General features: G+C 68.0%; 96 protein-coding genes, 1 tRNA gene and 1 pseudogene. 37 read left to right on the top strand and 61 right to left on the bottom strand.

The window, feature by feature from the left end:
- On the bottom strand, positions 1 to 1250 hold a 1250-nt coding region (locus HMPREF0591_RS14720; RefSeq protein WP_007169379.1), incomplete at its 3' end, for a KasA/KasB family beta-ketoacyl-ACP synthase.
- A 419-nt stretch (positions 1251 to 1669) separates the two neighbouring features.
- Between HMPREF0591_RS14720 and HMPREF0591_RS14715 the strand changes: the two genes are divergently transcribed.
- Positions 1670 to 2677, top strand: a complete 1008-nt coding sequence (locus HMPREF0591_RS14715; RefSeq protein WP_007169378.1) for a tellurite resistance/C4-dicarboxylate transporter family protein — start codon at positions 1670 to 1672, stop codon at positions 2675 to 2677.
- A gap of 54 nt (positions 2678 to 2731) precedes the next feature.
- Here HMPREF0591_RS14715 and HMPREF0591_RS14710 read toward each other — a convergent pair whose 3' ends face one another.
- Positions 2732 to 4111, bottom strand: coding sequence for a PPE family protein (locus HMPREF0591_RS14710; protein ID WP_007169377.1), 1380 nt, complete (start codon positions 4109 to 4111; stop codon positions 2732 to 2734).
- Positions 4112 to 4184: 73 nt separating this feature from the next.
- Positions 4185 to 5408, bottom strand: coding sequence for a PPE family protein (locus tag HMPREF0591_RS14705; protein WP_040622861.1), 1224 nt, complete (start codon positions 5406 to 5408; stop codon positions 4185 to 4187).
- 274 nt (positions 5409 to 5682) lie between these two features.
- Here HMPREF0591_RS14705 and HMPREF0591_RS14700 point away from each other — a divergent pair, with 274 nt between their 5' ends.
- Positions 5683 to 6078 (top strand): hypothetical protein, encoded by a 396-nt coding sequence (locus tag HMPREF0591_RS14700; RefSeq protein ID WP_007169375.1) that lies wholly within the window; start codon positions 5683 to 5685, stop codon positions 6076 to 6078.
- Here the strand turns inward: HMPREF0591_RS14700 and HMPREF0591_RS14695 are convergent, their stop codons facing one another.
- The 3 genes from HMPREF0591_RS14695 to HMPREF0591_RS14685 are packed head-to-tail and all read right to left on the bottom strand — an operon-like array spanning position 6079 to position 8408.
- Entirely contained in the window at positions 6079 to 6402 is a 324-nt protein-coding gene (locus HMPREF0591_RS14695) for a hypothetical protein (RefSeq protein WP_007169374.1), read from the bottom strand. It lies immediately after the preceding gene.
- Position 6403: 1 nt separating this feature from the next.
- Positions 6404 to 7894 (bottom strand): molybdopterin-dependent oxidoreductase, encoded by a 1491-nt coding sequence (locus HMPREF0591_RS14690; RefSeq protein ID WP_007169373.1) that lies wholly within the window; start codon positions 7892 to 7894, stop codon positions 6404 to 6406.
- Positions 7895 to 7907: 13 nt separating this feature from the next.
- A complete protein-coding gene (locus tag HMPREF0591_RS14685; RefSeq protein ID WP_007169372.1) occupies positions 7908 to 8408 on the bottom strand; it encodes a hypothetical protein in 501 nt (166 codons plus the stop codon).
- Between the two features lie 219 nt (positions 8409 to 8627).
- On the opposite strand from HMPREF0591_RS14685, the gene HMPREF0591_RS14680 reads away from it, so the two are divergent.
- Positions 8628 to 10592 (top strand): SpoIIE family protein phosphatase, encoded by a 1965-nt coding sequence (locus HMPREF0591_RS14680; RefSeq protein ID WP_007169371.1) that lies wholly within the window; start codon positions 8628 to 8630, stop codon positions 10590 to 10592.
- Here HMPREF0591_RS14680 and HMPREF0591_RS14675 read toward each other — a convergent pair.
- From HMPREF0591_RS14675 to HMPREF0591_RS14650, 6 genes are all read right to left on the bottom strand, one after another.
- Entirely contained in the window at positions 10589 to 11833 is a 1245-nt protein-coding gene (locus tag HMPREF0591_RS14675) for an acyl-CoA dehydrogenase family protein (RefSeq protein ID WP_007169370.1), read from the bottom strand. The two genes, HMPREF0591_RS14680 and HMPREF0591_RS14675, sit on opposite strands and share 4 nt — an antisense overlap.
- Positions 11830 to 12972, bottom strand: a complete 1143-nt coding sequence (locus HMPREF0591_RS14670; protein WP_007169369.1) for an acyl-CoA dehydrogenase family protein — start codon at positions 12970 to 12972, stop codon at positions 11830 to 11832. The genes HMPREF0591_RS14675 and HMPREF0591_RS14670 overlap by 4 nt, the downstream gene beginning before the upstream one ends.
- A gap of 94 nt (positions 12973 to 13066) precedes the next feature.
- A complete protein-coding gene (locus HMPREF0591_RS14665) occupies positions 13067 to 14038 on the bottom strand; it encodes an alpha/beta hydrolase (protein WP_007169368.1) in 972 nt (323 codons plus the stop codon).
- A gap of 134 nt (positions 14039 to 14172) precedes the next feature.
- Entirely contained in the window at positions 14173 to 15321 is a 1149-nt protein-coding gene (locus tag HMPREF0591_RS14660; RefSeq protein ID WP_007169366.1) for an amidohydrolase family protein, read from the bottom strand.
- Complete coding sequence (locus HMPREF0591_RS14655; protein ID WP_040622859.1) at positions 15318 to 16358, bottom strand: amidohydrolase family protein; 1041 nt, start codon at positions 16356 to 16358, stop codon at positions 15318 to 15320. Before HMPREF0591_RS14655 ends, HMPREF0591_RS14660 begins: the two co-directional genes overlap by 4 nt.
- A gap of 5 nt (positions 16359 to 16363) precedes the next feature.
- Positions 16364 to 16723: a Rieske (2Fe-2S) protein gene (locus HMPREF0591_RS14650; RefSeq protein WP_007169364.1), complete on the bottom strand. Its 360-nt coding sequence runs from the start codon at positions 16721 to 16723 to the stop codon at positions 16364 to 16366.
- 150 nt (positions 16724 to 16873) lie between these two features.
- On the opposite strand from HMPREF0591_RS14650, the gene HMPREF0591_RS14645 reads away from it, so the two are divergent.
- Both HMPREF0591_RS14645 and HMPREF0591_RS14640 read left to right on the top strand, forming a co-directional pair.
- Complete coding sequence (locus tag HMPREF0591_RS14645) at positions 16874 to 18100, top strand: cytochrome P450 (RefSeq protein WP_007169363.1); 1227 nt, start codon at positions 16874 to 16876, stop codon at positions 18098 to 18100.
- Positions 18101 to 18109: 9 nt separating this feature from the next.
- Positions 18110 to 19267, top strand: a complete 1158-nt coding sequence (locus HMPREF0591_RS14640; RefSeq protein ID WP_007169362.1) for a Zn-dependent alcohol dehydrogenase — start codon at positions 18110 to 18112, stop codon at positions 19265 to 19267.
- Here the strand turns inward: HMPREF0591_RS14640 and HMPREF0591_RS14635 are convergent.
- The 7 genes from HMPREF0591_RS14635 to HMPREF0591_RS14605 all read right to left on the bottom strand — a co-directional run bounded on the left by HMPREF0591_RS14635 (position 19260) and on the right by HMPREF0591_RS14605 (position 26470).
- Entirely contained in the window at positions 19260 to 20003 is a 744-nt protein-coding gene (locus tag HMPREF0591_RS14635) for an SDR family NAD(P)-dependent oxidoreductase (RefSeq protein ID WP_244268899.1), read from the bottom strand. The genes HMPREF0591_RS14640 and HMPREF0591_RS14635 overlap by 8 nt on opposite strands.
- A gap of 26 nt (positions 20004 to 20029) precedes the next feature.
- A complete protein-coding gene (locus HMPREF0591_RS14630; protein WP_007169360.1) occupies positions 20030 to 21934 on the bottom strand; it encodes a YhgE/Pip family protein in 1905 nt (634 codons plus the stop codon).
- A gap of 2 nt (positions 21935 to 21936) precedes the next feature.
- The gene (locus tag HMPREF0591_RS14625; protein WP_007169359.1) at positions 21937 to 22614 is read right to left on the bottom strand and encodes a hypothetical protein; all 678 of its coding nucleotides are present in this window, start codon (positions 22612 to 22614) and stop codon (positions 21937 to 21939) included.
- Positions 22615 to 22627: 13 nt separating this feature from the next.
- Positions 22628 to 23254: a TetR/AcrR family transcriptional regulator gene (locus HMPREF0591_RS14620; protein ID WP_007169358.1), complete on the bottom strand. Its 627-nt coding sequence runs from the start codon at positions 23252 to 23254 to the stop codon at positions 22628 to 22630.
- Positions 23255 to 23311: 57 nt separating this feature from the next.
- Positions 23312 to 24136 (bottom strand): SDR family NAD(P)-dependent oxidoreductase, encoded by an 825-nt coding sequence (locus HMPREF0591_RS14615; RefSeq protein WP_007169357.1) that lies wholly within the window; start codon positions 24134 to 24136, stop codon positions 23312 to 23314.
- Between the two features lie 79 nt (positions 24137 to 24215).
- Entirely contained in the window at positions 24216 to 25451 is a 1236-nt protein-coding gene (locus tag HMPREF0591_RS14610) for a cytochrome P450 (RefSeq protein WP_007169356.1), read from the bottom strand.
- A complete protein-coding gene (locus tag HMPREF0591_RS14605; protein WP_040622556.1) occupies positions 25448 to 26470 on the bottom strand; it encodes an LLM class F420-dependent oxidoreductase in 1023 nt (340 codons plus the stop codon). The genes HMPREF0591_RS14610 and HMPREF0591_RS14605 overlap by 4 nt, the downstream gene beginning before the upstream one ends.
- 85 nt (positions 26471 to 26555) lie before the next feature.
- Here HMPREF0591_RS14605 and HMPREF0591_RS14600 point away from each other — a divergent pair, with 85 nt between their 5' ends.
- Positions 26556 to 28052, top strand: a complete 1497-nt coding sequence (locus HMPREF0591_RS14600) for an acyl-CoA carboxylase subunit beta (protein WP_007169354.1) — start codon at positions 26556 to 26558, stop codon at positions 28050 to 28052.
- 85 nt (positions 28053 to 28137) lie between these two features.
- Here the strand turns inward: HMPREF0591_RS14600 and HMPREF0591_RS14595 are convergent, their stop codons facing one another.
- The 4 genes from HMPREF0591_RS14595 to HMPREF0591_RS14580 are packed head-to-tail and all read right to left on the bottom strand — an operon-like array spanning position 28138 to position 32305.
- Positions 28138 to 29181, bottom strand: coding sequence for a TIGR03857 family LLM class F420-dependent oxidoreductase (locus HMPREF0591_RS14595; RefSeq protein WP_040622857.1), 1044 nt, complete (start codon positions 29179 to 29181; stop codon positions 28138 to 28140).
- The gene (locus HMPREF0591_RS14590; protein ID WP_007169352.1) at positions 29178 to 29552 is read right to left on the bottom strand and encodes a nuclear transport factor 2 family protein; all 375 of its coding nucleotides are present in this window, start codon (positions 29550 to 29552) and stop codon (positions 29178 to 29180) included. The genes HMPREF0591_RS14595 and HMPREF0591_RS14590 overlap by 4 nt, the downstream gene beginning before the upstream one ends.
- Positions 29552 to 30670 carry an alpha/beta hydrolase family protein gene (locus HMPREF0591_RS14585; RefSeq protein WP_007169351.1) on the bottom strand — a complete coding sequence of 373 codons (1119 nt, stop codon included), beginning with the start codon at positions 30668 to 30670 and terminating at the stop codon, positions 29552 to 29554. The genes HMPREF0591_RS14590 and HMPREF0591_RS14585 overlap by 1 nt, the downstream gene beginning before the upstream one ends.
- A 9-nt stretch (positions 30671 to 30679) precedes the next feature.
- Positions 30680 to 32305 carry a flavin-containing monooxygenase gene (locus tag HMPREF0591_RS14580; protein ID WP_007169350.1) on the bottom strand — a complete coding sequence of 542 codons (1626 nt, stop codon included), beginning with the start codon at positions 32303 to 32305 and terminating at the stop codon, positions 30680 to 30682.
- Positions 32306 to 32386: 81 nt separating this feature from the next.
- Here HMPREF0591_RS14580 and HMPREF0591_RS14575 point away from each other — a divergent pair, with 81 nt between their 5' ends.
- From HMPREF0591_RS14575 to HMPREF0591_RS14545, 7 genes are all read left to right on the top strand, one after another.
- A complete protein-coding gene (locus tag HMPREF0591_RS14575) occupies positions 32387 to 33379 on the top strand; it encodes a Rieske 2Fe-2S domain-containing protein (protein ID WP_007169349.1) in 993 nt (330 codons plus the stop codon).
- Positions 33376 to 33996, top strand: coding sequence for a cysteine hydrolase family protein (locus HMPREF0591_RS14570; protein ID WP_007169348.1), 621 nt, complete (start codon positions 33376 to 33378; stop codon positions 33994 to 33996). The genes HMPREF0591_RS14575 and HMPREF0591_RS14570 overlap by 4 nt, the downstream gene beginning before the upstream one ends.
- Positions 33993 to 34613 carry a PaaI family thioesterase gene (locus tag HMPREF0591_RS14565; RefSeq protein ID WP_007169347.1) on the top strand — a complete coding sequence of 207 codons (621 nt, stop codon included), beginning with the start codon at positions 33993 to 33995 and terminating at the stop codon, positions 34611 to 34613. Before HMPREF0591_RS14570 ends, HMPREF0591_RS14565 begins: the two co-directional genes overlap by 4 nt.
- Before the next feature lie 85 nt (positions 34614 to 34698).
- The gene (locus tag HMPREF0591_RS14560) at positions 34699 to 36351 is read left to right on the top strand and encodes an acyl-CoA synthetase (RefSeq protein ID WP_007169346.1); all 1653 of its coding nucleotides are present in this window, start codon (positions 34699 to 34701) and stop codon (positions 36349 to 36351) included.
- Between the two features lie 141 nt (positions 36352 to 36492).
- Positions 36493 to 37701, top strand: a complete 1209-nt coding sequence (locus HMPREF0591_RS14555) for a cytochrome P450 (RefSeq protein ID WP_007169345.1) — start codon at positions 36493 to 36495, stop codon at positions 37699 to 37701.
- A 21-nt stretch (positions 37702 to 37722) separates the two neighbouring features.
- Entirely contained in the window at positions 37723 to 38940 is a 1218-nt protein-coding gene (locus HMPREF0591_RS14550; protein ID WP_040622554.1) for a CaiB/BaiF CoA transferase family protein, read from the top strand.
- Positions 38941 to 38959: 19 nt separating this feature from the next.
- Entirely contained in the window at positions 38960 to 40105 is a 1146-nt protein-coding gene (locus tag HMPREF0591_RS14545; RefSeq protein ID WP_007169343.1) for a thiolase family protein, read from the top strand.
- A gap of 174 nt (positions 40106 to 40279) precedes the next feature.
- Here HMPREF0591_RS14545 and trxA read toward each other — a convergent pair whose 3' ends face one another.
- Together trxA and HMPREF0591_RS14535 are read right to left on the bottom strand one after the other, a co-directional pair.
- The gene (trxA, locus tag HMPREF0591_RS14540) at positions 40280 to 40654 is read right to left on the bottom strand and encodes a thioredoxin (RefSeq protein ID WP_007169342.1); all 375 of its coding nucleotides are present in this window, start codon (positions 40652 to 40654) and stop codon (positions 40280 to 40282) included.
- A 55-nt stretch (positions 40655 to 40709) separates the two neighbouring features.
- Positions 40710 to 41090 carry a carboxymuconolactone decarboxylase family protein gene (locus HMPREF0591_RS14535; protein ID WP_007169341.1) on the bottom strand — a complete coding sequence of 127 codons (381 nt, stop codon included), beginning with the start codon at positions 41088 to 41090 and terminating at the stop codon, positions 40710 to 40712.
- Positions 41091 to 41296: 206 nt separating this feature from the next.
- Here HMPREF0591_RS14535 and HMPREF0591_RS14530 point away from each other — a divergent pair, with 206 nt between their 5' ends.
- Complete coding sequence (locus tag HMPREF0591_RS14530) at positions 41297 to 42754, top strand: NAD(P)/FAD-dependent oxidoreductase (protein ID WP_007169340.1); 1458 nt, start codon at positions 41297 to 41299, stop codon at positions 42752 to 42754.
- A gap of 11 nt (positions 42755 to 42765) precedes the next feature.
- Complete coding sequence (locus HMPREF0591_RS32360) at positions 42766 to 42942, top strand: hypothetical protein (protein WP_007169339.1); 177 nt, start codon at positions 42766 to 42768, stop codon at positions 42940 to 42942.
- Between the two features lie 15 nt (positions 42943 to 42957).
- Here HMPREF0591_RS32360 and HMPREF0591_RS14525 read toward each other — a convergent pair whose 3' ends face one another.
- Genes HMPREF0591_RS14525 through HMPREF0591_RS14500 form a run of 6 tightly spaced genes read right to left on the bottom strand, consistent with a single transcriptional unit; the run spans position 42958 to position 49800 of the window.
- On the bottom strand, positions 42958 to 44157 hold the full coding sequence (locus HMPREF0591_RS14525) for an acyl-CoA dehydrogenase family protein (protein ID WP_007169338.1): 1200 nt from the start codon (positions 44155 to 44157) through the stop codon (positions 42958 to 42960).
- Positions 44158 to 44172: 15 nt separating this feature from the next.
- Positions 44173 to 45231 (bottom strand): acyl-CoA dehydrogenase family protein, encoded by a 1059-nt coding sequence (locus HMPREF0591_RS14520; protein WP_007169337.1) that lies wholly within the window; start codon positions 45229 to 45231, stop codon positions 44173 to 44175.
- 2 nt (positions 45232 to 45233) lie between these two features.
- Positions 45234 to 46064: an amidohydrolase family protein gene (locus tag HMPREF0591_RS14515; protein ID WP_007169336.1), complete on the bottom strand. Its 831-nt coding sequence runs from the start codon at positions 46062 to 46064 to the stop codon at positions 45234 to 45236.
- Positions 46045 to 47712, bottom strand: coding sequence for an acyl-CoA synthetase (locus HMPREF0591_RS14510; protein ID WP_007169335.1), 1668 nt, complete (start codon positions 47710 to 47712; stop codon positions 46045 to 46047). The genes HMPREF0591_RS14515 and HMPREF0591_RS14510 overlap by 20 nt, the downstream gene beginning before the upstream one ends.
- A gap of 9 nt (positions 47713 to 47721) precedes the next feature.
- Positions 47722 to 48924 carry an amidohydrolase family protein gene (locus tag HMPREF0591_RS14505; protein WP_040622855.1) on the bottom strand — a complete coding sequence of 401 codons (1203 nt, stop codon included), beginning with the start codon at positions 48922 to 48924 and terminating at the stop codon, positions 47722 to 47724.
- A gap of 33 nt (positions 48925 to 48957) precedes the next feature.
- Positions 48958 to 49800, bottom strand: coding sequence for an enoyl-CoA hydratase (locus HMPREF0591_RS14500; RefSeq protein ID WP_040622551.1), 843 nt, complete (start codon positions 49798 to 49800; stop codon positions 48958 to 48960).
- A 292-nt stretch (positions 49801 to 50092) separates the two neighbouring features.
- On the opposite strand from HMPREF0591_RS14500, the gene mbp1 reads away from it, so the two are divergent.
- Positions 50093 to 50329, top strand: a complete 237-nt coding sequence (gene mbp1 / locus HMPREF0591_RS14495; protein ID WP_007169332.1) for a microaggregate-binding protein 1 — start codon at positions 50093 to 50095, stop codon at positions 50327 to 50329.
- A gap of 86 nt (positions 50330 to 50415) precedes the next feature.
- Here mbp1 and HMPREF0591_RS14490 read toward each other — a convergent pair whose 3' ends face one another.
- Together HMPREF0591_RS14490 and HMPREF0591_RS14485 are read right to left on the bottom strand one after the other, a co-directional pair.
- Positions 50416 to 51423, bottom strand: a complete 1008-nt coding sequence (locus HMPREF0591_RS14490; RefSeq protein WP_007169331.1) for a dihydrodipicolinate synthase family protein — start codon at positions 51421 to 51423, stop codon at positions 50416 to 50418.
- A 45-nt stretch (positions 51424 to 51468) separates the two neighbouring features.
- Entirely contained in the window at positions 51469 to 52266 is a 798-nt protein-coding gene (locus HMPREF0591_RS14485; RefSeq protein ID WP_007169330.1) for an SDR family NAD(P)-dependent oxidoreductase, read from the bottom strand.
- A gap of 220 nt (positions 52267 to 52486) precedes the next feature.
- Between HMPREF0591_RS14485 and HMPREF0591_RS14480 the strand changes: the two genes are divergently transcribed.
- On the top strand, positions 52487 to 53299 hold the full coding sequence (locus tag HMPREF0591_RS14480) for a TetR/AcrR family transcriptional regulator (RefSeq protein ID WP_007169329.1): 813 nt from the start codon (positions 52487 to 52489) through the stop codon (positions 53297 to 53299).
- Between the two features lie 19 nt (positions 53300 to 53318).
- Here HMPREF0591_RS14480 and HMPREF0591_RS14475 read toward each other — a convergent pair whose 3' ends face one another.
- Together HMPREF0591_RS14475 and HMPREF0591_RS14470 are read right to left on the bottom strand one after the other, a co-directional pair.
- Entirely contained in the window at positions 53319 to 54215 is an 897-nt protein-coding gene (locus HMPREF0591_RS14475; protein WP_007169328.1) for an enoyl-CoA hydratase/isomerase family protein, read from the bottom strand.
- The gene (locus HMPREF0591_RS14470) at positions 54212 to 54919 is read right to left on the bottom strand and encodes a hypothetical protein (protein ID WP_007169327.1); all 708 of its coding nucleotides are present in this window, start codon (positions 54917 to 54919) and stop codon (positions 54212 to 54214) included. Before HMPREF0591_RS14470 ends, HMPREF0591_RS14475 begins: the two co-directional genes overlap by 4 nt.
- A gap of 131 nt (positions 54920 to 55050) precedes the next feature.
- Between HMPREF0591_RS14470 and HMPREF0591_RS14465 the strand changes: the two genes are divergently transcribed.
- From HMPREF0591_RS14465 to HMPREF0591_RS14440, 6 genes are read left to right on the top strand one after another with little or no spacing between them, the layout of a single operon-like run.
- Positions 55051 to 55863, top strand: coding sequence for an enoyl-CoA hydratase/isomerase family protein (locus HMPREF0591_RS14465; protein WP_007169326.1), 813 nt, complete (start codon positions 55051 to 55053; stop codon positions 55861 to 55863).
- 9 nt (positions 55864 to 55872) lie between these two features.
- A complete protein-coding gene (locus HMPREF0591_RS14460) occupies positions 55873 to 56685 on the top strand; it encodes an enoyl-CoA hydratase/isomerase family protein (RefSeq protein WP_007169325.1) in 813 nt (270 codons plus the stop codon).
- Positions 56682 to 57476 carry an enoyl-CoA hydratase/isomerase family protein gene (locus HMPREF0591_RS14455; protein ID WP_040622853.1) on the top strand — a complete coding sequence of 265 codons (795 nt, stop codon included), beginning with the start codon at positions 56682 to 56684 and terminating at the stop codon, positions 57474 to 57476. The genes HMPREF0591_RS14460 and HMPREF0591_RS14455 overlap by 4 nt, the downstream gene beginning before the upstream one ends.
- On the top strand, positions 57476 to 58954 hold the full coding sequence (locus HMPREF0591_RS14450) for an AMP-binding protein (RefSeq protein WP_007169323.1): 1479 nt from the start codon (positions 57476 to 57478) through the stop codon (positions 58952 to 58954). The genes HMPREF0591_RS14455 and HMPREF0591_RS14450 overlap by 1 nt, the downstream gene beginning before the upstream one ends.
- Positions 58944 to 60548 carry a class I adenylate-forming enzyme family protein gene (locus HMPREF0591_RS14445; RefSeq protein WP_007169322.1) on the top strand — a complete coding sequence of 535 codons (1605 nt, stop codon included), beginning with the start codon at positions 58944 to 58946 and terminating at the stop codon, positions 60546 to 60548. The genes HMPREF0591_RS14450 and HMPREF0591_RS14445 overlap by 11 nt, the downstream gene beginning before the upstream one ends.
- Complete coding sequence (locus HMPREF0591_RS14440; protein ID WP_007169321.1) at positions 60541 to 62070, top strand: class I adenylate-forming enzyme family protein; 1530 nt, start codon at positions 60541 to 60543, stop codon at positions 62068 to 62070. The genes HMPREF0591_RS14445 and HMPREF0591_RS14440 overlap by 8 nt, the downstream gene beginning before the upstream one ends.
- Here HMPREF0591_RS14440 and HMPREF0591_RS14435 read toward each other — a convergent pair.
- From HMPREF0591_RS14435 to fabG, 6 genes are all read right to left on the bottom strand, one after another.
- Positions 62067 to 62429: an Rv1352/Rv1906c domain-containing protein gene (locus HMPREF0591_RS14435; protein ID WP_007169320.1), complete on the bottom strand. Its 363-nt coding sequence runs from the start codon at positions 62427 to 62429 to the stop codon at positions 62067 to 62069. The genes HMPREF0591_RS14440 and HMPREF0591_RS14435 overlap by 4 nt on opposite strands.
- Before the next feature lie 67 nt (positions 62430 to 62496).
- The gene (locus tag HMPREF0591_RS14430; RefSeq protein WP_007169319.1) at positions 62497 to 63189 is read right to left on the bottom strand and encodes a GntR family transcriptional regulator; all 693 of its coding nucleotides are present in this window, start codon (positions 63187 to 63189) and stop codon (positions 62497 to 62499) included.
- Between the two features lie 2 nt (positions 63190 to 63191).
- Positions 63192 to 64385 (bottom strand): acyl-CoA dehydrogenase family protein, encoded by a 1194-nt coding sequence (locus HMPREF0591_RS14425; protein ID WP_007169318.1) that lies wholly within the window; start codon positions 64383 to 64385, stop codon positions 63192 to 63194.
- Positions 64386 to 64409: 24 nt separating this feature from the next.
- Positions 64410 to 65603 (bottom strand): CoA transferase, encoded by a 1194-nt coding sequence (locus tag HMPREF0591_RS14420; protein WP_007169317.1) that lies wholly within the window; start codon positions 65601 to 65603, stop codon positions 64410 to 64412.
- Complete coding sequence (locus HMPREF0591_RS14415) at positions 65600 to 66817, bottom strand: acetyl-CoA C-acetyltransferase (RefSeq protein WP_007169316.1); 1218 nt, start codon at positions 66815 to 66817, stop codon at positions 65600 to 65602. Before HMPREF0591_RS14415 ends, HMPREF0591_RS14420 begins: the two co-directional genes overlap by 4 nt.
- Before the next feature lie 28 nt (positions 66818 to 66845).
- Complete coding sequence (fabG, locus tag HMPREF0591_RS14410) at positions 66846 to 67586, bottom strand: 3-oxoacyl-ACP reductase FabG (RefSeq protein ID WP_007169315.1); 741 nt, start codon at positions 67584 to 67586, stop codon at positions 66846 to 66848.
- A gap of 173 nt (positions 67587 to 67759) precedes the next feature.
- Here fabG and HMPREF0591_RS14405 point away from each other — a divergent pair, with 173 nt between their 5' ends.
- The 3 genes from HMPREF0591_RS14405 to HMPREF0591_RS14395 are packed head-to-tail and all read left to right on the top strand — an operon-like array spanning position 67760 to position 70266.
- On the top strand, positions 67760 to 68932 hold the full coding sequence (locus tag HMPREF0591_RS14405) for an acyl-CoA dehydrogenase family protein (RefSeq protein ID WP_007169314.1): 1173 nt from the start codon (positions 67760 to 67762) through the stop codon (positions 68930 to 68932).
- 31 nt (positions 68933 to 68963) lie between these two features.
- Complete coding sequence (locus HMPREF0591_RS14400) at positions 68964 to 69785, top strand: mycofactocin-coupled SDR family oxidoreductase (RefSeq protein WP_007169313.1); 822 nt, start codon at positions 68964 to 68966, stop codon at positions 69783 to 69785.
- Between the two features lie 52 nt (positions 69786 to 69837).
- Positions 69838 to 70266 (top strand): pyridoxamine 5'-phosphate oxidase family protein, encoded by a 429-nt coding sequence (locus tag HMPREF0591_RS14395; RefSeq protein ID WP_007169312.1) that lies wholly within the window; start codon positions 69838 to 69840, stop codon positions 70264 to 70266.
- 5 nt (positions 70267 to 70271) lie between these two features.
- Here HMPREF0591_RS14395 and HMPREF0591_RS14390 read toward each other — a convergent pair whose 3' ends face one another.
- From HMPREF0591_RS14390 to HMPREF0591_RS14375, 4 genes are all read right to left on the bottom strand, one after another.
- Entirely contained in the window at positions 70272 to 71348 is a 1077-nt protein-coding gene (locus HMPREF0591_RS14390; protein WP_040622851.1) for a phosphotransferase family protein, read from the bottom strand.
- A gap of 87 nt (positions 71349 to 71435) precedes the next feature.
- Positions 71436 to 73175, bottom strand: coding sequence for an ABC transporter ATP-binding protein (locus tag HMPREF0591_RS14385; protein WP_007169310.1), 1740 nt, complete (start codon positions 73173 to 73175; stop codon positions 71436 to 71438).
- Positions 73172 to 75751 carry an ABC transporter ATP-binding protein/permease gene (locus HMPREF0591_RS14380; RefSeq protein WP_007169309.1) on the bottom strand — a complete coding sequence of 860 codons (2580 nt, stop codon included), beginning with the start codon at positions 75749 to 75751 and terminating at the stop codon, positions 73172 to 73174. The genes HMPREF0591_RS14385 and HMPREF0591_RS14380 overlap by 4 nt, the downstream gene beginning before the upstream one ends.
- Entirely contained in the window at positions 75751 to 76464 is a 714-nt protein-coding gene (locus tag HMPREF0591_RS14375; protein WP_007169308.1) for a TetR family transcriptional regulator, read from the bottom strand. Before HMPREF0591_RS14375 ends, HMPREF0591_RS14380 begins: the two co-directional genes overlap by 1 nt.
- Positions 76465 to 76554: 90 nt before the next feature.
- On the opposite strand from HMPREF0591_RS14375, the gene HMPREF0591_RS14370 reads away from it, so the two are divergent.
- Entirely contained in the window at positions 76555 to 76980 is a 426-nt protein-coding gene (locus HMPREF0591_RS14370; protein ID WP_007169307.1) for a thiol-disulfide oxidoreductase DCC family protein, read from the top strand.
- Here HMPREF0591_RS14370 and HMPREF0591_RS14365 read toward each other — a convergent pair.
- The gene (locus HMPREF0591_RS14365; RefSeq protein ID WP_007169306.1) at positions 76977 to 77282 is read right to left on the bottom strand and encodes a hypothetical protein; all 306 of its coding nucleotides are present in this window, start codon (positions 77280 to 77282) and stop codon (positions 76977 to 76979) included. The two genes, HMPREF0591_RS14370 and HMPREF0591_RS14365, sit on opposite strands and share 4 nt — an antisense overlap.
- Positions 77283 to 77358: 76 nt before the next feature.
- A tRNA-Leu gene (locus HMPREF0591_RS14360) sits at positions 77359 to 77442 on the bottom strand.
- Between the two features lie 84 nt (positions 77443 to 77526).
- Between HMPREF0591_RS14360 and HMPREF0591_RS14355 the strand changes: the two genes are divergently transcribed.
- Both HMPREF0591_RS14355 and HMPREF0591_RS14350 read left to right on the top strand, forming a co-directional pair.
- Positions 77527 to 77907 (top strand): hypothetical protein, encoded by a 381-nt coding sequence (locus HMPREF0591_RS14355; protein WP_040622849.1) that lies wholly within the window; start codon positions 77527 to 77529, stop codon positions 77905 to 77907.
- A complete protein-coding gene (locus tag HMPREF0591_RS14350; RefSeq protein ID WP_007169304.1) occupies positions 77904 to 78245 on the top strand; it encodes a DUF3817 domain-containing protein in 342 nt (113 codons plus the stop codon). Before HMPREF0591_RS14355 ends, HMPREF0591_RS14350 begins: the two co-directional genes overlap by 4 nt.
- Before the next feature lie 33 nt (positions 78246 to 78278).
- Here the strand turns inward: HMPREF0591_RS14350 and rdgB are convergent, their stop codons facing one another.
- Positions 78279 to 78881 carry an RdgB/HAM1 family non-canonical purine NTP pyrophosphatase gene (rdgB, locus tag HMPREF0591_RS14345; protein WP_007169303.1) on the bottom strand — a complete coding sequence of 201 codons (603 nt, stop codon included), beginning with the start codon at positions 78879 to 78881 and terminating at the stop codon, positions 78279 to 78281.
- 227 nt (positions 78882 to 79108) lie between these two features.
- Between rdgB and HMPREF0591_RS14340 the strand changes: the two genes are divergently transcribed.
- The gene (locus HMPREF0591_RS14340; RefSeq protein ID WP_007169302.1) at positions 79109 to 80209 is read left to right on the top strand and encodes a ferritin-like domain-containing protein; all 1101 of its coding nucleotides are present in this window, start codon (positions 79109 to 79111) and stop codon (positions 80207 to 80209) included.
- 37 nt (positions 80210 to 80246) lie between these two features.
- Here the strand turns inward: HMPREF0591_RS14340 and HMPREF0591_RS14335 are convergent, their stop codons facing one another.
- The 8 genes from HMPREF0591_RS14335 to clpS form a co-directional block, all read right to left on the bottom strand.
- On the bottom strand, positions 80247 to 80846 hold the full coding sequence (locus HMPREF0591_RS14335) for a DUF4395 domain-containing protein (protein WP_244268897.1): 600 nt from the start codon (positions 80844 to 80846) through the stop codon (positions 80247 to 80249).
- A gap of 173 nt (positions 80847 to 81019) precedes the next feature.
- The gene (gene rph, locus HMPREF0591_RS14330) at positions 81020 to 81799 is read right to left on the bottom strand and encodes a ribonuclease PH (RefSeq protein WP_007169299.1); all 780 of its coding nucleotides are present in this window, start codon (positions 81797 to 81799) and stop codon (positions 81020 to 81022) included.
- A gap of 22 nt (positions 81800 to 81821) precedes the next feature.
- The gene (locus HMPREF0591_RS14325; RefSeq protein WP_040622549.1) at positions 81822 to 82604 is read right to left on the bottom strand and encodes a cyclic nucleotide-degrading phosphodiesterase; all 783 of its coding nucleotides are present in this window, start codon (positions 82602 to 82604) and stop codon (positions 81822 to 81824) included.
- Positions 82605 to 82788: 184 nt separating this feature from the next.
- Complete coding sequence (gene murI / locus HMPREF0591_RS14320; RefSeq protein WP_007169297.1) at positions 82789 to 83604, bottom strand: glutamate racemase; 816 nt, start codon at positions 83602 to 83604, stop codon at positions 82789 to 82791.
- A complete protein-coding gene (locus tag HMPREF0591_RS14315) occupies positions 83601 to 84281 on the bottom strand; it encodes a rhomboid family intramembrane serine protease (RefSeq protein ID WP_007169296.1) in 681 nt (226 codons plus the stop codon). Before HMPREF0591_RS14315 ends, murI begins: the two co-directional genes overlap by 4 nt.
- A 35-nt stretch (positions 84282 to 84316) precedes the next feature.
- Complete coding sequence (locus HMPREF0591_RS14310; protein WP_007169295.1) at positions 84317 to 85381, bottom strand: P1 family peptidase; 1065 nt, start codon at positions 85379 to 85381, stop codon at positions 84317 to 84319.
- Entirely contained in the window at positions 85378 to 85959 is a 582-nt protein-coding gene (gene aosR, locus HMPREF0591_RS14305) for an oxidative stress transcriptional regulator AosR (protein ID WP_007169294.1), read from the bottom strand. Before aosR ends, HMPREF0591_RS14310 begins: the two co-directional genes overlap by 4 nt.
- A gap of 25 nt (positions 85960 to 85984) precedes the next feature.
- Positions 85985 to 86290 (bottom strand): ATP-dependent Clp protease adapter ClpS, encoded by a 306-nt coding sequence (clpS, locus tag HMPREF0591_RS14300; RefSeq protein WP_007169293.1) that lies wholly within the window; start codon positions 86288 to 86290, stop codon positions 85985 to 85987.
- 67 nt (positions 86291 to 86357) lie between these two features.
- Here clpS and HMPREF0591_RS14295 point away from each other — a divergent pair, with 67 nt between their 5' ends.
- Together HMPREF0591_RS14295 and HMPREF0591_RS14290 are read left to right on the top strand one after the other, a co-directional pair.
- Positions 86358 to 87671: a nicotinate phosphoribosyltransferase gene (locus HMPREF0591_RS14295; protein WP_007169292.1), complete on the top strand. Its 1314-nt coding sequence runs from the start codon at positions 86358 to 86360 to the stop codon at positions 87669 to 87671.
- Between the two features lie 34 nt (positions 87672 to 87705).
- Entirely contained in the window at positions 87706 to 89730 is a 2025-nt protein-coding gene (locus HMPREF0591_RS14290; protein WP_007169291.1) for an ATP-dependent DNA helicase, read from the top strand.
- Here HMPREF0591_RS14290 and glgP read toward each other — a convergent pair.
- Positions 89714 to 92359 (bottom strand): alpha-glucan family phosphorylase, encoded by a 2646-nt coding sequence (gene glgP / locus HMPREF0591_RS14285; protein ID WP_007169290.1) that lies wholly within the window; start codon positions 92357 to 92359, stop codon positions 89714 to 89716. The two genes, HMPREF0591_RS14290 and glgP, sit on opposite strands and share 17 nt — an antisense overlap.
- A 343-nt stretch (positions 92360 to 92702) precedes the next feature.
- Between glgP and HMPREF0591_RS14280 the strand changes: the two genes are divergently transcribed.
- Together HMPREF0591_RS14280 and glgB are read left to right on the top strand one after the other, a co-directional pair.
- Positions 92703 to 94817, top strand: coding sequence for an alpha-1,4-glucan--maltose-1-phosphate maltosyltransferase (locus HMPREF0591_RS14280; RefSeq protein WP_007169288.1), 2115 nt, complete (start codon positions 92703 to 92705; stop codon positions 94815 to 94817).
- A gap of 1 nt (position 94818) precedes the next feature.
- The gene (gene glgB, locus HMPREF0591_RS14275; protein WP_007169287.1) at positions 94819 to 97014 is read left to right on the top strand and encodes a 1,4-alpha-glucan branching protein GlgB; all 2196 of its coding nucleotides are present in this window, start codon (positions 94819 to 94821) and stop codon (positions 97012 to 97014) included.
- 81 nt (positions 97015 to 97095) lie between these two features.
- Here the strand turns inward: glgB and HMPREF0591_RS14270 are convergent, their stop codons facing one another.
- Positions 97096 to 98010 carry a tetratricopeptide repeat protein gene (locus HMPREF0591_RS14270; protein ID WP_040622544.1) on the bottom strand — a complete coding sequence of 305 codons (915 nt, stop codon included), beginning with the start codon at positions 98008 to 98010 and terminating at the stop codon, positions 97096 to 97098.
- A gap of 193 nt (positions 98011 to 98203) precedes the next feature.
- Entirely contained in the window at positions 98204 to 99385 is a 1182-nt protein-coding gene (locus tag HMPREF0591_RS14265) for an acetyl-CoA C-acetyltransferase (protein ID WP_007169285.1), read from the bottom strand.
- A gap of 89 nt (positions 99386 to 99474) precedes the next feature.
- On the opposite strand from HMPREF0591_RS14265, the gene mce reads away from it, so the two are divergent.
- Positions 99475 to 99942: a methylmalonyl-CoA epimerase gene (gene mce / locus HMPREF0591_RS14260; protein WP_007169284.1), complete on the top strand. Its 468-nt coding sequence runs from the start codon at positions 99475 to 99477 to the stop codon at positions 99940 to 99942.
- An 8-nt stretch (positions 99943 to 99950) separates the two neighbouring features.
- Here the strand turns inward: mce and HMPREF0591_RS14255 are convergent, their stop codons facing one another.
- Both HMPREF0591_RS14255 and nucS read right to left on the bottom strand, forming a co-directional pair.
- A complete protein-coding gene (locus HMPREF0591_RS14255; protein ID WP_040622539.1) occupies positions 99951 to 100247 on the bottom strand; it encodes a hypothetical protein in 297 nt (98 codons plus the stop codon).
- A 22-nt stretch (positions 100248 to 100269) separates the two neighbouring features.
- Positions 100270 to 100941 (bottom strand): endonuclease NucS, encoded by a 672-nt coding sequence (nucS, locus tag HMPREF0591_RS14250; RefSeq protein ID WP_040622538.1) that lies wholly within the window; start codon positions 100939 to 100941, stop codon positions 100270 to 100272.
- 45 nt (positions 100942 to 100986) lie between these two features.
- On the opposite strand from nucS, the gene HMPREF0591_RS14245 reads away from it, so the two are divergent.
- Both HMPREF0591_RS14245 and HMPREF0591_RS33455 read left to right on the top strand, forming a co-directional pair.
- The gene (locus HMPREF0591_RS14245) at positions 100987 to 102621 is read left to right on the top strand and encodes an adenylate/guanylate cyclase domain-containing protein (protein WP_007169281.1); all 1635 of its coding nucleotides are present in this window, start codon (positions 100987 to 100989) and stop codon (positions 102619 to 102621) included.
- 59 nt (positions 102622 to 102680) lie between these two features.
- Positions 102681 to 102953 (top strand): annotated as a pseudogene (locus HMPREF0591_RS33455) (hypothetical protein); the annotation flags it as partial.

Below are 102953 nucleotides of genomic sequence, written 5' to 3'. Positions count from 1 at the left end.
TACCGCCCGAAGGCGAGGGCGACGTTGTGTCCGCCGAATCCGAACGAATTGCTGATCGCGTACCGGTACTTCCCTTGCCGTGGCTTGCCCGCCACCACGTCGAGATCGATGGCTGGATCCAGGTTTTCCAAGTTGAGCGTCGGTGGAATCACTTGGTCGCGCAGCGCCAGCACCGTCAGGATGGATTCCACCGCACCCACCGCACCCACCGAGTGGCCGAGCGCGCCCTTGGGTGCGTAGACGGCCGGCTTGTTGCACCCGAGCGCGTTGTTGATCGCCTTACTCTCGGCGAGGTCTCCGACCGTGGTGCCGGTCGCGTGAGCGTTGACATGGTCGATGTCGGCGGGCGTCAGCCCGGCACGCTGAATCGCCCGGCTCATCGCGTAACCGGCGCGCTCCCCGTCGGGGTCGGGAGCCACCATGTGGAAGCCGTCGGAGGTCACGCTGGCGCCCATCAGGCGGGCCAGGATGTTGGCTCCACGCGCTTTCGCGTGTTCTTCGGTCTCGATCACCATGAGGGCGCCTGCCTCGCCGAACACGAAACCGTCACGATCCCTGTCGAACGGGCGACAGGCACCGGCCGGGCTCTCGTTGTTCGTCGACATGACGATCCGCATCTTGGCAAAGGCGGCGATCGGAACCGCTTCGATTCGGGTCTCGACGCCACCGCAAATGGCGACGTCGGCATCGCCGAACACGATGTGTTGCCAGGCACGGGCGATCGCCTCCGAACCCGACGCGCACGCCGACACCGGGGTCATCACCCCCGCCCTTGCGTGCCGTTCCAGCGCGACGGCCGAGGCCGCCGCCGTGGGCATGTATTTCGGCACGACGAGCGGCGACACCGCCGCGCTCCCCCGCACACGCATGTCGTCGTAGCTGAAGACGAGTTCCTCGCCCGAACCCAACCCGGTGCCGACGGAGACCATCAAGCGATTCGGCTCCACCTCCGGCGAGCCGGCGTTTTCCCACAGCCGGCGGCTCACCACGGTCGCCATCCTCTGCAAGTAGCTCATCCTGCGTAACTCAGCCGTGGTCAGCTGACCGTCGAACTCCTCCAACAGGTGGCCGCCGATGCGGACGGGGAGATCGAACTCCTCGACGAACGGATCGTCGAGTTCGCGAATGCCGCTTTGACAGTCCAACAACAACTTCCACGTGTGCTCCGCGTCGGTGGCGAGGGCAGTCGTCATCGCCACGCCGGTGACGACGACGCTCGGGAGGCCGTCGCCCGTTGCCAACAAGGCCATTCGTTTCGCTACCGTTCCGTCAATTTCGTTGTGTGAGTGGAGAAGCTAATTCATACACCATGGAAACATATTTTGGGTTCCCGCCGCAGCCGCGCAGCTCGCCCTTGACCGGCCAGACAATCCGAAAAATCCTGCGTTGTAACGTTTTTCGGCCCAATGCGTGTTAGTGCCGCACAAAGAAAGGGCGTTCGTTTCCTGGCCAGCAGTTCGTTTGGCGAAGCGGCGAGCGCTGACGCCGATGACCCATGGTGCATGAACGGCGCATGAAAAGCGGCTCACGGGGAAACCCTGATGTGCAGGGCACCCGGGCGTCCCGGGGCCGAACCGCCGTGGCCGCATGAACGGAAGGAGCTCGCCGATATGTGCAACCCGGGCGTCACCTCGGCTCCGCCCAAGCGAGCGACTCCCCCAGGTGCGCCATGACGATCCGGCTGAGCAGCCTCAAGGTCTCCCCTGACGCGTTCGCATCGGTGATGGCGACCGGGATCTTGTCGACCGCCGCCAAGAATCATCACTACACGTTGATCAGCAACGCGCTCAGTCTGATCGCGGTGCTGGCGTGGGCAGCGCTCGTCGTACTCACGATCGTCAGCGCCGCGGCCCGACGTCGGGCTCTGCCGTGGGATTTGGCCAAGCTCGAGAACACCATGCCCCTGTTCACCTTCGTTGCGGCATGCGCCGTGCTGTGTAACCGGCTTTCGTCCGACCACCCGCTGGTCCTCCCGATCCTTGGCGCCATCGCCGCCGCGGCGTGGTTGGGTTTGATGCTGGCCAGCACGCGCGACATCGCACGGCGACGCCTGGCAGGCCTGCGCGACCAAGTCCACGGCGCATGGCTGCTGTCGAGCGTGGCCACGTCCGGCCTGGCGATCGTGGCCACCAAATTGGCAGGCAGCACCGGGCACCGTCAATGGTTCACCGCCGCGGTGGTCATGTGGGTGCTGGCGCTGGCGCTCTACCTCGCAGTGACCGCATTGATCGCGTGGCGCGCGGTCGACGAGCGCCTGGATCGCGACGGATTCGAGCCCGACACATGGATTCTGATGGGGGCGCTGGCCATCGCCGTCGTGGCAGGCCACGATATTCATCTCCAAACCCGAAGCTGGTTGGGCGGAACCGTCAACGCGACCACGTTGACGGCCTGGGTGCTGGCGACGTTGTGGATCCCCCCGCTGATCTACTTCGGGTTGCACCGTGTCGAGCAGCGCCCCAAGCTGCTGCGATTTACCGGTGCGTGGTGGACGCTGGTGTTCCCGCTCGGCATGTATTCGGTGGCTACCTACATGACCGCCGGGGAGATGCATGCGAGATCGCTGCAAACGGTTTCGCTGGTCTTCTTCTGGGACGCGCTGCTGGCCTGGTCCATCGTGGTGATCGCCGGCTTACTACGCATACCCCGGGCCGTTGCCGACCGGCGGCGAGGATAACCCCGTGGCGCTATCGCGCTGCGGGGTTATCGGTTCCGGCACGCCGCTGCGCGGCTAGCTGCCCGGTAGCGTCATCCTGGGTTTGCCGTTCTTCACATGCACCGCATGGGTGCCGGGTTTCTTTCGTAACTCGTCCAGCAGGCCATCAAGGTGGTCTGGGTCGGTATGCCAGTGCTGGACACTGCCCGGGTTTTCCGCCATCTCGGCCACGACGCGTTGCAGGTTTTCCGGCGAGTCACCGTCTTTGAGGCTCGCCCCGTCCTTGACGGGCTGCTTGCGCCCTTTGACGCCGACGCCGGGTAGGGCGCGCGGAAGGGCGGCACCGAGCGCGCCTCCTGCCATGCCCGCCACCGCCAGACCGCTGAAAAAGCTTCCCTCACTCACGGTGGCCGCCGCGACCGCGCTCTCGGACGTACCCGACAACACCGCGGCGACTGTCCTGATCGCCGGCGTCGCGACGGCCCAACTCGGCGGAACGGCCAATCCGCCCACCAAGCCGGCTTGGCCGACGGTGGCCGACACCGTCGAGCCCAATGCCGGTGCGGCGTAGCCGAGTCCGGCTGCCAGACCCGGCGTGGCGGCCTTCACCGCGACCGTCAGGTCACCCAGATGCCGCGCGCCGATCACCAACCCCATGATGGTACTGATCAGCACGTCGTTGGCCGGCAGGACCGCCTTCGGTATCAGCTCGACATTCCCGGCCAGCTTCGCCAACGGGGAGGAATTCAGGCTGCTCAGAAAACTCGCCAGGGAGGACGCCGATGGCGGATTCACCGCGGCGGGGGCCGCAAGACTTCGCAGCGCGCTCGGCGTCGCGGACGTCAAGTGGGACAACGCGGCCTGGCTATTCGTTCCCGCTGACGTACCGACAACTTGGCTCACCGCGGCGGTCTGCCCCGCGGTGCCGGCCGGGTTGGTATTTTGCGCGGGCGGATCAAACGGCGTTACCGCGGCGGCCGCCGCCGATTGACCGGCATACCCGTACATAGCTGCCGCATCCTGGGCCCACATGCGGGCGTATCGGGCTTCGTTCGCCGCGATCGCCGCGGTGTTCTGACCGAAAGTGTTTGTGGCGATGAGCGACTCGAGCTCGGCGCGATTCGTTTCGATCACGGGCGGCGGTACGGTGGCCGCGAAGGCGGCCTCGTAGGCCGCGGCCGCCGCCCTGGCTTGGCTTCCACTCTGTTCGGCTTGTGCAGCCGTCGCGTTCAACCATGCCGCGTACGGCGCGGCGGCGGCGGCCATCCTCGTCGAGGACGGACCCAGCCACGCAGTGGTCAGCCCCGAGATCACTGCGGAATAGGAAGCCGCGATCGAACGCAGTTCCGTCGCAAGCTCATCCCACGCCGCAGCGGCGGTCAACATCGATCCAGATCCGGGGCCCGCGTACATGCGCGCGGAATTGATCTCCGGTGGTAACACCCCGTAGTCCATTGCTGGCCTCCTCAATTCGCCCGGAATGAGTGGATGGCTGCGGTCGCTGGCGGTGGCGTCGCAGTCGTCGCCATCATTCGGCCGCCTCGTGGATCACGAAGATGTTGGCCGTGGTGGCCTCCCCCGCGGCGGGCGCGGCGCCGCCCATCCCGGTGGAACGGGCGGCGGCCCCGCCGGTTCCAGCCATTGCGCGGCCGGCCAACCCAGACAAGGCCATGTTGCCGACCAGGCTTCCCTGCCCATCGGCCGCGAGCGCCGCGGGGGCGGCGCTGAGGCTGCTCTGGGGCAACGTCGCAGCGATCGTCTTGATCTCGGGGGCTGCGGACGCCCAACCTTGCGGCACCGACAAGCCACCTACGAGTCCCGCCCGACCAACTCCCGCGGATACCGGCGCGCTGACCATGCGCGGTACGCCCGCGGCATCCGCCTTGGCCAGCGCTTTCGAGTAATTCTCCGACGCCCTGGTCAAGTTCGCGCCGGCCTGGGGCGTCAGATAACTCTGTATGCCCAGCAGGTAAGGAACGCCGGGAATGGTGAACAGCGACGCCGGCGACAACGGGCCGGTGATGAAGCCGTCGAGCGCCGAAAACAGTGATGGCGGATCGGCGGCCGCTGCCGGCGCCGCCGCCGGAGCCGCGGCCTGCATGGGTGCGGCGAGGCTTTGCAACGCCTGCGGCGTCGCCGACATCAGCTGGGGCAGGCGGGTCGCCTGTGCGCCGGCCGCCGTCGCGGTGGCCTGGCCGACCGATGCGGCCTGTTCCGGTGCGCCCGCGGGGTTGGTTGTCTGGGGCGGCGGAGCGAACGGGGTGACCTGCGCGGCGGTCGCCGAGGACGCGGCGTACCCGTACATCGCCGCCGCATCCTGCGCCCACATCTCGGCGTACTCCGCCTGGGTGGCCATGATCGCCGGGGTGTTCTGACCGAAGAAGTTCGTCGCGACCAACGCCAGCAGCCGGGCACGGTTCGCCGCCACCGACACCGGCGGCACGGTCGCCGCGAACGCGGTCTCGTAGGCGGCGGCCGCCGCCCTGGCCTGGCCTGCGGTCAGCTCGGCCTGGCCGGCCGCGGTGCTCATCCACGCCGTGTAGGGTGCGGCGGCGGCCGCCATGGTCTCCGACGCCGGACCGCGCCACTGCGCCGTCAAACCCGAGACAACCGAGGATTGGCTCGCCGCCGTGGCGTGCAGCTGCGCCGCCAGCTCGTCCCACGCCGCGGCCGCCGCCAGCATCGGTCCGGCCCCGGGGCCCGTATACATGCGAGTGGAGTTGATCTCCGGCGGAAGCATCCCGAAATCTATTGCCATACAACACCTCCTGCCTATAGCCGCAAACCAACCCCAATCCACCGCGAGCGGCGCATTGCGCGTCACCGAGCGATTTCCCGGAGTTTGCCGCTAATACGCTGGCAACGGCCGTACCAGATGCTGTCGATACCCTGTAAACAGTTACCTAAACCAACAGTTGCATGATGCATTTTTTGCGTGAAGTCGCGTGTTGCATCGTCGTGGGCGGGGGTACTCACCCGCCGACAGGGATGCCGGAACGCTGCCGGTTGCGGGAAAGGAGAGCCGCATGAGCGTGGCACCGAAAGCCAAAGTGCACGTCAGCATCGACGACGACATCGAGTTCCTCAGCGAACAACTCGAGCGGCTCAGGGCACTCGGCGAAGAGAAGGCGGCGGACGACGTCTTCGGTGACGAGGACATCTACGACCTCAGCGTGCGGTGGGGAACGGCACTCGCCGGGCGGCTACCGCGCATCGCGCACTACAGTTCCATCGGCCTGCTCGACGAGGCCGACGAGCGCAGGTTTCAGTCCCTCTGTGACGAACTGCGCGCGGTCTCACCCCTGATCGACCGATTCAAGCTGGCTCGACCCGATCTCGGGGATTGCCCCGACACCCGCGCGAGCGGCCGGCATCGCCGCGACGATCGTGCGACGGGATGGCGCCGCCGACCGCGCGCATGATCAGGCGATCGAGGACCTGAGCGACATCGCCTGGGCCTGTTGCTCCTCGGACAGAAAATCGTTGCCGCTCAGCCTGATCGCGGTCCTGGGCTTGGGGCATTCGGGGTTGCGACACGTCAGCGCCACGAGGTAGGCGTCGGCATCCTCGTCGAGAAACAGAAAGCCCATGATCATGGCATCGCCAACCGCGAAATCCCTCGCGCCACAGGCCTCGCAATGTCCGCCTTTCACCGCAACGAATTCCAGCACGCGCTGACGCGCCGCGCCGTCCAAACTGATCAGCTCGGGGCGGACCCCGACGTGCTCGCCGGCACCCTGGGTCATCTCAGATCTCCACATCTTTGTCGTAGAAGACGCGGTCCTCACGCCAGCCCCCGGTACCGAAGCCGATACCGGCGAAGTCCTCGACGAACTCGATCTGGTTGATCCATTTCGTCATCTTGAAGCCCACCTGGGTCTCCACCCGCAATCGCAAGGGGGCGCCGTGCTTGATCGGCAGCGGCACGCCGTTCATCTCGTACGCCAGCAACGTCTGCGGCTTGTGCGCGAATTCCAAATCGATGACCTCGTAGAACTGGCCCCCGCCGTGCGACGCCGGTTCGTCGGTGCTGTTGTCCTGCATGCTCAGAAAGCAGACGTACCTCGCCTGCGGCAGGGGTCGCACCAGCTCCACGAGTCGGCCCAGGTGCACCCCTTTCCATTCGGCAATGCTGGTCCAGCCCTGCACGCAGTTGTGCATGACGCACTGCGACTCCGGCTCGGCCAGCGACCGCAGCGCGGCGAGGTCCAAGATCACCGGGTTCTCGACGAGGCCACCCACCCGCAATCGCCAGTCGACGAAGTTGTGCACGGCCATCACCTTGAAGTCGATGCTCGTCGGGGGCTTTCCGTTGACCCGGTGCTGCGGCGAGATCTTGCTTGCCGGGTAGTTCTGCCGGGAATTCAGCGGCCGCAACAACACCCGCCGAACCGAGGACACCACCGCCCCGAGTATGCGCTGCGCCGATCGCGGATTGCGACTACTCCAGAGCGTGGCCGCAACGTGGATGGCGACGACCGCCGCGACGATCAGCAAGGACAGCGCCGTCGCCCAATAGATGTTGCGGACGGAGCCGAAGATCATCAATGCGGTGAGCCTGCCCCATCCCCAAAAGAAAATCATCGACAGGTGGATCACGATGAAGATCAAAAACGCGATCAGCCCCAGGAAATGCAGACTGCGCGCCCACTGGCGTCCACCCCACATCTGTACGTACCAGGGGAAGCGCGCCTCGATCGCCGGGGACTGGGCGGCTCCGGTCAAGATCTGAAACGGCGCCAGGAGAAAGATGACACCCGCGTAGGTCAACTTCTGGACGGCATCCAGTGGCTGACCGGGCAGTACCGTCGGCAGATTGAAGGACATGTAGGTGACGATGTCGTTCCACGCGTCGGGAAAGATCGACCACGAGTACGGCCAGTATCGGTGCCATTGACCGGTCGCGAACAGCAAGATGTAGTACGTCAGCCCCACCAGGATCCAACCGATGACCGAGAAGAAGTGCCAATGGCGCCCGACGCCCAGTTGGGCGTGGCCCGGCAACGAAATCAGCGGGTGATAATCCTCTTCTTCGTCGAGCGTGTCGTAGATGCGGTCGCGCGGCATCACCTTGCGGGTAAAGCGCGCCCATTCGGTGCCCGGTTTGCTGTCGTCATGCCAGTACAGCTTCGGATGAGTGGAGAGAATTTCGATGCCGCTGCGGATGATCAGCGTCACGAACAGCAGGTTCAACCAGTGCTCGACGCGCAGCCATGCCGGGTAATCGAGCGTTGTCATGCCTGGGCTCCCATCAGTCGGGCCATTGCCGGCGTTGCGGGTAAGCCACATTGATGCCCGACAACACCGTCGTGTGAACAGCGACAAAGGCCGCGGCGAACGCCATCGCGAAGGTGCCGGGCGCGAAGTCCCATCTAGCCGTCACGGCCACGAGTCCCGGAAGACTCACCCACCGACTGACCAGATAGACACCCAGAAAGGCCAGGCACACCAAGCCGCCCCAATACCAACCGGCTTGCGGCACAAGGGGTTTTGCCGCAAACACCATGGCGCCACCCGCGATCAGGCAGGCGACCGCCAGCACGGCCGTGTAGACAATGAAATACAGCGGCGGATCCGGCTCCGTCAGAACAACGTAGACATGCACCGCGACCAGACCCATCAGCAGCGATATCCCTAAGGCTGTCACCGCTCGCGGCACGTTGAAGGCGACCCAGCCATTCAGGGTGAGCAACGGCGACGACATGATGCGCCGCCATATCGAGATCAACGGCCGGGGGACGACATTGACCATGGCGGCGAGGTACCCACGCTGATCAATTGCAAACAGAGCCGGTCAAATGGCAGGCCGGAACGCGGTCGCCGCACGACCGCACGCCACGCCAGGAGAACTGCTGCAGTGAGCACCCGGACGCCATTGATACTCTTTATGTCTGCACTTGGCGCGCGCGCAGCGCCTGATGACCAGCTTGCGGGACTCGGTCAGGGAATGGGTCCGTAGGAGGGACGGCCAATGGTGGCCGAGAGAAACTGGGATAAGACCGTGGGTGCGGCCGACGATGTCCGCCGCATCTTCGACAATGTCCCCGCGCTGTTGGTCGGCCTCGAGGGGCCTGACCACCGCTTCGTTGCGGTCAACGCCGCCTACCGCGCACTGAGCCCGCCGGTCGACAGCATCGGGCTCTTCGTCCGCGAGGTCTACCCCGAGCTGGAGAGCCAGCAGATCCTGCAAATGTTCGACCGGGTCTATGAGACGGGCGAGCCGCAGTCGGGTACCGAGTGGCGGGTACAGGCCGATTTCGAGGGCTCGGGGCAAGCACAGGAGCACTTCTTCGATTTCATTGTCACGGCGCGGCGTGGCGACGACGATTCGATCGAGGGCGTGCAGCTCGCGTTCGTCGATGTGACCGAGCGGGTGCGGGCGCGGGAGGCCGCCGAGGCCCGCATGGAGGAATTGTCCGAGCGATACCGCAACGTGCGCGATTCGGCCACCGTCATGCAACAGGCGTTGCTAGCGCCGTCGGTACCCGTCGTTCCCGGCGCCGACGTCGCGGCCGAGTACCTCGTCGCCGCGGAGGACACCGGGGCCGGCGGCGACTGGTTCGACGCGGTCCCCCTTGGGGATCGGCTGGTTCTCATCGTGGGCGACGTCGTCGGCCACGGTGTCGAAGCGGCCGCGGTGATGTCGCAATTGCGCACCGCCCTGCGGATGCAGATCGTGGCGGGTTATCCGGTCGCCGAGGCGCTTGCGGCGGTCGACCGCTTCCACGAACACGTGCCCGGTTCGAGATCCGCCACCGTGTGCGTGGGATCGCTCGACTTCACCACGGGTGAATTCCAGTACTGCACCGCCGGGCATCCGCCGCCGCTGCTGGTCGGGGGTGAGGGGTCGCGCTACCTCGAGCCGTCCGGGGCCGGTCCGCTGGGCAGCGGCACGGGTTTCCCGGTGCGCACCGAATTCCTCGACGCCGGTGACGCGGTCATGCTCTACACCGACGGCCTGATCGAGCGCCCCGGGCGGCCGCTGATGGCCAGCACCGCGGAATTCGCCGAACTGGCCGCGAACATCGCCGCCGGCCAGGGTGGGTTCGTGATCGGGTCCTCGGCACGCGCGATCGACCGTATCTGTTCGGAGACACTGGAATTGCTGCTTCGCCCGACGGGCTACAGCGACGACATCACTCTGCTTGCGGCGCAACGGCGAACGCCGCCGCCACCGCTGCAGATGACACTGGATGCCACGATTCACGCCGCCCGCGCCGTGCGCGTCCGCCTGCGTCAATGGCTCTCCGACGTCGGCGCCGCCTCCGACGACATCTCCGACATCGTGCACGCCATCTCCGAATTCGTGGAAAACGCCGTCGAACACGGCTATGCCACAGAGGTTTCCGACGGCGTCGTCGTCGAGGCGTCGCTCGCCGGAGACGGCAACCTGTACGCTTCGGTCGTCGACCATGGACAGTGGAAGGATCACCGCGAAGGCGAGCAAGGCCGCGGCCGCGGGCTGGCCATGGCCGAAGCCTTGGTGTCCAGCGCGCACGTCACGCATGGGCCCGCCGGCACCACCGCCAGCCTGACGCACCGCCTGTCACGGCCGGCCAATTTCGTCACGGACACGCTGGTCACCCGGGCCGATCGGCAGCGGTCGATGAATTCCGAATTCGCCTCCGTGGTCGCCGAACCCGGCCGCATCGTCGTCAGCGGCGACGTCGACTCCCACACCGCCTCCACGCTGGATCGCCAGATCGCGGTCGAAAGCCGTTCCGGGATAGCGCCGTTGACGATCGACCTCAGCGCAGTGACGCAACTCGGTTCCGCCGGCGTCAGCGCGCTGGCCGCCGCGCGCGACCGAGCGCAGCGACAAGGCAGCGAGTACGTGCTGGTGGCCCCGCCGGGAAGCCCGGCGCACCATGTCTTGTCGCTGGTGCAGCTGCCGGTCGCCGGTGGTCTCGCGGAGAATCTCGTCGCCGAGGGCTAGGAACCCGCAGACCGTTTGCCGTGCCGCACCTGTTTGAACGGCACGCCGCGGTCTGCCGCGTATTCCCGCGGGAAGCCCAGCACCCGCTCCCCGATGACGTTGCGCGCCATCTCGGTGGTGCCGCCGCCCATCGCCACGGTCTGGCGCGACAGGTAGCGCAGCCCGGTTTCCAGGCCTTCGCCGGATTCCCCGACCACGCCCGCGCTTCCGGCGATCGCCATCGCGGTGTCGACGTCCACGAACACGGTCTCGGCGTGGAACAGCCTGATGAGCGTGCCGGCGGCCGGCGGCAGCGTACCATCTCGGACGCTGCGGTACACGTGGCCGATCAGCTGCTCGCCCACCGCACGCTGGACCATCGCGCGGCCGGCCAGCTGCTCCACGCGTTCGTTACCGGCCTGCCCCGTCTTCTCGATGAGTCCCACGTAGTCAACGGGATTCGCGTTGCCGCCCTCGCTGCCGCTGCCGCTGGCGAACTCGGAGCCCTGGCCGACCGCGCGGCGCTCGTGATACAGCTGGCGCGACGCCACCGCCCAGCCCCCGTCGACCTCCCCGACGACGGCGTCGTCGCCGACGTCCACCCCGTCGAGGAACTCTTCGCAGAACTCGGTGGAGCCGCTCAGCATGGTGATGCGCCGCAGCGTGATTCCGGGATGGGCGATCGGCACCAGGAACATGGTCAGGCCCTCGTGCTTGGGCACATCCCAGTTGGTGCGGGCCAGGCACAGTCCGTAGTCGGCGGCGAACGCGCTCGTGCTCCACGTCTTGGCGCCGTCGAGCACCCAGCGATCGCCGCGGCGTTCGGCCCGCGTGATCACCCCCGCCAGATCGGACCCGCCGCTGGGCTCCGACAACAACTGCACCAAGACCTCCTCGCCGCGCAGCGCCGCGGCGATGTGTCGCCGCTTTTGATCCTCACTGCCGGTGTCCAGCAGCGTGGCGCAGCAGATGGTGAACGTGGGGGTGTTGAGGATCAGCGGCATCTCGTAGGTGAGGGATTCCGCGTCGAACGCCTTTTGATACTCGTAGTCCAGGCCGAGGCCGCCGTACTCGCGGGGGAAGCAGATCCCGGCGAAACCGCCGTCGTGCAGCCGCTTCTGCAGCTCCCGGGCGCGCCTCCAGGATCGTTCGTCGTCGCGCGGCGCGGGCGGCGGGGACTCGGGATCGATCGGCGGCATGTTGTCCGCGAGCCAGGCCCTGGCCCGCGCCGCGAACTCGGCGACGGATTCGGTCGGCGTCATCTGTTCGACCGGCCCGCCTTCTCGTACTCGTAGACGCGCAGGTTGTGTTCCTCGGGCGTCCCGAACATCGACCGGTACAACGTGACCCGGCGCAGATAGAGGTGCAGGTCGTGCTCCCAGGTGACGCCGATGCCCCCGTGCATCTGCACGCAGGACTGGACGACCTGGCCAGCCATTTCGCCGACGTAGGACTTGGCGACGCTGGCGGACAGGCCCGCCCCGGGTGAGTTGGCGGCAACGTCGGCCACCGCCGCGGCGGTGGTTGCGCGGCACGCTTCCAGCCACAGCTTCATGTCGGCGAACTTGTGTTTGAGGGCCTGATAGGACGCGAGTGGGCGACCGAAGGTGTGCCGGTCCAGCGCCCACTGGACGGTCAGGTCGAAGACCGTCTGCAGGATGCCGACCACTTCGGCACACTGCAGGGTCTGGGCGATCTGGCTCTGCCGTTCGACCAGCGCGGCGGTCTCGGCGGCGGTGCCGACGGCCGCGGATCGCTCCACCACCACACCGTCGAAATGCACCCGGGCGTATTGCTTGACGAGGTCGACCGACTGCTGGGGGGCGATCGTCACGCCCGGCGCATCCGTAGGGACCAGGAATTGGCGCAGCCCGTCACCGCACCGGGTCACCACCAGCAGCGCGGCGCTCTGGGCGCCGGCTTCGACCCGGTCCTTGATGCCGTCGATGCGATAGCCGGAATCGGTGGGGGTGGCCGTCACCGCCGGATTCAGCGGCGCCCAGCCCCGGCCCGGCTCCGAAACCGCCCATGACGCCACGGTTTCCCCGGACATCAGCCCCTCGATGGCCCCACTGTGCGGTTGCGGGTCCGCGCACTCGACGAGCGCCGCTAGCACCACGCTGACCGGGTACAACGGTCCCGACGCCACGGTCTTCCCGAGTTGTTCGGCGACCATGGCCAGATCCGCCAACCCGCTGTCCGAGACGCTGCCGCCGCCCAGTTCCTCGGGCACCAGCAGGCCGGTCCAGCCGAGCTCCGCGGCTCGCCGCCACCATGCCGGATCGAAGGACAGCCCCGCGGAGTGCAACTCCCGCACGCGGCGCAGCGGCGCTTCCTTTTCCAGAAAAGCTTGTGTTGTCGACGTGAACAACGTCTTTTCGGGAGAGTCGAGTGTGGTCATGCTGCCTCTCGTGGGCGTTCTCCGGCATTTTCGATGGTAGCAACGAGCGCTACGGTAAGAGATACCGGAGTTCTGTCGATAGCGCAGGTCAGCGCTACATGGCGAACACACGTCGCAGCGAGCGCGCGTGCAGGGCCCTGTTCTCCCGAGAAACCACCCATTCGGGAACCAGCGAGTCGAACCCGTTGAATGCCGCTGCGATCACGTGCAATTCGGTGTGGACGTAGGCATGCAGCAGCCTGTTCGCGTAGTCGATGGCTTCGTCGCGACACGGATCGATTTCCGCGCAGCTGATGAACGTGGGCGGCAGGCCCTCGAGGTTGGCGCGGTGCGCCGGGACGTGTTGGCCGCTGGCGCTGGCATGCCCGAGGTAATGGCCCCAGGCCCGGCTCACGGCCGGCCCGTTGAGGCCGGGGGTGCGCTGGAACTCGCGCCGCGACTGCGTGGCGTCGGAGTCGAGCATCGGCTGGTGCAGGATCTGCACCAGGATCTGCGGACCCTCGGCGTCGAACATGCGCTGGCTCAGGCCCGCCACGAGCGCCGCACCCGCGTCGCGGCCCATCACCGCGATGCGATTGACGTCCACGTTCAGCTCGGCGCAGTTGCGGATGGCGTAGTAGAAGCCGGCCTCGACGTCGTCGAGCGCCGCCGGGCACGGATGTTCGGGCGCGAGCCGGTAGTCGACCGACACCAGCAGGCAACCGCCCTCTCTGGCCAGCTCCACGCAGGGCGCGTGGTCGGTGTCCAGGTTGCCGGTCACGAAGCCACCGCCGTGCGCGTACAAGACAAGGGGCGAGCCCGACTCGGCCGGATCGAGGTTGGGACCCCGGTACAGACGAAGGGTCAGCTGATGGCCGCCCGGGCCGGCGATGGTGCGCGTTTCCACGGTCACACCGGCAGCGTCGACCGCCGCGGCGCGCTCGGCGGCGAGCCGGTTGGCGTGTTCCCGTTCGGCCGGCAGTGTCTCCGTGCGGAATTCGGCCACGCCCAGCGCGGTGGCCGCCTCACGCAGCACCGGATCGATGCGGGTAAGGCCCTGCGGCCGCGTCAGATTCGCTTGTGTCATACTTCTCGTCTTCCGGGCTCATCGTGCGGGCATGTGGCTCCCGGCGCGGGGCGCACCGGAAACCCTCTTCAAGGTAGACCTGCGATTGCCCGCGGCGACGGACCAGGTGCTCGACGCTGCGGTGAGGACCGGATTCACCGCTCGCCAGGAAGCGCCTTGACCGTCGCCGGCAACCCGTAGAGCGCGGTCGCATTGCCGCGCATGATCCGCTCCCGCTGGTCGGCCGGGAATCGGTTGATGGCGTAGGCCGGCGAGTCGTAGCTCCAGTGCGGGTAGTCCGTGGAGAACATCAGGTTGTCGCCCAGGTCCATCAGCTCCAGGTACTCCCGGAATCGCACGCTGTCGACGTCTTCGAGCGGCTGGGTGGTGAACCGAACGTGCTCGCGCACATAGTCCGACGGGCGGCGCCGCACGTGGGGCAGGTCGCCGCGACGCGCTTCCCAGATCCGGTCCATCCGCGACATCACCGGCATCGCCCACGTGAACCCGCCCTCGACGAAAACCACCCGCAGGTCGGGGTGGCGGTCGAAAGCGCCGTCGAACACCAGGCTCATCAGATGCGAGACGTACAACAGTGGCCAGGAGGCGAAGAAGTCGTGCCAATGCGCGGGGTTGCCGACCGGGTACAGCGGAATGAGTTCGAACGGCGTCTGCCCCATCAGGTGCGTGGCGACCGGGAGACCGTTGCGCGCCGCGGCTTCGTAGAGCGGATCGAAATGCGGGTTGCCGAAAGGAATTCCGCGTGTCTGCGGCGTCATCAGCACCTGGGCCATGTACGGATGCCCCGCCCACCGTTCGACCTCGCGCGCCGCCTGCTCGGGCGTCTGCGCGCTGACGCTGATCGATCCGCGCCAGCGGCCGTGCCCGTTGTTGGTCTCGAGCCAGACGTCGGCGAGCCAGTCGTTGTAGGCCGACTTGAGCGCGTGTTCGGCCTGTGGCAACTGCGCGTCGCACATCGGCTCGAGGGTTGCGATGCTGACGCCGGCGTCGAGCAGCAGCTGCTTGGCGGCGAACTCCGGATCGCTGCCCGCGAACCCGCCGCCCGGCGGGGCGGCGTCCAGGCGCAACGACATGGTCTTGTACGAATCCGGGGTGTCGTAGAAATGCGGCACCGGCGTCACCGCGTTGCCGGTCGGCCATATCTTGTCCACCCATTCGGGCGCCGCGTACGACTTCAGCACGTCGGTCGAGACGGGCAACGGATGGACGTCGGTGTCGACGATGGTGACCGCAATTTCGTCGTCGTGACCCGTCCGCGACTCGACTCGTTCGATGGTGGTCATCGGACACGCTCCTTCAGCCCGTACAGCTCGGCGGCGTTTCGCCACAGCACCTTGTCGCGTTGCGCGGCGTCCAGGCCCTCGGCCACGCCGTCCGGCGGCGAGAATGACCAGTGGGGATACGCCGACCCGTACATCAGCAGGTCGGACTTGGCGCTGAACTCCATCCAGCGCTGCATGTCGCCCGCGTCGGTGGGCCCGTCGAACGCCGACGAGCAGAACCGGACGTGGCTGGGCAGGTATTCGCTGGGGTAGCGGTCGACCCAGGGCGTCTGATCGCGCATCGACACCCAGAAGGTGTCCAGCCGCCAGATCAACGGCGTGAGGATGTCGTAGCCGCCGTCGGCGAAGACGAACTTCAGGTCGGGATGCCTGCCGAAGACGCCCTCGACGATGAGCGTGGCCAGGTGCACGAAGTAGTTCAGCGGCATGAACGCCGCGTATCCGGGATAGGTGTGGGCATGCCCGGCGAAGGTGGGCGGATAGTCGACGCCGTTGCCGCCGTTGATGTGCACCGCCACCGGCAGGCCGTGGGCGGCGGCCGCCTCCCAGATCGGCTCGAACATCGGCTTGCCGTAGGGCTCGCGCGACTGCATCGGGACGCCGACCTGCACCAGTTTCGGGTGCTCGGCCAGGCGCTCGATTTCCGCGACCGCGCCCCTGGGGTCTTCCGGGTTCACCCGGATGGTGCCCCGGAATCGATCGGTCGAGTCCGGCTCGAGCCAGCGGTCGAGCAGCCAGTCGTTGACCGCCGCGCAGATCCTGCTGTTGAGCAGGTAGTCGGCGATGTTGCCGCGGGTCAGCGGGTTCAGGACGGCATAATTGACGCCCACGTCATCGAAAAGGTGTCGGCTCACGGACTCCGGATCCGACCCGGGGTAGTGCTCCCCATAGAGATCGGGGCGGTAGTCCCCGCCCGGTGCGGAGTACCACTGCTGTTCGACGTCGGGGATCGAGCGCAGCCGGTGGGCGGCGGGCAGGTAGCGCCGGATCTCCGCATTGGAGCGGAAATGCGGCTGCACGCATGCGTCAATGATCATCGGGTTCATGCGGTCAGGTACACCTCCCCGTCGCTGACGTCGACCGGGTAGGTGCGGATGCGCCGCGTCGGGTCCGCGACGCTTTGCCCGGTGGTGATGTCGAATTCCCAGTTGTGCCAAGGGCATCGGACGATCTGACCGTCGCGGGCGCGCCGCAGGCCGCCGGGTTCGTCCGGGTCGTACTCGTTCGTGCCGCCGAGCAGACCCAGGCACAGCGGGGCCCCTTCGTGCGAGCAGTAGTTGACGATCGCGTAGAACTCGCCGCGCACGTTGTAGACGCCGACACCGAACTTGCCGACGTCGACCAGCTTCATCCCGCCGGGCGGCAGCTCGTCCAGGGCGCACACCAATCGCCGTTCCGGCACCTATATCACCGCCTCCGACGCCACGCAGCATCAATACTGTGCCCGTTACCGTAACCACGACAAGCCCGTTGGGCTTAGTTGCTATTTATACTATGATAGCGATATTCCCGCGTACCAATCCGCTTACCGGCTGTCCAGGAGGAGCGCTGAATGACGCTCAGCACCGACCCCACCAACCAGCCCGTCGCACTCGACCTCACCGGTGAGACCAGTCCCTACCCGTTCTTCGAGTACATGAGGCGCACGGACCCGGTGTGGCACGGCGCGTTGGCGGACCACTCACAGATGCCGGAAGAGCTGCGGCCGAACGACGAGTGGGTGCTGTTCGGTTACGACCCGCTGTTCCAGGCGTTCCGCGACGACCGGATTTTCAGCTCCCACAAGTACGACGAGACGATCGGCTTGGTGATGGGCCACACCATCCTGGCGATGGGCGGCAAGGAGCACCATGATCACCGCAACCTGGTGGCCAAGGCCTTCCGGGCCACCGCGCTGGAACGCTGGGAACCGTCGGTCATCGGGCCGGTGTGCGATCAACTGGTCGACGAGATCAAGAACGACGGCCACGCGGACCTGGTCAAGGCGGTCACCTTCGAGTTCCCCACCCGGATCATCTCCACGTTGCTCGGTCTGCCCCCGGAGGACCTCGACTTCTTCCGGCGGCTGTCGCTCGACCTCATCTCCATCCCGACCGACATCGTCGCCGGGCTCAACGCGGCGGCGGAGTTGCACGGCTACTTCCTCGAACAGGTCGAGCAGCGGCGGCGCAAACACACCGACGACATCATCGGCGACCTGGTGGCGGCCGAGATCGACGGCGAGAAGCTCACCGACGAGGCCATCATCGCGTTCCTGCGGCTGCTGCTGCCCGCCGGGCTGGAAACCACCTACCGATCCTCGGGCAACCTGCTGTACCTGCTGCTGACCCACCCCGACCAGCTGGCGCAGGTCTACCAGGACCGCTCGCTGATACCGATGGCAATCGAAGAGGGGCTGCGCTTCGAAACCCCGCTGACGATGGTCATGCGGACCACGACCGAAGAGGTCGAAATCGGCGGCAAGACAATCCCGGCCGACGCGCAGATCGACATGTGCATGGGCTCGGCCAACCGCGACGAGGGCCGCTGGACCGATCCGAATACCTTCGACATCCGGCGGCCGCGCCAGGCGCACATCGCGTTCGCCGGCGGCATCCACATGTGCCTCGGCATGCACCTGGCCCGGCTCGAGACGCGGGTCATGCTGAACAGCCTGTTCGATCGGGTCAGGGATCTGGCCTTCGTGGCCGACGACGGAACGGGTCAGGAGTCCAAGATCGTCGGGCTGACCTTTCGTTCCCCCAATAAGCTTCCGGTCACCTTCTCCCCGGCCGCATAGGGAAGCCGCTTGAAAACTAAGGGAGCCGTCCTGCACGACGTCGGCGGGCCGTGGTCCGTCGAGGAATTCGAGCTCGATCCGCCCCGCGCCGGCGAAGTCCTGGTCGAGATGGCGGCGGCGGGGCTGTGCCACTCCGACGACCACATCCTCACGGGGGACATGTCGGCGCCCAACGACGTGATGCGGTCCCTCGGCCTGCCGACGATGTTCCCGACGATCGGCGGCCACGAGGGGTCCGGCATCGTGCGGCAAGTCGGCGACGGCGTCACGGATTTCGCCCCGGGCGATCACGTGGTGCTGTCGTTCGTCGCGGTGTGCGGCCAGTGTCGCTGGTGTGCGACGGGCATGGAATACATTTGTGACGTCGGGGCTTTCACCCTGACACCGGGCATGCCCACCGACGGCACGTTCCGTCACCACACCGCCGACGGCCGACCGCTGGGGCACTTGTCCAAGGTCGGCGCGTTCGCCGAACACACTGTGGTGTCGACGAACTCACTCGTCAAGATCGAGCCCCAGCTGTCGTTGGCGCCGTGCGCGCTGCTGTCGTGCGCCATTCCCACCGGTTACGGTTCGGCCGCCAACCGCGCCGGGGTGCGCGGCGGTGACACCGTCGTCGTGGTCGGCGCGGGCGGGATCGGCACCGGCGCGATCCAGGGCGCGCGGATCAGCGGCGCCGCGCAGATCGTCGCGGTGGACCCCGTGGAATTCAAGCAAAAATCGGCGTTGCGGTTCGGCGCGACCCATACCGCCGCCACGGCCGCCGAGGCGCAGGACATGGTGCGGGACTTGACCTATGGCGTCATGGCCGACGCCGTGGTGGTCTCCCCTTCGCTGATCACCCCTGGCGACGTCCGCGATGCGCTGCAGCTGACCCGCAAGGGCGGGACGTGTGTGCTCACCGGCATGACCTCGCAACTGACCCGATCGGTGAAGATCGACCTGCAGGACTTCATCCTGATGAACAAGACGCTGGCGGGAACGATCTTCGGCTCGTGCAACCCTCGGGCGGACATCGCCCGGCTGGCCAGGCTCTATCAAACCGGGCAGCTGCAGCTCGACGAGATGATCACCCGGCGCTACCGCCTCGACGAGATCAACGACGCCTACGACGACCTACGCAACGGCAAGATCATCCGGGGCGTCATCGATTTCGGGATCAGCTGAGGCCCTTCCGGCCCAGCACCCGCTGCAGCTGGCCGTAGGCGTCGATGGGGCTGTGCAGCGCCAGCCCGCCGTCGGCGTGCACCACTTGGCCTGTCACCCAGGGCAACTCGAGCACGCCCACGATCGCCGCGGCCACGTCGTCGGCCTCCCCCAGACGCCCGAGCGCCGTGCGTTCGGACAGGGCCTCCACCCACCCGGGCAGCTGTTCCGGCTTTGCCAGCATGGGCGTGCGCGTGACGCCCGGTCCGACCGCGTTCACCCTTATGCCGTGCACGCCCCACTCCGCCGCGGCGACCCTGACCAGCATGTCCACCCCCGCCTTCGACACGCAATACGCGCCCATGTCCCGGTCGGCGAGGGTGCCGCTGATGCTGGAGACCGCGACGATCGAGCCGCCCACCCCGGCGTCGACCATCGCCCGCGCCCCGGCCCGAATGGTCAGCCAGGTTCCGGTGAGGTTGACACCCAGCACCCGGTTCCATTCCGCGGGGGACTGTTCGAGCAACAGGCCGGACGCGCCGACTCCGGCGCAGGTGACGATCCGGGTCGGCGTGCCGTGCTCGCGCACGGTCTGTTTCATCGCGGCCGTCACCGCGTCGGGATCGCTGACGTCGCAGACGATGTCGGCGCCCGCGAGATCCCACACCACGACGTCGCACCCCGCGTCGCGCAACCGGCCGGCCACTTCGGCTCCGATGCCCGACGCTCCGCCCGTCACCAACGCGGTCACCGACATGCGCATGCCTTTCGATCGCAGAGCCGCTACATCTTGATCGCCGGGATCAGCCTGCTGAGGTTCCACAGGCGATCTCGTCGTGCGGACAACGATGAGATTGCCAGCGCGACAGCCGTCATCGCAACCAGCACGGTGATCGCTTGCCAGAGCCGTCCGTCGATCCCGCCGAGGATGAGCTGGCGCAGTCCGTTGACGCCGTAGGTCATCGGGTCGAAGCGGTGCAGGACCTGAAAGGGTCGCGACGTGGTTTCCACGGGGTACAGGCCGCCGGCACTGACGAGCTGCAGCATGAGCAGGGCCATGATCAGCACGCGCCCGACCGCCGGGCCCACGAGCGCGTTGATCGCCTGCGTGGCGGCCACGAAAGCGGCGGAGATGAGGATCATGAACCCCAGCATCGCGACCGGGTGCACCGCGTGCACGCCGAGGGCGAACCGGACCACGCAGTAGAGAATGGTCGCCTGGAACAGCGCGATCGTGGCCGCGGGCAGATAGCTGGCGAGCGCCACCCGGATTTCGAGCACCTCCGCGGCGATCGCACGACTCTGCAAGGGCCGCAGCACCATCCACAGCACCAAGGCACCGAAGAACAAGGCCAGCGTCAGGAAGAACGGGGCCATGCCGGTGCCGAAGTTGGGCGCGGCGTTCTCGTGTGAAGCCTCGAGTTGCACCGGACCCCCGATGGTGTCGGCGACCGCATCCTTTTGCTGGGTGGTCCAATTGGGCACCTGCTTGGCCCCGTCGGCGAGTTTGGTCGCCAGCTCGGCCGATCCGCCCTTGAGTTGTCGTGCACCGTCGTCGAGTTTGGCGATGCCGCCCGCCAATTCCGCATTGCCGGTGGCAACCTGCTGCGCTCCGTCGCGCAACTGGGTGAGCTTCTTCGTCAGCTCCTGCCCCTTGCTGCCGACCTGGTCGAGCGCCGACCCGAGTGGACTGCCCGGGGTGCGCAACCCCGAGGTCAAGGAAATCGCCGCGTTCTGCGCATCGATGAGCTGCTGGCGAATCTGGGGCGTGAACTGGTGACCCCGGAGCTGATCTTGGATGCCACGCAGGTTGTTGGCCAGCGGATCCTGCCGCGCGGAAAGCTGATCGATCACCGGCGAGAGCGAGTTGGCGGCGGCATCCTGCGCCGCGGAGATGGCACCGATCTGGTCGTTGGCCTGCTGAAGTGCGGTTGCGCCCTGTTGCAGCTGCTGCGTGCTGCCGCCGATTTCCGACACCGCCTTGGTCACCGCGAGCAGCGGGTCGGTGGCCTGGTTGATTCCGTCCGAGAGTTGCCTGGCTCCAGCGGCAAGCGTTGCCGAGCCGGAGCGGGCGCTGTCCAGACCACCTACCAGCCGGCCGGCGCCGTCGTCGAGTTGAGCGGCGCCGTCGGCGGCCTGCTTGATGCCCGATCCCGACGAAACCACTATCGACAGCACCTGATTGACGGCCTGCCCGGAGATCCGGCTGGACACGGCGTTGAGCACCTGGCTGATGGCGGTGCGGCCGATACTCGTGGAGATGTAGTTGTTGGCGTCGTTGTAGAAGGCGATCAGGTTGGCCTTCTTCGGCTGCCCGGTCACCGGCGATGCGATCGCCGCACTGAAATCCGGCGGCAACTCGACCATGAAGTAGTACTTCCCGTGGTCCACTCCGCTGCGCGCCTCCGCCAAATCGGTGACGTGCCAGTCCAACCCGCCGTCGGCGGTGAGGCTCTTGGCGATCTCGTCGCCGGCGTTGAACTGCTGCCCGGACACGACGGCGCCACGGTCGGAGTTGACCAGCGCCACCGGCATCTTGTTGGTGTGGCCGAAGGGATCCCAGAACGCCCACAGGTACAGCGCCCCGTACACCAGCGGCAGCAACATCAGCACGACGATCGCCACCCGCGTCAAACGGCTGCGACCGAAACGCTTGATCTCCGAGCCGAATGCGAGTCCAGCCAACATCGTCAATCTCCTCCGGTCAGGACGCGGCGATCGTGAAGCTCGTGCTCGGGTGCGTCGGTGCCGAGCGGGTTGGTGACTCCGACGACGATGGTGCGCTGCCGGGCGATCGCACCCAGCCGTTCCACCGCGGTCGCTCGCCGGGAGTTGTCGCGCACTTGCTCGAGGTCACCGATCACCAGAATCGGACGATTCGACATCAGCGCGAGTGTGATGCGCAGCAAAAACAGTTCCAGGTCGGACAATTCGACGATGTAGGTGTCCGACGACGGCGCGGGTATGTCACCGAAGACCTCCGTCAGCTCGGCCTGACCGGCTTGCAGCGGCACCAGCGAATACCACGGCGCCAGCCACCGGCGTTGTTCGGCGAGCACGGTCGCCACGGTCACCGACTCTTCGAGTTCGTCGATGTCGTCGAAGGCCGCGATCGCGCACAGGCGGCGGATGGCGCGCGGCGTCATTTCGCCGAGCACGCTCAGCGAGCCGTGACTGGCCTTGAAGCGTCCCGCGAGCGTCAACAACAGCGTGGTCTGACCCGGCCCCCCGGGCATCTGAATGGCGTGAAACCCCGGCGTCAGGGCCAGGTCGACCCCCGAGAACAGCGGCCCGTGCTCACCGTCGACCCCCAATCCGGTGGCGGTGATCACCGGTGCGATGTCGTCCGGTTCGTCTTCGGCATCCATGGTGTGGCTTTCCCTAAGCGCCGGAAACCGGAATCGATTCCAGCAGTGCGGTGATCAGTTGCGCGAGCAGATCGGGGTTGATGGTTCCCGGACGCAGCACCTCTTCCATCGCCACGCCCAGGTTGAGGGTGACGACGAGCTGGGCGATGTCCGTCAGCCGCCGGTCGCCCGGCACGGTGTCGGTCGATTCGACGATGTGTAGCGCCTGGCCGGCCGCGGCGCGACGGCGCTCGATCAGGCGGTCCCGAAGCTGCGGATCGCGCTGGGCGCGCAGCCAGTATTCGACGAGCAGCACGTAGTAGTCGGAATGGTCGCGGACCGAGTCGAGCACCGACCGGCTCACCTCGCGCGCGGCGGCGGCGGTGTCGCCGTCGCTGCGGTCCAGCGCTATCGCGATCTGCTCGCCGCGCAGCTCGAACTCGCGGTCGAGCAGGGCCAGAAACAGCTCGTCCTTCGACTCGAAGTTGGAATACACCGCGCCCTTGGTGAAGCCCGCGGCCTGACCGATCGCGTCGATGGTGGCGCCGGCGAAACCCTCGGCAGCGAACACCTTCGACGCCGCATCCAGGATGCGGTCGCGAACCTCGCCGCGGGTGGGGCGGGTGCGAAGCGGTTTGACGGGCGACATGTGCAGCAGCATACCCGCCAGTATCGGTTAGATACTATTGAGTATCGAAGATCACCCGCGCGGGAGTCGTCAGCGCAGCCTGGTCGCGGTGCGCTCCCACAGTTCGGCGGCCAGTCGCGGGTTGTCCGCGAGGCGACTGGTCTTGGCGATCTTGCGCTTGGCGTAGTACGCGCCGGGCGTCCACTCCGATACGGGCGTGCTGGACGCCAGCCGCACCAACTGGTCGGCGCCCTGGTCCGCGGTCGAGATGAATAGCACCGCCGGGGTGTACCGCTGCATGAACACGAGAAATCGCGAACCCGAGGCAACGCCGATGTTGGAGTTGACGTTGCCGGGATGAACGGCCGCAACGGAGAGGCCGTCGGCATGGTAGCGCCGGTGTAATTCCCTGGTGAACAACGCGATTGCGAGCTTCGAGAACGCGTAGGCCGCGGCGGGCCGGCGGCTGGCGGTGTTCTCCAGGTCGTCGACGGTGGCACGGAAGATCAGCTTGTGCGACGAACTCGTCGTGTTGACGATCGTGGCGCGGGACTCCAGCAGCACATCCAGCAATTGGGTGGTCAACAGGAACGGCGCCAGGTAGTTGACCTGATAGGTGCGTTCGTAGCCGTCGGGCGTCAGCTCGATCTTGCTGGCCATCCTGCCCGCATTGTTGAGCAACACGTCGATGCGCGGGTATTGCGAACGCATCTTGTCCGCCAGCGCCCGCACCTGGGACAGGTCGGCGTAATCGACGACGAAGTGGTCCGCGTCCAGTTCGGCGGCCACCGCGGCGGTCTTGGTTTGGGAGCGGCCCACCACGACGATCTGGTCGCCGGTGCGGCTGAGGCGACGAGCCGCAGCCGCGCCGATGCCGTCGCTGGCACCGGTGATGACAATCGTCCTGCGCGTCATTGCGACACCTCCACGGGGAGCGTAACGATCGCGATCGTCGCACACGCCGACTAAGCGGGTCGCTCACCCCGGGCAGCCGTCAGATCAGCGAGTAGCGCACCGGGAGGTGTTTGAGGCCGCCCACGAACGTGGTGGCGACCAATTCCGGATCACCGGTCAGCTCAATCGATTCGAGCCTCGGCAGCAGCTCGGTGAAAAAGCTATTGACCTCCATGCGAGCCAGCGCCGCGCCCATGCAGAAGTGCACGCCGTAACCGAAGGCGAGGTGTTTGTTGGGGTCGCGGCCGACATCGAAGCGGAACGGGTCGGCGAACACGTCCTCGTCGCGGTTGGCCGAGACATAGGACAACAGCACCGAATCCCCCGCGGCGATGGGCACCCCGCGCACGGTGGTGTCTTCGGCGGCGGTGCGCATGAATTCCTTGACCGGGGTGACCCAGCGGATCATTTCCTCGGTGGCCAGCGGCATCAGATCGAGGTTGTCGCGCAGGCGCTCGCGTTGGTCGGGGTTTTCGATGAGCGCCTGCAAGCCACCCGAGATGGTCGCGCTGGTGGTGTCGTGGCCGGCGGTGGCGACGATCAGGTAGTACGACACGGTGTCGATGTCCGACAGCGGCTCCCCGTCGACCCGGGCGTTGGCGATCGCGGACGCCAGATCCTCGGTCGGGTGCTCGCGGCGGGACTCGGTCACCCCGTTGAAGTACTGGAACATGTCGAACAACGCGGGCAGCTGATCCTCGTTGGTGGTGCCCCGCTTGAATTCGGAGTCGTCGCTGCCGAACAGCTCCTGCGTCAGCTTGAGCATCCTGGGGAAGTCGGCCTCCGGCAGCCCCAGCAGCGACATGATCACGTAGAGCGGGTAGTTGACCGCCACCTCCTGGACGAAGTCACAATCCGGGCCCGCGGCCATCATCTTGTCGACGTAGATCCGGGCGAGCTCGTCCACGCGAACCTTCAACGCCCGCATCGCTTTCGGGCGGAACCAGTCCGAGCCGATCGCGCGCACCACCCGATGCTGCGGATCGTCCAGGTGGATCAGCGTGCGCACCCCCGCGGCCGCCTGCATCTCGTCGCCCTCCGCCGTCGTCAGCACGGGGCGCGGCCAGTTCGTGAACAACATGTTGTCGCGCTCGATGTCCATGATGTCGGCGTGCTTGGTGATCGCCCAGAACGGCCGGTAGTTCGGCACCTCCACCCACGAGACCGGCGCGTGGGCGCGCAGGTGGGTCAGCGCGGCATGCAAGCGCCGCTCGTCGGTGTAGGCCAAGGGATCCGCCAACAGCCTGGCGGAGTCGTCTACGGTGGTGGTGCTCACTGGCGAAACTCCTTCAGTGCGGCCGTGATACAGGACGGGGAAGCGTTCATGAAGATCGGCAGCACTCGGTCCACCGCACCGCGGCAGCGGTCCTGGAGGGCGGCGGCGATGGTGCCCACCGGCCCGACGACCGCGAAGGCGGCGAGCATCTCGTCGTCGATCAGCGAGGCCATGGCGTCCCATTCACCCGCGAGCGACAGGCGGTGCAGTTCGGTCTGCAGGTCTCCCCAACCATGCAGCTCCAAAACCCTGCGGTACGCCGGCGTCGACCCGTAGAAGGCGATCTGCTTGCGCACGGCGGCCGTGGCGGCCGTCAGCTCCTGCTCGTTCTCCCCGGTGGCGATCATCACCTCGCCGGACACCTCAAACCCGCTGCGGGACCGGCCGGCTCGCCGCATACCGCGCAGCAGCGCCGGCACGGTGACCTCGTCGAGGTAGCGCTTGGACACCATCGGGTGACCGAGGTGACCGTCGGCGACCTCCCCGCACAGTTCGGTCATCGCCTCGCCCACCGCCGCGAGGAACACCTTGGGCGCGGAATAGGGCTGCGGCTCCGGGGTGAACATCGGGGTCATGATCTTGTGCGTGTAGAAATCGCCCTCGAAGCGCAGTTTTCCGCCGTCTTTCCACACGGACCAGATCGCATGCAGGGCGGCCACGAACTCGCGCATCCGGCGCGCGGGATGGCTCCACGGCATGCTGAATCGTTTCTCGATGTGGGGTTGGATCTGGGTGCCCAGCCCGAGGATGAACCGTCCCCGCGAGTACGCCTGCAGGTCCCAACCGATGTTGGCCACGATCATCGGATTGCGGGCGAACGCCACCGCGATGTTGGTGCCCAGTTCCAGCCGAGACGTGTGCTCTGCGGCCAATAGCAGCGGCAGGAACGGGTCATGGCTGGTCTCCGCCGTCCAGCCGCCGTCGTACCCGTCGCGTTCGAGCGCGACCGCCGCCTCGGTCACCCGGGCGAGTTGATTGGGGATGCCCCCGTCGACCTTGAGGCGGGCGGCGTCGACCATGCGGGTAACTTTACAGTAAGCAATCCAGTATGTGACCCTGCAGATCCGCTCGCCAGACCAAACCCCCATGAGGTAGGACATAGGCATGCCGAAATCCCAGGACTGGGGAGAAACGCTCGACGATCTCGGTCGGCGCCGTCAGCACGCGCGGGAAATGGGCGGGCCGGAGCGGCTCGACAAACACCGCGGCAAGGGCAAGCTCGACGCCCGCGCGCGGATCGACCAGTTGCTCGACCCGGGGTCGTTCCGTGAACTCGGCACCCTGGTCGGCGGCGAGGTCGCCGCCGACGGCATCGTCGTCGGCTCCGGTCTCATCAACGGTTCGCCGGTGATGCTCGGCGCCGAGGACTTCACCACCATGGCCGGCAGCATCGGACCCGGCGGCAACTCCAAGCGCTACCGCATCGCCGAACTCGCGCTGCGCGACAAGATTCCGTTGGTGATGCTGCTCGAAGGCGCCGGCTTTCGTCCCGGCGGTGGACATTACGGCCGCACCCCTACCGACCTGCTCGCGCAGGCGCAATGCTCGGGCCGGGTACCGACCGTCGCCGCCGTGCTCGGGCCGTCGGCCGGGCATGGCGCCCTGGTCGCCCCGGTCTGCGACTTCCGGATCATGAGCAGACAGGGCGCGATCTTCACCGCCGGGCCGCCGGTCGTCAAAGAGTCCACCGGAGAAGAGATCTCGAAGGAGGACCTCGGTGGACCCGTCACCGCGTTGCCGAGCGGGGTGATCCACAACGTCGCCGAAGACGACGAAGCCGTGATCGCCGATATCCGGCGGTACCTGTCGTATTTCCCGCCGAGCGCGTGGTCGTACCCGGCACAGCTGCCACCGGACGAGGACAGCGAGCCACGTGCGACGCCGGAGTTGCTCGACATCGTCTCCCGCGACAACCGCCGTGTCTACGACATGCGCGCCGTGCTCGACGTGGTCTTCGACCGGCCCGACTGGTTCGAGGTGCAGCCGCAGTACGGCAAGGCGATCATCTGCGCGCTGGCCCATCTCGGCGGGCACCCGGTGGCGGTGGTGGCCAACCAGCCCCAGGTGATCGCCGGTTCGATCGACGCGGACGCGGCGGACAAGGCCGCACACTTCATCATGGTGGCCGACTCGTTCCACCTGCCGATCGTCTTCCTGGCCGACAACCCCGGCATGCTGCCCGGTAGCCGCTCCGAGCGCAGCGGCGTGCTGCGCGCCGGTGCGCGGATGTTCGCCGCGCAGACCGCGGCCACCACGGTCAAGTTGCACGTCACGCTGCGCAAGGCGTACGGGTTCGGCTCGATGGTCATGTCGCTGTTGGGCTTCGATCACCAGAGCGCGACCTTCGCTTACCCGGGCGCGACCATGGGCGCCATGAGTGCGGCCGCGCTGGGCCGGGCGACGCACGCCGGCGAGGACATCACCGCGAAGCTGCGTGACGCCGAGCTGCAGGCGTCCTATCGCTCGGCCGAGCATCTGGGATTCGACGAACTCATCGATCCGCGCGAGACCCGCGATGCCTTGCTCGGTTCACTGCTTCGGGGACTGTCGGCCCGCCAGGCCGCCGCCGAACCGGTCAGCCGGACCGTCATCATGCCCTGAGCTCCTCCCGGCTACCCGCCGCGAGCGACCGTGTCTGCACGCGACACGCCGTCTGCAGCCGTACAATTGCGCGCCCTCACGCGCGTCAGCCGCCGGCCCGGTACGCCGCGATCACGGGCTCGAGTTCGTCCGGCGTCGCGCCGTGCATGATCACCGCGTCGGCGCCGTAGTCGAACTCCGTGCGGACGCGATCCGCGCATTGCCGCGCCGACCCGGTGGCCGCCGGCTCCAGCCATTCGTCCGGGATCAAGGTGGCGATGTGCTCGATCTGCCCGGCGGTGGCCTTGTGGTCGATGCCGCCGGCGATCGACGTCACCACCGGGTCTTCCCGAAAGCGTTGCAGCACAGCAGGGTCCCAGTTGTTCGTGCGCACCAACAGGTCGCCGTAGCCCTGCAGGTAGGTGGCCAGCCGGGCGACCGTCTTCTTCAGCCGCAACTCCTCGGGGAGGTGGTCACCGACGGTCGCGAAGCACGACCACACCCGCACGCTGGCCGGGTCGCGGCCCGCCTTCTCGGCCGCGGACTTGACGGTCGCCACGCAGCGCCGCAGCGTCTCGGGGGTGAAGTAAGTGTGCAGGATGACGTCGTCGAACACACGGCCCCCGAGCTCGAGGGTCTTGGGCCCGAACGCCACCAGCGCCAATCGGATGTCCTCGTCGAAGTCGGGGTCCAGGAACAGGATCGGGTATTTGCCCATCGGCCCGTCGTGGTTGAAGATCAACTCCCCGTGCCACAGGCGGCGCATGACCTGGGCCCAGTCTTCCATCTGCGCGGTGGTGACCGCCGGTATGCCGAACGCCCCGTAGATCGCCGCGATGCCGCGGCCGATGCCCAGCGTGAAGCGCCCGCCGGAGAGCCGGTGCATGGTGGTGGCCCATGACCCGGTGATCAGCGGATGACGGGTGTTGTGATTGGTTGCGGCGGTGGCGATCTGCATCCTGGTCGTCACGGCGCACGCCGCGCCGGTGAGCGACGACGCCTCCTTGACGTTCCAGCGCTCGGAGATGAACGCGGTGCCCATGCCCAGTTCCTCGCCGCGGCGGGCCTCATCGACGAGGGCCGCCGGCCCTTCGCCGCCGGCACCGGCCAACAGGTAGTAACCCAATTCGTCCAGCGTGCGATCGCTCAACTCCAAACTCCTTGCTGGTAGCCGCAATTCCAGACCTCGGTGATCTTGCCGTCGATGACGCGGAACACCTCGATGCTGGCGACGTTGGTCTCCGTGCCGTCCGTGGTGGTCATCGATGAGTCGTAGACGATCGCGACGTGCTCGTCGCCGGCGGCGACGACGTTCAGGTCGAAGCGCAGCGTGTCGAACATCGCCCAGACGTCGCTGACCCTGCTGACCGCCTGTTGCCGGGTGAGAACGTGCGCCTCCCCCACCTCGTGGCGGATCACGGTGTCGGCGAACAACTCCTCGGCCAGCTCCAAGTTCTGCTCGTTCCAGACGACGAGGTTGTAGAGCTCGACCACCTCGCGGGCCGTGCGCGTGGCGGCCATCAGCCGGCCACGCCGCGCAGGAATCGGTCGGTGACCTGCTGCACCCGCCGGGAGAAGATGTGCCCGACGTGGCTGCCGTCGTACCAGTACAGCTCGCCGCCCCAGCGCTCGTGCAGCGCGACGGCGGGCTCGCGCATCGCCATCCGGTCGTGCCAGGCGCCGACGATCAGCCGGCGTTCCGGCGGCGGTGCCGGATCCGCCCGCAGCGGGTCGATCACCGAGGTCAGCTGCGCCACCTGCGGGGACGCCAACAGGTCCCGGAACGCGTCCCGCGACGATCCCCAGCGCCCGAGATGCCGGGCGATCATCGCGTTGAGCCCCAGGATCGGGGTGTACAGCGCGACGGCGTCGACCCGCCTCTCCAGGTGGGAAACCAGTGCGGCCACCGGAGTGCCCATCGAAATCCCCGCCACCACAACCGCGCTGGCCTGCGGTTGCGCCCAGCGCACCACCGCGCGGATCTCCGAAACGGCGCGCATCATGCCGGCGACGTTGCCCAACGGGTCCATGTCCGGGTACGCGGGCCATTCGCGGCGACGGCAACCGTGACCGGGCTGCACGGGCAGCGCGACGTTGAACCCGAGCTGGTGATGTATTCGGCCGATGCGGCTCAGCAACAGGTCTTCCGTACCGCCCTGACCGGCGCCGTGCACCCAGACGAGCCAGGGCCTCGGACCGTCGTCGTGCCGGCACAGGTGCACCACCGCCCGGGCCGGCCCGCCCAGTCCCTCGGCTTGCAGCGCTCTGGGCAACGCCGGGTCGTGCTCGAACGCCATCCGCTCGTAGGCGAGGTTGCCGATGCGCCGCCGCCGCACCGAGGTCGCCCGCAGCGGCGCCGGGTCGGCGTGCGCGCGGTCGATGCCCAGGTCCGACAGTTCTTCAGCCGCGGCTGTGCAGCCCGACAGGGGCCGCATCGCCGCGGGACTGCCGCCGAGCAGCGAAAAGCCGCTCAGCACAAGCTCGTCCAGCAGGACCTCGCCGAACTGCCGCACCCCGCGCGGCGACGCCGGCACCCAGCCGGTTGACCGGTTCAGCCCGGCCACCGTGCGGGGCAGCAGCATCCCCAGCTCGCGGGTCGCGTCCCGGGCCAGACCAAAGCCTTGCGTCACCTTCGACATGGCACTCACCTAAGCCAGCTTGAAACCGGTGTATCCGCCGGCCGCGATCTCGTCGCAGCGGCGCCGATATTCGGGGATTCCGCCGGTGTAGCCCATGTACATCCGCTTCTTCCCGGGCACGTTGCCGCCGTTGTACCACGAGTTGCAGGACGGGTGGACCAGCACCGTCGGCGCAACGAGCGCGGTGGTGTGGTCGATCCACTCCTGCTGCGCGGTGGCCAGCGCCTCGATCGTGCGGATACGGCGGTCCCGCAGGTGTGCGATGCAATCACCTATCCACTCCACATGCTGTTCCAGCGCGGCGACGAAGTTGGTGGCGGCGCTGGGACTGCCCGGCCCCTGGATGGTGAAGAGGTTGGGGAAGCCCGCGACCGCCAACCCAAGATAGGACAGCGCGCCCTTGCTCGACCAGAACTCGGCGAGCGACATCCCGTCGCGGCCGCGGATGTCGATGCGGCTCAGCGCCCCCGTCATCGCGTCGAAGCCCGTGGCGTAGATGATGACGTCCAGGTCGTAGGAGTTGCCCTCGGTGCGGATGCCACCCTGCGTCACCTCGCGGATCGGTGACTTGCGCAGGTCGACGAGGGTGACGTTGTCCCGGTTGAAGGTCTCGTAGTAACCCTGGTCGATGATCGGCCGCTTGCACGCGAACGGATGGACGGGCACCAGCGAGGCCGCGGTGTCCGGATCCCTGACGATGCGGGCCACCGCGTCGCCGTACAGCTTGGCGGCCATTCGGTTCGCCTCGATGTCGAAGAAAACGTCACCCCAGTTGAGCGCGCCCAGCACGCCGTGGTCCTCGATGGCGCGCAATTGCTCCTCGCGGGTGGCGGACTTCAGCGGCGGCCTGCCCAGCATTTCCAGCAGCACCGAGAAGGCGCTCAGCCGCGCCGCCCCGATCGGGTGGGCCCGCTGTGCGGCCCGGATTTCGTCGTAGCGGGCCTTCATCCCGTCCAGCTCGCCGGCCTCGAACCGGTGCACGCGCCAGGGCAGGGTGTAGGCGGGTGAACGCTGGAACACGCGGAGCTGCAGTGCTTCCCGCGCCACCACGGGAATGAGCTGAACGCCGGTGGAACCGGTCCCGATAACGCCGACCCGCTTCCCGGTCAGGTCGAAGCCCTCTCTGGGCCAGTGGCTGGTGTACAGCGAGGCGCCGGCGAAGCTGTCCATACCCGGGATGTCGGGCTTCAACGGAACGGAGAGGATGCCCGAGGCCGCGACGACGAACGGGGCCCGGAACGTCTCGCCGGCATTGGTTCGCACCACCCAGGCCGCGGCGTCCTCGTCGAAGGTCATAGCGACGACCTCGGTGTCGAACTGGATGTCGCGGCGGAGGTCGAGCCGGTCGGCGACGAAGTTCAGGTAGGCCTCGATCTCCGGCTGGGCCGGCATCGACTCGGTCCAAACCCATTCCTGCTGAATCTCTTCGGAGAAGCTGTAAGAGTATTCAATGCTCTCGATATCGCAGCGCGCGCCCGGGTACCGGTTGTACAACCACGTGCCGCCGACATCGTCGGCCATCTCCAGGACACGGGCCCGGATGCCCGCTTGGCGCAACCGATGCAGCATGTACAGCCCGGAGAAGCCGGCGCCGATGACGATGACCTCGATCCGACTGTCAGCCGCTTCAGTCACTTCACTCCTTGCCGTGCACGGACCCGACTGCTGAAATCTATACTGTAATGGACTTAGTATCAGACGTTCGGAGGCTTCGGCGTGAAAGTGCCTTTCACCTGGAAGGTCACCGGGTGGTTCATGGTCGGGTGGTCGCCCGAATTCCCGATCGGCGAGGTGCGGCCGCTGCACTATTTCGGCGAGGACCTGGTGGCCTACCGCGACGAGTCCGGGGAGCTGCACGTGCTGGAAGCGCACTGCAAACACCTCGGCGCCCACATCGGCCACGGCGGCAAAGTGCTGGGCGATTGTGTCGAGTGCCCGTTCCATGGCTGGCGCTGGGGACCGGACGGCACCAACCGGTACATCCCCTACCAACCGGACCGGCCGAACCGCGCGCTGCGGCTGCGGGTGTACCCGGTACGCGAGCAGTACGACTGCGTGTTCGTCTGGCACCAGCCGGACGGCAAGGAGCCGCAGTGGGAGATGCCGGACATCTTCCGGAAGTTCCCGCAATTCGAGACCGACCCCGCGGCCTACTACCGCGCCTACCCGGAGTTCTCCCGGCGCGCCGAGCGCGAGCCGGTGCATCCGCAGATCGTCGCGGAGAACGCGCCCGACAGCGCGCATTTCGAATACGTGCATCACGCCACGGTCACCCCGCGGGTGCTGGACTGGAAGATCGTCGACCACGAGTGGCAATTCGTCGCGGGGTGGCCGGACGCGCGCAGCGACAACCCCGAGGACCTCGCGTTGCGGTTCCACAGCCACCTGTTCGGACTGGGCGGGGCGATCAGTGTCTTCGAGGGGGCGCAGAACCATCGGCTGATCTTCACCTGCACACCGGTCGACGACGGGTGTTCGGACCTCTTCTACTCGATCTGGTGGCCGCGGCTTCCCGGCGACGACTCCGACGTACCACAGGGCAAGCTGCGCGACGTCATCGAAAAACAGTTCCTGTCCACCGTTTTCGACGACCTGCAGATCTGGCGCTACCAGAAGTACGTAGAGAACCCGGCGCTCTCCAAGGTGGACGCCAAAGGGTATATGGCGCTGCGTAAGTGGGCGACGCAGTTCTACGAAGTGCCGGCATGACGCCCCAGCTGGCCGATATCGCGGCGCCCGGCCACACCGCGATCGTCACCCAGGAGTGCCAGGGCGCGGTGATGGGCCCGAACGCCGGCCTGGGGATGCTGGCCACCGAGGCGCGCCGGGTCGCCCTACCCAACATCGTGCGGCTGTTGCCGGTGGCCCGGGCGGCCGGCGTCCGCGTCGTCCACTGCCTGGTGCAACGACGGCCCGACGGGCTCGGCTCCAACCACAACGCCAAGATCTTCAACATGGGGCACGAGCAGGTCGACATCACCCCCGGCACTCCCGGGGCCGCACTGTTGCCCGAATTGGGGCCGGAGCCAGACGATCTGGTGCTGAGCCGCTGGCACGGCGTCGGGCCGATGGGGGGCACGGACCTGGACGCGGTACTACGCAACCTCGGGGCGTCCACCATCGTCGTCGTGGGGGTGTCCCTGAACATCGCCATCCCCAACGTCGTCATGGACGCCGTCAACGCCGCCTATCGCGTGATCGTTCCCCGGGACGCCGTTGCCGGCGTACCGACCGAGTATGGAGAGGCCGTCATCGCCAACACCCTGTCGCTGCTTGCGACCATCACCACGACCGATGCGCTGCTCGAGGTCTGGAGGCGGCATTGACCGAGACCGCACCCGGAGTCCGCGGCGGGTTCCCCGACATCAAGCCCGCCGACCACGCACCACCCGGCCTGGGCCGGTTCGTGGACGCGATGCGCCGCCTGCAGGACCTGACCGTCGCCAGCAGTCCGGACAGCGCGGCGTGGACCGCCGCGGCCCGCCACGTCGAAGAGGCCTGCGCCCTGCTGGACGGCCACCAGGTGCCCGAAGGCGCGGCGCCGGCCGGCCGCGTCATCGAGCTGCACGGCCTGGGCCACCCACTGCTACCGCCGTGGACCGTCACCGAATCCGGTCCGAACGGTGTCGCGATGGCCGGGCATTTCAGCCGATCCCACGTGGGCGGAAACAACGCCGTACACGGCGGCATGATCCCCCTGTTCTACGACTGGCTCTTCGGGATGATGGTGTCCACGGCCGGGACGCCACCCACGCGGACGGCATACCTGCACGTCGACTACCGGAACATCACCCCGATCGACGAGCCGTTGACCGCGCGGGGGCGTATCACCGATATCGAGGGCAGGAAGATCCTCATCTCGGCTACGATGACGGCCACTGACGGCACGCTGCTCACCGAAGCCAACGGCCTGATGGTCCGATTGCTCCCCCACCAGCCGTGAAAGCGCGAGCAGACGCAGAATCGCATCGCGCGGTTCCCGCTCATGCGATTCTGCGTCTGCTCGGCGTTACTACTTGAGAGGCCTGATGTCCGACACAGCAACAGAATTCACGGTGCCCGCCGTCGCGGCGGCCGTCGCGGCCGCCATTCCCGATCGCGAGCTGCTGATCCAGGGCGGACGGCGCTACAGCTACAAACAAGTGATCGAACGGTCGCGCCGCCTCGCCGCGTACCTGCATTCGCGAGGGTTGGGGTGCCACACCGAACGCTCCGCCGTCGCCGGCCACGAGGCCGGCCAGGACCTGCTCGGGATCTACGCCTACAACGGGAACGAATTCGTCGAGGCGTTGCTCGGCTCGTTCCAGGCTCGCGTGGCCCCGTTCAACGTCAACTTCCGCTACGTCAAAAACGAGCTGCAGTACCTGCTCGCGGATTCGGGGGCGACCGCGCTCATCTATCACGCCGCGTTCGCGCCCCGGGTGGCCGAAATCCTGCCGGACCTGCCCCAACTGCGGGTGCTTATTCAGATCGCCGACGACTCGGGCAACGAACTGATCTATGGCGCAGTGGATTACGAGAGCATCATCGCGTCCGGCGCACCGGAGCCGCCACCGGTTCGGCATTCGCCCGACGACCTGTATGTCCTGTACACGGGCGGAACGACCGGAATGCCGAAAGGCGTGCTGTGGCGCCAGCACGACATCTTCATGACGTCGTTCGGCGGGCGCAACCTGATGACCGGTGAGCCGTTCGGGTCCGTCGAGGAGATCGCGGCGGGGGCGGCTGCCGGTCCCGGCACCAAGCTGATGGTCCTGCCGCCGCTGATGCACGGAGCGGCCCAGTGGAGCGTGATGACCGCGATCACGACCGGGCAGTCCGTCGTCTTCCCGTCGGTCGTCGACCGGCTCGACGCCGACGAGGTCGTCGGGACCATCGAGCGCGAGCGGGTGACCGTGGTGACCGTGGTCGGCGACGCCATGGCCCGGCCGCTGGTCGCCGCCATCGAGAAAGGCATCGCGGACGTGTCGTCGTTGGCTGTGGTCGCCAACGGCGGCGCGTTGCTCACCCCGTACGTCAAGCAGCGATTGATCGAAGTCCTGCCGAACGCCGTCGTCGTCGACGGGGTGGGATCCTCCGAGACCGGCGCGCAGATGCACCACCTGTCGACCTCGGGGGCGGTGTCGACCGGAACGTTCAACGCGGGACCGGACACGTTCGTGGCCGCCGAGGACCTGAGCGCCATCCTGGAGCCCGGTCACGACGGGATGGGCTGGCTGGCCCAGCGCGGCTACGTCCCCCTGGGCTACAAGGGCGATGCGGCCAAGACCGCCAAGACGTTTCCCGTCATCGACGGAGTGCGATACGCGATCCCGGGTGACCGGGCACGCCACCGCGCCGACGGCAGCATCGAATTGCTGGGCCGTGATTCGGTGACCATCAACTCGGGCGGGGAGAAGATCTTCGTCGAGGAGGTCGAGACCGCCATCGCGTCGCATCCGGCGGTGGCCGACGTGGTGGTCGCCGGGCGGCCCAGCGAGCGATGGGGCCAGGAGGTGGTTGCCGTTGTCGCGCTGGCCGAGGGCGCCCGCGCCGACGCCGAGGAGCTGGTCGCGCACGCCGGGCGGTCGTTGGCCCGCTACAAGCTTCCGAAAGCGATCGTTTTCCGCGCGGCGATCGAGCGCAGCCCGTCGGGCAAGGCCGATTACCGCTGGGCGCGCGAGCAGGCGGTGAACGGCTGACCGGCTCGATCCGCGCCGATCGCTGAGGCGGCTTCCGGAAGGGCGACTTCCGCGGGCCTCGCCATATTGCCTACTGTAAGAATTACAGTACGATCGTACGCGAGGGCCTGCCGTTCCCGCCGAAGATGCTGGAGATCGAAGGTGACGACCAACGTTCACGCCGCCGCCGGCGCCGACGGCCAGACCGTCAGCCTGCGTGATCCCTACCCGTTCTTTGCCCGCAAGCGCCGCGAATCCGGGGTGTTCCGCGGCACGGTGATGGACTATTCCAGGACACCCGAGTCGCTGAGGCCCAAGCGCGAGTACTCCGCGGTGTCCTTCGACGCGGTGAACACGGTGTTCCGCGACGGACGGGTGTTCAGCTCCGCGCCGTATGACAAGACGATCGGCCTGTTCATGGGCCCGACAATTCTGGCGATGGAGGGAAAGAAGCACCGCGACCACCGCAACCTCGTGTCCGCGGCGTTCAAGTCGAAGGCGTTGGCCCGCTGGGAGAACACCATTGTGCGGCCGATCTGCAACGCGCTGATCGACGAGTTCATCGAGGCCGGTCAAGCCGACCTGGTCCGCGACTTCACCTTCGAATTCCCCACCCGCGTCATCGCCCGGCTGCTGGGGCTGCCCGCCGACGACCTGCCGACGTTCCGCAAGCGCGCCGTGCAGTTGATCAGTTATCACGTCGACTACGAGCGCGCCTTCGAGGCGTCGGCGGCGCTCAAGGACTACTTCGTCGAGCAGATCGAACAGCGCAAGTCGGAACCGACCGAGGACATCATCGGCGATCTGGTCACCGCGGAGATCGACGGCGAAAAGCTCAGCGATGAAGCCATTTACTCCTTCTTGCGGCTGCTGTTGCCCGCCGGGCTGGAGACCACGTACCGGTCGTCGGGCAACCTGTTGTACCTGCTTCTCACCCACCCGGACCAGTTCGCCGCGGTGCGGGCCGACCGCGAGCTACTGCCGCAGGCGATCGAGGAGGGTCTGCGCTTCGAGACACCGCTGACCACCGTGCAGCGCTTCACCACCGAGGACACCGAGCTTCAGGGTGTCGAGATTCCGGCGCGGTCGGTGGTCGGCGTGTGCATCGGGTCAGCGAACCGCGACGAGCGGCGCTGGGAGCGTGCGGAGGAATTCGACATCTTCCGCAAGCACCTGCCGCACATCTCCTTCGCCGCCGGTGAGCACACGTGCCTGGGTCTGCACCTGGCGCGGCTGGAAACCCGCGTGGCGGTCGAGTGCCTGCTGGATCGGGTCACCAACGTCAGGCTGCGCACCGACGACGACCCGCACATCCATGGCCAGCCTTTCCGTTCACCGACGGCGCTTCCCGTGACGTTCGACGCGAAGTAGGGTCCGAAAATGGTAAAAGTCATGTCCGGCATCCGAGTCCTGGAACTTGCCCAATTCACGTTCGTCCCGGCGGCGGGCGCCATTCTCGCCGATTGGGGCGCGGACGTCATCAAGGTCGAGCACCCGCTGCGCGGCGACACCCAACGCGGCTTCATCAACATGGGTGGCATCCAACTCGATCCGGAGCGGCACCCGCTGATGGAACATCCCAACCGGGGCAAGCGCAGCGTCGGGATCGACGTCTCGACGCCGGGCGGTCAAGAGGTGATCTACGAACTGGCCAAGACCTCTGACGTGTTCCTCACCAATTACATGCCGGCGCAGCGCCAGAAGCACAAGTTCGACGTCGAGCACATTCGCGCGGTGAACCCGAACATCGTCTACGCGCGCGGGTCGGCGTACGGCGACAAGGGCGCCGAGCGTGACACGGGCGGCTACGACGGGACGGCGTTCTGGACGCGCAGCGGCATCGGGTACGCGCTGACCCCCGAGGAGCTGGGCGGCGCGCTCGGGCAGGGCATTCCCGCGTTCGGCGACTCGATCGGCGGCATGTTCATCGCCGGCGGCATCTCGGCGGCGCTGCTGCATCGCGAGCGCACCGGCGAAGCCCTCGAGCTCGACGTGTCGTTGCTGAGCACCGCCTGGTGGGCGGCGGGAGCGAGCGTGACGCAGGGCATGGAGACCGGGCAGGTGATGCGCACCCCGATGCCGGGCGCCGCCACCGCGATGTCGGTGAACCCCTTCATGGGCAACTACGAAACCTCCGACGGCGGCACCATCAACCTGTGCATCATCAGCCCGACCGGCTTGATCCGCGACACATTCGAGCATCTCGGCATCCCCGAGGCGGCCGACGATCCCCGCTTCTCCGACGTGCTGCCCCTGATTCAGAACGCCGGCGCGGCCGCCGAGCTGATCGCAAAGGCCTTCGCCGCCAAGCCTGTCGACTACTGGCGGCAGCACTTGAAGACGATGAAGGGCCAATGGGCGCCGTTCCAGAGCCTTCTCGACCTGGTCGACGACGAGCAGGCCCGTGCCAACGACATGATCAGCGAGGTCGAGTTGGCCGGCGGCGGGAAGCCTTTCCGCGTCGTGCGCGGCCCCGTGCAGTTCAACCACGAGCCGCTGGTGACCACGCGGGCCCCTCAGGCTTCCGAACACACCGAGCTCGTGCTGATGGAACTGGGTATGGATTGGGACCGCATCGAGCAACTGAAGGACTCGGGAGCTATCGCGTGACGGACGGCATGCCGCGCCCATGAATGACGTGGCGATCATCGGCGTGGGGTTGCACCCGTTCGGCCGCTTCGAGGGCAAGTCGGCGATGGAGATGGCCACCGACGCCATCCAATTCGCGGTCACCGACGCGGGCTTGGAATGGAAGGACATTCAGGCCGCGACGGGCGGCAGCTGGACGGTGGCCAACCCGGACGCGATCGTCGCGATGGTCGGGCTGTCGGGCATCCCGTTCACCAACGTGTTCAACGCGTGCGCTACCGCGGCGAGCGCCGCCAAGGCCTGTGCCGACGGTATCCGGCTCGGCGACTACGACATCGGGATCGCCATCGGTCTGGACAAGCATCCCCGCGGCGCCTTCACCGAGGATCCCGCCCTGGTGGGAATGCCGCGCTGGTATGCCGAGAACGGGCAGTACCTCACGACCAAGTTCTTCGGCATGAAGGCCAACCGCTACCTGCACGACCACGGCATCTCGCACCGAACGCTGGCCAAGGTGGCCGCGAAGAATCTCCGCAACGGCGCGTTGAACCCATGCGCCTTTCGCCGCAAGCCGATCCCCGAGGACGACATCCTCAACTCGGCGATGCTGAACTACCCGCTCACCCAGTACATGTTCTGCGCGCCCGACGAGGGTGCGGCCGCCGTGGTGATGTGTCGCGCCGACATTGCCCACCGCTACACCGGCACGCCGATCTTCTTGCGGGCGGTCGAGGTGCGCACCCGCCGCTACGGCGCCTACGAGGTCAACACCACCTTCGCCCCGATCGACGAGGACGTCTCCCCGACCGTGTACGCGTCGCGCGCCGCTTTCGAAAGGGCGGGCGTGGCGCCGGAGGATGTCGATGTCATCCAGCTGCAGGACACCGACGCCGGAGCGGAGATCATCCACATGGCCGAGTGCGGGTTCTGCGCCGACGGCGAGCAGGAGAAGCTGCTGGCCGACGGTGCCACCGAAATCGCCGGTTCAATGCCGGTCAACACCGACGGCGGGTTGATCGCGAACGGCGAGCCGATCGGGGCGTCGGGCCTGCACCAGATCCACGAACTGGTGCGCCAACTGCGGGGCGAGGCGGGCGACCGCCAGATACCCGGTGAGCCGCGCGTCGGCTTCGCTCAGCTTTACGGCGCGCCCGGCACCGCCGCGGCAACCATCCTGACGACCTGAGTGGTCGCGCTATCGGGCGCTATGGCCGCAGGTGCACCGTTGCTCGGCGAGCACCCGCTTCATCACACTTTCGGCATGCTGACCGCACCCCGCCCAGGTGATGTTGCCGCATCGGCGGCAGCGTACGGGATAGCACATGGTTGCTCGCTTATGGTCGGGAAATCGGTTGGGCCACTATGCCTGCACGGCGGCTTTGCGCTCGGCGATCTTGGCGCGGACCTTCTCCATGTCCAGACCCTTGATCTGGTCGATCAGGTCCTCCAGCACCGCCGGTGACATCGCCCCCGGCTGGCTGTACACGAGGATGCCGTCGCGGAACGCCATGATCGTCGGCACGGAGCGGATGCCCACGGTCCCGGCCAGCTCGGGCTCGGCGTCGGTGTCCACCTTGGCGTACACGATGTCCGGGTGGTTCTGGGCGGATCGTTCGAAGGTCGGCGCGAAGGCCCGGCATGGCCCGCACCACGGGGCCCAGAAGTCGACCAGCACGATCGGACTGGTCAGGATGGTCGACTCGAAATCGGCGGCGGTCAGTGATTTGACGGTCATGGCTGTTCCTTTCGAAAAATGAGGGTGGGATCGTCTCGACCTGGGCGGTGGCCGCTCAGTGGGCCGGCCCTGCTGCGTCGTCCGCGATCTTGTCGGCGAATTCGCAAAACGCGCTGTAGGCGCGTGCACCATAGATGGTCGCCGGGCCACCATGCATGAGAATGCTGACGCCGATCGCCTCGGCGGCCTCTTCCTTGGATGCGCCGGCGCGGGCCGCCCCCTGAGCGTGCGAGGCGATGCAGCCGTCACATCCGGCGACGACGCCGATCGCGACCGCGATCAGCTCCTTGAACTTCTTGTCCAAGGCGCCCGAGGTCAGTGCGCCGTTGCTCGTCTCGGCAAAACCCCGGTAAACGTCCGGGATCATCTTGCGCAGCGCGCGGTGCTGGGGGTTGAGGTCGTCGAGCACCTCTTGGTAGTGGTTATGTTCGGTCATGCTTGATACAATACCTATACGGGTAGGGGTATTCCCGCCAACCGATGGAGTTTTTCCTTCGGTGCACATATGCCTCCGCCAATAGAGTCCATCGGCCCTAGAGATGCGTCGTCACGGGGCGCAATCTGGCCTCGAAGCGCTCGGCATTCCCGCGGGGAGCAGCTCGTCCCAACGGTCATGCCGGCCTGCGGAACGAAGGAGCATCAATGGCACGAGTCGTCATCCTCGGCGCTGGCATCGCCGGGCATACCGCCGCGCTGCACCTGCGCCGATGGCTGGGCCGCAGCCACGAAGTGGTGGTGATCTCCCCCAACGCCGACTGGAACTGGATCCCGTCGAACATCTGGGTCGGCGTCGGGCGAATGGATCCGGCCAAGGTACTCATTCCGCTGAGGCCGATCTACCGGCGCAAGGGCATCGTGTTCCGTCAAGCCCTCGCCACCGCGATCCGCCCGGAGGGCACCGAGGACCAGCCGGCGCCGTCGGTGGACTTCGTCTACACGGACGACGAGCACGAGGGGCAGAGCGGCTCCATCACCTATGACTACCTGATCAACGCGACCGGCCCACTGCTGAACTTCGCGGCCACGCCCGGGCTGGGCCCCGCGGGGCATTCATATTCGGTGTGCACCGCGGACCATGCCGTCGAGGCGGCGAAAGCGCTTGACCGGGTCGTGGCCAAGCTCAAGGCCGGTGAGAAGCAGCGGCTCGTCATCGGCGTCGGGCACGGAACCTGCACGTGCGAGGGTGCGGCGTTCGAATACACCTTCAACGTGGAGCACACGCTGCGCGCCGCCGGAGTGCGAGACCTCGCCGACATCGTCTACCTCACGAACGAGTACGAACTTGGCGACTTCGGCGTCGGTGGAATGAGTTTCGTCGAGAAGGGCTTCGTGCAGTCCAGCCGGCTGTGGACCGAGTCACTCTTCCGTGAGCGCGGCGTCAGGGCCATCACACAGGCGGCGGTCCATGAAGTCATGGACGGCAAGCTGCGCTACGAGCAACTCGACGGCAGAGAACACGAACTGGACTTCGACTTCGCCATGCTGCTACCGCCGTTCCGGGGAGCTGCGCTGACGGCATACGACAAGCGCGGCAACGACATCACGTCCACCTTGTTCGCACCGTCGGGCTTCCTGAAGGTAGACGCGGACTACTCGGGCAAGCCCTATGACGAGTGGTCGGCGGAGGACTGGCCGCACACCTACGAGTCCCCCGCCTACCCGAATATCTTCGCGCCGGGCATCGCGTTCGCTCCCCCACATCCCATCTCGCGGCCGCGCACGAGTCCCACCGGGACGGTCATCACCCCCAGCCCGCCGCGAACCGGCATGCCGTCGGGCATCATGGCGAAAACGGTCGCCGAGACCATCCGCGATCGAATCACCAAGGGAACGGCCGCAGCCGCGCACCGCGCCTCGATGTCGACGATGGGCGCGGCGTGCGTTGCGTCGGCCGGCACCGGTTTGCGTGAGGGCTCGGCCGCCGCGATGACGATGTTCCCCGTCGTCCCCGACCCGGCGAAGTATCCGCAGACGGGCCGCGACATCGCCGGCACCTCCGGTGAGCTCGGCCTCGCCGGCCACTGGATCAAGCTGTTGTTGCACTATCTCTTCATCTATAAGGCGAAAGCCCGCCCATTCTGGTGGCTGATTCCTGAGTGAAAGGCACTCCGATGGACGACGAGAACGGTTATTCGGACGTGAATGCGCTGACGGCCGAACGCATTGCCGACGCACCGCTGCCCACCCCAACGACGCTCCGGATGCGCCAGAGCATGCTCGTCCAGTTCGGGCGCTTCCTCCGCATCAATCTCAAGATGCTGCGGATCATCTACGGGGGGCACGGCTGAGCACCCGCCAACCGGTCACGACACCTTCGTGACCGGTGGCGCGTAAGCCGGTTTGCCGAGGCCCAGCATGTACTGGGCGATCATGTTGCGGAACACCTCCAGCGTCCCGCCATAGATTCCCACCAGCGGGGCGAACCGGTAGGCGTACTCGGCGCTGCCGTCGTCGGCGGCCGCCTCCGTCCCGTACGGCAGCGTGGCCGCGGCGCCGAGGATGTCCATCAATTCCGGCGAGATGTCGCGCATCGTCTGCGCGATGGCGACCCGGCCGAAAATGCTCGGGGTGGCCAGCGCCGTCTCCAATCGGGCCACGCAGCGGCCCAGCCGGTAGGCGACCGACTTGTCGTCGATGAGCCGGCGCCCGTCGCCGTCGGGCCGAGTCACGCTCGCCGCCGCCCGGTCGACCGCCTGGGACAGGAACCCGGCCTGGTGCATCATGATCGACGTGTCCTGCAGCCCGTCCGGGGCGGCGGCGACGGCGCCGTGCTCGACGTTGAGCGGTTCGCGCAGCACCGTCCAGCCGCCGTTCACGTCGCCAAGCCGATACTTGTCGTCCACGCGGACGTCGCTGTAGTAGACGATGTTGGTCCGGTCGCCGTCCACCGTTCGGATTCCCTGGATCTCGATGCCGGGTGAGTCCAGCGGCACCAGGAACATGGTCAGGCTCTTGTGCTTCGGCGCATCCGGGGCGGTGTTGGTGATCAGGAAGACGTACTGGCAGTTGTGGGCGCCGGTCGTGAACATCTTGGAGCCGTTGATGATCCAGCTCGACCCGTCGGCCTCCCGCACCGCGCGGGTCTTACAGGTGGCGACATCGGAGCCGCCTTCGGGCTCGGTGTAGCCGAGACACAACCGCACCTCGCCGCTGAAGACTTTCGGCAGGACCTCGTCGCGCAGCTGCGGCGACCCGAACCTGTCGACCGAACGGGCGACCATCGCGGTCGTCCCCCACGTCACCCAGGGAACGTGCGCCCGCCGCTTCTCCAGCTCCCAGATGCGGCGCCGCACCCGGGTGAAACCGCCTTCGGATTCCGGCTTCCACTCGGCTTCCAGATAACCCGCGGCGCCGAACTTCAGGTGCAGCCCCTCGTCGAAATTGTCGCCGGTTTCCCGGTCCCGGCGCCTGACCTCTTCGGTCATGTGCGTGGCCAGAAAGCTCCGCGCTTCCGCACGGAAGGCGTTGTCGTCGTCGGACAGCTCGACGCGGGAGAAATCCATGGACGTTGCCCCTTCCTATGCCGGCTGCGCCGCGCCCTCGCGGGCGGTCACGATCTCCGCGATCCGTTGGGCCGTCGCGCCCGGATCGCCGGCGGCCAGCGGCCATCCCCGGGCGCGCACCAGATACGCCGTCGCCGCGGCCTCGGCCGAAACCCCGAGCCCGCCTTGGATGTGGACCGCCATGGTCGCCGCCCTGGCGGCTTCTTCGGCCATGAAAACGAAGGCGGAGGGCGCCAATTCGGGCCGCTCGTCGGGTTCGTTGTCCATGAACCAGGCGGCACGTCGAGCCAGGTTACGTCCGCCCTGGACGGTGATGGCCATGTTGGCAAGGGGGTGCGAGATCGCCTGCAGCGTGGCGATGGGCACACCCAGCGTGTAGCGGGTCTTGGCGAATTCGGCCGCGATGGTCATGGTCTCCTCCACCAGCCCGACGAGCGCCGCCGCGGTCAGCAGCCGCCACTCGTCCAGCGCCGTCCGGTAAGCCGACACCGCGTCGGGCCCTTCGCCGACGATCGCACGGGTGTCAGCCGCGGCGGGATCCACCCACGCCATCGGAAGCCGGCCGATGTTGTCGACCTTCGCCGGACGGCTGGCGAAGCCCAGCCTCACGACTTCGTCGCCGTCGCGGACGACGATGTGGTCGGCGATCGACCCCGAGGGAATCAACCGCGGGCCGCGGCCGGCGCCGATGCGCGGGTCGAGCGCGGCCAGTTGCTCCCCCTCGGCGACCCCGGCGGCGCCCTCGGCCAGCGCGCCGAGCCGGCCCAGCAGCCGTGCGGTGCATACGTGGTCGATCCACGGCACCGGCGCCAGGGATCGGCCGATCTCCTCGGCCACCAGGGTGAGATCGACGAGCGTCGCGCCGTCACCGCCGCACGACTCCGGCAGCGCCATCGTGGTCGCGCCCATCCCGCACAACCGCTCCCAAAGGTTCTTGTCAAAGCCGGATTGTTCTGCGGCGCGGACGGTTTCGATCGAGCAGTGGGTCTTGAAGAACTGCTTGTAGGCGTTCTGCAGGGCGACATGGTCATCGGACAGGCTGTAGTCGAGCCTGCGTAGTTCGAATCGGTCCATCGTCACTCGTCCTTCCCAAAGAAGAAGTCCCGCGCGTTGTTGTAGAGGTAGTTGTCCAGCACCTCGGCGGGCAGATCGAGGGCACGGGCTTCGGGGATGACCCGGCGCATGGGCAACACCGGCCAGTCGGAGGCGTAGATCACCTTGTCGGGGCCGCGCGTGCGCATGTAGTGCAGCAGGCTCTCCGGCAGGCGCTTGGGTGACCACGCCGACGTCATGAGCCGCAGGTTGGCGTACTTCAGCAGCAGCCGGATCGCGACATCCCACCACGGGTCGGCTCCGTGGATCATGCACAACCGAAGTTCGGGGAATCGGACGCACACCCGGTCCAGGTGCATGGGGTGCTGGACCTCGCCGGGTATGGGCGGTCCCGGGATACCGGTGTTGATGCACAGCGGAAGGTCCAGCTCGGCGCACTTGGCGTAGAGGGGGTAGTACACGGCATCGCTAGGCGGATACTGGCCGTCGCCCCAAAAGCTCGGCCCCACCACCGCATACGCGACGGGCAACTCGGCCGCGACGGCGGTCAATTCGCGCAGCGACCGCACCGGGCGCAGCAGGTTGACCCCGCCCATCGCGAGCGCGAACCGGTCGGGTCTGGCTTCGACGAATTTGCGCGCGGTCGTGGAGGGGTTGGCAAGCGAGTCCATCAGGATCGCCTTTCGCACGCCCTGCTCGTCCATCTCGGCGAGGAGTTCGGCGAGGTCGACCGGGGCGAACATCGACTCGGGGCCCTTGAAGTAGTCGTCCCGGACCCTGAGCATCCACGTCGGCTGGGATTCCGCTTCCCCGAAGTGGACGTTCACCAGGCAGTCAATCGCTTTGCTGGTCATGGCTTCCTTGCGGGTCGGACGGGACCAGCTCGATCGCCGGAACCTGTTGGCCGGCTTGTTCTCTGGCCCACCGGTAGTTGGGCTTGCCGTTGCCGAGGCGTTCGATCCGCTCGACGAAGAGGAAGGCCTTGGGCGCCTTGAAATGCGCCAGTTGTGTCGTGCACGCGTGGTGGAGGGCGTCGCGGCTGACGTGCGCGTCGGGGTCGGTCGCGACGAGCGCGACGACTTCCTCTCCCCATCGCTCGCTTGGCCGCCCGACGACCAGGGCGTCGACGACGCCCGGCTGTGCGCGCAGCACCTCCTCGACCTCTTCGACGAAGACCTTCTCGCCACCGGTGTTCACCACCAGCGAGTCGCGGCCCAGCAGGCGGATCGTGCCGTCGCGTTCCAGCGACGCCCGGTCGCCGGGGATCACCGCCCGCCGCCCCTCGATCTCCGGGAAGGTTCGCTCGGTGGCTTCCGCGTCGCCGAAGTAGCCGAGCGGAATCCGGCCCGTGCGGGCAGCCCAGCCGACCTCCGGCTCGCCGGGCCGCAGGAACCGGCTGCGGTCGGCCGACACCACGCTGGCCCCGTCCCTGGGTTGAAAGGTGTCGCTGGCATTGCCTTCGCGGCTGTGCCCGAACGCCATGTTGCCGCTCTCCGAAGAGCCGTAGCCCTCGATGATGGTGATGTGGGGCAGGCATTCCATCAGTGCGCGTTTGTGTTTCGCGTTCGTCGCGGCCCCACCCGTGCCGATCGCGTGCAGCGAGGAGAGGTCGTAGGATCGCGTGCGCAGTTCGGCGATCAACGGCCCGGCGTACGCGTCACCCACCATGGTCATCATCCCGACCTTCTCACGCTCGGCGGTTTCCCACACCGACCGTACGTCCAGCTTGTTGCGGTCGTCGTAGAGCACCACGGGCAGGCCGGCGCAGAGCGCGGAGAACGCCGTCCACATCCCGGCGGCGTGCATCAGCGGGGAGACGGCGAACCACGGCTGTCCACCGCCGGAGACCTTGGCGTGGATCTCGGCGGCGCTCGCGTGGTCGGCGCCCACCATGGACGACACGTACATGTCGCTCTGTCGCCACAGGACGCCCTTGGGGCGTCCCGTCGTGCCGCCGGTGCACATCATGATGAGGTCGTCCGGCGACCCCGCGTCCTCGCGGTCCGGGCCGGCGGTCGCCAGGGCATCGTCGAGCGAGACCGCGTTGGGCAGTTCGGGAGCGGCGCTGCCGTCGTCGATGGAGATCAGCAATTCGGTGCCGGCCGGGGGCAGTACGTCGGCGAAGCGGGCGCCGAGCGAACGGTGATAGATGATTCCCCGGGGTCGGACGTAGTCGAGCAGGTCGCGGATCTCGCGGGGCGAGTAGTGGTGGTTCACGTTCACCGGGACGGTGCGCGCCTTGAGGCATCCGATCACCATGTCCGGATACAGGTCGTTGTACATCAGGAGCGCGATGCGGTCCTGGCCGCATTCCCAGCGCTGCAACGCCTCGCGCGCCGCGTAAACGCCGAAACCCTTGCCGTCGAGGTAGTTCGCCAGGCGGTTGGTGCGACGGGCGGATTCGGCGAACGTGCTCTTGCGATGGGCACACACCGTCATCAGGCGGTCGGGCACGACATCGGCGATGGCGTCCAGCACGGCGCCCACGGTCCATTCACTCATAGCGCGCGGCTAGACGGCCGATGCGACCGGAACGCCGAGGAGATCGAGGGCGTTGTCGCGCATGACTTTTCGGATGTCGGATGCACTGAATCCGTTGAGCTCCTCGGTAAACGACACCGGCGACTCGAGACCCTCGCCGTGCGGCCAATCGGATCCGAACAGGATCTTGTCGACGCCGATGACGTCGGCCAGCTCGGGCAGATCGTCCTCGTAGTAGGGGGCGATCCACACGTTGTTGCGCAACTGCTCCACCGGATCCTCGGGGAAATGCCGCGGGTAATTGTTGGCCACCTTCTTGAGTCGCTTGATCAACCGATGCACGAAGTATGACCCGTTCTCGATGCTGACCGCCCGAAGTTGGGGATGACGGGTGAACACACCGTGCACGATCATCGAGGCCATCGTGTCGTGGATGGCGCGGTCGTCGAGGAGGACCTGATCGAGGGGGTCCTTCTCGCCGAACCCCTCGAAGGTCGCCTTGCCGCCCCACTGCGCCGCGATGTGCAGATAGCCGCTGTCGCTGAGGTGGAAGCCCACCGGAACGCTCGCCTCGGCGAGCCGGGCCCACACCGGATCATGGCTGGGATCGCCCAGCGATCTCGGCTTGACGACGCCCGGCACCGGCGCCGGCCGCACCAGCACCAGCCTGGCTCCCCGCGCGAGCACGAAGTCCACCTCTTCGAGGGCCTTGGCCGGATCGGCCAGCGAAATGATCGGTGCCGCAATGATTCTGTGGTCCGGCCGGTCGAATCCCCAGTCCTCGTCGAGCCACAGGTTGAATGCGTGCAGCGACGCCATCGTCGCCTCGATATCGTGCTTGAGCGCCTCCTCGACGCCGCACGCGAAGGTCGGCAGCATGAACACCGTCTCGATGTCCTGGGTGTCCATCACCGCGATCCGCGCATCCCGGTTCTGGTACTCGGGGTGGCTGGCGAGCCGCTCGACCTTCATCAGCGACGCCGGGTCGACGCCTTCGGGAATCTCGCCGCGGAACAACAGGTCGAGGCAACCGGGCACGATGATCGGATCGAACGTCGGATTGGGGATGAAGTGGTTGACCCGGTCGCCGATCACCGCCCAGGTGCGCTTGCCGTCGCTGAGCATCTGCACGCCGCGGCGCTTGAACTTTTTGTCCAGGTGCCGGGTGAAGGCGTCCAGCGGCTCGTAATAGTGGTTGTCGACGTCGATCGCCTGGTAACCCAAATTGGCCATGATGATCATCCTTTCCGGCCTCACCGGCGAACACTAAGCGTCGGTCGAGTTGAGCGAGGGAAACTGCGGGGGGCGCTTCTCGAGGAAGCTGGTGATGCCTTCGATGACGTCCGGCCGCGGCATCGCCTCGTGCAGCAGGACCTCCGCGCGTGACGTGGCGTCGACGACGTCGCGGGTGGCGTCGCCGTACACCTGCCTCTTGATCACTTCCATGGACGCTGGTGAACAGTTGCGGGCGATGTCCTCCGCGTAGTCCAGCGCGCGCGTCATCAGATCCTCGGGTGCGACCACTTCCTTGACGAGGCCGAGCTCGGCCGCCTCTTCCGCGAGGAAGGTGCGGCCACTCAACAGCAGATCGAGGGCGACGCCCCACGTGGTGAGGCGGGGCAGTATCCAGGAGATCCCGAATTCCGCGATCAGTCCGCGGCGGGCGAATACCGCGGCGAACTTGGCGCCCCCGGCGGCGAATCGGACGTCGCACATCAGCGCCTGCGTCAGGCCGATACCGACGCAGGCTCCGTTGATGGCCGCGATGACGGGCTTGCGCAACGTGGTCACGAAATGTGGCGGGCGCTCCCCGACCAGGTCGGCGAGGTTGGTCTGACTCGCCTTCTCCATGGTGTCGCCGAAGCTGGGTGCGGAATCGGGCGCGCCGAGGTACGCACCGGCGCAGAAGCCCTTGCCACGGCCGGTCAGCACGACCGCCCGGACGGCCGGGTCTTGTTCGGCGCGGTCGATCGCGGAGTAGAACCCGGCGGCGATGTCCGGGCCCCAGGCGTTGAGGCGGTCCGGGCGGTTGAAGGTCAGAATCGCGACCCCGCTCCCGGTGACCTCGTAGAGCACCGCGTCGTCGGAAGTGCCGTCGCTGCCGGACATCTCCCCCGGTCCCTCCTCACGATTGTGCACCGGATCGCGCGATGTTTTGTACGCATACTGTATACCTATCGGTACCGTTTTCCACAACCGCCGCCACGCCCGTGCGAACCCCCGGCGAGCAGCGAATTTCGCCTCAGCGATCCGCACGGTCGGATCCCGCCCGGGGGGCGCGGACGAGTCGGCCGGGGCCCGTCTTTGCGGGTGTGGCGAGCAACACGTCCGATCAGGTTTCCCCCGACGGCCGAATCGGGAAAACAGTCTCAGATACCCACGAAGAGGGAGGGGAAACGCGATGGTTGACATCAAGAGCGGACCGGTCCAGGCGATCCAGGGCATCGTCGAGGCCGTGTTCGGCAAGGCCAAGGAGATCCTCGGCACGGTGATCGGACGCAACGATCTGGTCAACGAGGGCCAGGCGCAGCAGGACAAGGCCGACGCGCAGCGCAGCGCGGCGAAGAAGGAAGCCGCGGCCGAAAAGGCCCGCGGTAAGGCCAAAGCCGCCGAGGCGCGCGAAAAGGCCGAGCAGTAATACGGCAGACAGCTTGCGGCCCGGTCACCTTGGGTGACCGGGCCCTTGCTTATGAGTGCGGCTGCGGCGCAGTCGGTTCGGGTCCGCTATGCGTCGATGAGACCCAGGCGGAGGTACGCCTCCTTGATCTGGGACTTCGCCGCGGGCGGTAGCTCGGCTTGCGGAGGCCGGGAATGCGGATAGGCGCCTATCGGCAAGCCCAGCAGCGACGCGGCGTATTTGAACGCCCCGCCCCAGTGCGTGAAGTAGTCCGGCCGGCCCGGGTAACAGGTCCACCAGGAGCCGACGTCGAGATCGAACTGGTCCAGGCCCGATTCACGGCCGAAGTCCATCGCCTCGAGCAGCTTGTCGTTTTGCACCAAATCCCAGTATTGGGAGAACAATCGCCGCTGTGGGGTCTCGAACAGGTACCCGGCGGTGCCGAGCTGTGCCGGGCAGACGATCCCGTCGCGCAGCCATCCCGCGCGGTACACGGTCTTGTCGCACTCCCAGAGCACGAGGCCGGGCGCGAGTTGATGCAGCATCCGGCTGCTCGCCGGCCGGAAGGCGCCCTCCTTGGTGGCGCACACCGCGGGCACCTCGTCGTAGATCCGCGCGCTTTCGGCTGCGGTCAACACGTAGCCCGACGACGGCGAGTTGAACATGCCCAGGGCGATGTCCGTTCGCGACGCGATGTATCTGAAGAACCGCAGCACCCCTTCGCCGCCGTGCACCTCCATCATCGGCGTCTGGATGTAGGCGATGTCGGCGCCGGCCTCCTGGGCGTGCAGCGTCAGATCCAGGCAGTCCTTCGCCGTGATCGCCGCCGTGCACGCCTGCACCACCACGTCCGGGTTGGCGGCGCGACCCTCCTCAATCGCCACCTCCAGCAAGCGTTTTCGCTCGTCCAGGGTCAGCGACCAGAATTCGGAGAGGCCGCTGGTGCACCACAGCATCGGGTGCCCTAGTTCGCCCACGCAGTAGCGGACCAGCGTCCGGTACGCCTCCCAGTCGATGTCGTCGCCGTCGCGCCCGCAGAACGGCGTGTAGAGGGAGTCGCCGATTCCCCGCAGTGCCCCGCGCGCCCAGGCGCGCGCCTCGCTCGCCGTCGCCATAATCGACCCCTTCTCCTCAGCCGAGCTCTCTTCGTTTCGCCGCGGTCAGGTGAAGTCCGAACCGCCATCGACGTTGATGTTGGCCCCCGTCATGTAGGAGTTGCGCCTCGACGCGAGGAACGCGACCACCGGCCCGATCTCCTCCGGCAACCCGGCGCGCGGCATGTGTGCCGGGTGGCCGAAGTGCTTGGCAATGGCGTCCATTAGCGCGTAGGGGTCGCCGCCGTCGACACCCACCGACTTCGCCCAACCGACCAGCGACTCGGAGGCGATGCTGCCCGGCGACACCACGTTGACCAAGATCTCATCCTTGGCCAACAGCAACGAGAGGTTCTTCGAGACGCTCATCAGCATCGACTTGGCCGCGGTGTAGGCGGGCAGCATGACGCTCTGCCGCTGGGTCGAGTGCGCCGAAAAGTTGACGATGCGCGCCCATTGCGCCTTGCGCAGCAGCGGAAGTGCCGTGCGGACGCAGCGCACCATCCCCAGCACGCCGTCCTCGACGGCTTGGCGCCACTGTTCGTCGGTCAGGTCATCGAAGGTGCCCGCCGCCCCGGGCCCGACCGTATTGACGAGCACATTCAGTTCGCCGCCCCAGCGCCGGCCGAGGTCGGCGAATGCCTCGTCAACCTGTCGGGCGTCGGCGATGTCAGCGGCCAGCCCGACCGCATCCGGGCTACCGCGATCCGTCAGGTCCGCGACGGCCGCGTCGAGCGCGTCACGACTGCGGCCGACCACCGCGACACGGGCACCCTCGTCGGCGAGGCAACGGGCGGCGGCCAAACCCATGCCGCGGCTACCGCCGACCACCACCGTTGCGGCGTCCGCCAGGCCTAGATCCACGGCAATTCCCGTGCCTCGTCGGCAGACTCAGTGAATGGCTTCTGCCCGGTCATCTTCGCCCGTCCAGCCGTGTTACCAAAAAGCCTACGATAGGTATTACAGTAGCAGATGGAAAACTGCAGAAAAGCCCGGCTGACGGCCATCGTCGAGCGGCGACGCGGCTAAGCTTGCGCAGGTGAGTCGCAACGGCTCTCGGACCGCACGCACAGGATACATCGTGATGGAGGTGCCCCTAGTGGCAAAGCAGGCTACCGCCGACAAGCGTCAACGGCGCGAACGCGGATCCATCAATCCCGATGACATCATCAGTGGCGCATTCGAACTCGCGGAGCAGGTATCCATCGACAATTTGAGTATGCCGCTGCTCGGCAAACATCTCGGCGTCGGTGTCACCAGCATCTACTGGTACTTCCGCAAGAAGGACGATTTGCTCAACGCGATGACCGACCGCGCATTGAGCAAATATGTCTTCGCCACGCCGTACGTCGAAGCCAGCGACTGGCGCGAGACCTTACGCAACCATGCCCGCCTGATGCGTAAAACGTTCATGGGCAATCCCATTCTGTGCGACCTGATTCTGATTCGGGCCGCGCTCAGCCCGAAGGCGGCGCGCCTGGGTGCCGAGGAGATGGAGAAGGCGATCGCCAACCTGGTCGAGGCCGGCCTGTCGCCGGAGGACGCGTTCGACACGTACTCGGCGGTTTCGGTGCACGTCCGCGGATCGGTGGTGCTGCAACGGCTGTACGAGAAGAACCAATCCTCCGACGAAGGCGCGCGCGCCATCGAGGACGCCGTCGCCATCGATCCCGAGAAGACCCCCCTGCTCGCCCAGGTGAGCCGGATCGGCCACCGGATCGGTGCCCCGGACGAGACCAACTTCGAATACGGCCTCGGCTGCATCCTCGACCACGCCAGCTGGTTGATCGAGGAGGGCAAGCGATCGAAGGGCGGCAAGGCGGCACCGTCGCGGCAACGCAAGGCGGCCAAGTCGCCCGCCTCGCGGGCGCGCACCAAGGCGCCGGCCGCTCGTTAACCGCAGCCGAATCGGCCCGTCACACTTCGGGTTCCGGCACGTTGAAGTATTCGTCGCGGAGCCGGAACGCCTCCTTGGTCCCGTGCTGTGCGCGGGTCTTGACGAAGTTGAACTCGTCCGGGCCGAATTGCAGGTTGGTGCCGAAGGCGTGGAAGAGATAGCTCGCGACCTCCTCGCCCTGGTACGCCTGGCTCTGCTCGACGAGACGGAATGCTTCCTTGGCGATGACGACCCCGTCGGCGGGCATCTTCGCCGCCTTCTCGGCCCAGTACCGCGCGCGTGCCGCAACGGCCGCGGAATCGCATGTGTCGGTGAAGATTCCCAGGTGTTCGACTTCGCCGGCCTCGATGATGTCCCCGGTCAGCAGCAGGCGGCGGGCCAGCACCGGACCGAGCCGGTGGAAGAACATGTGCAGGCTGCCGAGCGCGGGCCCGAGGAAGCGGGTCGCCGGCATCCCGATCTTGGTGTCGCGCGCGATCACGGAGATGTCTGTCATCAGCGCCATTTCGAAGCCGCCGCCGAGCGCATAGCCGGCGATCTCACCCACGGTGACCTTGGGGAAGCCCATGAAGTTGTGGTAGAAGCCAAAGGACTTGCGGTCCACGGTGAGTCGCCGACGCTGACTGGGTCGGCGCTTGGCCGGCGCACCGCCGCCCGTTTCACCCCGCTCGCCGTACCAGCCATATGCGTTGTTCATGTCGGCGCCGGTCGAGAAGACCCCCTCGGCACCGCGCAACAGCACCACCGTGAGATCGTCGTCTTCGGCCACCCGGTCCAGGCAGCGGGCGACCGCCTCGCGCATCGCGGCGTCATAGGAGTTGCGTTGCGCCGGATTGTTCAGCGTGATCGTCGCGATGCGGCGGTCGTGGTCGGCCTCGAACAGCACGCGGTCATCCTGGGCGTGGGGGGCGGTCATGTGTCGGACTCCTTTCGCCGCCTGCCGAATCGGAACCCGGCCAGCCTTTCCGGCGGCGAGGCCAGCGTGTTCACCTCGCCGGTGCACAGCACCTCGTCGTCGAGCAGCAGCCGTGCCGTCGACGCGATGCCGCGTTCGACCTGCGAACGCACGATGTCGAACCGCAGGTCGGTCGAGATGGGCGTCGGCCGGCGGAACGTCACGACGAGCGAGCGCGTCTTGCCGGAAAGGCCCGTGACGCAATTGTGGTGCTGGATGACGCAGTCGAAGAAGACGCCGAGAAAGCCGCCGTGCACCAGTCCCGGCGGCCCCTCATAGGGCAGTGGGAAGTTGACCCACCCGGTTGCGTTGTCGGCATCGAGGTGATCGAACCGATACTCCGGAAAGCACGGGTTGTAGGCGCCGATGTCCGTCGCGTGGTTGAGGTAGACGCGCCGGGGGTCGTCTGGGAGGTCGCCAATGCGTGGCGCGTTGTCCGCCGGCGCGGCGGCGGACAGTTCGCGCTCCCACTCCCCGAACTTCTCCACCATCGTGTCGACCGTCGGATGCGGATGCTCGAGGGACAGCAGCAGTGAGCTCAGGCGCCGCATGGCGGCGGCGGCGGCGACCGTTTGGGCGAGGGGTCGTTCGCCGAATCTGGCGTCGCCGGCGCGAGTCGACTCGGCTTCTGCGCGCCCTTCCGCTCGCCCCTCCTGCACGGCCATGCTCGTCTCTTTTCGCTCGGGTTCCGGCCCGGCTGTTTCCGGCGGCAGCGTACCCTGCTAACTTATACAGCGTAGCAATGGTATTGCCTACTGTATGGGTAACCGTATCGGCAGAAAGGCCGGATTCGACGGTGAGTCACGAGGCCGACGCGGCCGGTGCCGAGGGTTCGGTGACAGTGCGCCGGGACGGCGCGGTGTTGCGGATGACCCTTGACCGCCCGTCGCGGCGTAACTCACTGAGCCAGGCGATGATTGGAACGCTGGTCGAAGCACTCACCAAGGCCGCCGCCGACGACTCGTTGCGCGCCGTGCACGTCCGGGGTGGCGAAGACTTCTGCGCCGGAGTCGACTGGATCGCCAGCAACGACGGACGGCGCCCCCGTTCCGGCGACCTGGTACGGCGGATCCCGCATGCCGCCCACCGGGTGATCGAGCTCGTCGCGACCATCCAAGTGCCGGTGCTCTGCAGCGTGCGGGGCTGGGCGGCGGGGTTCGGCTGCAACCTCGCGCTGGCAGCCGATTTCACCGTCGCCGCCACCGACGCGGTGTTCTGGGAGCCCTTTTTAGACCGCGGCTTCAGCCCCGATTCGGGCGCCACCTGGCTGCTGCCCCGGCTGGTCGGCCTGGCGCGGGCCAGGCGAATGCTGCTGCTGGGCGAGAAGGTCGCCGGCGCCGACGCGGCCGACTGGGGATTGATCCACCAAGCCGTGAGCCCCGCCGAACTCGACGACGCCGCCGAGCAGTTGCTCGACCGGCTGGCCTCCGGGCCGACGGCGGCTCTGGGACTGGCCAAGCAGGCGCTGAGCTTCGGCCAGCATGCGACGCTGAGCCAGTCGATGACCCAGGAGCTGTTCAACCTCGAGCTGTCCTGCAGGACGGCGGATTTCAAGGAGGGCCTGGAAGCCTTCCGGCAGCGGCGTCCACCGAAATTCCAGGGCCGATGAGGGAGCAGGATGTCTACTGACTCGTTCGACACCATCAAATACGAGGTCGACGGGCACACCGCGACCATCACGCTGAACCGTCCCGATGCCCTCAATGCGCTCAGCCCGCACATGATCACCGAACTGCGGGCCGCCTACGCCGAGGCCGAGAACGACGACAAGGTATGGCTGACCATCGTGACCGGCACCGGTCGCGCGTTCTGCACGGGCGCCGACGTCAAGGCCATTCCCGAAGACGGCAAGGTGATCTACGAACGCCCGTACCTGTCGACCTACGACCAATGGGAGGCACCGCAGGAGGGCACGCCGCCGTTTCGCACGTCCGCCAAGCCCGTGGTGACCGCGGTCAACGGGTTGTGCTGTGGCGCCGGCATGGACTGGGTCACCACGTCCGACATCGTGATCGCCTCGGAGCAAGCCACTTTCTTCGATCCGCACGTGAGCATCGGGCTGGTGGCCGGACGTGAGATGGTCCGGGTATCGCGGGTGCTGCCCCGCTCCATTGCCCTGCGGATGGCGTTGATGGGCAAGCACGAGCGGATGAGTGCGGGGCGCGCCTACGAGCTCGGGTTGATCAGCGAAATCGTCGAGCACGAGCGGCTTCTCGAGCGGGCGCACGAGATCGCCGACATCGTCAACTCCAATGCGCCGCTGGCGGTTCGGGGAACTCGGCTGGCCATCCTCAAGGGCCTCGATGTGCCGCTGCACGAAGCCGAGATCATGGCCGAAACCTTCCGCGAGCGGGTGTTGCGCACCGAGGACGCGGCCGAAGGGCCGAAGGCCTTCATGGAGAAACGCAAGCCCGATTGGCAGTGTCGATGACGTTCGAAACCATCCTGCTCGAGGTCGACGAGACCGACCGGGTCGCGACCATCACGCTGAACCGGCCCGGGCAGCTGAACGCGTTCAACCGCACCATGTGTGAGGAGATGGCGCGTGCCTGGCGCATCGTCAAACACGACGCGTCGGTTAACGCGGTGGTGCTGCGGGCGGCCGGTGACCGCGCGTTCAGCGCCGGCCTCGACATCAAGACACCCTACGGCCAACCCGAAAACATCTGGAACCACGACGATCCCGGTGAGGCGCTCAGCCCCAAGTGGCAGAAGATGTGGAAGCCGGTCGTCTGCGCCGTGCAGGGCATGTGCACCGCGGGCGCGTTCTACTTCGTCAACGAATCCGACGTGGTCATCTGCTCCCAGGACGCCACGTTCTTCGACTCGCACGTATCGGCCGGCCTGGTCTGCGCGTTGGAGCCGATCGGCTTGATGCGGCGCGTCGGACTGGGCGAGACGTTGCGCATCGCGCTGATGGGCAACGACGAGCGGGTCTGCGCCGACACCGCACTACGGATCGGGCTGGTGTCGGAGGTGGTCCCCGCCCAGCAACTCTGGAACCGCGCGCACGAGATCGCCGCGACCATCGCCGCGAAACCCACGACCGCGACACAGGGCACGGTGAAGGCGATTTGGGAGTCGCTCGACAAGCCATACCGCGCGGCCATGGAGCAGGGACTGATCTACACCCGGCTGGGCAATCCGCTCGGCGTGGCGGAACTCGCGGCCCGGACGGATCCCGGCGGCGAAGCCGCTCCGCGCACGCCGAAGATTCGCTGATGCACCCCCTCAGTCAACGCATCGCCGATGTCCTCGAGCTGCGGCCCGAGGCGCTCGCGATCGAGTACGACGGCCAATGGAACTCCTGGGCTCGGGTGGGCGCGGCGGCACGGCGCATCGCTGCCCGCACCGCCGGCGCCGAGGTCGGGATGCTGCTGCGCAATCGGCCCGGTCAGGTGGCGGCCTTTCTCGGGGTGTTGCTCGGCGGCGGCACCGTCGTCACCATCAACCCCTCCCGCGGAGACGAACGCACGAAGGCCGACATCGCCGCGCTCCGGTTACCGCTGATCATCGGGGAATCCGGCGACCTGACGACACTGGTTCCCGCGACGACCGAGACGACCACCCTGGCGATTTCGGGACTTCTGGACGATCCGCAACCCAATCGGTCGGCGGTCCCCCCGGTCACGGCGTCCGACCCGCAGCCCGGCGTCGCGGTACGGATGTTGACCAGCGGCACGACGGGACCGCCCAAACGAGTCGACCTGGGCTACGACATGCTGGCGCGCAGCGTGATGGGCTCCGATCCCGGCCGGGTCCCGGCGCCCGCCGAGCCGCGGCGCGGCGTAGCGATCGTCAGCTCTCCGCTGGTGCACATCGGCGGCGTGTTCCGGGTGTTGCAATGCATCGCCGAGGCGAGACCTTTCGCGCTCCTCGAGCGATTCGAGCTGAACGCGTGGGCCGAGGCGGTGCGCAGGCACCGGCCCCGCACGGTGTCCCTGGTTCCCGCGGCCCTGCGGACGGTGTTGCACTCCGACCTGCCGAGGTCCGATCTGGAGAGTATCCGCGCCGTCACCTGCGGCACGGCGCCGCTCACAGCCGACGACGCCGATGCCTTCACCGAGAAGTACGGCATCCCGGTGCTGACCTCTTATGCGGCAACGGAGTTCGGTGGCGGGGTGGCCGGCTGGACGCTGGACGACTATCGGCGGTATTGGCCGACCAAACGGGGCAGCGTCGGCCGCGCCAACCCCGGTGCGCAGCTCAGGGTGGTCGCCGACGACGGCACGCCGCTGGGCCCCGACCGGGCCGGTCTGCTCGAGGTCAAGCCCGCCCAGCTGGGACCATCGGCTCGGTGGATGAGGACAACGGACATCGCGCGCATCGACGCGGAGGGCTTCGTCTGGATCGTCGGGCGGGCCGACCAGGCGATCATCCGCGGCGGGTTCAAGGTGATGCCCGACGACGTGCGTGCCGCCCTGGAAAGCCACCCCGCGGTGGCCGGCGCGGCCGTCGTCGGGCGAGCCGACGAGCGCCTGGGCGCGACCCCGGTCGCCATGGTGGAACTGCGCCGGCCCGCCTCCGTCGACTCCGACGCGCTGGCGGACCACCTGCGAACGAGGCTGGCGCGCTACGAGATTCCCACCGAGATCGCGATCGTCGACGCGATCCCGCGGACACCGTCGGGCAAAGCGGACCTGGCCGCGGTCCAGTGCTTCTTCCGCACACCCACCACCCACAGCGACCATGCGCGGTGACGGCCCGACGGTCGGCGAGGTCCTGGCGAACCGGGCCCGTTCGCGCGGAGAACATCCGCTCCTCGTCTGCGACGGCGACCGCATCAGCTACCGCGACGCCGAGGCCCGCTCGGCGGAGCTCGCCCGCGGGCTGATCGCGGTCGGCGCGGGCAAGGGCACCCATGTGGGCCTGCTCTACCCCAACGGCCCGGAGTTCGTCGTCGCGATGCTGGCGGCGGCGCGAATCGGCGCGGTGGTGATCCCCTTCTCCACGTTCGTCACCGCCCGGGAGATGCGCGAGCAGCTGTGCGACGGCGACGTCGAAATACTCTTGGCCGCGGCGTCTTTCCGCGGGCATGACTACGGACACCGACTGGCCGAGGTGCTGTCGGACCCGGACTTCGACTCCGGGCGCCCGCTGTCCTCCCCCGCCGCACCACAACTGCGGCAGGCATTCATCGCCTACCACCCCGATGCCGTCCGGCGGGTCCGCGACGTCGCCCGGTTGTACCGGCTGGCCGGTACCGTGGCCCCCGGCCTGTTGGCCGGCACCCAAGACGATGTCGACGGCTGTGATCCCCTGGCGATCGTGTACACGTCGGGGTCCACCAGCGCCCCCAAGGGGGTGGTGCACACGCACGCCGCGCTGCTCGGACATCAACGGAACCTCAACGCGATCCGCGGTCTGACGGCCGACGACAAGCTTTTCTGCAATTCGCCCTTCTTCTGGATCGGCGGCTTCGCGTTCGGGTTGCTCGCCACGTTGGTCGCCGGCTCGACCCTGGTGTGCTCCAACGCCGACGACCCGGCGGCGACGCTCGACCTGCTGGAGACCGAGAGACCCACGCTCACCAACGGTTTCAGCGCCGGGATCGCCCAATTGACCGATCATCCGAGCTTTGCGCGCCGTGATCTGTCGTCGATGCGGCGCGGCAACCTGTACCCCATCATGGCGCCCGAGGTGCGGCCGGCCGATCCGGAACTGCGGCACAACATGCTGGGCCTGACCGAAGCGGGCAGCGTCGTGCTGATCAGCGGCGACGAAAGCGACCAACCGGAGGAACGGCGCGGATCGTTCGGCAAGCCGGCGCCCGGCTTCGAGACGAGGGTCATCGACACCGCGGCCGCTCTGCCGGCCGCAGTCGGCGAGGTCGGCGAGCTGTGCATCCGCGGTCCCTACGTGATGCAGCGCTACTACGGCCGCAGCCGCGAGGAGTGCTTCGACGCCGACGGCTGGTTCCACACCGGCGATTTGGTGCGCGTCGACGCCGACGGATTCTTCTATTACAGCGGCCGGTTGAGCACGATGATCAAAACGGCGGGCGCCAACGTCTCGGCCGACGAGGTCGAGCGGGCCATCGCCCGGGTCACCGGGGGGCTGACGGCCCATGTGGTGGGCGTACCCGACGCCCAGCGCGGACAGCTGGTCGCGGCGGTGGTGGCGGTGCCGGACGGCGGCGCCTTCGACGAGGCGGCGCTGCGCGACCGGCTGAGGTCGGAATTGTCGGCATACAAGATCCCACGCCGGTTCCTCGCCGTGCCGCGCTCGCAACTGCCGTTGCTCTCCAGCGGCAAGGTCGACAGGGCGCGCCTGAGAAAGCTCCTCGATGCCTGACCCGACCACCATCGATGAGCTGGTGCGCTCCCGCGCAGCGAGCTACGGCGACAAGCCGATGGTGATCGACCCGGGTACGCGCACCGGCTACCGCCGACTCGATTCGGTGACAAGGGATCTCGCCGCGGTATTCGTCGAGGCCGGCGTCGTCAAGGGCACCCGGGTCGGGTTGATCATGCCCAACGGGGCCCGCTGGGTCGAGGTGGCCATCGCCCTGACCCGCATCGGTGCCGTGTTGGTTCCGCTGAGCACGCTGCTGGCGGCGGGGGAACTGGCCGCGCAGCTGCGGGCCGCCGCGGTGCAATTCCTGGTCAGCGTCGACGAATTCCGCGGGCACCGCTACCTCGACGACCTGCCGCCGCGCACCCGGCTACCCGCCCTGCGCCAGGTCTGGACGGCCGAGCGCCTGGCCGGCGCCACCGCCGGCGATGGAGGGCGCCGGCTCGTCGACGCCATGGCGCGGGCGGTCAGGCCCGCCGACCCGTTGGCCATCATGTTCACCTCCGGTAGCAGCGGGGCGCCCAAGGGCGTCATGCATTCGCATGGCAGCGCGCTGGGCGCCGTGCGGTCGGGCCTCGCCGCGCGCTGCATCACCGCCGAAACCCGCCTGTACCTACCGATGCCGTTCTTCTGGGTGGGCGGCTTCGGCAGCGGCATACTGTCCACGCTGTTGGCCGGCGCCACGCTGGTGACCGAGCAGATTCCGCGGCCGGAGACCACGCTGCGGCTGCTGGAAGCCGAGCGGGTGACGCTGTTTCGCGGCTGGCCGGACCAGGCCGAAACGCTGGCGCGGCACGCCGCCACGGTCGGCGCCGATCTCTCGGCCCTGCGGCCGGGCAGCCTGCAGGCCCTGCTGCCGCCCGAACAGCGGGCCCGACCCGGCGCCCGGGCCGCGCTCTTCGGCATGACCGAGGCGTTCGGCCCGTACTGCGGCTACCCCGCCGACACCGACATGCCGGAGTCGGCGTGGGGCAGCTGCGGAAAGCCGTTCGCCGGCATGGACGTTCGCATCGTCGACCCGGACAGCGGGGAGCCGGTTCCACCCGGCGCGGTGGGCATGATCCAGATTCGGGGACCGCACACCTTGCGCGGCATCTGCGGCCGCGGCCGAGAAGACCTGTTCACCGCCGACGGCTTCTACCCCACCGGCGACCTGGCCCACCTCGACGCGGAAGGGTTCCTGTTCTACCACGGGCGCACCGACGACATGTTCAAGGTCAGCGGTGCGACCGTCTACCCCAGCGAGGTCGAACGGGCGCTGCGCACCGTCGAGGGCGTCCGTAGCGCCTTCGTCACCAACGTTCCCGGCACGGCGGGCGATCGGGTGGGCGCGGCCGTGGTGTGCGACGGCGCGCTGACCGCGGAAACGCTGACCGGGTGCGCTCGAAAGTTGCTCAGCGCCTTCAAGGTACCGACGGCATGGCTGCTGCTGGACTCCGATGACGACGTCCCCCGCGGCGGCACCGGCAAGGTCGACACCGGTCGGTTGCGTCAGATGCTGAGCGACGCCAACCGAGCCTAGGAGACCCGCGTCCAGGGTTGACAGTTCTGCGACTCGAAGGCCTTGACCGCGGTGTTGATGTTCGCGTACATCGGTCCGATCGACGTGTTCGTCTGCAGCACGTGGTCCTTGTTCGCGTCGGGCGTGCTGTAGGTGAACCACGAGCACATCGACTCCTGGGTGGGCACGTTGTTGATCCACACACCGAAGGCCGACCCCGACCCACCCGTGTGGTAGAGGCCCGGCGCGATGTCGGGCCCCACGACAAAGACTCCGTTGCCGGGGATCGGGTCGAGCGGTTCGGCGACGGCCGGCGGTGCAAGGGCTACGGCGACCGCGGCTGCAACGAACACGGCCGATGGGCGAATCGTTCGGGGCACTGTTCCTCGCTCTGTTGTTGCCCCCTCCGATGGCAGCCTAAGCTGAGTCGCGCTCGGCAGACAACAGTTAGCCAGACGTCGGACGCCCGGCGTCGACGACGACGCCACGAGCGGTGAGGTGATCGATCAACGGAACGGCACCGGCGGCAAGGTGTTGCGACATCGCCGAGCGCGCGAGCCGGCCATCGCGCTTCCTCAGCGCGGACAGGATCCGGCGATGGTCCCGCATCGATTGCTCCGGCCAGCCCTCGATCGCGGGAAACACCGATTCCGGTGCGTAACGGGTGATCTGGGACATCAGCTGGGCGAGTTTCGGCGAATCCGCCGCGACGTTGATGGCGCGGTGGAACTGGTGGTTCAGCAGCACCGTCCGCTCGTCGTCGTCACCGGCGTAGGCGTCTTCGAGCTCCGCCTGGATCTGTTTGAGTTCGCTCAGTTGGTCGTCGGTGATGTTGAGGGCGGCCCGCGCCGCGAGTTCGCCACCGACGTGAGCCTGCACGTTCGCCACGTCGGTGACGTCGCGACCGGTCACCGGCAACACCATGAACCCGCGCCGGGGCTGCTGGGCGATCAGCCCTTCCGCGCGCAGCGCGAAGAGCGCCTCCCGCACCGGTGTGACGCTGATTCCCAATTCGGCGGCCAATTGGTCCAGGCGGACATAGGAATCCGCACGGTAGGTGCCATCGAAGATCCGCTGGCGGATGAGGCGAGCGACATCGTCGGAAAGTTGCGGTCGCGCCGCGAAATCCGGGGCCGTCATCGTTACACCTGATACTCGGCGAGCAGGCGCTTGCTGATGATCGACTTCTGTATTTCGCTGGTTCCCTCGCCGATGAGCAGGAACGGCGCATCGCGCATCAGCCGCTCGATCTCGTATTCCTTGGAATAGCCGTAGCCGCCGTGGATCCGGAAGCTCTGCTGGGTGACTTCGGTGCAGTACTCGCTGGCAAGATACTTGGCCATCCCGGCGGCGACGTCGTTGCGCTCGCCCGAATCCTTCAGGCGGGCGGCGTTGACCATCATCAGGTGTGCGGCCTCGATTTTGGTGGCCATCTCCGCCAGCTGAAACGCGATGGCCTGGTGTTCGGCGATGGGCTTGCCGAAGGTGTGGCGCTGCTGGGCGTAGCGGACCGCCAGTTCGAAAGCGCGGATGCCGACGCCGCACGCGCGGGCCGACACGTTGACCCTGCCGACCTCGATGCCGTCCATCATCTGGACGAACCCCTGCCCGGGGGCGCCGCCCAGAACGTCGTCGGCGCTCGCCCGGTAGCCGTCGAAGACGAGCTCGGTGGTGTCGATCCCCTTGTAACCCAGCTTGTCGATCTTGCCGGGGATCACCAGGCCGGGCACGACTTCACCGAACCCGGTGGGCTTCTCCACCAGGAATGCGGTCAAGTTCCGGTGCGGCTTGTCGGCGCCTTCCTCCGTGCGCACCAGCACCGCGATCAGCGTCGAGCTGCCGCCGTTGGTGAGCCACATCTTCTGGCCGTTGATGGTGTAGTCGCCATCCGGATGGCGCACCGCCCGAGTCCGGATCGCCGCCACGTCGGAGCCCAGCTCAGGCTCCGACATCGAAAAGGACCCGCGCGTCTCGCCGGTCGCCATCCGCGGCAGGAACCGCTGCTTTTGCGCCTCGGTGCCATGCTGGCGCAGCATGTAGGCCACGATGAAGTGGGTGTTGAGCACCCCGGACACGCTCATCCAGCCGCGCGCCAGCTCCTCGACGCACAGCGCGTAGGTCAGCAGCGACTCCCCCAGGCCGCCGTACTCCTGCGGAATCATCAGCCCGAACAACCCCATGTCGCGCATCCGGTCGACGATGTCCTGCGGGTAAATGTCGCCGCGTTCGAGCTCCGCGGCGCTGGGAATGACGTCCTTCTCGACGAACTGCCTTACGGTGGCGATGATTTCGGTCTGCAATTCGGTCAGCCCGAGGGTCTGGGCGAGTTTGGTCATGCGCTGTCTTTCCTCTGGGCTTGCTCAGCAAGCGATGGTCTTCGCCTTCGCCAGGCGTTCGATGTCGGCGGTCGTCAACCCCAGACGCCGCTCGAGCAGGTCCGCGGTGTCCTGCCCCAGGTGGGGCGCCGGTGCGCCGGCGGCGTGCGCGCCGTCGAACGCGACCGGCAGGCCGGGGGCGAAATATTCCCCCAGGCCGTCCTGGTGCAATCGGGAAAACAGTGGATTGGCGGTCACTTTCGGGCTCGCCGCGACCTCGGCAAAGGTGCGGTATCGCTCGAATAGCACCGTCGTGCCCGACAGCGCGGCGGTGATCTCGTCGGCGGTATGGTCGGCGAACCAGGTGGCGAACAGGCCGGACAACACGTCGCGGTACCGGTAGCGGTCACCCTCGGAACCGAAGTCGACACCCAGCGCCTCGGCGAGCGCCGCCACGGCGGCGCCGACGCCGGTCACATCGACCAGGTCGCGAAAGTGCCTGCTCGTCAAGGTGACAACCATGAAGCGGGCGCCGTCACCGCTGACGAAGTCCTGGCCGTACTGGCCGTAGATGGCGTTGCCGAGTCGTTGGCGTTGGGTGCCGGTGACTTGCGGCTCGGTCAGCAGTCCCAGGTTCCCGGCGGTGGCCAGCGCGACATCCTCGAGCGCCAACGTGACCCGCGCGCCCACCCCCGATGCATCGCGGCGGCTAACGGCGGTCACCACGGCCAGCGCGGCGTACAGGCCGCAGCACACGTCCCAGGCCGGCAGCACGTGATTGACAGGGCCGGCGTGGTCGGCGGGACCGGTGACGAGTGGGTATCCGATGCCGGCGTTGACCGTGTAGTCGACCGCGGTGGAGCCATCGCCGCGCCCGAGCAGTTGCACGTGGATGACGTCGGGCCGCTTGTCCGTCAACGTGTCGTGGCTGAGCCAGGGCAGGCCGGCGGCGTTGGTCACCACCACGCCGTCCCCCTCGACGATGAGCCGCTGGACCAGCTCTTGCCCTTCCGGAGCACGCAAATCGATGGTGGCCGAGCGCTTTCCCTTGTTGAGACCGGTCCAGTAGATCGAGGTTCCGTCCGCCGCCAGCGGCCAGCGCTGCACGTCGGACGCGCCACCGATCGGATCGATCCTGATCACCTCGGCGCCGAGCTGACCGAGCGTCATGCCACACAGCGGGGCGGCGACGAAGCTGGACACCTCGACGACGGTGATGCCGCTCAGGGGGCCGGTCACGTCGCGGCGACCCGCTCGAACACCGCCGCCAGCCCCTGGCCGCCGCCGATGCACATGGTTTCCAGCCCGTAGCGCGCCTCGCGGCGGTTGAGCTCGCGCGCCAGGGTGGCCAGCATCCGTCCGCCCGTCGCACCGACGGGGTGGCCCAGGGAGATGCCCGACCCGTGCACGTTGGTGCGCTCGTGGTCGGCGTCGCCGAAGTTCCACTCCCGCATGACCGCAAGCGCTTGTGCGGCAAAGGCTTCGTTGAGCTCGATGAGGTCGATGTCGGACAGCCGCAGGCCCGCCCTGGCGAGCGCCACCTCGGTGGCCGGTACCGGGCCGATGCCCATGATGTGGGGCGCCACCCCGGCCACGCCCCACGACACCAGGCGAACCAATGGGGTCAGACCGTATTCGGCGGCCTTCTCCGGCGTCGTCACCACGCACATCGACGCCGCGTCGTTCTGCCCGCTGGCATTGCCGGCAGTGACTGTGGCCTCCGAATCTTCGCTCGCCAGCACGGGTCTGAGCTTGCTCAACGACTCCACCGACGTGTCGGCGCGCGGATGCTCGTCGGTGTCGATCAGTTCCTCGCCGTGGCGGCTGCGCACCGCGACCGGGATGATCTCCTCGGCGAGCGTGCCGTCCTTCTGCGCGGACACCGCGCGCTGGTGCGACCGCACCGCGAGTTCGTCTTGTTCCAGGCGCGATATGCCGTACTGGCGGCGCAGATTCTCGGCGGTCTCCAGCATTCCGCCGGGCACCGGGTGGTGGCGGCCGCCGGCCGTGGTGCGTCCGCGCGCCAGCCCGTCGTGCACCCGCACGCCGGTTCGCGCGCCGCCCCAACGCATATCGGTGGAGTAGAAGGCGACGTTGCTCATGCTTTCGCAGCCACCGGCGACCACGAGATCGTGATCGCCGTGGCCCACCTGCAGGCACGCCTGGATCACCGCCTGCAGGCCCGAACCACAGCGGCGGTCGACCTGCATCCCGGGAACCGTCACCGGCAGGCCCGCATCCAGCGCCACCACCCGACCGATCGCCGGCGCCTCGCTGCTGGGATAGCAGTGACCCAGGATCACGTCCTGCACCGCCTCGGGCGCGATCGAAGTGCGCTCGAGCAGGCCCTTTAGGGCCGCGACCCCGAGGTCGATGGCGGTCAGTGGCTTGAACATCCCGCCGTAGCGACCGATCGGGGTCCGCACGGGTTCACAGATGACGGTCTCGCGCATGGCTACCCCTTCCCCCGCCGAGCAGAACTCATATGTGCCGACCGCCCGTGACCTCCATCACGGTGCCGGTCATGTATGAGGACAGGTCGGAGGCCAAAAACAAAGCGACGCCGGCGACTTCGCTGGGCTCACCGACGCGGCCCATCGGGATTTCGGCGACCTTCTCGTCCCAGATGCGTTGCGGCATGGCCTCCGTCATCGCCGAACGAATCAGGCCGGGAGCGATCGCGTTCACCCGGACCCCCAGGTACGCGAGCTCCTTGGCCGCGGCTTTGGTCATCCCGACGATCCCGGCCTTCGCCGCCGAATAGTTGGTCTGGCCGATCATGCCGACCTTGCCCGATACGGAAGACATGTTGACGATGGCGCCCCGCTTGTTCTCCCGCATGATGGCGGCGGCCAGCCGGGTGCCGTTCCAGGTGCCCTTCAGGTGTACCTCGATGACCTGGTCGAACTGTTCCTCGGTCATCTTGCGCATGGTGGCGTCGCGGGTGATCCCGGCGTTGTTGACCATGATGTCGAGCGCACCGAAGCCTTCGGTCGCGGCCGAGATCAGCGCCTCGACCTCCGCGGCCCGGGTGACGTCACACCGCTTGGCCAGCGCGACGTCGCTGCCGCCCAACGCCGTGGCCGCGGCTTCGGTGGCCTCCAGGTTCAGGTCCCCGAGCACAACCCGCGCCCCCTCGGCGATGAACCGCTGGGCAATGGCGAATCCCAGCCCTTGCGCACCACCCGTGATGACCGCCGTCCGACCGTCGAGCAACGACACCTGATCCCGCCTTCCTCCGCAATGTGATCCGGGGGACGTCCCGGCAGTCGAATATCATATTTCATATAGGATCTGCTCCGGTGCCGGGTTCCTACCCCGGACCGTTGAGCTGGCCGGCCCGCCGCGGCTGAGCGACTCGCTACCAACGAGTGCCGAAGATGGAGCGTCCGCCTATGACCATCACCGAACCGCCCGAGGTCGCCGACGACGATTTTCAGGAGATCCTCGCCCAGACCCGTCACTTCGTCCGCACCACCGTGGTCCCGCGCGAGCAGGAGATCCTGACCGAGGACCGGGTGCCCGACGATTTGCGCGACCAGGCCAAGAAGATGGGCCTGTTCGGGTATGCGATTCCCCAGCGATGGGGCGGCCTCGGCCTGAACCTGATGCAAGACGTCGAGCTGGCAATGGAATTGGGTTACACCTCGCTGGCGCTGCGATCGATGTTCGGCACCAACAACGGCATCGCCGGACAGGTTCTGGTCGGCTTCGGCACCGACGAACAGAAGTCCCGCTGGCTGGAGTCGATGGCGTCTGGAGACGTCGTCGCCTCCTTCGCGTTGACCGAGCCCGGCGCGGGCTCCAACCCGGCGGGCCTGCGGACGAAAGCCGTTCGCGACGAAGGTGATTGGGTGATCTCCGGGCAGAAGCGCTTCATCACCAATGCGCCCGTCGCCGACCTGTTCGTGGTGTTCGCGCGGACGCGCCCGGCCGACGAACAGGGTCCCGGGATCGCCGTTTTTCTGGTTCCCGCGAAGGCGCCGGGCGTGGAGGTCGGCGCCAAGGACGCCAAGATGGGCCAGGAGGGCGCCTGGACCGCCGACGTCACCTTCGACGACGTCCGCGTCGAGGACGGCGCGCTGATCGGCGGCAGCGAAGACATCGGTTACCGGGCGGCGATGACCTCACTGGCCCGTGGCCGGGTCCACATCGCCGCGCTGGCGGTCGGCGCCGCGCAGCGCGCGCTCGACGAGTCGGTCAGCTACGCGGCCACCGCGACGCAGGGTGGCGCGCCGATCGGGACCTTCCAGTTGGTCCAGGCGATGATCGCCGACCAGCAGACCGGCGTCCTGGCCGGCCGCGCGCTGGTGCGCGACGCCGCGCGGCTCTGGGTCACCGGCGAAGACCGCCGGGTCGCCCCCTCGGCCGCCAAGCTGTTCTGCACCGAAATGGCCGGCAACGTAGCCGATCTGGCGGTGCAGGTCCACGGCGGCAGCGGGTACATGCACGGTGTCCCCGTCGAGCGCATCTACCGCGATGTGCGGCTGCTGCGGCTCTACGAGGGCACCAGCGAGATTCAGCGATTGATCATCGGGTCCAACCTGGTCAAAGCGGCGCAGCGATGACGGCCCGGCCGACCCCAGTGGAGGAGCAACTATGAGCGGCAAGCTTGCGGGCAGGGTGGCATTCATCACCGGAGCGGCGCGCGGGCAGGGTCGGGCGCACGCGGTTCGTCTGGCGCAGGAGGGCGCCGACATCATCGCCGTCGACATCGCCGGCAAGCTGCCGTCGTGCGTCCCCTACGACCCGGCGACTCCCGACGACCTCAGCGAGACCGTCCGCCTGGTCGAGCAAACGAACCGCCGGATCATCGCCTCGATCGTGGACACCCGCGACTTCGAGGGGCTCCGCAAAGCCGTCGACGACGGTGTGGCCGCGCTCGGGCGGTTGGACATCATCGTCGCCAACGCCGGTGTCGCGGCCCCGCAGCCCTGGAACGAGATCACCCCGGAGAACTTCCGCGACGTCATGGACATCAACGTGACGGGCACCTGGAACACCGTGATGGCCGGCGCGGACAAGATCATCGAAGGCGGTCGCGGCGGCTCCATCATCCTGATCAGTTCCGCGGCCGGAATGAAGATGCAGCCGTTCATGATCCACTACACGGCCAGCAAGCACGCCGTCGCCGGGATGGCGCGGGCCTTCGCCGCCGAGCTGGGCAAGCATTCGATCCGGGTCAACAGCGTGCACCCCGGACCGGTGAACACGCCGATGGGAACCGGCGACATGGTCGCGGCCGTGGGCAAGGCCATGGAGACCAACCCGCAACTGACCCACGTGCTCACCCCGTTCCTGCCCGACTGGGTCGCCGAGCCGGACGAAATCGCCGACACCGTGTGCTGGCTGGCCAGCGACGAGTCACGCAAGGTGACCGCGGCCCGCATCCCGGTGGACCAAGGCTCGACGCAGTACTGAGGGGCCGTTCGCTCCGGGAATAGATTTCCCGGCATCGACGCTTGCAGGGCACATGAAAGCCTTCACCGAGAGCGAACGTCAGGAGTTTTTGGCCGGCATGCACGTCGCGGTCCTGTCCGTCGACGCGGCCGACGGCCGGCCGCCGGCCAGTGTTCCCATCTGGTACGACTACACCCCGGGCGGGAACATCCGGATCATGACCGGGGCGTCCAGCCGCAAGGCAAGGCTCATCGAGCGGACCGGGCGGGTGACGCTGGTGGTCCAGCGTGAGGAACCGCCCTACCAATACGTGGTGGTCGAAGGCACCGTTGTCGACACCACCAACCCCGCGCCGGCCGACGTGCAGGAAGCCATCGCGATCCGCTACCTCGGCGAGGAAGGCGGGCGGGCGTTCATCCGCAGCATGGAGGGCGTGGAAGAGGTGATGTTCAGCATTCGCCCCGACCGCTGGCTCAGCGCCGACTTCACCGGCGACCTCTGAGCCATCTAGCCGATCAGCTCCAGCGTCCCGAGCTCACGGATCGCCCGGCAGCCGCGGCTAAGCATCGCGAGCACCATGTCGTCGCCGCGCTCGGTCGCCGCGGCGAACGCGAACCCCAGCGCGGAGATCAGCGGCGCCTGCAGCACTCCGAGGCGGTAGTCACGCCAACACGTTTCGGCGGCGTAGTCGGTGACCCCGCACGTCGTCAAGGCCCGGTGGTAGTCGGCGACCAGCTCCCGTTCGATGCCCGCGCGCAGTTGCGAATCGAGGCTCGTCGCGGTGAAGTAGGCCAAATCCCTGGCCGGCAATCCGACGCCGAGCGTCTGCCAGTCCACCACGCTGACCCGGGTGCGGGCGGGGTCGAACAACAGATTGTCCAGGCGATAGTCGCCGTGCAGCAGGGCGAACCGGTCATACTCGGCGAGCAGCCACGGCGTCACCGAACCCATTGCCGCGCTGAAGGTGTCGCGGTCCTCGGCGCTCATCCGATCGCCCAGCTTGTCCAGCGTGATGTCGGCACTCATCTTCGCCACCTCGCCCATGCCGCCGGCCCCGGCCTCGTCGGGTCTGCCGAACGCGATGCCCGGGAAATCGAGCCACACCGGATCGCACCAGCTGGGCGCGTGCAGGCCGGCCAGAGCCGTAACCGCCAGGCGCGCTTCGGCTTCGCCGCAGCCCGCGAGCTGGTCGCCCTGCACGGCCGGCGCCTGGTCGGCGAGCAGCAAGGCGAACTCCATCGCATCCTCGGAAATCTCGGAGTAGAAACACCGCGGCGTCGGCACCTGCACCCGGTCGGCCACGGATGAGTAGAACGCGCATTCGCTGCGATATCCGATGACGACGCGGTCGCGCACGGCGTCGTCCTGGGCCGGAAGCTTGATCACGAACGTCTCCGGCAGGTCGGCGCCGTCCGTCGCGTAGCGGGCGGACACCCGGTAGGTGGCTCCCGTCTGACCGGTGCCGATCGCGACCACGTCCACCTCGGCGACCTCGACGGGCGCGCCGTGCCCGCTCAGCGCGGCCGACAGCCATTGCGGGGTCACGTCGCCGGGGTACCGCGGAATCGCTACCAGAGCACTCATGAACAGCACGCCTCCTGTACCCGGACAACCGTGCCCGACTGACAAACTGTAAGGCATACCGCAAGTGCCGCGGTCAACGGCGGCGATTTAGTCGGCCAGAATGCGCCATTCCGCGGCTTCGTGCTGCTGGCGCCAGAACTCCTCGAATCGTCCACCCGCTGCGAGCAATTCGTCGACCGTTCCGTCCTCGACCACCCGGCCGTCGTCCAGGAAAAGGACGCGGTCGGCGTGCCGGATGCTGGCCAACCGGTGCGCCACGATCACCTGGGTGCGTGCGCGGGTGTCCAGGGTCAGCGCGTCGACCACCGCGGCCTCGTTCTCGGTGTCCAGGGCGCTGGTCGCCTCGTCGACGAGCAGTATCGGCGCGGGTTTGAGCAGCGCTCGCGCGATGCTGACCCGTTGGCGTTCGCCGCCGGAGAGCGCGGAGCCGGCTTCGCCGACGATCGTGTCCGCGCCGTCGGGCAACCGGCCGATGAGTTCGTCGACGCGGGCGAGGGCGACGGCCCGGTTGAACCGGTCGTCTGCGGCGCCGGGATCCCCGGCGAACACGTTGTCGCGGACCGACCCGTGGAACAGGTAGGGGTGTTGGAACACCACGCTGCTCGCCGCCCGGCGGGATTCGGCGTCCAGCGTCGCCGCGTCGACGCCGTCGATCAGGACCCGGCCCCGGGTGGGCTCGTGCAGGCCGGCGATCAACGCCAGGATCGTGCTCTTGCCGGATCCGGAGGGCCCGACGATGGCCGTCGTGCCGCCCGGCTGCAAAACGAAACTCACTCCGTCGAGGACCGCTGCGCTCGCTCCGGCATAACGGAATTCGACGTCGGCGAACTCGATACGGGGCGCCGCGGCCGGGTCGGCCAGTGCGGCGGCGCCGGCGCTCATCAGCGGCGCACTGAGGACCGAGCGAATGCGGTCGAGGGTGGCGCGGGTGCTTTCGAGGGCGGGCGCCAGTTCACTGATCGTGGTGAACGGCTCCAGGTAACGCACGATCACGACGATCAAGGCGATCGCCTCGGGCACCGTCACCGCCCCGTTCACCGTCAACGCCGCGGTGGCCCCCGCCAACAGGATCAGCGACAGCTGGCTGGCCAGGCTGAACAGCAGCTGGCCCGGAACCTGCATCGCCAACAACCGCATCGTCGCCCCGTGCTGCGCCGCCAGCGCGTCGCCGACCAGGCTGCGCGCCGGCTCCACCCGTCGCGCCGACCGCAACGCCTGCTGGGTGCGGGCGAATTCGATGATCCGTTCGGTGAGCGCGCCATTGGCTTCGTCGGCCGCAGCGTCCGCGCGCCGCGCCAGTCGTGCCGAGGCCCACAACGCACCCAACAGCAGCGGTACGCCGCCCAGCGCGGCGATCCCCAGCGGCCAGGAAATCGGCAGTAAGGCCACCGCGATGGCGGCGGGCAGCAGGATGGCGGAAGTGAGCGGCGTCAGCAGGTTGACGACGAGGCCGACCAATTCCGGCCCGGTGGCGGCGATCGCCTGCCGCGCCGTCGCGGTGCGCTCGGCGGTGAACCAGTCCAGCCGCACGGCGGGCAGCCGATCCGCCACGTCGTGCTGGCTGTGGTCGAGGACGGCGAACCCGAGGTCGAAGCCGATGCGCGCCGTCGCGGTGTCGATCGCCCATCCGGCCGCCGTCGCGGTGGTGAGCCAGCCCAGCCAGACCAGCGCGCGGTGGGGCTCGGCGCTGAACAGCGCGCCCACCAGCGGGACCAGCAGGACGGTGGCACCCGCCCGCGCCACCACGGACAGGACCGCCAGCGCGGCGTAGGCGACGACCCCGGGCCGGCGGTGCGCGGGCACCAGGCCCAGCCACGTGCGGATCATCGGGCCCCCTCCCCCGCCGTGGTGGCGGCCCCGACCCGGTCGATTCGGCGGCCACCGGCCCACAGCCGTCGGTACCGCCCGCCGGCCGCCAGCAACTCGTCATGCGTGCCGCGCTCGGCGATCCGGCCGTGGTCGAGCACGACGATCTGGTCGGCTCCGGTGACGGTGTGCAGCCGGTGGGCGATCACCAGCACGGTCCGATCCCGCATCAATCGGTTAAGCGCCTGCTGCACATGGTATTCCGATTCAGGATCGGCGAATGCGGTGGCCTCGTCGAGGATTAGCACGGGCGTGTCGGCCAGGATCGCGCGGGCGATGGTCAGCCGTTGTCGTTCCCCTCCCGACAGGCCGGTGCCCGCACCCAGCACGGTGTCGTAGCCGTCTGGCAATCGCGTGATGCGGTCGTGGATCTGCGCCTTGCGCGCCGCCTCCTGGATCTGTGCCGCGGTGGTGTCGGGCACGGCCAGCGCGATGTTGTCGGCGATGCTGCCGTGCACCAGCTGCGTTTCCTGTAGGACGAATCCGACCTTGGCGTAGAGCTCCTCGGCGGTCATCGACCGGATGTCTTGCCCGCCAACGCGGATCGCCCCGCGCTCGACGTCGTGGAACCGGGCCAGCAGGGCAGCCAGCGTCGACTTGCCCGACCCGGACGGGCCGACCAGGGCGGTGACCGTGCCGGGCCGCAGCGTCAGCGTCACGCCCTGAATTACCGGAACGTCCGGGCGGTAACCGAAGCTGACGTCGTCGAAGACCACGGTCGCCGACGAATCCGCCGGCCGGTCTGGCTCTGCCACGGCGAGCTCCGGCTCGTCGAGGGTGTTCTGCAGTCGCCGGGCGGCCAACATGCCGGCGCTGATGCCGCCCACCCCGTACGCGATCCCGAGCAGTCGCGCGCCGAATGTGGTGCCCAACAACAGGAATGGCAGGAGGTTCACCGGATCCATCCGGCCGGTGACCGTGAGCAGCGTGCCCGCGAGCACGATGAGCCACAGGAAGGTCGAGGGGCGGGTGACCAGGTCCATCAGCGTCTTCTTGCCGGCCAGTGGGCGTTGCCAGGAGACGAGGAACTCGACGTATTCGTCCAGCCGGCGCCGGAAGCTCGACGCGGCCGCGCCACCGAAGACGCGGATCACCGGCTGGCCCTCCAGGTAGGCGCCGGCCTCGCCGTTCATTTTCTCGGCCCAGCGCTGCGATTGCGGGATGCGCGGCCCGGATTGAATGGTGAGCGACGACGTCAACACCAGGTAGACCAGGACCGGCAGGAACAGCACCAGCGCGACCCGCCAGTCGACGACGAACAGATAGACCAGGACCGCCACCGGCGCGATGACCGCCGCGACGGCGTCGGGGATGGCGTGGGTGACCAGATAGTGCAGCGACAACGTGTCGTCCTGCAGCAGCTGCTTGATCGCCCCCGATCCGCGCTCGGTGAACCAGCCCAGCGGCAATCGAGACAGCTTGCGCAGCAGCCGTGACCGCAGGTCGGCGGCGAACCGCGCGTCGACGACGTGCAGCCAGAGCGTGAGGGCCGCACCGAGGAGGGCGCCCGTGCCCAGCAGCGCGACGGCCGCGATCCCGACGTCCCACAGGCGCGATGCGGGCGCCCCGGCCACCAGGAGGCGGGCCAGCTCGACCAACAGCACGAACGGCGCCAGCTGTACGACGGTGATGACCGCCTGCAGCACACCCGAAAGGATCAGCGCCGGGCGCAGCGGTGCGAGCAACCGGCCGGCGGCCTGGGCGCGCCAGCTGCCGCGGGTCGCCCGAACGGGTGTCTGGGCCGCCGGATGACGCTGGGCCTCAACTTCTTTCGCGTCCCCTGTTTGGTCACCGCGCTGGGTGCCCATCGCACGCCCGGCGCTCCAGTACGCCTGGGCATGGATCACGGACTTGGGGAAGCCGAACTCGTCACGCAGCCGCGTCCGCACGTGCTTGAGCACCGCGGCTTCGGGCGTCGCCCACGCGTACCAGTTGGACCAATCGCGGCTGTCGATGGCCGCCGCCAGCGATCTGTCGTCACGCCGCGCGACCCAGTGCACTCGCAGGCGGGGATGCTCGGCGAGCGGGATCAGGACGTCATCGTCGTCGTGCTGTTCGAGGTACATCTCGATCGGCACGTCGTCGGGGACGACCCCGATGATGCCGTTCATGCCCGGAATCGACGCGGAGTCACCGATCAACAGATAGCCGGCCGGCTGTTCGTCGGGCGCGTCGAAACGCGAGGAGCCCATCAACGCCATCACGGCGATCGTGGCACCCGGTCGCACCGAGCGCGCCCACTGCGACGCCGGGCCGGCGGGCTCGTGCAGCACGACGTCGACGGCGAATCGGCCGGTGGTGACGTCCGCCTCGGAGATGGTGTAGGCACGCTGGAACTCGGTCTTGGACCCGTCGGGGTCGGGGAACCAGAACCGCAACCAGGCGGCGGGTTCGGCGTCCACGTCTTCGAACAGCGTCGGCGACGTCATCCGTATCCGCACGAAATGCGGCGCGATCCGGACGGTTTCGATCACCGTCGCGACGTGGTCGCGGGCGCCGAAGCCCCGCAGCATCGCACCCTGGAGCCCCCGTGCCATCAGCGGTCCTTCCTCGCGGCGTTCAACTCCGCGGCGACTTCGGCGAACGGGCGGCCCGGCGGGATCATCCCCACCAGCCCCCGGATCGAAGCGGCGAGCAACAGCCGCACGAATTCAGCACTCGACGCTTGGGGCAACCCGGCCCAGGCGGCACCGAGGCGCGGATCGCCGGACAAGCCGTCGGCGACCGCGTCGCGTTCCTGCGCGTAGCCGCCGGCCTGGTCCTCACCCGTCGTGTTGGCGTTGCTCTCCTCGCGGGCGGCCAGACTGATCGCCAGCGTGGCCACCGCGCTGCTCAACACCATGGCGGCGTCCGCGGCATAACCGCGCCGGGTCAGCGCCTCGACCTCGGTCGCCAGCAGCCGCCGGCCGGCGTCGCCGCGTGGGAACAGCACCTGAAGGTATGACGCCAGCCCGGGGTGCTCGGCGGTGAAGCCTTGCAGCTGCAGCGCGAACGACATCAGGTGCCGTTCGGTGTCCGCGCCGGGATCGTCGCGAAGGTCGAGTTCGGCGAGCAGGCTCTCGCCGACCAGCCGCTCGAGCTCCCAGCGGCTCTCGACGTGGCGGTAGAGCGCGGTAGCCGAGACTCCGAGCCGCGACGCGACGGCGTTGACGCTCAGGCGCCGCATGCCGAGGTCGCGGCCGATTGCGATGACGTCATCGAGCGCGATAGTCGGCGGTCGCCCGCCTTGGCGCGGCGCCACAGTCCGCATCCGCCACCTCCCGGTTTGTTACCCCCACAAACTAAGGGTTGCCTTACCGAAGGTCAACCCGAGCGGCCGGCATCGCCGTAGCCTGGAGGTATGAGCGGTGAAACGGTGTCTCCCGTCTTGCTCTACGACGGAGTTTGCGGCGTCTGCAACTCGGCGGTGCGGACGATACTTCGGTTCGATCCCCACGGCACCCTGCGCTTCGCGGCCCTCGACAGCGACTACGCCCAGGCTGTCGTCGCGCGGCACCCCACCATCAAAGACGTGGACTCAGTGGTTTTCGTCGACCAACCCGGCGAGCCGGAGGAGCGGGTGGCCGTCCGATCCGCCGCCGCGATGCGAGTGGTCGATTACCTCGGCGGCCCGTGGAAGCTGTTCGGGGTGGCCCGGATCATCCCGGCCCCCGTGCGCGACTGGCTTTACGACAAGGTTGCCGGCATCCGCTACCGCATCTTCGGCAAGTACGACACGTGCCCGGTTCCCCCGCCAGAAGTGCGCGCGCGTTTCCTGGACGCTTAATCGACGGCCAGGTCGGCCTCGGACTCTTTTCGCTTGAGCTCGGCCAGCTTGCGATCCTCGGCCGCGAATTCGCGATGATGGGCCGCCGAATCGCGGTGAACGCCCACATGCGACACGCCTTGCTCGACGGCCCGGTCTTGCACCCGCGCCACCCGTTCGTGTCTGAGGGCCGATTCCTCGAGGCTGCGAGCGGCCGAGAGCCCCGCGTGCGCGGCGCGTTCGCGAGCCTCACCGGCCCTGCGCTCGGCCAGTTCCGCATCTTTCGCGGTGAGGGCATGCTCGCATTGGTTTTCGGTGGCCATGGCGTCTCCCTTGCGTCCCCGTGGAGTGCATGTACCCCGCACACGGGGTTTAACGCCTCGCGATGGCCAACATCAGTGCGGGCGGAGGGACTCGAACCCTCAAGCTCTCCCGAGCACCGGCACCTAAAGCCGGCATGTTTGCCAATTTCATCACGCCCGCAGCGTGCCGATCGTACCGCTCGGCACCGGGACCGACCCGTCGGCGAATTCGTCGGACCCAAATCGTGAGCGGTACCTTCAAGGGGTGTCCACCACCCGTCGTCGCAGGCCCGCTCTGATCGCCTTGGTGATCGTCGCGGCCTGCGGTTGCCTGGCGTTGGGCTGGTGGCAGTGGACCCGATTCCAGTCTGTCTCGGGCACGTTCCAGAACCTGGGCTACGCGCTGCAATGGCCGCTGTTCGCCTGGTTCTGCGTGTACGCGTACCGCAAATACGTGCGTTATGAGGAGATGCCGCCGGAGCCCGAGCAGGACGCCGCCCAGACCGAGATACCCGCGGGCTTGCTGCCCGAGCGCCCCGCGCCGGCGCACCAGCCGTCCGACGATCCCGCGTTGGCCCAGTACAACGCCTACCTCGCCGAGCTCGCCAGACAAGACACCGAAAAACAGAACAGGACCACCGCATGACCACACCGGAGAAATCGGCGTCGGCCTTCCCCGTCGAGAAGATCCGCACCGCGTTGCTCGGCTACCGGGTCATGGCGTGGGCGACGGGTCTGTGGCTGATCGCGCTGTGCTACGAGATCTTCTCCCACCTGGTGTTGCACCACGAGATCCGCTGGATCGAGGTGGTGCACGGCTGGGTGTACTTCGTCTACGTCCTGACCGCGTTCAACCTGGCGGTCAAGGTGCGGTGGCCGATTCCCAAGACGATCGGCGTGCTGCTCGCCGGGACGATCCCGCTGCTGGGCATCATCGTCGAGCACTTCCAGACCAGGGACGTCAAGGCCCGCTTCGGGCTGTAGTGCTCGAGCGGCCAGCTTCCCGCCCGGCCGGCGCTAGCTAGGCAGGTCGCGGAGCGCCGGCACCAACTGCGCGAGGGCGCGGCCGCGATGGGAGACCGCGTCCTTCTCTTCGGGACTGAGCTGCGCCGCGGTGCGATCGGAGCCGTCGGGAACGAAGACCGGGTCATAACCGAAGCCGCCGTCGCCGCGGGGTTCGTGGGCGATGCTGCCGGTCCACTCGCCGCGGACGACGACCTCCCCGAACGGCCCCGCCAGCGCGCAGGCGGACACGAACGCAGCGCCGCGACGCTCGTCGGGCACGTCACGCAACTGCGCCAGCAACAGCGCGGTGTTCGCCGCGTCGTCGCCGTGCGTGCCCGACCAGCGCGCCGACAGCACGCCGGGCATGCCGTTCAACGCGGCCACCTCCAGACCGGAGTCGTCGGCCACCGAAGCCATGCCCGTCGCGGCGAAGGCATCCCGCGCCTTGGCCAACGCGTTGTCCTCGAAGGTCGCGCCCGTTTCGGGCGCCTCCTCGAAGGGCGGCACGTCGCGCAGAGACCGCAACGCCAGCCGCGTCAAGCCGGCCGCGTCGAGGACGCGGCGCAATTCGCGCAGCTTCTTGGGATTGCGGCTCGCGACCAAGAGTTCGGTCACCGCTTGATCCGACGCATCGCCGTCACCTCCGCAAGAACCGCTACCCACACGACAACAAATTAGCCGGAAGGTCCGCGCCGACGTTCGCCCGCGGCCCGGTCCAGCGATATCGCGCACCGGCCAGCGAGCCATTCCCGGTTCCAGAGGGTTGACAGCGCCGCCGGACGCGGCGCAATGTGATACCCGTCATATGACCACTGGTCATACCAGGTAGAGAAGGGCGGCTCATGACCACGAGGGACAAGTACACCGACGTGCCCTCCCCGTACTCGTGGGAGGTCCCCAGCGCCGGCAACGCGCGCTTCACCTGGGAGTACGACGAGGGGCGCGCCCGACTGCTGTCGCTGTACCAGAAGGGAAAAGACAAGCAGTGGGATGCGCAGTCGCGCATCGACTGGGCGCAAGACGTAGACCCGATGAACCCGGTCGGGTTGCCCGACGAATTCCATCCGCTGTTCGGCAGCCCGATGTGGGACGCCGCCGACGACGCGCGGCGCGCCGAGATGCGCCAGCACTTCCAGGCCTGGCAGCTCTCGCAGTTCCTGCACGGCGAGCAGGGCGCGATGGTGTGCGCGGCCAAGATCGTCGAGGTCGTGCCGGACCTGGACGCCAAGTTCTACGCGGCCACCCAGACCATGGACGAGGCCCGGCACGTCGAGGCGTTCTCGCGGCTGCTGCAGGAGAAGGCCGGCCTGGTCTACCCGATCAACAAGCACCTGACGGCACTGTTGGACGACACCCTGCGCGACTCGCGCTGGGACATGCCCTACCTCGGCATGCAGGTTCTGATCGAGGGCCTCGCACTCGCCGCCTTCGGGGTGCTGCGGGACATGGCCGCGCCGGATTCGCTGGCCAAGCAGGTGCTGGCCTACGTCATGCAGGACGAGGCCCGGCACGTCGCCTTCGGCCGGATCTCGCTCAAGGACTACTACTCCGCGCTGACCGAGGCCGAGCGGGACGAACGCGAGGAGTTCGTCGTGGACGCCTGCTACCTGATGCGCGACCGGTTCCGCGGCGAGGAGGTCTTCGAGACGCTCGGCTTGGACGTCAAGGCGTGTGCCGAGTGGGTCGACACCTCGCCGCTGATGATCCAGTTCCGCTCACACCTGTTCAGCCGCATCGTGCCGATCGTCAAGGACATCGGGCTGTGGGGCGACAAGGTGCAGAGGGCGTTCCGGGACATGGGTGTCCACGACATGGCCAACTTCGACATCGAGGCGCTGATGAAGGCCGACGAAGACCAAGCCGAAGCTCTGGACAAGGCACACGCCGAGATGGCCGACCGCGCCCTCGAGGTGGACCAGGTGATCGCGGCGGGCGCGAGCTAACCCAAGCCGGGCTCGACGATCGGGTGATTCACCCGATCTACGCGTGACTTTCCAAGTTTATTGCTGGAGTTTCCGCGTTTATCGCCGGCCCCGGGGCTATTCCCCTGACATATGGGACTTCGCAGTCTTGGCAGCCCCAAATCAATTTGTGCATGTAACAGCCCACGCAAAATCCCAACGTGGCCTCCGACCATGTCAGAACAAAGCAGACCGCGACAACGGCCGCCATCGCTACGGGCGACGCCCCCAAGAGGCGCATGGCGAGGCACGTCGCTGCGAGACCGGCACCCAGCAACCAGGCAAACCGTTTCGGCCGCGTTGGTTTCCACACCGGACGAATGTTCATCGTCAGCGCCGTGCCGAGAATGCCGGTGGGGCTGAATGGAGTTAAGCCGGTTACCGCCGCGGCCAACATATCAAACAGCACGAATGGGCCAACGATGATCACCGGGTCGGTTTCCGGGCGCAACAGCAATAACGCGATCGTGATTGCCGAGATGATATTGAGCAAACCCGCCCTTGCGCGGGTCGCGACTTCGTTGATCCGCGGTTCCGTATGTGACCGCGTCATCTGCCCCATTGCCCACCACGGGGTATTGAGAAAGGCATGTTCAAGTGGGGCTGGCCGACTAACCATCGATTGATCCTAAAAGGGGGTGAAACATTGGCTGCTGCCAAATTGATGAGTGTTGATTTAGTTTACCAGAACGGTAATGCGCAAGGCTTTGGACTTTGAGCCGACGACAATGGCGACGCTAAGGCGCAGTGATGCCACCGCGCCGTGACCATGGGCGGCGACCGACCGCCGGCTCAGCTGCCGAACGCCTTCGGCGGCGGGGCCCCCTCGGGCAGTTCGCCCGGATATGGCAGGGCCAGCGCCTCGCGCTGGGCGGCGAACAACTTGTCGCATGCCGCCAGCGCCACGTCGAGCAGTTTGTCCAGCGTCGAGCGGGGGAACGTCGCCCCCTCGCCGGTCCCTTGCACCTCCACGAGCGTGCCGGTGTCGGTGGCGACGACGTTCATGTCGACCTCGGCCCGGGCGTCTTCCTCATACGGCAGGTCCACCCGGATCCGACCGTCGACCACCCCGACGCTGACCGCCGCGATGGCGCACGACAACGGCCGGGGATCGGAGAGCTTGCCCGCCGCGGCCAGGTACGTCACGGCGTCGGCCAGCGCGACGAAGGCACCCGTAATGGCGGCGGTGCGGGTGCCGCCGTCGGCCTGCAGGACGTCGCAGTCGACGGCAATGGTGTTCTCCCCCAACGCCGCCAGGTCGATGCAGGCGCGCAGCGACCGGCCGATCAGCCGGCTGATCTCCTGGGTGCGTCCGGACAGCCGCCCCTTCACCGACTCGCGGTCGGAACGCGTGTGGGTGGCCGACGGCAGCATCGCGTATTCGGCCGTCAGCCACCCCAGGCCCGAACCCTTGCGCCAGCGCGGCACCCCATCGGTCACGCTGGCGGTGCACATGACCTTGGTGTGGCCGAATTCGATGAGTACCGACCCCGCCGGGTGATCGGTGAACCCGCGGGTGATGACTACGGGGCGGAGCTCGTCGTCGAGGCGGCCGTCTTCTCGTCTGGTCACGACGCCACCCTAACGCGGATGCTCAGACCCTCTCAGAGCGGCGGATATCGAACGTCTCGCCGCACACCACCGCATGCACGGGGCCGTCGAACTCGGCCTTGGCCTCGCTGATCACGTCCTCGCGCGAGGTCCACGGCGGGATGTGGGTCAGCAACAGCTCGCGCACACCGGCCTGCGTCGCGGTCCTGCCGGCCTCGGTGCCCGACAGGTGCAGAGCGGGCGGGCGATCCGGCGAGTGCGTCCAGGAGGCCTCGCAGAGAAAGACGTCGGCGTCACGGGCCAGCTCGACGAGCTGGTCGCAGACGCCGGTGTCACCGCTGTAGACGAACGACGCGCCGGTGGAATCGGTGATCCGCATCCCGTAGGACTCCGTCGGGTGGGCCACCACCCGCGGCGTCACCGTGAGCGAGCCGAAGGTCACCGGTTCGCCGTCGACCCAGTGTCGAACGTCGAAAATGTCTGAGCAGTCGTCGATTTCGCCTCCGTACGGTGACGACGCCGCCCCGAGCCGAGACCAGGTGTCGCCGGGACCGTAGAGCAGCGCTTTGCCGTCCGGGCGTGATGGGTGGTAGCGCCGCCACACGAACAGGCCGGGCAGATCCAAGCAGTGGTCGGCGTGCAGATGGGTGAGGAGCACGTGCACGGAGGCGGGATCGGCGTAGCGCTGCAGCGCGCCCAGCACGCCCCCGCCGAAGTCGAGAACCAACGGCGGAGTGTCCGGTGCCCGGAGCAGATAACCCGACGCGGGCGAATCCGGCCCCACCACGCTGCCCGAGCAGCCGAGCACGGTTATTCGCACGGACACTACTGTGCCATGCCCGATACAACCGTGACGAAAACATCGCCGCATTGGTGTGATGAGAATCTCGTGGGCACCGGCCCGTGGCGATCACGAGTCCGGCGAAGCCGGGCGAAGTGGGTCGCCACCATCGGCCCGTGGCGATCACGAGCGCGGCGAAGCCGGGCGACGTGGGTCGCCACCATCCGCACTAGTCGATCCCCACGTGGTGAACGGGTTGCACGCCGGTGACCGCGGGGCCCAGGAACCGCGCCGCCAGCTTGGTGAAGGCCTCGGGGTCGCCGGTGGCTTCGAAGACCCGGGTGGCGGGCGGCGCTTCATGCGCGCGCAGCAAGTCGCGCTCGGTGAGCACCCGAAGCACTTCCTTCGCCGTTTCCTCGGCGCTCGACACCAGCGTCACCTGCTCGCCCATCGCCAACTGGATCAACCCGGACAGCAGGGGGTAGTGCGTGCAGCCGAGCACCAGCGTGTCGACCTGTGCGCGTTGCAGCGGCTCGAGGTAACCCTCGGCCAGTCCGAGCACCTGGCGGCCACTGGTCACGCCGCGCTCGACGAAGTCGACGAAGCGCGGACAGGCAACCGCGGTGACCTCGGTGTCGCGGGCGGCGGCGAACGCGTCCTGATAAGCGTGCGAGTTGATGGTCGCCTGCGTGCCGATGACCCCGATGCGGCCGTTGCGCGTGGTGGCGACGGCACGCCGCACCGCCGGCAGGATCACCTCCACGACCGGCACGTCGTAACGCTCGCGCGCGTCGCGCAGGCAGGCCGCCGACGCGGTGTTGCACGCGATCACCAACGCCTTGACCCCGCGCCCGACCAAGTCGTCGCCGATGGCCAACGCGTGCGCGCGGACCTCCGGGATCGTCAGCGGCCCGTACGGCCCGTGGCCGGTGTCGCCGACGTAGACGATGTCCTCGTCGGGCAGCTGATCGATGATCGCCCGCGCGACGGTCAGACCCCCGACTCCGGAGTCGAAGATCCCGACGGGAGCCAACGACGAGCTCATGACTTGGCTCGCGGCGTGGCCGTGCCGGCCCGCCTCTTCTCACGTGCCTTGCGTTCCGGAGCGGACAGCCAATACGCGGCCACGACGCCGGCGATCGCGCCGCAGAGGTGGCCCTGCCAGGACACCCCACCGCACCTGCCGAGCACCGGCATGGCGCCCAGCAACACGCCGCCGTAGGCGAACAACACCACCAGCCCGATCGCGATGTCGACGAACCTGCGCACGAAGATCCCGAACACCAGCAGGAAGGCCAGCCAGCCGAAGATCAGGCCGGAGGCCCCGATGTGATCGGTCGGCCCGCAGGAACTGCCCACGTCGCCGATGAGCCAGGTGCCGAAGCCGCCCAGGATCCACACGATCGCTGTGGCCCAGACGAACCGGCTCAGCCCCGCGAGCGTCATCAGGAATCCCAGCACCAGCAGCGGGACCGTGTTGGCCATCAGATGCTGCCAATTGGCGTGCAAGACCGGCGCGAACACGATCCCCCACAGGCCGTCGGCCTCGAGCGGCCTGATGCCGTTGGCGTCCAGCGAGTGCCGCGTCAACTGGTCGACGAGCTCGATGAGGTAGAGCAACGCGACGAAGGTGAGGATCGTGGCCCCGCCCACCACCCACGCGGGCCGCCCCGCCTGCGCCGGCGGTGTGCCGGGGCGTCGCCTCCGGGTGGTCTTACCCATAGCTGCAGGTTACCGGCGCGGCGGTGGGCACGATCTCATCGGGGGAACGCCCCGGGCAATACGTCGCGGTAGGTCGGTATCCCCGCGACCGAATCGGCGGCGAACACGCCGGCCAGCACGGCGCGGGCCACGCAGTCCGCCGCCGCGGCACCCACCTCGGCCGCCAGCCGCATCTCCGGCGAAAACGAGCCCGGTGTGTCGGGCGGGGGTGGCACCTCGACCGCCCCGGTCGCGAGCGCGAACAGCGTGTCGCCGTCGTACGGCGTGTGCGCCGGGCGGATGGTGTGCGCCAGGCCATCCTGGGCGGCGACGGCAATCCGCCGGCACGCCGCCGCGCTCAGCGCCGCGTCGGTCGCCACCACCCCGATGACGGTATTGAGCGGGTTCTCCAGCGGTCCCGACGCGGTCGGCAATTGAGCGAGGGCCTCCACCTGCTCGGTCGGCGGCGGGCACAGCGCGAACTCCCGGATCAGGTCCGCCATCCACGGCAGGCCGGTGGCCCGGTCGGCGACGTCGCCGGCGGAGTTCGCCACCACCAACGCGCCGACGGTGACCCCGCACGGCAGCATCGTCGAGGCCGTCCCGACGCCGCCCTTGAGGACCCCGGCGCGCGCCCCCACCCCGGCGCCGACGGCCCCGACGTCCGGCGCGGCCTCGCCCCGCGCGGCGGCTTCGCACGCCCGGTAGCCGAACTCGGCCGTCGGGCGGAGCGCCCAGTCACCCACGGGCAGATCGAAGATCACCGCGCCGGGGACGATGGGCACCACCCCGCCATCCATTGCCACCCCGCGTTCCCGTTCCTCGAGCCAGCGCATCACGCCGTCGGCGGCGGCCAGGCCGTAGGCGCTGCCGCCCGTGAGCAACACGGCATCGACGTAACGGACGGTGTTGGCAGGATCCAGCAGGTCGGTCTCCCTGGTGCCGGGCGCGCCGCCGCGGCAATCGACCGCACCCACGGTTCCGGGCGGGGTCAGCACGACGGTGACGCCGCGGGCCCATCCGGCGCCCATGGTCGCGTCGGGGTCGAGCCGGTGATGGTGGCCGACGCGGATGCCGCCGACGTCGGTGATGGCGTTCGCCCGGCGGCCGTCGGGGCTCATCGCGGCCCCATCAGCACCAAGACCAGGTATTCCTGCAACACGGTCAGCCACTGGTAGACGTCGAAGTGCATGGCCAGCGGGTGGTCGTCGGGCAGGCGTTCCGGGCCCTCCGGCCCGACCTCGAGCATCACACCCAGCGTCAGCCGAATGTCGTTGACGGCGGCCACCCAGGCGTTGGCATCGTCCTCGTTCAGGTCGAACCTTCCGCCGTCGTCGGGAACGGTGTTCAACAAGCGTTGCGCGGCAAGGCGTTTGGCGTCGATGATCTCGGGCTCGTGCAGACTGCGCAGCGCGGCGTTGAGGCTGTCGGCCACGTCGGAACCCGCCGAGTCATCGTCGTCGGGGTGGACGAAATCGGGCAACAGCCGGCGCAGCGTCGGATCCCTCGGCGCGTCGCTGTTCCCGGTCTTTATGCCGGTGATCTCTTCGAGTTCGTCTGCGGGCGAGGAAGATTCACGTTCGTCGAGCAACCCGACCATGGCGGTAGCGAGGTTCTTCAGCAGTGCCGCCTCGTGCGCGGCCAATGCGGACCGAAAACGGGGACCGTCCGCGGTCTCGACGCGCTTCCATTTGCGCACAGCTAATCGCCGAAGCCCTCGCAGATCACCGGTCCTGCTGCATGGTCGCCCACAAACCCGCGGCATGCAGCTTGGACACGTCGACTTCCATGGACTCGCGGCTGCCGGCCGACACCACCGCCCTGCCTTCGTTGTGCACCTGCAACATCAGCTTGGTGGCGTGCGGCTCGCTGTAGCCGAACAATTTTTGGAACACGTATGTCACGTAGGTCATCAGGTTGACCGGGTCGTCCCACACGATGGTGACCCAGGGACTCGCCGTGGCGTCTACCGGAGCGGACTCGCGTTGTCCTGTAGTGCCCGGCTTAGTGGGCGCTGACATAACAACCATGCTCTACACGATACCGAGGGAACGGTGAGGTTTCCGAGCCCCCGACTGCAGCCGATACCGTTATGGAATGAATGACCCGGTGGTCACTGGGCTGCTTACCGACAAGTACGAGTTGACGATGCTGGCCGCCGCGCTGCGCGACGGCACCGCCGATCGACCGACGACCTTCGAATTGTTCGCACGCCGGCTCCCCGAGGGCCGCCGCTACGGCGTGGTCTGCGGGACGGGCCGACTGCTCGAAGCGTTGCCGCAGTTCGGCTTCGACGACGAGGCGTGCCAGTCGCTGGCCCAGTTCCTCGACCCAGATACGTTGCGCTACTTGCGCGATTTCCGGTTCGGCGGCGACATCGACGGCTACGCCGAAGGCGAGCTGTACTTCCCCGGCTCCCCCGTGCTGTCGGTGACCGGCACGTTCGCCGAATGTGTCGTACTCGAGACGCTGGCGCTGTCGATCTTCAATCACGACACCGCGGTCGCGTCGGCGGCGGCGCGAATGGTGAGCGCGGCACGGGACCGTCCGCTGATCGAGATGGGATCGCGCAGGACGCACGAGCACGCCGCGGTCGCCGCGGCGCGCGCCGCGTATATCGCCGGCTTCGCCGCGTCGTCCAACCTCGAAGCGCAGCGCCGGTACGGGATCCCGGTGGAGGGCACCTCCGCGCACGCGTTCACCATGCTGCACGCGAGCGGGGAGCCCGCCGAAGTGACCGAGCTGGCCGCCTTCCGCGCCCAGGTGGACGCGCTGGGCGTCGAGACCACGCTGCTGGTGGACACCTACGACGTGACGACCGGCGTGGCCAATGCCGTGGCCGCCGCCGGGGAGGCGCTCGGTGCGGTCCGCATCGACTCCGGTGAGCTGGGGGTGCTGGCGCGGCAGGTGCGCGACCAGCTCGACGGGTTGGGAGCCACCGGCACGCGCATCGTGGTCTCCGGCGACCTCGACGAATTCTCCATCGCCGCCCTCGGCGCCGAGCCGGTCGACAGTTACGGCGTCGGCACGTCGCTGGTGACGGGTTCGGGCGCGCCGACGGCGAACATGGTCTACAAACTGGTCGAGGTGGACGGGATGCCGGTCCAGAAGCGCAGCAGCCGCAAGGAATCCCGCGGTGGGCGCAAGGAGGCGCTGCGCCTGACGCGCGCGTCGGGCACCGTCACCGAGGAGCTGGTCTACCCCGCGGGCCGGCGACCGCCGGTCACCGAACCGTCGCGACCGTTGACGGTCCCGCTCGTGCGCGACGGCGGCGTGGTGGCCAAACCGAGTGTGGCGGCGGCGCGGGAACTGGTAGCTTCCGGGCTGCGCAGTCTGCCGTGGGAGGGTTTGAACCTGTCGCAGGGTGAGCCGGCGATCCCAACCACGCTGATCCCCGCGGGCCGCCGTTAGCACCGCCGAGAAAAAGAGGGTAGCCACGTCCGAAGTGTCCGTGCCCGGGTTGCTGGCCACCGCCGTGGCCGCGCTGGGCGGCAGTGAACGCGGCGGCCAACTCGAGATGGCCAACGCCGTCGCGCAGGCGTTCGCAACCGGTGAGCATCTCGTTGTGCAGGCCGGCACCGGCACCGGCAAATCGCTGGCCTACCTGGTGCCCGCGATCGTGCGCGCCATCGACGACGACTCACCCGTCGTCGTCTCCACGGCCACCATCGCGTTGCAACGGCAGCTGGTCGACCGCGACCTGCCCAGGCTGATCGATTCGATCGCCGACACGCTCCCGCGCCGCCCGCAGTTCGCGCTGCTCAAAGGACGGCGAAACTATCTGTGCCTGAACAAGATTCACAACGGCGGCGCCGAGGCCGATGAAGACGACGGCGGTCGCCCCCAGGAAGAGCTCTTCGATCCCATGGCGGCCACCGCGTTGGGCCGCGACGTCCAACGGCTCACCGCCTGGGCGTCGACGACCGAATCCGGTGACCGCGACGACCTGAAACCCGGTGTGCCGGATCGATCCTGGTCCCAGGTCAGCGTTTCGGCGCGGGAATGCGTCGGCGTGGCGCGCTGCCCGTTTGGCTCGGAGTGCTTCTCCGAACGGGCGCGCGGGCGGGCCGGTGCGGCCGACATAGTGGTCACCAACCACGCCCTGCTCGCTATCGACGCCGTCGCCGAGTCGGCGGTGTTGCCCGAGCACGCGCTGCTGGTGGTGGACGAGGCCCATGAGCTGGTGGACCGGGTGACGTCGGTCGCCACCGGCGAGCTGACGCCCGCCGCCCTGGGCGTGGCGGCCCGACGGATCGCCCGGTTGGTGAATCCGGAACTGACCCAGCGCCTGGAGGCGGCGTCGGCCAACTTCGCCGCCGCCGTCCACGACGGCACCCCGGGCCGCATCGACCGCCTCGACGAGGAGCTCGCGACCTACCTGACGGCCCTGCGGGACGCGGCGAGCGCGGCGCGCTCGGCGATCGACACCACCAGCGACGCGAAGGCCGCCGCGGCCCGGGCCGAAGCGGTGGCGGGACTCAGCGAGATCTCCGACACGGCCTCGCGGGTCCTGACGTCGTTCGCCCCGGCGATCACCGATCGCACCGAGGTGGTATGGCTGGACCACGAGGACACCAGGGGCTCGATGCGCCCGGTGTTGCGGGTGGCGCCGCTGTCGGTCGCGGGCCTGCTGCGCGACCGGGTGTTCTCCCGTTCCACCACGGTGTTGACGTCGGCGACCCTGACCATCGGCGGCTCCTTCGACGCGATGGCGGCGGCCTGGGGCCTGACCGCCCCCGGCGCCGGGCAGGAGCCCAAGGATGTCCGCTGGCGCGGCGTCGACGTCGGCTCCCCCTTCCAGCACGCCAAGGCCGGAATCCTCTACGTGGCCGCCCACCTGCCCCCACCCGGCCGGGACGGCACCGGCTCGGCCGAGCAGCTGACGGAGATCGCCGAGCTGATCACCGCGGCGGGCGGGCGGACCCTCGGGCTGTTCTCGTCGATGCGGGCCGCGCGGGCCGCGGCGGAGGCCATGCGCGAGCGGTTGTCGACGCCGGTGCTGTGCCAGGGCGACGACAGCACCTCCGCGCTGGTCGAGCAGTTCAGCGCCGACCCGCAAACCTCGCTGTTCGGCACCCTGTCGCTGTGGCAGGGCGTTGACGTGCCCGGCCCCTCCCTGTCCCTGGTGCTCATCGATCGCATCCCGTTCCCGCGACCGGACGACCCGCTGCTGGGCGCGCGGCAACGCTCGGTGGCCGCGCGCGGCGGCAACGGCTTCATGGCCGTCGCCGCCAGCCACGCCGCGTTGCTGTTGGCGCAGGGCTCGGGCCGGCTGTTGCGCCGCGTCACCGACCGCGGAGTGGTCGCGGTGCTGGACTCGCGGATGGTGACCGCCGGCTACGGCGGCTACCTGAGCGCCTCGCTGCCGCCCTTCTGGCAGACCACCAACGCGGCGCAGGTTCGCGCCGCACTCGAGCGGCTGCGCGCCGCGTCGGAGGTGCCGCCCGCCGAGGTCAGCGGGCCAGGGTGACCAGGCCCAGTTCGGTGCCGGAAGCCAGCAGCGGGTGACGGGGCAGCACGCGCACCGTGTACCCCACCGGCCCCGCCAGCGGTAACGACAGGGTCGTCGAGAACACCTGGTTGCCGCCTTCGGCGGTGCCGGTGTAGGACATCTCGACGGTGACGGGGTCCAGCAGCGCGTCGCTGGCGTCCACCCGCCCCACCACCGCTTGGACCGTGACCTCGTCGGGCGCGAGCCCGTCCAGCGCCACGGTGGCGGTCAGGGTGAGCTTGGAGCCGAGCACCGGGGTGTCCGGCAGGCCGGTGCTGTCGACATCGGTGATGGTGATGGTGGGCCATGCCTGCTCGGCGCGCCGGCGATAGGCGGCCACCTCGCGCGCCGCGCCGAACTGGCCGCCGTCCGCACCGTCCTCGGCGGGCCCGGCGATCCTGCGCAGCGACTGCGCCGCGTGGATGTAGTACTGCTGCACGTAATCGCGCACCATGCGCGAAGCCAGCACCTTCGGGCCGAGCGTCTGCAAGGTGTGCCGCACCATCTCGATCCACCGTGGCGGCACCCCGTGTTCGTCACGTTCGTAGAACTTGGGTGCCACCGCGAGCTCCAGCAGGTCGTAGAGCGCGCTGGCCTCCAGGTCGTCGCGGCGGACCTCGTCGGTCACGCCGTCGGCCGACGGTATCTCCCAACCGTTTTCGCCGTCGTACCATTCGTCCCACCAGCCGTCGCGGATGGACAGGTTCAGCCCGCCGTTGAGCGCACTCTTCATGCCGGAGGTGCCGCAGGCCTCCAGGGGCCGCAGCGGGTTGTTGAGCCAGACGTCGCAACCCCAGTACAAGAGGCGCGCCATGGACATGTCGTAGTCGGGCAGGAACGCGATGCGGTGGCGCACCTCCGGCCTGTCGGCGAAGCGCACGACCTGTTGGATCAGCGCTTTGCCGCCGTCGTCGGCCGGATGGGATTTCCCGGCGACGATCAGCTGAATCGGCCGGTCCTCGTCGAGCAGCAGACGCTCGAGCCGCTCCGGGTCGCGCAGCATCAGCGTCAGCCGCTTGTAGGTGGGGACCCGGCGGGCGAACCCGATGGTGAGCACGTTGGGATCGAATGCCGTTGCGATCCAGCTCAATTCGGCGTCAGACGCGCCGCGTTCGAGCCAGGACTTGCGCAACCGGCGCCGGACGTCGTCGACCAACAGCGAGCGCAGCTGCGAGCGGATCCACCAGAGATGGCCCGCATCAACCTGGTTCAGTCGCAGCCAGACGCCGGGATCGCCGAAGGAGTCCGACCCGGCGAGCTCGCGCCCCAACTGCAGCCACTGCGGCGCCGCCCAGGTGCGCGCGTGAACTCCGTTGGTGATCGATCCGATCGGCACCTCGTCCGCGTCGAACCCGGACCACAACTCGTTGAACATGGCCCGGCTCACCTCGCCGTGCAGCAGCGAGACGCCGTTGGCCCGCTGCGCGAGCCGCAGCCCCATGTGCGCCATGTTGAATTTGGTCGGGTCGTCCTCGGCGCCGAGCGCCAGGATGCGGGCGGTCGGCACGCCCGGCAACAGCGCGGACGCACTCTTGCCACCGGCCTTCTCGGTCTTCTTCCCGGCGTCGTCCCCGAGGTGCCCGTCGAAGTAGAGCCGCACCATGTCGATCGGGAACCGGTCGATACCGGCGGGCACCGGAGTGTGGGTGGTGAACACGGTGCTGGATCGCACGACGGCCAGCGCGGTGTCGAAGTCCAGTCCGGGATCGGTCATCAACTCACGGATGCGTTCGGCTCCGAGGAACCCCGCGTGCCCCTCGTTCATGTGGAACACCTCGGGCGCGGCCAGCCCTGCGATCGCGGTGAACGCACGGATCGCCCGCACTCCGCCGATGCCGGCCAACAGCTCCTGGCGCATCCGGTGTTCCTGGTCACCGCCGTACAGCCGGTCGGTGATGTTGCGCAGGTCGTGCTCGTTCTCGGGGACGTCGGAGTCGAGCAGCAGCAGCGGGACCCGGCCCACCTGGGCGACCCAGATTCGCGCGTGCAGCTGGGCGGAGTCGGGAAGCGTCAGCTCGACGAGGACGGGGTCGCCTGCGGCATCGGTGAGGAGCCGCAGCGGCAGGCCCTGCGGGTCCAGCGACGGGTACATCTCGTTTTGCCAGCCGTCCGCGGTCAGCGACTGACGGAAATACCCGGACCGGTAGTACAGCCCCACCGCCACCAGCGGCACCCCGAGATCGGAGGCCGACTTCAGGTGGTCCCCGGCGAGGATGCCCAAACCACCCGAGTAGTTCGGCAGCACCTCTGCGACGCCGAACTCCATCGAGAAATAGGCGATGGCCGCGGGCATCGCCTGCCCGTCGGCCTGCTGCTGCTGGTACCACAGCGGACGGCTCAGGTAGTCGTTCAGGTCGGCGGCCAACTGATCGAGCCGCCCGAGGAACGCCTCGTCGAGCGCCAACTCGTCGAGTCGCGCCGGGTTCACCGCGCCCAGCAACGCCACCGGATCGGAGCCGCACCGCTCCCAGAGCTCCGCGTCGACGGTCGCGAACAGCTCCTGGGTCGGCTTGTCCCACGACCATCGCAAGTTGGTCGAAAGCTGGTCCAACGCGGCCAGCCGTTCGGGAAGGTGAGCACGGACGGTAAAGCGGCGGAGGGCTTTCACGCGTCCTTACCTTACTGAGGATTTCGCCCCGTGCACGGCGGCGGTGGAGACCGCTTTTCCCGCCAAGGGTGTGACCGGACACTAGGGTGGGTATCGGTTAGTTATTGGGGCCGCAACGGTGCTTCCCCGCGGAGGAAGTTCCCCACGACAGGAAGTTTCGCCAGACGAGAGGCATGCCGCGACCGAGCACGCCGCGGTTTGTCCGCACACAATCGGAACCAGCCGGCGACGATGCAGTCCGCGCGGAGCGGGCCGAGGAGGAACCGGCGAAATCGGAACCAGTCGGTGACGATGCGGTCCGCGAAGCGGGCCGAGGAGGAACCGGCAAATCGGATGGAGTGTTGTGCCTGGTCGTGTCGAGATCGATAACGTCCAACCCGTCGTCTCCTGCGGCGCGTATCCCGCCAAGGCCGTGGTCGGTGAGGCCATCCCGGTCAGCGCGGCGGTGTGGCGGGAAGGCCACGAGGCCGTCGCGGCGACTCTGGTCGTGCGCTATCTCGGGCCGCGCTATCCGCAGGTGACGGAAACCCGCCGGATCAAGGCGGTTCAGGCGCCCGCGAGGCCCGCCGCCGAGGTCGACGGAGGCGTGGACCAGCAACGGGTCAAGCCGCTGCTGCTGCCGATGACGGTGGGCGTCGAGCCCTACGTCTTCCACGGGCAATTCACACCCGACCGCGTCGGCCTGTGGACCTTCCGGGTGGACGGCTGGGGCGACCCCATCGAGTCCTGGCGGCACGGGCTCGTGGCCAAGCTCGAGGCGGGGCAAGGCGAGACCGAGCTGTCCAACGACCTCTTGGTCGGCGCCGCGCTGTTGGAGCGCGCCGCGACGGGCGTGCCGCGCGCGCGGCGCGATCCGCTGCTGGCGGCCGCCGCCGCGTTGCGGAACCCGGGCGACCCGGTCACCCGCACCGCGTTGGCCCTGGCGCCGGAAATCAACGAAATCCTGGCCGAGTATCCGTTGCGCGACCTGGTCACCCGCGGCGACCAATTCGGGGTTTGGGTCGACCGGCCGCTGGCCCGCTTCGGCTCGTGGTACGAGATGTTCCCCCGCTCGACCGGAGGGTGGGACGCCGACGGCAAACCCGTGCACGGCACGTTCGCCACGGCGGCCGCCCAGCTTCCCCGCATCGCGGCAATGGGATTCGATGTCGTGTACCTGCCGCCGATCCACCCGATCGGCAAGATACATCGCAAGGGCCGCAACAACTCTCCGACCGCGGCGCCCGGAGATGTGGGTTCCCCGTGGGCCATCGGCAGCGACGAGGGCGGCCACGACGCCATCCACCCGCAGCTCGGGACCATCGAGGACTTCGACGCCTTCGTCGCCGCGGCGCGCGAGCTGGGCATGGAGGTGGCGCTCGACCTGGCGCTGCAATGCGCGCCGGACCACCCGTGGGCGCGGGAGCACCGCGAGTGGTTCACCGAGCTGCCCGACGGGACGATCGCCTACGCGGAGAACCCGCCGAAGAAATACCAGGACATCTATCCGCTGAACTTCGACAATGATCCGGCGGGCCTCTACGACGAGGTGCTGCGCGTCGTGCGGCACTGGATGGACCACGGCGTCAAGTTCTTTCGGGTCGACAACCCGCACACCAAGCCGCCGAACTTTTGGGCGTGGTTGATCGCGCAGGCCAAGGGAATCGACCCCGACGTGCTCTTCCTGTCCGAGGCCTTCACGCCGCCGGCCAGGCAGTACGGGCTGGCCAAGCTCGGGTTCACCCAGTCCTACAGCTACTTCACCTGGCGCACCGCCAAGCAGGAGCTCACCGAATTCGGCGCGGCCATCGCCGCCGCAGCCGACTTCAGGCGGCCCAACCTGTTCGTGAACACCCCCGACATCTTGCACGCGATCCTGCAGCACAACGGCCCGGGCATGTTCGCCATCCGCGCGGTGCTGGCGGCAACCATGGGCCCGGCGTGGGGCGTGTACTCGGGCTACGAGCTCTTCGAGCACCGCGCCGTGCGTGAGGGCAGCGAGGAGTACCTGGACTCGGAGAAGTACGAACTGCGGCCCCGCGACTTCGCCGGCGCGCTGGCCGAGGGCCGGTCGCTCGAGCCGTTCATCGCGCGCCTCAACGAGATTCGCCGTCTGCATCCCGCGCTGCAGCAGTTGCGCACCATCCACTTCCACGCGGTGGACAACGACGCGATGTTGGCCTACAGCAAGTTCGACCCGGCGACCGGCGACTGCGTGTTGGTGGTGGTGACGCTCAACGCGTTCGGCGCCGAGGAGGCCACCCTGTTTTTGGATATGGCGGCATTGGGTATGGAACCCTACGAGCGATTTTGGGTGCGCGACGAAATCACGGGGCAGGAATTCCAGTGGGGGCAAGCCAATTACGTTCGTATCGACCCGGCGCGGGCGGTCGCGCATGTGATCAACATGCCACTGATACCGCTCGAGTCACGAACGACGCTGCTCCGTAGGCCACCGAACGGACCGGAGGGATTGTGACATGAGCCGAGCCGACCAACTCGCCAGGACTCACCTGGCGCCCGATCCTGCCGACATGTCGCGCCTGCTGGCCGGCACGCATTACAACCCGCACGGCATCTTGGGGGCCCACGAGTACGCCGACCACACCGTCATCCGGGCGTTCCGCCCGCACGCGGTGGAGGTGGTCGCCCTCGTCGGCGAGGAGCGCTACCCGCTGCAGCACATCGAATCCGGCCTGTTCGCCACGGCGTTGCCGTTCGTCAACTTGATCGACTACCGGCTGCAGGTGAAATACGAGGGATCCGACCCGTACACGGTCGCCGACGCCTACCGCTTTCTGCCCACCCTGGGTGAGGTCGACCTCTTCCTGTTCGGCGAGGGCCGTCACGAGCGGCTCTGGGAAGTCCTTGGCGCGCACCCCCGCTCGTTCACCACCGCCGACGGCGTCGTCCACGGGGTGTCGTTCGCGGTGTGGGCGCCCAACGCCAAGGGCGTCAGCCTGATCGGTGAGTTCAACGGCTGGACGGGCAGCGACGCCCCCATGCGGTCGCTGGGGTCCTCGGGGGTGTGGGAGCTGTTCTGGCCCGACTTCCCCACCAACGGGCTGTACAAGTTCCGCGTGCACGGCGCCGACGGCGTGGTGACCGAGCGGGCCGATCCCATGGCCTTCGCCACCGAGGTGCCGCCGCACACCGCCTCCCGCGTGACGCGCAGCGAATACAAGTGGCAGGACGCCGAGTGGATGGAACGGCGCGCCCAACGCAATCCGGTCTTCGAGCCGATGAGCACCTACGAGGTTCACCTGGGTTCCTGGCGCCCGGGGCTCAACTACCGGCAGCTCGCCGAGGAGTTGACCAATTACGTGGTGGAGCACGGGTTCACGCACGTGGAGCTGTTGCCGGTCGCCGAGCATCCCTTCGCCGGATCGTGGGGCTACCAGGTCACGTCGTACTACGCGCCGACATCGCGCTTCGGCACGCCCGACGAATTCCGGGCGCTGATGGACGCGCTGCACCGCGCCGGCATCGGCGTCATCGTGGACTGGGTGCCGGCACACTTCCCCAAAGACGCCTGGGCGCTGGGGCGGTTCGACGGCACCCCGCTCTACGAGCACTCCGACCCCAAGCGTGGCGAGCAGCTGGACTGGGGCACTTACGTCTTCGACTTCGGCCGCAACGAGGTGCGCAACTTCCTGGTGGCCAACGCGTTGTACTGGCTCGAGGAATACCATGTCGACGGGCTGCGGGTGGACGCCGTCGCCTCCATGCTCTACCTGGATTACTCGCGCCCCGAGGGCGGCTGGACGCCGAACATCTATGGCGGCCGGGAGAACCTGGAGGCCGTGCAGTTCCTGCAGGAGATGAACGCCACGGTGCACAAGTCCGCCCCGGGCATCGTCACCGTCGCCGAGGAGTCGACGTCGTGGCCCGGCGTCACCCGGCCGACAAACCTTGGCGGACTTGGCTTCTCGATGAAGTGGAACATGGGCTGGATGCACGACACGCTCGACTACATCAGCCGCGACCCGATCTACCGCAGCTTCCACCATCACGAGATGACCTTCTCGATGCTCTACGCGTTCAGCGAGAACTACGTGCTGCCGATCAGCCACGACGAGGTGGTGCACGGCAAGGGCACCTTGTGGGGCCGGATGCCGGGCAACAACCACGTCAAGGCCGCCGGGCTGCGCAGCCTGCTGGCCTATCAGTGGGCGCACCCCGGCAAGCAATTGCTGTTCATGGGCCAGGAATTTGGCCAGCGCGCCGAATGGTCCGAGGAACGCGGTCTGGACTGGTGGCAGCTCGACGAGCAGGGCTTCTCGAACGGAGTCCTGCGTCTCGTGCGCGACATCAACGCGATCTACCGCGGTCGCCCGGCGCTGTGGAGCCAGGACACCATCCCCGACGGATACTCCTGGATCGACGCCAACGACTCGGCCAACAACGTGTTGAGCTTTTTGCGGTACGGCAGCGACGGCTCGGTCATGGCGTGCGTGTTCAACTTCGCGGGCAGCGAGCACAGCGGCTACCGGCTCGGCCTGCCGTCCGCGGGCCGCTGGCGCGAGGTGCTCAACACCGATGCCACCGACTACAACGGCACCGGCATCGGCAACATGGGCGGCGTCGACGCCACCGAGGACCCGTGGCATGGCCGGCCGGCCTCCGCGGTGCTGGTGCTGCCGCCCAACTCGGCCCTGTGGCTGGAGCCCGAGTAGGCCCGCCACGCGAGCAGACGCAAAATCGCGCTGGAACGCGAGGACGGGTGCGATTTTGCGTCTGCTCGCCGACCAAGAACCTCAGTAGAGCGCGTTGGCGAGGTTGCGCCGGCCGGCGACGACCTCGGGGTCGGCCGGATCGAAGAGTTCGAAGAGCTCGATCAGCCGCGTGCGCACCCGCGTGCGCTCGTCCCCGGACGTGCTGCGCACCAAGGCAATCAGGCGCTCGAACGCCGCACCGACGTCCTGGTTGAGGATTTGCACGTCGGCGGCGGCGAAGGCGGCGTCGATGTCGTCCGGTGCCGCGTCAGCGGCGGCGAGGGCGTCCGGTGAATGGGCGGTCGCGCGGGTCAGGAAGTCGATCTGCCGGATGGCGCCCTTGGCTTCGGCACTGCCCGGATCGCCGTCCAGTATCGCTTGATACGCCGCCCGGGCGGCGTCGAAGTTGCCGGCCTCCAGCTGCTCACGGGCCGCGGCGAGCTCCGGGTCGACCTCGGCGGGTTCCCCGGAATTGTTTGGGCCCCTGAGTTTCCCGGCGGTGGCCGAGAGCAGTGAGTCGATCCAGCCGCGCAACTGCTCGGGCGGCTGCATGCCCTGGAAACTCGAGATCGGCTGCCCCGCGGCCAAAGCCACGACGGTCGGCACCGCATCGACACCGAAGATCTGGGCCACCCGGGGCGCCACGTCGACGTTGACCGTCGCCAGCGACCACTTGCCGTTGTCCTCGGCGGCCAGGCCGGACAGGATGTCGACGAGCTGGACACACGCGTCGCTGCGCGGTGACCACAGCAGCACCACGACCGGCACTTCCTCGGACCGCAGCAGCACTTCGCTCTCGAAGTTGGCCTCGGTGATCGCGGAAACGCCACCGTCGGCGGCCGGTGTCGCGCCGCCGCCGGTGCCGCCGGCGGGCTGCTGCTGGGCCCGCTGCTTGAGGCCGGACAAGTCGACCGCACCAGCCAGCGCGGGGCCAATCGAGGGTCGCGGACGGGTCACGCCGTCAAGTTTGTCATGCGCGTCGGGGACCTATCCACCCGGTGGCGAGGGGCGCTCCGCACCGCCTCGGCGGCGCAGAAGCGCCTCGTACGGGCCCGCCGCGTCAATATATGACGAAGATCACAAAAATTCCCGAACGCGTCACCCCAGCAACGCCGGAGGGGCGTCCGCGGCCGCTACTTCGCCCGGGCCGCTACTTCGCCCGCAGGATCAACGCATCGCCCTGGCCGCCCGCCCCGCACAGGGCCGCCACACCGTAGCCGGAGCCGCGCCGGGCCAATTCCAGGGCGGCATGCAGCGTGATCCGCGCGCCCGACATGCCGATCGGATGCCCGACCGCGATCGCCCCGCCGTTGACGTTGACGATGTCGGGATCCAGGCCGAGTTCCCGGGTCGAGGCGAGCGCCACCGCCGAGAAGGCCTCGTTGATCTCCACGACGTCGAGCTGGTCGACGGAGATCCCCTCGCGGCTGAGCGCCTTCTTGATCGCGTTGGCCGGCTGCGACTGCAGGGTGGAGTCCGGACCGGCGACGACGCCGTGCGCGCCGATCTCGACCAGCCAGTCCAACCCCAGCTCCTCCGCCTTGGCCTTGTTCATCACCACCACGGCCGCGGCCCCGTCGGAGATCTGCGACGCCGAACCGGCGGTGATGGTGCCGTCCTTGCGGAAGGCCGGTTTGAGGCCGGCCAGGGACTCGGCGGTGGTGTTGGCGCGGATGCCCTCGTCCTCGGTGAACTGCAACGGATCACCCTTGCGCTGAGGGATGTTGACCGGCACGACCTCGTCGGCGAAGACGCCGTCCTTCCACGCGGCGGCGGCCTTCTGATGCGATCGCGCAGCGAACTCGTCCTGCTCCTGGCGGGTGAATTTGTCGACGTCGTTGCGCTGCTCGGTCAGCGCGCCCATCGGCTGGTCGGTGAACACGTCGTGCAGGCCGTCGTAGGCCATGTGGTCCAGGATCGTGACGTCGCCGTATTTGTAGCCCGCCCGGCTGTCCATCAGCAAATGCGGCGCCTTGGTCATGGACTCCTGCCCGCCGGCCACCACCACGTCGAACTCGCCGGCGCGAATGAGCTGGTCAGCGAGCGCGATGGCGTCGATGCCGGATAGGCACATCTTGTTGATCGTCAGCGCGGGGACGTCCCAGCCGATGCCGGCCGCTACGGCCGCCTGCCGTGCGGGCATCTGGCCGGCCCCGGCCGTCAGGACCTGGCCCATGATCACGTACTCGACCGCAGAGGCGGGCACGTGGGCCTTCTCCAGCGCGCCGGCGATCGCGATGGCGCCCAGGTCGCTGGCCGAGAAATCCTTCAGCGAACCCATCAGCTTGCCGATCGGCGTGCGCGCTCCAGCAACGATCACCGACGTCGTCATGACTATCTCCTCAGGCCTGTTGAGGCGCCCCTGGACGGCCCATTCGGCCTCCCCGAGAAGCGCAATCTTTGCCGCCAGGTTACCTTTATGTGATGACGACCGATCAAGTTGACGCCCGTCAGGTCCTGGCCTCCGCGCTGGTGACGGCGATCGATCACGTCGGCATCGCTGTCGCCGACCTGGACGCGGCAATCGCCTGGTACCACGACCACCTCGGCATGGTCGTGATGCACGAGGAAGTCAACGAGGACCAGGGAATCCGCGAAGCCATGCTGGCCGTGCGCGGCGCCCCGGCCGGCACCGCCCAGATTCAGCTGATGGCCCCGATCGACGACTCCTCGACCATCGCCAAGTTCCTCGACAAGCGCGGGCCGGGCATCCAGCAGATGGCGGTTCGGGTGAGCGACCTGGACCGCGTGATCGAGCACCTGCGCTCTCAGGGCATCCGTCTCATCTACGACGCCCCCCGCCGCGGCACGGCAAACTCGCGGATCAACTTCATCCACCCCAAGGATGCCGGCGGCGTCCTCATCGAGCTGGTCGAGCCGGCCGCCTAAAACGGCGATCACGACCACCTTCTGGTCGGGCCGCGCGTGCCGCGGTGGCTCCAGCACGGGACATGCCAGTGCCGCCGATCGTCCGCTCCCCCCAGTGTCGAATCGGTCGGCCACACCACCAGATGTGCGGTGCCCGAGCGTATTTCGTGGTCGCAACCGGGACAGCGGTAGGTCTTGACCGCGCGGGCCGCAGCGACGGCGCGCACCTCGTACTCGTGGCCGTCGGGCCCCACCTCGACGCGGCGCAGGACCGGTGGCGGCGACAACGGCCGCTGCCGGCGTGGCGGTGTGCGGCGCCGAGCCATACCGCCAGCGTAGCCGGGCCCCTCAGAACAGCCGGTATTCGTCGCTATCCATCCCCCGCATCTTGTCGTAATCCAATGTGATGCAACGAATCCCGCGGTCGACGGCCAGGGTGCGCGCTTGCGGCTTGATCTGCTGGGCCGCGAACACTCCCCGCACCGGCGCCAGCACGCTGTCGCGATTGAGCAGCTCGAGGTAGCGGGTGAGCTGTTCGACGCCGTCGATCTCGCCGCGCCGCTTGATCTCCACCGCGACGGAACCGCCCTGCTCGTCACGGCAGAGCAGGTCGACGGGCCCGATGGCGGTCATGTATTCGCGGCGAACCAGCGTGTAGCCCTCGCCAAGCAGTTGCACGTGCTCGGCGAGCAACGCCTGCAGGTGGGCCTCGACGCCGTCCTTGACCAAGCCGGGGTCGACGCCCAGATCGTGGCTGGAGTCGTGCTCGACCTCCTCGACGGTGATCCGCAGCTGCTCGCCGGCCTTGTTCTGCACGACCCAGACGGGCGCTTGGTCGCCGGTCTCCTCGGTCAGCCAGCAGGGCGGGCTCATCCAGTTCAGCGGCTTGTAGGCGCGGTCGTCGGCGTGCACGCTGACCGATCCGTCGGCCTTGAACAGCAGTAACCTGCGGGCCGACGGAAGATGCGCGGTGAGCCGGCCAACGTAGTCGACGGTGCACTGGGCGATCACTAGACGCACCCGACTCACCTTAGAGCGTGGCCGACAAATTAGGCTGACGCCACCATGTCGGCCAACCAGAGCCTGGCGAAACGCATCGGACGGGTGCTCGAGACGGTCACCCGTCAGAGCGGCCGGCTACCGGAGACCCCGGCGTACGGCTCCCTGTTGTTGGGGCGGGTCACCGAGAGCCAGCAACGTCGTCGCATCCGCATCCAGGTCATCCTGACGGTGCTGGTCTTGGGCGCCAACCTGATCGGCATCGTCGTCGCGCTGCTCCTGGTCACCGTCGCCATTCCGCAGCCCAGCGTGTTCGACGACGCGCCGTGGTGGATCACCTTCGCGGCGTCACCGGCCTACATCGCGCTGGCGCTCGCGGTGGGCACGTACTGGATCACCCGCCGGACCGTCCTCGCGCTGCGCTGGGCGATCGAGGAAAGGGCGCCGACCGAGGAAGACGAGCGCAACACCTTCCTGGCCCCCTGGCGGATCGCCCGCTTCGACCTCATCCTGTGGGGCGTCGGAGCGGTCGTGCTGACGACGCTCTACGGCCTGGTCAACACGCTGTTCATCCCGCGCTTCCTGATCGCGGTGGGCATCTGCGGCATCCTGGTCGCCACCGGCAGTTACCTGCTCGCCGAGTTCGCCCTGCGCCCGGCGGCCGCGCAGGCACTCGAAGCCGGACCACCACCGCGGCGATTCGCCTCCGGCATCATGGGCCGGACCATGGTGGTGTGGTTCCTCGGCTCGGGCCTGCCCGTTCTCGGCATCGCCTTCCTGGCGGGCTTCCAGGCCCTGATGCGCAACCTGACCGAAACCCAGTTCGCGGTCGGCGTCCTGATGGTGTCGATTGCCACGGTGACCTTCGGGTGCCTGTTGATGTGGATCCTGGCCTGGCTCACCGCGACTCCGGTGCGTGTGGTCCGTGCGGCGCTCCGCCGCGTCGAGCGGGGTGATCTGCGCGGCGACCTGGTGGTCTTCGACGGCACCGAACTCGGCGAGCTGCAACGCGGTTTCAACGCGATGGTCGACGGGCTGCGCGAGCGCGAACGCGTTCGCGACCTCTTCGGCCGGCACGTCGGCCGTGAGGTCGCCCTGGCCGCGGAGCGGGAAAAACCGAAACTGGGCGGCGAAGAGCGCCACGTCGCGGTCGTGTTCATCGACATCGTCGGGTCCACCAAGCTGGTGACCAGCCGGCCCGCGGCCGAGATCGTGCAGCTGCTCAACCGGTTTTTCGCGATCGTCGTCGAAGAGGTGGATCGACACTGCGGGCTGGTCAACAAGTTCGAGGGTGATGCGACGCTGGCGGTGTTCGGGGCCCCGAATCGTCTGGATCGCCCGGAAGAGCAGGCGCTGGCCGCCGCGCGCAGTATCGCCGGGCGGTTGGACAGCGAGATCGCGGAGTGCCAGGCCGGCATCGGCGTGGCGGCGGGGCAAGTGGTCGCCGGGAACGTCGGCGCCAGGGAACGCTTCGAATACACGGTGATCGGCGGGCCGGTCAACGAGGCCTCCCGGCTGTGCGAGCTCGCCAAGTCGCACCCGGGGCGATTGCTCGCGACGGCCGACGCCCTGGAGGGTGCGAGCGACACCGAGCGCGCCCGTTGGTCTTTGGGCGACACCGTGACCCTGCGCGGGCACGAACGTCCCACCCGGCTGGCCTCGCCCGCCGAGCCCGTCGACGCGTCGGCCCGGCGCGATTGATTTCGGAGCCGAGTGGGTAAGGGGACTAGGACATCGCCCCTCGAGAGATTGGTGTTGACATGACCGGTAGTGCAACTGCCCGCCGTGTTTCGGTCGCCGCGGGCATCGCCGCGGCGATCGCCCTGAGTTCGTTGACCGCGGGCTGCGGCTCGAGCAACGACAACAAGAACCCCACGACTTCGACCGTCACCACGACGGTCACGACGCCGGCCAGTGTCACCACCACGGCGCCCGCGGCCACGACGCCCGGAGCCCCGGGCGGCGGCGGTCCCCAGACCGGGCCCGGTGGCGCCACGACCGCCGGACCGGGTGGTTCCGGCGCCGGTGCCGGC

The organism is Mycobacterium parascrofulaceum ATCC BAA-614 (assembly GCF_000164135.1).
In the GTDB taxonomy this organism is placed as follows: domain Bacteria; phylum Actinomycetota; class Actinomycetes; order Mycobacteriales; family Mycobacteriaceae; genus Mycobacterium; species Mycobacterium parascrofulaceum.
Note: the sequence above shows the minus strand (reverse complement) of the source record. Positions and strands in the feature narration are given on the sequence as shown.

Bases quoted from the DNA above. Each gene is read 5' to 3' on its own strand.
- HMPREF0591_RS14715 (WP_007169378.1), top strand. From the start codon at position 1,670: ATGACGATCCGGCTGAGCAGCCTCAAGGTCTCCCCTGACGCGTTCGCA.
- HMPREF0591_RS14710 (WP_007169377.1), bottom strand. From the start codon at position 4,111: ATGGACTACGGGGTGTTACCACCGGAGATCAATTCCGCGCGCATGTAC.
- HMPREF0591_RS14700 (WP_007169375.1), top strand. From the start codon at position 5,683: ATGAGCGTGGCACCGAAAGCCAAAGTGCACGTCAGCATCGACGACGAC.
- HMPREF0591_RS14695 (WP_007169374.1), bottom strand. From the start codon at position 6,402: ATGACCCAGGGTGCCGGCGAGCACGTCGGGGTCCGCCCCGAGCTGATC.
- HMPREF0591_RS14690 (WP_007169373.1), bottom strand. From the start codon at position 7,894: ATGACAACGCTCGATTACCCGGCATGGCTGCGCGTCGAGCACTGGTTG.
- HMPREF0591_RS14685 (WP_007169372.1), bottom strand. From the start codon at position 8,408: ATGGTCAATGTCGTCCCCCGGCCGTTGATCTCGATATGGCGGCGCATC.
- HMPREF0591_RS14680 (WP_007169371.1), top strand. From the start codon at position 8,628: ATGGTGGCCGAGAGAAACTGGGATAAGACCGTGGGTGCGGCCGACGAT.
- HMPREF0591_RS14675 (WP_007169370.1), bottom strand. From the start codon at position 11,833: ATGACGCCGACCGAATCCGTCGCCGAGTTCGCGGCGCGGGCCAGGGCC.
- HMPREF0591_RS14670 (WP_007169369.1), bottom strand. From the start codon at position 12,972: ATGACCACACTCGACTCTCCCGAAAAGACGTTGTTCACGTCGACAACA.
- HMPREF0591_RS14665 (WP_007169368.1), bottom strand. From the start codon at position 14,038: ATGACACAAGCGAATCTGACGCGGCCGCAGGGCCTTACCCGCATCGAT.
- HMPREF0591_RS14660 (WP_007169366.1), bottom strand. From the start codon at position 15,321: ATGACCACCATCGAACGAGTCGAGTCGCGGACGGGTCACGACGACGAA.
- HMPREF0591_RS14655 (WP_040622859.1), bottom strand. From the start codon at position 16,358: ATGATCATTGACGCATGCGTGCAGCCGCATTTCCGCTCCAATGCGGAG.
- HMPREF0591_RS14645 (WP_007169363.1), top strand. From the start codon at position 16,874: ATGACGCTCAGCACCGACCCCACCAACCAGCCCGTCGCACTCGACCTC.
- HMPREF0591_RS14635 (WP_244268899.1), bottom strand. From the start codon at position 20,003: ATGTCGGTGACCGCGTTGGTGACGGGCGGAGCGTCGGGCATCGGAGCC.
- HMPREF0591_RS14630 (WP_007169360.1), bottom strand. From the start codon at position 21,934: ATGTTGGCTGGACTCGCATTCGGCTCGGAGATCAAGCGTTTCGGTCGC.
- HMPREF0591_RS14625 (WP_007169359.1), bottom strand. From the start codon at position 22,614: ATGGATGCCGAAGACGAACCGGACGACATCGCACCGGTGATCACCGCC.
- HMPREF0591_RS14620 (WP_007169358.1), bottom strand. From the start codon at position 23,254: ATGCTGCTGCACATGTCGCCCGTCAAACCGCTTCGCACCCGCCCCACC.
- HMPREF0591_RS14615 (WP_007169357.1), bottom strand. From the start codon at position 24,136: ATGACGCGCAGGACGATTGTCATCACCGGTGCCAGCGACGGCATCGGC.
- HMPREF0591_RS14605 (WP_040622556.1), bottom strand. From the start codon at position 26,470: ATGGTCGACGCCGCCCGCCTCAAGGTCGACGGGGGCATCCCCAATCAA.
- HMPREF0591_RS14600 (WP_007169354.1), top strand. From the start codon at position 26,556: ATGCCGAAATCCCAGGACTGGGGAGAAACGCTCGACGATCTCGGTCGG.
- HMPREF0591_RS14590 (WP_007169352.1), bottom strand. From the start codon at position 29,552: ATGGCCGCCACGCGCACGGCCCGCGAGGTGGTCGAGCTCTACAACCTC.
- HMPREF0591_RS14585 (WP_007169351.1), bottom strand. From the start codon at position 30,670: ATGTCGAAGGTGACGCAAGGCTTTGGTCTGGCCCGGGACGCGACCCGC.
- HMPREF0591_RS14570 (WP_007169348.1), top strand. From the start codon at position 33,376: ATGACGCCCCAGCTGGCCGATATCGCGGCGCCCGGCCACACCGCGATC.
- HMPREF0591_RS14560 (WP_007169346.1), top strand. From the start codon at position 34,699: ATGTCCGACACAGCAACAGAATTCACGGTGCCCGCCGTCGCGGCGGCC.
- HMPREF0591_RS14550 (WP_040622554.1), top strand. From the start codon at position 37,723: ATGTCCGGCATCCGAGTCCTGGAACTTGCCCAATTCACGTTCGTCCCG.
- HMPREF0591_RS14545 (WP_007169343.1), top strand. From the start codon at position 38,960: ATGAATGACGTGGCGATCATCGGCGTGGGGTTGCACCCGTTCGGCCGC.
- trxA (WP_007169342.1), bottom strand. From the start codon at position 40,654: ATGACCGTCAAATCACTGACCGCCGCCGATTTCGAGTCGACCATCCTG.
- HMPREF0591_RS14535 (WP_007169341.1), bottom strand. From the start codon at position 41,090: ATGACCGAACATAACCACTACCAAGAGGTGCTCGACGACCTCAACCCC.
- HMPREF0591_RS14530 (WP_007169340.1), top strand. From the start codon at position 41,297: ATGGCACGAGTCGTCATCCTCGGCGCTGGCATCGCCGGGCATACCGCC.
- HMPREF0591_RS32360 (WP_007169339.1), top strand. From the start codon at position 42,766: ATGGACGACGAGAACGGTTATTCGGACGTGAATGCGCTGACGGCCGAA.
- HMPREF0591_RS14525 (WP_007169338.1), bottom strand. From the start codon at position 44,157: ATGGATTTCTCCCGCGTCGAGCTGTCCGACGACGACAACGCCTTCCGT.
- HMPREF0591_RS14520 (WP_007169337.1), bottom strand. From the start codon at position 45,231: ATGGACCGATTCGAACTACGCAGGCTCGACTACAGCCTGTCCGATGAC.
- HMPREF0591_RS14515 (WP_007169336.1), bottom strand. From the start codon at position 46,064: ATGACCAGCAAAGCGATTGACTGCCTGGTGAACGTCCACTTCGGGGAA.
- HMPREF0591_RS14510 (WP_007169335.1), bottom strand. From the start codon at position 47,712: ATGAGTGAATGGACCGTGGGCGCCGTGCTGGACGCCATCGCCGATGTC.
- HMPREF0591_RS14505 (WP_040622855.1), bottom strand. From the start codon at position 48,924: ATGGCCAATTTGGGTTACCAGGCGATCGACGTCGACAACCACTATTAC.
- HMPREF0591_RS14500 (WP_040622551.1), bottom strand. From the start codon at position 49,800: ATGTCCGGCAGCGACGGCACTTCCGACGACGCGGTGCTCTACGAGGTC.
- mbp1 (WP_007169332.1), top strand. From the start codon at position 50,093: ATGGTTGACATCAAGAGCGGACCGGTCCAGGCGATCCAGGGCATCGTC.
- HMPREF0591_RS14490 (WP_007169331.1), bottom strand. From the start codon at position 51,423: ATGGCGACGGCGAGCGAGGCGCGCGCCTGGGCGCGCGGGGCACTGCGG.
- HMPREF0591_RS14480 (WP_007169329.1), top strand. From the start codon at position 52,487: ATGGAGGTGCCCCTAGTGGCAAAGCAGGCTACCGCCGACAAGCGTCAA.
- HMPREF0591_RS14475 (WP_007169328.1), bottom strand. From the start codon at position 54,215: ATGACCGCCCCCCACGCCCAGGATGACCGCGTGCTGTTCGAGGCCGAC.
- HMPREF0591_RS14470 (WP_007169327.1), bottom strand. From the start codon at position 54,919: ATGGCCGTGCAGGAGGGGCGAGCGGAAGGGCGCGCAGAAGCCGAGTCG.
- HMPREF0591_RS14460 (WP_007169325.1), top strand. From the start codon at position 55,873: ATGTCTACTGACTCGTTCGACACCATCAAATACGAGGTCGACGGGCAC.
- HMPREF0591_RS14455 (WP_040622853.1), top strand. From the start codon at position 56,682: ATGACGTTCGAAACCATCCTGCTCGAGGTCGACGAGACCGACCGGGTC.
- HMPREF0591_RS14450 (WP_007169323.1), top strand. From the start codon at position 57,476: ATGCACCCCCTCAGTCAACGCATCGCCGATGTCCTCGAGCTGCGGCCC.
- HMPREF0591_RS14445 (WP_007169322.1), top strand. From the start codon at position 58,944: ATGCGCGGTGACGGCCCGACGGTCGGCGAGGTCCTGGCGAACCGGGCC.
- HMPREF0591_RS14440 (WP_007169321.1), top strand. From the start codon at position 60,541: ATGCCTGACCCGACCACCATCGATGAGCTGGTGCGCTCCCGCGCAGCG.
- HMPREF0591_RS14430 (WP_007169319.1), bottom strand. From the start codon at position 63,189: ATGACGGCCCCGGATTTCGCGGCGCGACCGCAACTTTCCGACGATGTC.
- HMPREF0591_RS14425 (WP_007169318.1), bottom strand. From the start codon at position 64,385: ATGACCAAACTCGCCCAGACCCTCGGGCTGACCGAATTGCAGACCGAA.
- HMPREF0591_RS14415 (WP_007169316.1), bottom strand. From the start codon at position 66,817: ATGCGCGAGACCGTCATCTGTGAACCCGTGCGGACCCCGATCGGTCGC.
- HMPREF0591_RS14405 (WP_007169314.1), top strand. From the start codon at position 67,760: ATGACCATCACCGAACCGCCCGAGGTCGCCGACGACGATTTTCAGGAG.
- HMPREF0591_RS14400 (WP_007169313.1), top strand. From the start codon at position 68,964: ATGAGCGGCAAGCTTGCGGGCAGGGTGGCATTCATCACCGGAGCGGCG.
- HMPREF0591_RS14395 (WP_007169312.1), top strand. From the start codon at position 69,838: ATGAAAGCCTTCACCGAGAGCGAACGTCAGGAGTTTTTGGCCGGCATG.
- HMPREF0591_RS14390 (WP_040622851.1), bottom strand. From the start codon at position 71,348: ATGAGTGCTCTGGTAGCGATTCCGCGGTACCCCGGCGACGTGACCCCG.
- HMPREF0591_RS14385 (WP_007169310.1), bottom strand. From the start codon at position 73,175: ATGATCCGCACGTGGCTGGGCCTGGTGCCCGCGCACCGCCGGCCCGGG.
- HMPREF0591_RS14380 (WP_007169309.1), bottom strand. From the start codon at position 75,751: ATGGCACGGGGGCTCCAGGGTGCGATGCTGCGGGGCTTCGGCGCCCGC.
- HMPREF0591_RS14375 (WP_007169308.1), bottom strand. From the start codon at position 76,464: ATGCGGACTGTGGCGCCGCGCCAAGGCGGGCGACCGCCGACTATCGCG.
- HMPREF0591_RS14370 (WP_007169307.1), top strand. From the start codon at position 76,555: ATGAGCGGTGAAACGGTGTCTCCCGTCTTGCTCTACGACGGAGTTTGC.
- HMPREF0591_RS14365 (WP_007169306.1), bottom strand. From the start codon at position 77,282: ATGGCCACCGAAAACCAATGCGAGCATGCCCTCACCGCGAAAGATGCG.
- HMPREF0591_RS14350 (WP_007169304.1), top strand. From the start codon at position 77,904: ATGACCACACCGGAGAAATCGGCGTCGGCCTTCCCCGTCGAGAAGATC.
- HMPREF0591_RS14340 (WP_007169302.1), top strand. From the start codon at position 79,109: ATGACCACGAGGGACAAGTACACCGACGTGCCCTCCCCGTACTCGTGG.
- HMPREF0591_RS14335 (WP_244268897.1), bottom strand. From the start codon at position 80,846: ATGGTTAGTCGGCCAGCCCCACTTGAACATGCCTTTCTCAATACCCCG.
- murI (WP_007169297.1), bottom strand. From the start codon at position 83,604: ATGAGCTCGTCGTTGGCTCCCGTCGGGATCTTCGACTCCGGAGTCGGG.
- HMPREF0591_RS14315 (WP_007169296.1), bottom strand. From the start codon at position 84,281: ATGGGTAAGACCACCCGGAGGCGACGCCCCGGCACACCGCCGGCGCAG.
- HMPREF0591_RS14310 (WP_007169295.1), bottom strand. From the start codon at position 85,381: ATGAGCCCCGACGGCCGCCGGGCGAACGCCATCACCGACGTCGGCGGC.
- clpS (WP_007169293.1), bottom strand. From the start codon at position 86,290: ATGGTTGTTATGTCAGCGCCCACTAAGCCGGGCACTACAGGACAACGC.
- HMPREF0591_RS14295 (WP_007169292.1), top strand. From the start codon at position 86,358: ATGAATGACCCGGTGGTCACTGGGCTGCTTACCGACAAGTACGAGTTG.
- glgB (WP_007169287.1), top strand. From the start codon at position 94,819: ATGAGCCGAGCCGACCAACTCGCCAGGACTCACCTGGCGCCCGATCCT.
- HMPREF0591_RS14265 (WP_007169285.1), bottom strand. From the start codon at position 99,385: ATGACGACGTCGGTGATCGTTGCTGGAGCGCGCACGCCGATCGGCAAG.
- HMPREF0591_RS14255 (WP_040622539.1), bottom strand. From the start codon at position 100,247: ATGGCTCGGCGCCGCACACCGCCACGCCGGCAGCGGCCGTTGTCGCCG.
- HMPREF0591_RS14245 (WP_007169281.1), top strand. From the start codon at position 100,987: ATGTCGGCCAACCAGAGCCTGGCGAAACGCATCGGACGGGTGCTCGAG.